The organism is Citrobacter sp. Cs237 (genome assembly GCF_030332325.1).
GTDB lineage: Bacteria > Pseudomonadota > Gammaproteobacteria > Enterobacterales > Enterobacteriaceae > Citrobacter_A > Citrobacter_A sedlakii.
Map to the genome: position 1 here is coordinate 113921 of NZ_JAOWIB010000093.1, position 111717 is coordinate 225637.

Consider the following 111717-nt stretch of genomic DNA (forward strand, 5'->3'; position numbering starts at 1 on the left):
CATCCCGACCCAACTGGGTCGGGATTTTTTTCCTCTGCGGGTTAGCGGTTGATTTCCGTCACGCTGAAATCGTGTATATCCAGCTCAAAGGCTTCCGCTAATTCATGCCATGTATGGTATTCACGCCCATCAACGCTGACCTTTTCCGGATCGCTTCCACTGCGATGAATTTCGCTCTCACTGATTTCATTGATTGCGGCCAGCAGCGCGTCGACATCGACGCTGACTTCGCGTTTCGCGGTATCGCTGTAGTCTTTTGCGGTCTTCATCATTAACCTCTCCCGTTAGCGTGCTTCAGCCTAAGTATAGACCGTTGAGAAAAGCCGCAATCGCGCCGGGTGAACGCTGCCAGGAATGGATTTTTGTTCTACACTGGCACAAAGCCACAGGAGGAGAAAAATGAACGTAAATGATCGGGTTACAGTCAAGACGGATGGCGGTCCTCGTCGTCCTGGCGTGGTACTGGCGGTAGAGGAGTTTAACGAAGGCACAATGTACCTGGTATCGCTGGAAGACTACCCGCTCGGCATCTGGTTCTTCAATGAGTCGGGGCACCAGGACGGCATTTTTGTGGAAAAGGCGGAATAGGGCGGCAACGGGGTTGTTATCCCGGCTGGTGGATGCCCCACCAGTCGGGAGGTCTTAGCGCATGTTAACAAATATGCCGTTGGTCACGTTATCGGTCAGGCGAACAACATGATAGATAACTTGTTTGTTATGCGTTTTTATCTTTCGTTTTATATTCCCCTTATGGGAGGAGACGGTTTTCGCTTTGATGTTCATCCGATCCGAAATTTGAATCGTTCCTTGTCCTTCCATCCACATGCGTAACATGCTTGATTCCGTTCGACTTAACGATAACGTTGGTAAATTTATTACGCTGGCAGTGTCGGTCTCTTTTTTCAGAATATCGCCAAGAAGATCGTCCAGTGATTGGGGTTTTATAGATTTAGAACTGATCAATAAGTTTTTTCTGACTAATAAATATTCATCAAAATGGACATTAGCAATGGCCATGAAAACAATAAATAACGTATTGGGATGCTGATTAATGATTTGCTTTATATGTTGACTGTCGTCAGGATCGTGGATGAAACAGTCCTCATTAATAAACACCACAGAAGGTCGGTGGGTCTCACACGCGATGTCGAGTTCGTCAACGGTCTCGATGTCGTTGATTTCCCTTTTTTTCACCCCTCTGCTTACAAGATACCCGGTCAAACCCAGCCGGGTGTAACTGCATAAATCCATAATAATCGTTGACATGGCATACCCTCACTCAATGCGTAACGATAATTCCCCTTACCCGAATATCTCATCACAACTTAACGGAACGTAACTTTCACCCAACGAGACGCTAATGCGATTTCCAGGCGGACTTACTATCCCGTAAAATTACGTATAATTTGCCTGGAATTGTCTTAAAGTAAAGTAAATGTTGCGTTATGTGAGTGAGATAAAAACAAATAACGCGCGTCAGAGTTATCCTGGTAGATGTTTTTGATGGGTCAATTTAGGATAATCCTTAGAATAACTGGATAAACATTATGGAATATTATTTGCGGGTAATTCACTAACGATATCAGCTAATAAATTGAAAATTTCACTAAATAAATGTTCGCAAAAAGGGGCGATAAGCGGCATTAAGGCCGCAATTAATGTCATACCGACCGTCAACGTTAACGGGAAACCAATAACAAATACTGATAGCTGAGGCGCCATTCGATTCAATAATCCTAGCGCCAGGTTCAGCGTTAATAACATCGTGATCACCGGCAGCGCCAGCATTAAGCCGTTCAGAAAGATCAAACCGCCCGCTCTGGCAAGCGCCAGAAACGCATTGCTGTTAACCGGATTGTCGCCGATGGGCAGGGTATGGAACGTATCGACCAGCAGTGAAATCAGCCACAGATGACCGTTAAACGTTAAAAACAGCAGCATCGCCAGCATATCAATGATGCGGGCCAGCACCGGCATGTTGAGATGACTGCCTGGATCGACAAAGGTGGCGAAGGACAAACCCATTTGCAGACCAATGATCTCCCCGGCAGTCCGCACCGCCGCGAAGGCAAACTGCATGGTAAAGCCCAGCGCGATGCCGATCAGAATTTGTTGCATCGCTATCCATAAGGCGTCAAACGAAAAAATCGGCACGTTATGCGTTGGAAGCGACGGCGCGATCACCACGGTAATGAGGAGCCCCAGTCCCAGCTTAATCCGTTTTGGGATCGCGCGTTCGCTGAGTATGGGGGCGGTAGAGATCAGCGCCAGCACGCGCAGCAGCGGCCAAAAATACAAGTTAAGCCACTGAAGCCATTGATCGCTGGTTACCTGCAGCATCCCTGTTATCCGATGATATATGGCAGGTTAGTGAACAGCGTACGCACGTAATCCAGCAGCAGATTCAGCATCCAGGGGCCAGCGATAATGATGGCGGCAAACACAGCCACAATTTTCGGGATAAACGACAGCGTCATTTCGTTAATCTGCGTGGCGGCCTGCAATATGCTGATGATCAGACCCGTCACCAGCGCGACCAGCAACAGCGGGGCAGCAAGCGCCAGGGCAACCTTCATCGCCTCGGTGCCAATCATCATGACCGATTCAGGTGTCATTTCTGGCCTCTAACTGTAAAAGCTTTGCGCAAGCGAGCCGACCAGCAGTTGCCAGCCGTCGACCAGCACAAACAACATGAGTTTAAACGGCAGGGCGATAGTGGCAGGCGGAACCATCATCATCCCGAGCGCCATCAGCACGCTGGCGATAACCAGATCGATGATCAAAAATGGGATGAAAATGGTAAAGCCGATCTGAAAAGCGGTTTTCAGCTCGCTGGTGACATAAGCGGGCAGCAGAATACGCATCGGAACCGCTTCCGGTCCCTGTAGCGGCCCGCTGTTCGCCAGACGCGCAAACAGGGCGAGATCGGCTTCGCGGGTCTGGCGCATCATAAACTCGCGCAACGGCTGCGCCCCTTTTTCCAGCGCTTCCTGCATGGATATTTTTTCTTCGCTGAACGGCTGATAGGCGTCAACGTAGATTTTATCGATCACTGGCGACATGATGAAAAAGGTCAGAAACAGCGCCAGCCCGAGCAGAACCTGGTTGGGTGGGGCAGACGGCGTGCCGAGCGCGTTACGCAGCAGGCCGAAAACGATGATGATGCGGGTAAAGCTGGTCATCATCAGCAAAATCGCCGGAATAAAGGTCAGTGAGGTGATAAACACCAGCGTCTGAACGGAAAGCGACCAGCTCTGGCCGCCGCCGGGCAACGGCTGAGTGACCAGACCGGGCAGTTGCGCCAGCGCGGCTGGGCTGAAAAGCCATAAACCGGCAAGCGTAAGGGACAACAAACGGCGCATCAGGATCTCCCGGAACGCTTTAACAAATTCGCCATCAGGCTGTGAAAGTTTTCAGGCGTGGAAGAGGTCTCTTCAGGCACGACGGGGGACGGCGGCAGGGTGTGCAGCACGTTGATTTGTGATGCGGTGACGCCAAGCACCAGACGCGCGTCCTCTACGTCGACAATCACCACCCGCTCACGGGGACCCAGTGAGGTGCTGGCCGACACTTTCAGCCCGCGCGTGTTGCCGCTTTTGGGCGCAAGGCCCAGACGTTTAATGACCCAGGCGGCCGCCAGAATCAGCACAATAATTCCCAGCAACGCGCCGCTGACCTGAAGCAAAGGGGAGCCGGGAACCGCGGAGGGCTGTTGAACGGAAGCCTGGGTTTGCATGTTTAGCGGCTCAGGCGACGCATACGTTCAGACGGCGTAATGATGTCGGTAATGCGCACGCCGTACTTGTCGGCAACGACCACAACTTCGCCCTGGGCGATCAGATAACCGTTGATCAGAATGTCCAGCGGCTCGCCTGCCAGACCGTCCAGCGCGACCACGGAACCTTGCGTCAGGCGCAACAGTTCTTTGATGGTCATACGTGTGCGGCCTAATTCCACGGTCAGTTTAACCGGGATATCCATAATCAGATCGATATCCTGCAGCGTGCCGCTGACGTCGCCACCGCCTAGCTGCTGGAACACCGCGTCCGCCGGGCTTTTCGCCGTCGTCGTTTTTTGCTCGTTTAACGCGTCAGCCCACAGATCGTCCAATGCGCCAGTGTTCTCATCAGACGGATTATTCATGTCACTCATTTGGGCTGTTCCTCATTCAGCGAATTCAAAATCGGGTTAATCAGATGTTCTACGCGTAACGCGTACTGACCGTTAACAGTGCCATACTGGCTGGTCAGGACAGGCACACCGTCCACATGAGCAATAATGCGGTCTGGTTTTTCAATCGGCAGCACATCGCCGGGTTGCAGTTTTAAAATCTGCGAAAGACGCAGCGGAATGTCGGCGAAATTCGCTACCAGCTCCAGCTCGGAATGCTGAACCTGACGCACCAGATTGTCGCGCCAGTTCTGATCCTCATGGCGGGAGTTTTCCAGCGGCGGGTTGACCAACAGTTCGCGCAGCGGTTCGATCATGCTGAACGGCAGGCAGATGTTGAATTCGCCGGTCAGGTTGCCAATTTCGACGTGGAACGGCGTGTTCACCACGATATCGTTCGGTGAGGTGGTGATATTGGTAAACTTCACCTGCATCTCGGAACGCACATACTCGACTTCCAGCGGATTAATCGCTTTCCACGCGTCGCTGTAGCCTTCAAGCGCCAGCTTCAGCATGCGGTTGATCACCCGCTGCTCGGTATGCGTGAACTCACGGCCTTCCACTTTGGTCGGGAAACGACCGTCGCCGCCGAACAGGTTATCGACGGCGATAAACACCAGACTCGGCGAAAAAACCACCAGGCCCGTTCCACGCAGCGGCTTCAGGTGGATCAGGTTGAGGTTGGTGGGCACCGGCAGGTTGCGCGCAAATTCATGGTACGGCTGAATGCGGATCGCCCCGACGGTAATATCGGGGCTACGTCGCAGCAGGTTAAACAGCCCCATCCGGAACTGGCGTGCGAAACGCTCGTTGATGATCTCCAGCGCCTGAAGACGCTCGCGTACCACGCGACGCTGGGTATTCGGATCGTAGGGACGGATATCGCTTTCACCCGCGATCCCCGCTTTCGGTTCGTCTTTCGTTTCGCTGTCGCCGTTGAGCAGCGCATCGATTTCAGCCTGAGAGAGAATACTGTCGCCCATGTCGTTACCGCAGAATGAAAGCTGTGTACAGCACGTCGGTCACGTCCTGTTTAGGTTGTCCGGCAACAAGCGGAGGGGAAAGCGTCTCTTTAATCGCCGCGATCAGCTTTTGTTTACCGTCTTCGGTAGACAGCACTGCGGCATCCTGACGTGAGAACAGCAGCAGCAGGCGGCTACGGACTTCCGGTAAATATTCGTTAAGACGCGCGCGCGTCGCCTCATCTTTCAGACGCAGCGTCACGCCGATATACAACACGCGATCGGCATCACCGAGATTCACCGTAAAGGTGTCGAGGGCAAAAAAGACCGGCGCAGGCGGAGGCGGCGGTTCGTTCGCCGCGGTTGTCGGCTTCTGCTGCATACGCCAATAGCTATAACCCGCAGTGGCGCAGGCGGCGAGGGTAATGATTACCAGCAGTGGGATCCAAATTGAGCGCTTGCTCTTTTTGTTAAGTGCGGAATCAGTCATCTGATACGGGCTTCCTGTTTCGGTACAGCTTATGGGCTGATTATCCCGTGTCCTGACCACGGCAAAGCGTGGAAAAGACGCGGATAATCGTGCTACCTCTGGCGTTAGGCGAAGATATCGACGGCGCCATTACCGCGCGCGGCAGACTGCAGCGAGGCCGGAACCGCCAGTTCGCTCTCATCATCGCCCAGCGCCAGCGCCTGTCCCGGTGTACGAGATGCATGCTGCTGCGAGGAAGAGTGCTGCTGACCGGCGAAGCTTTCGCTGCTGATGTTGCTTTGGCCCAGTTGGATCCCGCTTTCCGCCAGCTGGGTGCGCAGAACCGGCAGGGCGGCTTCCAGCGCGGCGCGAACGTGGCTGTGCGCGGAAACCATCTGCAACTGCGCGTGGTTATCATCCAGCTTAAGCGAGATCTGCACCTGACCCAGATCTTCAGGATGCAAACGTAACTCCGCGCTCTGCTGACCCTGGCGGGTGAACAGCGTGATGTGCTGGCTCAGCGATTGCTGCCATTCATGGCTGCCGAGCGGGGCGCTCAGCACTGGCGCGGGGCTGCCAGGCTGCGCTGCTTGCGGAGTGGATGGCGCGTTGGCGCTCATTGCCAGACCCGGCGCGACGGGCGTCGGCGTGCTCTCTGCGTCAACATGAGCCGTTGCGCCACCCGTTACGACTGGCGCGGCAACCGCCTGGCTTTTGGCGTTATCCGCCGCTATGCCCGGTATTGCAGCCTCTTTTTTAGCGTCTTTTAGCGTATCGCCATCGAAAGGAGTGGCGCGCTCTTGCGACAGAGAACGGGGATCTACCCGCAGGGATGTCCCTGGTGCGCTGAGCTGCGCATCTGTCGGGGCGGTGGTGAATCCGGGCTGGCCGGGCAGCATCGCGAACAGCGCGCTCAGGCTGGCGAGATCGTCGTCGCTGAGTGCGCTTTTCTTCTCACCTTTTTGTTCTGCCTGACTCAGGACGGCCAGCGCGCTGGTTTTCTGCGACGGCGACAGGGCCGAAAACAGCGCTCCGGCGTCGTTTAGCCCTTTGAGCGACTCATCGGTTTGCGCATCTTTGGCGGCGAGGAGCGCCGTCAACTTATCGCTCGGCAACGCGTCGCCGTCCTGCGCCAGCAGCGCTTTCTGCAGTTTGCCGCCCGCAGCCCGCAGGTCGGCAAGCGTAAGCAGCGCGCCCTGACCCTGCGTGTCGCCAGCGCCAAGCGCGCCCGCCAGCAGAGCCAGGAAATCCTGCGCAGAATCCGCCGCTTTCCCGGACGGCAAGCCGGTGGTCAGATCGGTGTCGGTGGTGACCAGTTGGGGCAAGGTGATCATTCGGGTTTCCTCATTGCTGCACGCTGAGCAAATTCATCCATTTTTTTCTGATCCAGGCGGTTTTCAGCCAATAGCGCCGCCGCGTTTTGTCTGTCCTGCAACGTCTGCCAGGCCTGCAGGCGTTGCTTTTTTTCTCGCCAGTTGTTCAGCGCCACGTCGACCTTTTGCGTCCATTGCGTTAACTGCTGACGGTGCTGTTCAACGGCTTTTTCCAGCGTCTGAATAAACTGCTGGTAGTTGATCCAGCGATTACTGGCGATCCCCTGGCTCATGTCGTTATTCAGGTTGCTGCGATACTCATTTTGGTAGTCAATCAGCATCTTGAGTTGTTCTTCCGCCTGCTGAAATCCGCGACGCATTTCCCCTAACAGTTGGGCAGCGTCATCGACCTCTTTTTCAGCGAGATCTTTGAGTGTTGCCAGTGCACCGTGTTCTGCCATGACGCATCTCCTCCTGCGTTATCATCCCGCCGGGAAAAGTAGATCCAGCGCCTGCAGGGAATCCTCCCAGTCGGCCCGTTCAAAAATACCTTGCTGAAGAAACGCCTCCAGCTGTGGCCAGAGTGCGATCGCTTTGTCGAGCATCGGGTCGCTGCCCTTAGCGTAAGCCCCGACGCTAACGAGATCGCGGTTACGCTGGAAGCTCGACAATAACTGCTTAAACTGGCGTACTTTGGCGTAATGCTGCTCGCTAATCAGCGCCGTCATGGCGCGGCTGATGGAGGCTTCGATATCGATAGCAGGGTAGTGTCCGGCTTCCGCCAGCCGCCGCGACAGCACAATGTGTCCGTCAAGGATTGCACGCGCCGAGTCGGCAATCGGATCCTGCTGGTCGTCGCCTTCGGTCAGTACCGTATAAAACGCAGTGATCGAACCGCCGCCGTGGATACCATTGCCCGCGCGTTCCACCAGCGCAGGCAGCTTGGCGAATACCGATGGCGGATAGCCTTTGGTCGCGGGCGGTTCGCCTATTGCCAGCGCGATTTCACGCTGCGCCATCGCATAACGGGTCAGGGAGTCCATGATCAGCAGAACATGCTGACCCCGGTCGCGAAAGTCCTCTGCGATCCGGGTGGCATAGGCGGCGCCCTGCATCCGCAGTAGCGGCGACACGTCCGCCGGCGCGGCAATGACCACCGAACGCGCGCGTCCGTCTGCGCCAAGAATGTTTTCGATAAAATCTTTTACTTCGCGGCCTCGTTCGCCGATCAGCCCGACCACGATCACATCGGCGCGGGTATAGCGCGCCATCATGCCGAGCAGCACGCTTTTACCGACGCCGGAACCGGCAAACAGGCCCATACGCTGGCCGCGTCCGACGGTTAACAGCGCGTTGATAGGACGCACGCCGGTATCCAGAACATGCTCAATCGGCGTGCGCTGTAGCGGGTTAAACGGCGCGGTGATCAGCGCGCCGGTTTCGGTGGTGTCGGGGGAGGGCAGACCATCGAGCGGCTTACCGCTGCCGTCCAGCACGCGACCCAGCAGCGCCGGACCAAGCGGTAACTGTTTGCCGCTCTGCAGTCCCTCTCCGGCGATGTTCCTGGCGTAAACGCGCGCGCCGGGCAAAATGCCTTCGACCTCTTCAAGCGGCATCAGAAACAGGCGCTGGCCGTTAAAGCCGACGACTTCACTTTCCACTTCATGGGTTTCGGTCCCTTCCTGACGTTCAATAACGCAGGTGGCGCCCAGCGGAAGCTGCAGACCGGTCGCCTCCAGCACCAGTCCGGTGGCGCGCGTCAGCCGGCCATAACGGCGCACTGCCGGAAGCTGCGCCATTTTGGCTTCGAAATTATCCAGCGTCGTCAGCCAGCGGGTGAGACGGGTCGTCATCAGACAACTCCCGGCGCAGCCAGGCGGCAAAGTTCCTGCCAGCGGGTGGCGACGCTGGCGTCCAGATCGCCTTCATCCGCAGAAACCTTGCAGCCGCCATGATGCAGCGTCGGATCGCCGCGCAGTCGCCAGCCGTGGAGGCTGAGGGTTGCGCCGAGCATCTCTTCCACGCGCTGTAAATCATCCGGATGCACGCGAAGCTGCGGTTTGCCGCTGAACAACGGTTCCTGCTGCAACAGGTGTTGAATTTGTTTAATCAACGCCGAGTTGTCTACGGCTGGCGTCTGTCCGATCACCTGGCGGGCGGCTTCCAGCGCCATCTGCATCAGACGTGACGCAATGACGCTGTCCAGCGCATCCAGCGTATTCTGAAACTCATTGACCAGTTGTTGCATCCGCGCGTGAAGGGGCGCCTGCTGACTGCGTGCCTGCGCCTGGCCCTGTTCCAGACCTTGCGCCAGACCCTCCTGGTAGCCCTGCTCATGACCCGCTTTGCGGCCTTCCGCAAGGCCGGCGTTATACCCCTGTTCGTGCGCCTGGATCTTCAGTTGCGCCAGCTGCTGTTCAAGCTGTTGTTCCGCGCTCAGTTCCGGTTCGCCGCCGTCTTCAGACGGCAGTGCTTCGCAGTGATCCACGGGCGTAAGCTCCGCCAGCGGCGGGGCGAGGTCGTCTGGCGTCCAGACTTTCCACGGCAGCGCATCAGACATAGGTATCCTCGCCGCTGCCGATCACCATTTCGCCGGTTTCCGCCAGACGACGCACAATAAGCAGAATCGCTTTCTGTTCGTTCTCCACCTGCGACAGACGCACCGGACCACGGTTGGCCAGGTCGTCGCGCAGGATATCGGCGGCGCGCTGGGACATGTTGCGCAGGAACTTCTCGCGCAGCGGCTGCTCCGCGCCTTTCAGGGCGATCAGCAGCGACTCGGAATCCACTTCCTGCAGCAGGCGCTGAATGCTGCGGTCGTCCACATCCACCAGGTTTTCGAACAGGAACATCTCGTCGATAATTTTTTGCGCCAGCTCGCCGTCGAATTCACGCACGGCGGTAATGACAGCCTCTTCCTGCTGCGTTTTCATCAGGTTGATGATTTCCGCCGCCGTTCTTACGCCGCCCATTTTGCTGCGTTTGAGGTTCTGGCCGTCGAGCAGACCATTGAGCACTTCGGTCAATTCCGCCAGCGCGGCAGGCTGGACGCCGCCGAAGGTGGCGATACGCAACATCACATCGTGGCGCAGGCGTTCGTCGAACAGCGCCAGAATGTCGGCGGCCTGGCCGCGTTTGAGGTGCACGAGAATGGTGGCGATAATCTGCGGGTGTTCGTCGCGGATAAGATCGGCGGCGCTTTGCGGCTCCATAAAGTTGAGCGTCTCAATGCCGCTGGCGGTATCGCGGGTTTCGAGAATATCTTCCAGCAGGCTCGCGGCGCGCTCTTCGCCCAGCGCTTTGACCAGCACGGAGCGCAGGTACTCGTTGGCGTTAATGTTGAGCGCCGCAAACTGCTCGGCCTCCTGCTCAAATTCCGCCAGCACTTCCGTAAGCTGCTGATTAGAGATTTGGCGAACGTTCGCCATCGCCGCGCTCAGGGTCTGTACTTCCCGTTGGGAGAGGTGCTTGAACACCTCCGCCGCGCGATCCTCGCCAATGGTCATCAGCAGGATGACGCTTTTATCGGTACCGGTAAGGGCATTACTCATGATCGTTACTCATCCACTGACGAATGACCAGCGCCACCACGCGCGGATCGTTATCTGACATTTCGCGAATACGTTGACTCATCACTTCTGCGCCCAGACGCTGGTTCGCGCGACGCTGCTGAGTCTGTTCATCCTTGCTGAGACGAACTTCAACGGCTTCCTGCGTTTCCTGACGCAGTTGTTCACGTTCCTGAGCGGCTTTGGCCTCCTCAGCGCGACGCGTCAACTGTGGACGCACCGCCTTACGCCAGAGGACCCAGGCAACCAGCAGCACCAGCAGCCAGCGACCCGCCGACATTAACTGTTCGATAAAGGCCTGTTGTTTCCAGAACGGCAGCTCGGCGCTGTCGTCATCGGTGGCGGTAAACGGTGAGTTAACGACGTTCAGGGTGTCGCCGCGTTTATCCGAGAAGCCCATTGCCTCGCGAGTCAGATCTTCCAGCTGTTTCATCTGTTCAGCGGTGAGCGGCAGCGGCTTGCCATCCGGCAGGGTTTTGTAATTCACGACCACCGCCACGGAAAGACGCTGGATGTCGCCGACGTTCATTTTGGTATGGCGAATGGTACGGTCGACTTCGTAGTTACTGGTTTCGTTACGCTGGGTGCTGCGCGGCCCGGCGTTGGTATTGGTGGTTGTCTGCTGGGCGTTTTGCCCGTTTTGCGCATTCTGCTGATTAGCCGGCGGTGTGGTAATTGGCGCGGCGTTCGCTGGCGCAGGCTGGTTGGACAGCGCGCCCGGTACGCCGCCTGGCAGACCGGAACCGATTTGTTCGCTTTCATTCACCTGACGTGAACGCAGCACCGCCTGCGACGCGTCGCCGTTCGGACGGTACTGCTCTTCCGTCTGTTCTTTATTGGCGAAGTCCAGTTGCGCGGTCACCTGTGCGTGGACATTACCGTTACCGACGATTGGCGAGAGGATCGATTCGATGCGGCGCTGAATACGGCCTTCCACGTCGCTGGCGTATTTCAATTGCGCGTCGTTGAGGTCGCGTCCGCTGGTGTTCGACTGGGTAAGCAAATGCCCGCCCTGATCGACCAGCGTCACGTTACCCGGCGGCAGCCCGGCGACAGCACTGGAAACCAGATGCACCACCGCGCTGATTTGCCCTTCGTCCAGGGCGCGGCCCGGTTCCAGATTCACCGTGACGGAGGCGGAAGGGGATTTTTGTTCACGCACGAACAGCGACGGTTTGGGCATCGCCAGATGTACGCGGGCGCGCTTGACCGGACCGAGGGTTTCGATGGTGCGCGCCAGTTCGCCTTCCAGCGCGCGCTGGTAGTTCACCTGCTCGCTGAACTGGCTGATGCCGAATTTTTCCTGATCCAACAGTTCAAAGCCTACCGCGCCGCCTTTCGGCAGCCCCTGCTGAGCCAGACGCAGGCGCAATTCATGCACTTTATCCGCCGGAACTTCGATCGCGCCGCTGCCTTCCGTAAAACGGTAGGGGATATTCATCTGGGTTAGCTGGGTGACGATCGCGCCGCCGTCCTGATCGGACAAATTGCTGAACAACGTGCGATAGTCCGGCGACTTCGCCCAGAGTACCATCGCCACGATAATCGCGACGGCGGCGGAGCCAGCGACAATCAAAGGAATTTTAGGGTTCGCGCGCAGGCGATTAAGCCACTCGAGAGGTTTAGGTTGGGTTGCAGCCGATGCAGTCGCGTTCATCTCGCACCTCGTGACTGTTCGTGGACGGCTTTATTTGCAAAGTGGAACAAGACTCACTCCCGGGTCAGCAAAATCGAAAAATTGACGGTCTCATTATTTGTGCTTTCGTTTTTTTCTATGCGGCAAAAACCGTGGTTTTTTAGCGTTATTTAACGCCTTTATCTTATTGACAAACTGGTAATCTCTGCTGCGTAAAAAATCATCCAGAGGATTATCATGTCAGCGATACAGGGGATTGAAGGGGTCATCAGCCAACTGCAGGCGACCGCGATGGGCGCGCGTGCGCAGGAGGCTTCGCCGCAGTCGACCGTCAGTTTTGCCGGCCAACTCCACGCGGCGCTGGACCGCATCAGCGACAGACAAACCGCCGCACGCGTTCAGGCCGAAAAATTTACCCTCGGCGAGCCGGGCATCGCGCTGAACGATGTGATGACCGATATGCAAAAGGCGTCCGTGTCCATGCAGATGGGCATTCAGGTGCGTAACAAGCTGGTGGCGGCGTATCAGGAAGTCATGTCGATGCAGGTGTAGGTTTGATGCCTGAGGGTGAGCGGTGTCAGGCCGGACGGTGACGCTTGCGCCGCCATCCGGCAACGTTTTATTTCTGAATTAAATAACGGATTGTGGGACCGTCCTGCTGAATGTCCAGTACCGTGTAGCCATGGTTACGCGCATCCAGCGGGATGTTATTGATCGATTGCGGACAGTCGCTCACCACTTCCAGAATTTCCCCTTTTTTTAACTGCGGCATCGCCTCAAGCGTGGCGACGGCAGGGTAGGGGCAGGGTTCACCAACCATATCAAGACGGTAATCAGGTACGATATTTTTCATGCGGTTTCCTTAGCGGGGGTTAACCCGGCGCGACGGAAGAAACGTTTTTCCCAACCGATAATCAGCATCAGCGCGGTAAACAGCAGCAGATAAGTCACCAACAGACCGCCAAGCGGACCAAAGGTTGTGAGCAGATTAATTTTGTCCCAGTTGGTTGCCAGCGCCGGGGCGAAGTCATCCCAGTAGTACGCCAGAATTGTAGAGCCAATGACATTACCCAGCCCAACCCACCAGTAGTGCACCTGGCCTTCCACGGCGCGGTACATCCAGCCGGTTTCGCAACCGCCGGCCAGCACGATGCCAAAACCGAACAGCAGCCCGCCGATCACGGCGTTCGGGCCAGCCCACATGATCTTCGCTTCCACGCCCAACTGCACGTAGCTGAATATCCCGATTGCGCTTACCGCCATCCCAAAGATGATCGCTTTCGCCATATGGGTACGTCCGGTGATCCACAGATCGCGAAACGCCGAAGTAAAGCAAATCTGCGCGCGTTCAATCAGCAGCCCAAATCCCACGCCGAACAGCATCGCCAGACCCAGCTTCGGTTGGTTCATCGCCGTTAACAGCGCCCAGCCAATCATGCCGATAAACACCAGCATCCCTAAGCGGAAGCGGCGACGCGCCTGATCCGGCTTTTGCGTCAGCGGCGAGGCGGCGGAGACTTTTTGCATTTTGAACGGAATGCGGAAGATTGGCAGTAGCGTAAAGCGAGCGCCAAACCAGGAGCCGATGGCGGTCGCCAATGCAAAGAACCAGGCATGAAGAGAGAACTGCGGGATGCCGGTAAAGAAGGCCGCCAGATTACAGCCCATCGCCAGACGCGCGCCGAAACCGGCGATCATCCCGCCAATGATTGCCTGCATGATGCGCACCCGGCTGCGTGGAATACGCAGCTTAACGTTGTTGGCCCACAGCGCGGCGGCGAAGCAGCCACCGAACATGCCGAGGATCATCATTCCGTCGATGCGCGTCAGCGGCGAACCGTCGAGATGAATCAGCTTGTAATAGCCCCATTCTTCGGCATGGACGCCAAACAGTTGCAGGATTTGTCCGCCCCAGCGGGTAAATTCGCCAGTAACGGCCCAGAAGGTGCCGGTGATGCCAAAATAGTAAGTGGAGAGAATACCCGCCGCGATGACCGCGGGAACGGGCGCCCAGAATTTAATTAACCAGGCGTGTTTGAAGTGTTGCCATGACATGTGTTTTGCCTCTGAACTCAGAAGGTATGAAACAAGAGTGCGGATAGTACACCACAACCGTTTTTTTGCCTGGTACTATTAAGCGGTAATACCGACTGGATCAAACTTCGCCGTTCTGTGGGAAAGGCTGGCGACATCAGGGCTTTAATGCCACAATCCCCTTTTCTTCGCATGCAGGATGAATGATGAAAAAAGTAGCAATCATTGGGGCGTTATTGATGTTAGCGGGATGCGCCGAGGTGGAAAATTACCATAACGTGGTGAAAACGCCCGCGCCGGCCGGACTTGAAGGGTACTGGCAGACGAAAGGCCCGCAGCGCAGTCTGGTGAGTCCGGAAGCGATTGGCAGCCTGGTGATTACCCACGCCGGGGATACCCTCGACTGCCGTCAATGGCAGCGCGTGATTGCGCTACCGGGTAAACTGACGATGTTATCGGGTGAGTTAACCAACGTGACGGTAAACCGCGATCTTTACGCGATCGAGCGCGAAGGCAGCACGTTAGAATATGATGGAATGACCCTGCAGCGCGTCACGCGTCCCACCGCAGAGTGCGCCGCCGCGCTGGAAAAATCGCCGCTGCCGACCCCGCTGCCCTGATCCTTCCCCCGACAGGTCGCCCTGCCGGGGGATTTTTATATCGCTTCTTCTATCACCCACACGCTCACGCTGCCGCCGTTGCAGTAAAAGGTCGCTACGCCATTTGCGTCGGTTGTCACGGTTTCCTGACGATTTCCTAAAAAGTCGCGCCAGGTTTTGTTGCCGTAGTTTTCACCCAGTGTGAGCGTTTTTTCGCCGTCGTCGCCGTTCGACAGCACCACCACACAGCCGGGATCCTCTTCAGTGCCGCTGCGGCTGAAAGCGATACAGTTTGGATGGTCGAAGTAGAGTGTCTGCACGCCGTGGGCGAAACGCTGGCGCGCCAGAATAAGCTGATCGAGCTGATTAATGATCGGCATGTCGATGGGGTAGGTTCCGCCGTCGTTGCCGGTATCTTCGTAATGCGCGCCGTAGAGATCGGGATAAAAAACGGAAGGGACGCCGTTTTCCCGCAGCAGGATCAACGCATAGGCCAGCGGTTTAAACCACGGCTCGACCGGGGCTTCCAGGGCCTGCAACGGCTGGGTATCGTGGTTGGCAACCAGCGTGACGGCATGAAAAGGATCGGCCTCCACCAGCGTACCGGTAAAGATCTGGCTCATATCATAGTCGCTCCCCTGACGGGACGCTTCGTGAAATTTCATTTGCAGCGGGGCGTCAAACAGCATCGTCTTGCCGTCAACCTGATTGATGTAGTTTTGCAGCGTATCAACGTCGTGCGACCAGTATTCCGCCACGATAAACAGCGGCTTCGGCGCGACCTCCTGTACGTGCTCAATCCACTCTTTATAAAACCAGGCCGGAATATGTTTTACCGCGTCCAGCCGGAAACCGTCGCAGTGGGTTTGTTCCATCACCCAGCGCGCCCAATATTTGATCTCCTCGGTCACGGCATGATTGCGGAAGTCGATATTTTCGCCCATCAGATAATCAAAATTGCCCATTTCGTCATCGACCTGGTCGTTCCAGCCGTCGCCGGTATAGTCGTTGACGATTTTGAAAATCCCGTCCTCGGTGGGGTTTTCAATGTGGTCGATACCGCTGAAACATTTAAAGTCCCAGATAAACTGCGAATATTGCCCGGCGCGGGCAGGGAAGGTGTAGCGGGTCCAGCCTTCGCATTCGATGATTTCGTCATCTATTTGCGTGCGGTCGTCTTCATTCACCCGCTGAACGCGAATCGGCTCTTTTTCGTCTGCGCCCATTTTATGGTTTACCACCACGTCGAGCAGAACGGCAATTTCGTTCTTTTGCAGCGCGTCGATGGCCGCCAGCAGCTGCGTCTTGTCGCCATATTTGGTGGCGATCGATCCTTTTTGATCGAACTCGCCGAGATCAAATAAATCGTAACAGTCATAACCGACGGAATAGCCGCCCGATGCGCCTTTATACGCCGGGGGAAGCCAGACCATGTTTATCCCGATATCGTTAAGGCCGTCCGCGCGCGCTGCGACTTCCTGCCAGAGTTTGCCGCCGTCGGGGTAATACCAGTGGAAGAACTGCAAAAGGGTAGGATTTTTCATCTTCCGTGCTCCAGAAATCAAAAGACAACTTCTGGAGTATGGAAGATATTTTTAAACGTGGCGGGAATTATTGCGGCGCGCTGGGGGCGTCCGGCACCAGAAGCATGCCGGAAAGGCGACCGTAAGCATTGTTGAGGGACTGCTGTCGCGTGCTCTGGCCAATCAGGCCGCTCAGCTCATCGAGTCTTTTTTGCAGCAATACCTTGAGGTGCTGTTCGTTATCCAGCGTTTGTTTAATGTATCCGGCAACAATATCCTGAATACTGCGCGTAATGTCCGGTGGAGTTTGCGTTTCAACGACCGTTTCAATACTTTGCAGATAGCTGACTTCCTGTTCCAGTAAAAGGTCCCATTCACCTCGCTGCGCAAGTTCGAGCAGCGACTGGCTTAGCAGCGCAATGCGCTGCCAACGGTTGATAAACTCCACGGCTGAGGTCATTAACGAGACTCCTGGGATGATGCTTTCGGTGAAATCTGTTTCCAGGCATCCGCGATGTTGCCGAGTAACCCTTCCACTTCTTCGATGGCCTGACTGTCATTGCGCAGATTAGCGAGCAGTAAGCGGCGGATCATATAGTCATAGAGATCGGAAAGATTGGCGGCGATGTCGCCACCATTTTCCAGGTCCAGACCAGCCTTCAGCCCGTTATCGATGATATTGATGGCTTTGCTGAGCGCTTCGCCTTTGGCGACAAGGTCGCCTTGCTCGAGAAAAAGACGAGCGCGTACCAGGGCGCTGTTAGCCCCATCAAACAACATTTCTATCAGCTGGTGCGGATTCGCACTCATTACGCCGCTTTCCACGCTAACTTGCGCGTAGGCTTTGGTACCGCTCGCGGTATACATGTTTACCTCGTGTTATCAGGAGCTGCTCATCGCAGTAAATTGCTGGCTCAGGTAGCTGCTGGTGCTATTGAGCTTGCTCATCATGGTGTCCAGTTGCGTAAACTGTGCCTGGTAGCGGGCGATGGTATCGTCGATGCTGTTGCTCACGGCTAAATATTGTTTCGTCAGCTTTTTCAGCGTGGCGTTAATGTTGTCCTGTGCGCTATCGATAATGCCATCATCGGCAAGATAATCTTTTACCTGAGCGGCAATTTTCGTTGTAATGCCTGTTTCTTTGCCGTCGCCGACCAGCAGTTCGCGGGTACCTGCCGTGTTTTCATCCAGCGCTTTCTTGAGCTTGGTTTCATCAATCTTGAGTTTACCGGTCGCGCCATCTGAGGTAATGCCAATCTCATTCAGGGTCTTAAACGCTCCCGTGCTGCCTGCATTGGCGAACTGAGCGCGAATACCCGTCTGGATGGTGCGGACCACACTGTCACCCAACAGGGCTCCGTTGTTTTTATCCTGCTCTTCCGCGCCCGGATCGACTTCCGTATATTTGGTCAGCGTAGAGAAGGTATCCAGCAGCGAGTTGTAGGCGTCTACCCAACCTTTGATCGCCTCTGTTGCTTTGCTGTTGTCTTTGGTCACCGTCAAACGCGCATCGGTTACTTCTTTCGTCAATGTCAGCGTGACGCCCTGCGGCGCATCGGTGATCGTGTTGCTCGGACGCTCAATATCAATACCGTTGACGGTGAGCTGTGCATTCTGAGCGCTTACCAACTGCTTCATTTTTCCGCTGCCGGCGGTGCTGTCATACGCTAATAAATCGTTTAGCTTGCTGTCTCCTTCAACCGAAATGGTCATTTTATTTTCGGTTCCGGAGTCAGCGGTGAGCACCAACTGATAATCGCCTTCTTTCACTTTAACGATGCTGGCAGAAATACCGCTGTCCGCATCATTAATGGCGTCACGAATCCCTTCCAGCGAGGTTTGATCTTTCGAAAGCTTAATTTCCAGCGGCTCTTTGCGTCCGGCCTGCTCAATTTTAATGGTACGGCTTTCGGCAGAAGTATCACCCAGCGCATCTTTTGTTGAACTGATATCAACGGTGGTACTTAAGGACTGCGCCTGCGCCAGTTGTTTCACGGTGACGGTATAAGTGCCTGCGGCAGCGCCGGCCGTGGTTGAAGCTGTTAAATCTTCCGTGCTGCTGGTAATCGTTGTGCTTTTGAAAAGATCGGCGCTGTTCAGCGTGGTATTGGCTGTCTGGAATTTTTCCAGCGCACTTTTCAGCGTGCCATAAGCGGTCAGACGCGCGGTATTGGCACTCTGCTGTTGAGTGATCGGGTTTAAGCGCTTTTTCTCAGCAGTGGTCAGGTTCGTCAGCAATGTGTCCAGCGGTAAGTTTGAGCCTACGCCCAGGGATGTAAACGAAGCCATGCCTTATTCCTTTTGATTGCAAACAGTAGTTACACGCGTTATCGGCAATCCTGAGGCAAAGTTTAATAATAGTTTTCGAAAAATAATGCGCGGAATAATGGCGTATAAAGAGGGTATTTCAGTGGCTAAGAAAAAATCCCGATTCACTAAAAATTTTCTAAAGTTCGAAATTCAGGTGCCGATACAAGGGTTACGGTGAGAAACCGTGGGCAACAGCCCAATAACATCAAGTTGTAATTGATAAGGAAAAGATCATGGCACAAGTCATTAATACAAACAGCCTGTCGCTGTTGACCCAGAATAACCTGAACAAATCTCAGTCTTCCCTGAGCTCCGCGATTGAACGTCTGTCCTCTGGTCTGCGTATCAACAGCGCGAAAGACGACGCAGCGGGTCAGGCGATCGCTAACCGCTTCACCGCGAACATCAAAGGTCTGACCCAGGCGTCCCGTAACGCCAACGACGGTATTTCCGTTGCGCAGACCACCGAAGGCGCGCTGAACGAAATCAACAACAACCTGCAGCGCGTGCGTGAACTGGCCGTGCAGGCAACCAACGGCACAAACTCCGACAGCGACCTGTCTTCCATTCAGGCTGAAATTACCCAGCGCCTGGAAGAAATCGACCGTGTTTCCGATCAGACTCAGTTCAACGGCGTGAAAGTGCTGGCTGAAAATAACGAGATGAAAATTCAGGTTGGTGCTAACGATGGTGAGACCATCACCATTAACCTTGCTAAAATTGATGCGAAAAGCCTTGGTTTAGAAGGTTTTAATATTGATGGTGCTCAGAAAGCAACTGGTAGCGATCTGATCTCTAAATTTAAAGCCACAGGCACTGATAACTATCAGATTAACGGAACGGATAATTATACCGTCAATGTTGATAGCGGCGCGGTGAAAAATGATGCGGGTGACGATGTTTATGTTAGTGCTGCCGATGGTTCGCTGACTACCAAAAGCGATACCAAGGTTGATGGTAAGAGCGCTGATGCCACTGCTCTGGCTGCGCTTGCAAAAGGCTTAGCAGATAATGATACGGTTGTCTATAAAGGTATTGAATTTACTAATAAAAGTGGTACAGCAATCAGTGCAGAAGGTAATGGTACACTGACGGCGAATATTGATGGTGTGGATGTTGAATTCACCATTTCGGGAAGTACAGCCGCTACTGGCACAGATGCCTCAATCGCTACTGACTCTGACGTCTACAAAAATAGCGCAGGCCTGTTTACTACAACAAAAGTAGAGAACAAAGCGGCTAAAGAGTCCGATCTGGATCTAAACAACGCTAAAAAAACCGGCAGCTCTTTGGTTGTAAACGGTGCCAATTATGACGTAAGCGCCGACGGTAAAACTGTTACCGGTGTTGACGGTAAGAGCATGTACCTGAGCAAGTCAGAAGGCGGTAGCCCGATCCTGGTAAACGAAGACGCCGCTAAAACACTGCAATCTACCGATAATCCGTTAGAAACCATCGATAAAGCGCTGGCGAAAGTTGACGCTCTGCGCTCCGATCTGGGTGCTGTACAGAACCGTTTCGATTCTGCGATCACTAACCTGGGTAACACCGTGAACAACCTCTCTTCCGCGCGCAGCCGTATCGAAGACGCTGACTACGCGACCGAAGTGTCCAACATGTCTCGTGCGCAGATCCTGCAGCAGGCGGGCACCTCTGTTCTGGCGCAGGCGAACCAGGTTCCGCAGAACGTTCTGTCTCTGCTGCGTTAATTTACGCGTCCTTCTCAAACCCCGCTACGGCGGGGTTTTTTCTCTCTGGCTGTACCGGTAACCCCTAAATAACCCCTCATTTCACCCATTATTCATCCAATTAAAACCCCTGCAGAAACGGATAATCATGCCGATAACTCATTTAACGCAGGGCTGTTTATCGTGAATTCACTGTATACCGCTGAAGGTGTAATGGATAAACACTCGCTGTGGCAGCGTTATGTACCGCTGGTGCGTCACGAAGCGTTGCGCCTGCAGGTGCGTTTGCCCGCGAGCGTGGAACTGGACGATCTGCTACAGGCGGGCGGCATCGGGTTATTGAATGCAGTTGACCGATATGACGCTCTGCAAGGAACGGCATTTACCACTTACGCAGTGCAGCGTATTCGTGGCGCAATGCTGGATGAACTACGCAGCCGTGACTGGGTGCCGCGTAGCGTCCGGCGTAACGCCCGCGAAGTGGCGCAGGCGATGGGGCAACTGGAGCAGGAATTAGGACGTAACGCGACGGAAACGGAAGTGGCGGAGCGTCTGGGGATCCCTGTCGAAGAATACCGTCAGATGTTGCTTGATACCAATAATAGCCAGCTTTTCTCGTACGACGAATGGCGGGAAGAACATGGCGACAGTATCGAGCTGGTGACTGAAGAGCATCAGCAGGAAAACCCGTTACAGCAGCTCCTCGAGAGCAATTTGCGCCAGCGCGTGATGGATGCCATTGAAGCCCTTCCGGAGCGTGAACAACTGGTGCTGACACTCTATTACCAGGAAGAGCTGAATCTCAAAGAGATTGGCGCGGTTCTGGAAGTCGGGGAGTCGCGGGTGAGCCAGTTGCACAGTCAGGCTATCAAACGGTTACGCACTAAGCTGGGTAAGTTATAGGAGGCGACCATACTGCCTCTGCAAAATGCCGCACAACCTACTGACTACCAGGAGTTCTCATGACGGTGCAGCAATCTAAAAGACGGCCATTAAGCCGCTACCTCAAAGACTTTAAACACAGCCAGACGCATTGCGCCCATTGCCACAAATTACTCGACCGCATCACGCTGGTGCGTAAAGGGCAAATCGTCAATAAAATCGCCATATCCCGACTGGACACGCTGATGGACGAGGCTGCCTGGGAGCAAGAGCGGAAAGAGTGGGTCGCGCTGTGCCGCTTCTGCGGCGATCTGCACTGCAAAGCGCAGAGCGACTTCTTTGACATCATCGGTTTTAAGCAGTTTTTATTTGAACAAACTGAGATGAGCCACGGCACTGTGCGCGAATACGTTGTACGCTTGCGCCGCCTCGGCAATCACCTTAGCGAGCAGAAGATTTCTCATGATCTGCTGCAGGATGGTTTTCTTGATGAAAATCTGGCGCCGTGGCTGCCGGAAACCAGTACCAACAACTACCGCATTGCGCTGCGTAAGTATGAACAGTACAAAGCGCAGGTCCACCCCGGGCAGATGCAGAAATCCTCCTTCAGAGCGACTTCTGATATATATTAAAAATGAATAAGATGTAGCAGAGTGGATTATGGCGTGACGCGTAATCGCTCTACACTACGGTCATTCATAATAACATTCGGGGTAAATATGAAATTAGCACTTCTGGGTCGTCAGGCGCTGATGGGCGTGATGGCTGTTGCACTGGTCGCTGGGATGAGCGCAAAAACGTTTGCGGATGAAGGACTGCTTAAGAAGGTCAAAGATCGCGGAACCCTGCTGGTGGGGCTGGAAGGCACTTATCCGCCGTTCAGCTATCAGGGTGACGACGGTAAATTAACCGGCTTTGAAGTGGAATTTGCCGAAGAGCTGGCGAAACATCTTGGAGTGAAAGCTTCACTGAAACCGACCAAATGGGACGGGATGCTGGCCTCGCTGGATTCAAAACGCATTGACGTGGTGATCAATCAGGTGACCATCTCTGACGAGCGTAAGAAGAAATACGATTTCTCTACCCCGTATACGGTGTCCGGTATTCAGGCGCTGGTGAAAAAGGGCAATGAAGGGGCGATCAAGACCGCGGCCGATCTGAAAGATAAGAAAGTCGGCGTCGGCCTGGGCACCAACTACGAAGAGTGGCTGCGTCAGAACGTACAGGGCGTGGACATCCGCACCTACGATGACGATCCGACCAAATACCAGGATCTGCGCGTAGGGCGTATTGATGCGATCCTCGTCGACCGTCTGGCCGCGCTGGATCTGGTGAAGAAAACCAAAGACTCGCTGGCGGTGACTGGCGAAGCGTTCTCCCGTCAGGAAGCGGGCGTTGCGGTACGTAAAGGCAACGAAGATCTGCTGAAAGCGGTAGACGCTGCTATCGCTGAGATGCAAAAAGACGGTACGCTGAAGGCGCTTTCTGAGAAGTGGTTTGGCGCTGACGTGACGAAATAATCAGCTAAACAGCAAAAAAAGGCGCTTTAATCAGCGCCTTTTTTATTTCATCCGCCTGAACGTGCATAATAAAAAGAACATCACAACAACAAAAAACGGAGGCTTTATGCCACTGCACAACCTGACGCGCTTCCCACGCCTGGAATTTATCGGCGCGCCCACGCCGCTCGAATACCTCCCACGTTTATCTGATCATCTTGGACGCGACATTTTTATAAAGCGGGACGACGTCACGCCAATGGCGATGGGCGGCAATAAGCTGCGTAAACTGGAGTTTCTTGCCGCTGACGCGCTGCGCGAAGGGGCGGATACGCTGATTACCGCTGGCGCCATTCAGTCCAACCATGTGCGTCAGACGGCGGCGGTGGCGGCGAAGCTCGGTCTGCATTGCGTCGCGCTGCTGGAGAACCCGATCGGCACCACGGCGGAAAACTATCTGAGCAACGGCAACCGGCTACTGCTGGATCTGTTCAACGTGCAAATCGAAATGTGCGACGCGTTAACCGATCCGGACGCCCAGCTACAGGAATTCGCCACCCGGCTCGAAGCGCAGGGCTTCCGGCCTTACGTTATCCCGGTGGGCGGTTCAAACGCCCTCGGCGCGTTAGGTTACGTTGAAAGCGCGCTGGAGATCGCCCAGCAATGTGAAGGGGCGGTACGGCTCTCTTCGGTGGTGGTGGCTTCCGGCAGCGCTGGCACTCATGCCGGTCTGGCGGTGGGCCTTGAACAACTGATGCCAGAAGTGGAGCTGATTGGCGTCACGGTATCGCGTAGCGTCGCCGAACAAAAACCAAAGGTGGCGGCGCTGCAGCAGACCCTTGCCAAAACCCTGGAACTGACCGCGTCGGCAGACATTGCGCTGTGGGATGACTATTTTGCGCCCGGTTATGGCATGCCGAATGAAGAGGGGATGGAAGCGGTAAAACTGCTGGCGCGCCTGGAAGGCATTCTTCTCGATCCGGTGTATACCGGGAAAGCGATGGCCGGGCTAATCGACGGCATCAGCCAGAAGCGTTTTAAAGACGAAGGTCCCGTTCTCTTTATTCATACCGGCGGTGCGCCTGCGCTCTTTGCCTACCATCCCCACGTGTAATATCGGATAAGCTCATGCAAGAAAGTATCCAACTGGTTATTGATTCCCTGCCGTATCTGCTTAAAGGCGCGGTGTTCACGCTGCAGTTAAGCATCGGCGGGATGTTTTTCGGCCTGCTGCTGGGATTTATCCTTGCGCTGATGCGCCTGTCGCCGCTGCTGCCGCTTCGCTGGCTGGCGCGGTTTTATATCTCCATTTTTCGCGGTACGCCGCTTATCGCCCAACTGTTTATGATCTACTACGGCCTGCCGCAGTTCGGTATTGAACTGGATCCGATCCCGGCGGCGATGATCGGTCTGTCGCTTAACACCGCAGCCTATGCCGCGGAAACCCTGCGGGCGGCGATCTCGTCCATTGACAAAGGGCAGTGGGAAGCGGCGGCCAGTATTGGCATGACGCCGTGGCAAACGATGCGCCGGGCGATTTTGCCGCAAGCTTCGCGGGTGGCGCTGCCGCCGCTCAGCAACAGCTTTATCAGTCTGGTGAAAGACACCTCGCTGGCGGCGACCATTCAGGTGCCGGAGCTGTTCCGTCAGGCGCAACTGATCACCTCGCGCACGCTGGAAGTGTTCACCATGTATCTGGCGGCCTCGCTTATCTACTGGGTGATGGCGACCGTGCTGTCAACGTTACAGAACTACTTTGAAAATCAACTCAACCGCCAGGAGAGAGAGCCGAAATGAGCGCGATCGAAGTGAAAAACCTGGTCAAAAAGTTTCATGGTCAGACCGTCCTGCACGGTATCGATCTGGAGGTTAAACCCGGCGAAGTGGTCGCCATCATCGGCCCCAGCGGGTCGGGTAAAACCACGCTGTTGCGCAGTATAAACCTGCTTGAACAGCCGGAGGCCGGGACAATCAAAGTGGGCGAGATCACCATTGATACCGCACGCTCGTTGAATCAGCAAAAATCGCTGATTCGCCAGCTACGACAGCATGTCGGCTTCGTGTTTCAGAATTTCAATTTGTTTCCTCACCGGACGGTGCTGGAAAACATTATTGAAGGGCCGGTTATTGTGAAAGGCGAACCTAAAGACGCCGCAACGGCGCTGGCGCGGGAACTGCTGGCGAAGGTGGGCCTCGCTGGCAAAGAGACCAGCTATCCGCGACGTCTCTCCGGCGGTCAGCAGCAGCGTGTGGCCATTGCCCGGGCGCTGGCGATGCGCCCGGAGGTGATCCTGTTTGATGAGCCGACCTCGGCGCTCGATCCTGAACTGGTGGGTGAGGTGCTTAACACCATTCGCCAGCTGGCGCAGGAAAAACGCACAATGGTCATCGTTACCCATGAAATGAGTTTTGCCCGCGACGTGGCGGACCGGGCGATATTTATGGATCAAGGGCGAATAGTAGAGCAAGGGCCGGCGAAATCGTTATTCAGCGAACCGCAGCAGCCGAGAACGCGTCAGTTCCTTGAGAAGTTTCTCCTGCAATAATTCTCCCGCCAGGCACGCAATGATTCACGCCGGTCGGCGCGTGCCATTTTGCATAATTATTTATGGTTATTGCATGACGGGATCCTTATTTCTTTCGCCCTGTTCTGAATAACACTTTACGGTTCAAGTAATTTGCGTTCTGACCGATATTTCATTAATGAAACATGTCATTATGTGTTAGCTTATTTCATACATTAATAATGATTATCAATCACAAGAGCCCAGCGACTGAGTATGCAGGATACCGATTTCTTTACCTGGCGGCGGACGATGCTGTTACGCTTCCAGGAAATGACCCGCGCAGAAGACGTTTACAACGAATTACAGCTTCAGACGCAACGCCTGGAATTTGATTATTACGCGCTGTGTGTCAGACATCCCGTTCCGTTTACCCGGCCCAAAATTACCCTTCATACCACTTACCCGGCGGCGTGGGTTTCGCACTATCAGTCCGAGAACTATTTCGCCATCGATCCGGTGCTCAAGGCGGAGAACTTCATTCAAGGGCATCTGCCGTGGAATGACGCCTTATTCAGTCATGCCCAGACGATGTGGGACGCGGCGCGCGCGCATGGTCTGCGCAAAGGCGTCACACAGTGCTTAATGCTGCCCAACCGGGCGCTGGGTTTCCTCTCGGTTTCTCGTGCAAGCCTGCGCCACACGCCTTTCGACACCGATGAAGTAGAACTTAAGCTACAACTGCTGGTGCGGGAAAGCCTGACGGCGCTGACTCGTCTGGAGGATGACATGGTGATGGCGCCGGAAATGCGCTTTAGCAAGCGGGAAAAAGAGATCCTGAAATGGACCGCAGAAGGCAAAACGTCGGCTGAAATCGCGATGATCCTGTCGATATCGGAGAATACCGTCAACTTTCACCAGAAGAATATGCAGAAGAAATTCAACGCTCCCAATAAAACGCAGATTGCCTGCTATGCCGCCGCGACGGGGCTCATCTGAAACGTTGAGCGTTCTGCGTGTCAGACGATAAACCGGCTGAAAGCTGTGCTCTCAGCCGGTTTTGTTTTACTGGCGGTAAGCTTGTTTAATCTGCTTAACCGTACTGGAAAATACGGCGGCCTGGGTTTCGTCTTCGACCAGCGCGATCTGTTTTTCCATCTTAAGAATCACACGGCCCGCATCGGCCTGGCCCATCGCCTGGAGCATCAGCGTTAACAGCGCCTTCAGGCAGGTGACTTCGGTAGCCAGTTCTTGATTATTTTCGGCAGTGGAAAAATCAGGCGTACTCATTTATTTTCCTCGTTATGTCTCAGTAAAAATGTGCGATGGTAAATGTTGAGGCCGCGGAGTATACCATAAGCCAGGCTAAAAATAGCAGCGGTTGTTTTTTGATCAAAAAAAAGCGGTTGGGGTTAATTTAAACCACAACCTTAGCCGCGTATATTTACGCGCATTATTGTTTATTAGGCGTATTTAACTCGTTAATTATTGTTACAAACTTGCTGTGTAATTAGCATCTTTTTGCGCCGTATCGTTTTCTGTCGCCATTCTGAAACGACTTTCCGAAATAAGACTTGTAACAGATTGTTAGTACATGGAGTTTCCACTCCACGTACACACTAATTTCCAAAAACGAGAGCAAAATCGGTCGCGGAGCGTTTTTTACGTTTCAAAGTTGAGATAAAACCCGCTAATATAGGGATGTTTTATTATCAGTAGCGTTATCCCTATTCTGGAGAAATTCCTTTGATCAACGTTCTTCTTGTTGATGACCACGAACTGGTGCGCGCAGGGATACGACGCATTCTTGAAGATATTAAGGGTATAAAAGTCGTCGGTGAGGCGAACTGCGGTGAGGATGCCGTCAAATGGTGCCGCACAAACACCGTCGACGTCGTGTTGATGGACATGAACATGCCCGGTATTGGCGGTCTGGAAGCCACGCGTAAAATTGCGCGTTCAACGGCTGATATAAAAGTCATCATGTTAACCGTCCATACGGAAAACCCGTTACCTGCGAAAGTGATGCAGGCGGGAGCCGCTGGCTATCTCAGCAAAGGCGCGGCGCCGCAGGAAGTGGTTAATGCAATTCGTTCGGTGTACACCGGTCAACGCTACATTGCTTCAGACATTGCCCAGCAGATGGCGTTGAGTCAGATTGAGCCGGAAAAAACGGAAACGCCCTTTGCCAGTTTGTCTGAACGGGAATTGCAGATTATGCTGATGATCACCAAAGGTCAGAAGGTTAATGAGATTTCAGAGCAACTGAATCTCAGTCCTAAAACGGTGAACAGCTATCGCTATCGTATGTTCAGTAAATTAAACATTCATGGTGATGTCGAGCTGACTCACCTGGCAATTCGCCATGGCCTGTGTAATGCGGAGACGTTAACAAGCCAGTGAGTGTTCAGTTTGATTCAAAAGCATTTTTAAAAACCGTCACCAGCCAGCCCGGCGTGTACCGGATGTATGATGCTGGTGGTACGGTAATTTATGTGGGAAAAGCGAAAGACCTGAAAAAACGGCTTTCCAGCTATTTCCGCAGCAATCTGGCGTCGCGTAAAACGGAAGCGCTGGTGGCGCTTATCCAGCAAATAGACGTGACGGTGACCCACACCGAAACGGAAGCGCTGCTGCTTGAGCACAACTACATCAAGCTTTATCAGCCGCGTTACAACGTACTGCTGCGCGACGACAAATCCTATCCCTTTATTTTCCTCAGCGGCGACACGCATCCCCGACTGGCGATGCACCGTGGCGCCAAACACGCCAAAGGCGAGTATTTTGGACCTTTCCCGAATGGCTATGCGGTACGTGAAACGCTGGCGCTGCTGCAGAAAATCTTTCCGATTCGTCAGTGTGAAAACAGCGTATACCGCAACCGCTCCCGTCCCTGTCTGCAGTATCAGATTGGTCGCTGCCTCGGCCCCTGCGTCGAAGGGCTGGTGAGTGAAGAAGAATATGCGCAACAGGTGGAGTACGTGCGCCTGTTTTTATCCGGCAAAGACGATCAGGTGCTGACGCAATTGATCGCACGGATGGAAAAAGCCAGCGAGAATCTTGCCTTTGAAGAAGCCGCGCGCATTCGCGATCAGATTCAGGCCGTGCGCCGCGTGACGGAAAAACAGTTCGTCTCGAATACCGGGGACGATCTTGACGTCATCGGCGTGGCGTTCGACGCCGGTATGGCTTGTGTGCATGTGCTTTTCATCCGGCAAGGAAAAGTGCTGGGTAGCCGCAGTTATTTCCCGAAAGTCCCTGGCGGTACGGAACTGGGCGAAGTCGTGGAAACCTTCGTCGGCCAGTTCTATTTACAGGGTAGTCAGATGCGTACCTTGCCGGGCGAGATCCTGCTTGATTTTAACCTTAGCGATAAAACGCTGTTGGCCGACTCGCTATCTGAACTGGCGGGGCGTCGTATTCATGTACAGACGCGCCCCCGAGGCGATCGCGCGCGCTACCTCAAGCTGGCGCGCACAAATGCCGCGACCGCGTTGACCACCCGGTTGTCTCAGCAGTCGACCATTAACCAGCGTCTGACCGCGCTGGCGACGGTGCTGAACCTTCCAGCCATCAAGCGCATGGAGTGTTTCGACATCAGTCATACGATGGGCGAGCAGACGGTGGCCTCCTGCGTGGTGTTCGATGCCAACGGGCCGCTGCGCGCGGAGTATCGCCGTTACAACATTACCGGTATCACGCCGGGTGATGATTATGCGGCGATGAATCAGGTGTTACGCCGCCGCTACGGGAAGGCTATCGAAGAGAGTAAGATTCCGGACGTGATCCTGATCGATGGCGGCAAAGGACAACTGGGCCAGGCGAAAGCGGTTTTTGCCGGGCTGGACGTGACCTGGGATAAAAATCACCCGCTGCTGCTGGGCGTGGCGAAAGGCGCTGACCGTAAAGCCGGACTGGAAACCCTTTTCTTTGAGCCGGAAGGCGAGGGCTTTAGCCTGCCGCCGGACTCGCCAGCGCTGCATGTGATCCAGCATATTCGCGACGAATCGCACGATCATGCCATCGGCGGACACCGTAAAAAACGGGCGAAGGTGAAAAATACCAGCACGCTGGAGACGATTGAAGGCGTGGGGCCAAAACGTCGCCAGGTTTTGTTGAAATATATGGGCGGTTTGCAAGGATTACGTAATGCCAGCGTAGAAGAAATTGCAAAAGTGCCGGGTATTTCGCAAGGTCTGGCAGAAAAGATCTTCTGGTCGTTGAAACATTGAGGTCTCTGTAGCAACATAGGGGTAATTTCTCTGACAACAGATAGTTACCCGTCACTATGCAATTTAATATCCCAACGTTGCTAACGCTGTTCCGTGTCATCCTCATTCCATTCTTTGTCGTGGTGTTTTATCTGCCGTTTAGCTGGTCGCCCTTCGTGGCGGCGCTGATCTTTGTGGTGGCTGCCGTCACCGACTGGTTTGACGGCTTCCTGGCGCGCCGCTGGAACCAGAGCACCCGGTTTGGCGCTTTTCTCGACCCGGTGGCGGATAAAGTGCTGGTTGCCATCGCGATGGTGCTGGTGACCGAACACTATCACAGCTGGTGGGTGACGCTGCCTGCGGCAATCATGATCGCGCGCGAAATTATTATTTCTGCGCTGCGTGAATGGATGGCGGAACTGGGTAAACGCAGTAGCGTGGCGGTTTCATGGATTGGTAAAGTTAAAACCACCTCGCAAATGGCGGCCCTGGCGTGGCTGCTGTGGCGACCCAATATTTGGGTCGAGTATGCGGGCATTGCGCTGTTTTTCGTCGCGGCAGTCCTGACGTTGTGGTCAATGTTTCAGTATCTGAACGCTGCGCGCGGGGATTTGCTTGATCAGTGATCGTTTCGCCGCAAATTTCAGCAAACGAGCGGAAGTGGCGAAAAATATCGTTGACTCATTGCGTCAGGTAAGTAGAATGCAACGCATCGAACGGCAGCACGGTTTGCCAGACGATAGCAAAATCAAGTGATTAACAACGTACTTGATTATGCGGGAATAGCTCAGTTGGTAGAGCACGACCTTGCCAAGGTCGGGGTCGCGAGTTCGAGTCTCGTTTCCCGCTCCAGATTAACGGCACCGGCGATAGCGGGTGCGGGTCGAAAGACAAAGAATTAAGGCGCGTTAGCAAAGCGGTTATGTAGCGGATTGCAAATCCGTCTAGTCCGGTTCGACTCCGGAACGCGCCTCCACTTTTTCCCGAGCCCGGATGGTGGAATCGGTAGACACAAGGGATTTAAAATCCCTCGGCGTTCGCGCTGTGCGGGTTCAAGTCCCGCTCCGGGTACCATGGGAACAGAAGAATAATCAAAGCAATAAGCAGTGTCGTGAAACCGCCCTTCAGGCGGTTTTTTTATTTCTACGGCATGGCTGACACGTGCTGAACATTTCCTCCTGCGTAGAAATAACGTCTCATAGTGTATTCCGCCTGATTATGACGGAACACAAGATTACGGCAACATTATCCTTTTCGTTTCAGTAAACCGTATGGACAGATAGCAATCACGCACAGATGAGCTAAATGACAATATTTAGGATGATTTCCATCATTGCCTGGGCATAAGCTATTTGTTTTCATCGCATTCCATAATTCTTTATTGTAGCGTGTCACATTATAGACGGTAATGGGATAGGGTTTGTGGTCTATTAATACACCGTCCTGAAACGGCTCAATAATGCTGCCGCTGGATAAAAATATATCTGCCTGATACCAGATCGTTAATTTTAAATTTTTCAGACTACAAATGCATGAGAAACACATACCCGTTGTCGGGCTGACAACGGTGTCAATGACAGTCCATTCCATACTCACCTTCACGTCAATATTAAATACATTTTTTAAGGCCAGATTTAGCCTAGTAGAAAATGCAAGTGACGCATAACTTATTGAAAATGATCAACTTTTTAATTGACCTACTGAAGGTGTTGTTTTTTAATAAATTATTAAGTTTGTATGATGTTTTTATTTACATTATATTACATTTTAGTCTTATAGATGCATTGCTATTATTGATCGTGAGCAATTGTTATACATTTCAATTATTAAAAAATGCTAATGCATACTGCCTGACTGCAATGCTTACGGATTATTCTTCACTCCCGCGCGGAACGTGACAGATTACGCCAGTAAATTGTGTCAGAAGCGTTTTCTTTTCTTGCGCGCGCAGGGTGTATCCGCCGCTCCTTTCAACCTGTAAGATAACCACAGTTAAGCATTCAACGAGGACAAGCATGATGAAAACGGGACCGTTAAACGAAAGCGAACTGGAGTGGCTGGACGATGTATTGACCCAATACAACACCGATCATGCCATACTGGACGTCGCAGAGCTGGATGGGCTGATCACCGCTGTTCTCAGTTCGCCGCGCGAAATTGAGCCAGATGAGTGGCTGGTTGCCGTGTGGGGCGGTGCGCAATATGTGCCGCGCTGGTCTTCAGAAAAAGAGATGACGCGTTTTATGAATCTCGCTTTCCAGCACATGGCGGATACCGCTGACCGACTCAATGCGTTTCCAGAGCAGTTCGAGCCGCTGTTTGGCCTGCGGGAAGTCGATGGCCATGAGCTCACCATCGTAGAAGAATGGTGCTTCGGTTATATGCGGGGCGTGGCGCTGTCTGACTGGTCAGCGTTGCCTGACACGCTGAAACCGGCTCTGGATGCCATTGCGCTTCACGGTACGGAAGAGAATTTCAGCAAAGTCGAGAAACTTAGCCCGGAAGCGTTTGAAAAGAGTGTCGATGCCATTCGCCTTGCGGCGCTGGATCTTCATGCTTACTGGATGGCGCATCCGCAGGAAACGCCGGTGCAGGTGCCGGTGAAAGCAGAGGTGAAACCAGGACGTAACGATCCGTGTCCGTGCGGCAGCGGCAAAAAATATAAGCAGTGCTGCCTGCATTAAAATTTACGGCCTGGCGACGTTTCGCCCGTCAGGCCGTTTGTCTTCGCTCTGACCGACCTATCCCACCTCAGGCAACAGCCCGGCGGCAATACAGAACTGCACCCCGATGACGGCAATACCGCAGAGAAACACCAGGGCCAGCGCAGGACGCCCGCCCGACACGCGGTAGTCAGCTTGCGGATTTTGTTTTCTGCTCTGCCATGCGAGCAGCGAGGGCACGATCAGCGCCAGCACCGCCAGTGCGACGCCGGCATAACCCAGCGCCATCACAAAACCACGCGGATAGAAGAGGGCGAATGCCAGCGGAGGCAGAAAGGTAATCGCCCCGGTTTGCAGTCGGCCTGACGCCGTATTGCGGCGCTGGAACAGATCCGCCAGATAATCAAACAACCCGAGGGCCACCCCGAGGAACGAGGTCGCCAGCGCCAGATCAGCAAACAGATGCACAGCCAGCTCAACGTGCGCCGAGGCCACCACTTCCCGCAGGGCCTGCAGCAGGCCGTTTAAACCCGCATGATCCGCCAGCAGCCCCATAAACGTTGTCGAGTCGATGCTGCCAAGCGTGGCCAGTTGCCAGAAAATGTACGCCACCAACGGAATCGCGCTGCCGATAATAAATACCCACCGCAATTTACGAGTATTGCCGTTCATATAGCTGACAATGCTGGGAACGCTGCCGTGAAACCCGAAGGAGGTAAAGATCACCGGAATGGCGGAAAGGGCAAGGCCCTGTTCCAGCGGCAGGGTTAACAGGTTAACTTTGTGAATATGGGGCATCAGCAGCGCCAGCATGACGACCAGGAAAATGATTTTGGCGCTGAACAGAAAACGGTTAAACAGATCGACCAGCGAGGTGCCGACACATACCACGCCACCGGCAACAAAGGTGAACAGCAGGACACCCGCGGTGGGCGACATTTGTTTTCCGCTCCAGTCGCTGATACTCGCTGCCAGCAGTTCGCCAGCGCCGCTAATGTACGCTGCGGTGAGGGCATACATCAAAAACATCATACTGAAGCCAGTCGCCCACTGACCGTATCGGCCAAGATAACGCTTCGCCAGCGATCCGAGGCCGGTATCCGCCGGAACGTGTTGATAAACTTCCAGCAGCAACAGCGCGGTATAACACATTAAGGCCCACAGACTCATCAGCAGCGCAAAAGTCACGCCAAATCCGACGCCAGCGGCCGCCAGCGGCATGGCCAGCATCCCGGCGCCAATCGTGGTGCCAGCCACGATAAAAACACTTCCCAGAGTTCTATTTTTCACGCTTTACACTGTCCTGCAGATAAACAACGGTAAGATCTGCGGCGCAGGGTAAGGCAAAACATTATCTTCGTCAAATCACCGTTACAATCTGTGTAAACATAATTATACATCCATTCCCGCATTGAACCTGCGCTAGCGCAAGGCGAAGAACGCGCGTTCCGCTTAGGCTATCCGTTTTGATTCAGGAGGACATATGACATCCATTCATGGGCACGAAGTGTTGAATATGATGATAGCGTCGGGCGAACCGTATTCAACGGCAAGTCTGGAAGCGGCGATAAAAAATCGCTTCGGCGAGCAGGCGCGTTTTCATACCTGTTCCGCGTCGGATATGACCGCAGGGGAACTGGTGGCGTTTCTGGCGGCGAAAGGAAAATTTGTTGCCCAGGATGACGGTTTTTCCACTCATGAAAGTAAGATCTGCCGTCATTAACAAAACGGTGAGGATAACCTCACCGTCAGACATTAATTTGCGCTATCAAGAGTCGAAAGTTCTTTATCAATAAAATATAACCCTTCGCCGCTTTTGCCCGCCAGGGTTAATTTATCAATAACGGATTTAAACAGTTTTTCTTCTTCATGCTGTTCAGCGACGTACCATTGCAGGAAATTAAAGGTCGGATAATCCTGGCTGGTCATTGCGGCATGAGCCAGTTCATTTATTTTCTGCGTAATTAATTGTTCGTGCTCATACGTGGCGCGGAATAATTCGTCCAGCGATGCGTACTCCGCAAAAGGCGAGGAGACGGTATTAATGCGCGGCAGGCTGCCGGTATCGGTCAGATAGTCGAACAGGCGCTGCATATGGGTCATCTCTTCCTGCGCATGGCGACGTAGAAACGCGGCGGCGCCTTCAAAACTGTGGTAACTACACCAGGCGCTCATCTGCTGATAGAGCAGCGAAGAATATAACTCCAGATTCATTTGCTCATTGAGTTTATCGATCATTTCTGTTTTCAGCATGGTTAGGCTCCACAAAGGTGAGAATTATTTTGATGTGGCGTCACTATAATTTGTTATTTAAATATTTGCAAAAGGTAAAATAATAAATTTAATTATTAAAAATACGAATGGGAATAAAACGCATTTACGCTATATGCCCGATATAATAGGGATAAAGGCCAGCGATACCCTGGCCGTTATTTTAATAAGTAGGGGAAAGCGTTTGTGACAAGGCGACACCCTGGCACTGGTATGAAAGGATAACCTGACTGTTGATACAGAGCGAACCCGCAAATACACGACAGGTTTTAACCGGCTGCCCGAAGCGTACGGCATTGGCATAGCCTGTCTGTTGACATGCTTTCGTCGCGGTGCCGTGGGCGATATACTCATCGGTTACCGCATTTTGTAACATGGCTTCACCGTAGCTCAGACGTACCACACCCGTGGTCGCGCTGACCTCGCTCACCTCAGCGTGCCTGCTTATCGTACATCCTGTCAGTGCCGTCAATGAAAGGGCAAGTAAAAGCGTCTTCATGGTTTCACTCTGATAGATCGGGGATAGGCTATCCTACTCTATGCCCGCAAATTTCAATGGCCGGAATAGCTTACAGATCCGCTATCACTAATTTGTACGGCCAGAGTTGCGCCTTTCGTTCTGCAAAAATGTGAAGCTCACTCTGTTTTTTAAAATCGTTTTTCACAAAATTTGAAAGTGCGTTTGGGAAGTAGTACTGTTCCTGAAACGTCATTGACTCATGGCGGGACAACCCGCACGCATTTCAGGAGAAGACAGAATGAAAATTGCACTCATGATGGAAAACAGCCAGGCCAGCAAAAACGCCATCATTCATAATGAGCTTAAAGCGGTTGCGGATGAAAAAGGCTTTCCGGTATTCAACGTTGGTATGAGCGATGAAAACGATCATCATCTGACCTACATCCATCTGGGTATCATGGCCAGCATTCTGCTGAATGCCAAAGCAGTTGACTTTGTCGTGACTGGCTGTGGTACCGGCCAGGGCGCGCTGATGTCGCTGAACATCCATCCGGGCGTGGTGTGCGGTTACTGCATCGATCCGGCTGACGCCTTCCTGTTTGCGCAAATCAACAACGGTAATGCGCTGTCTCTGCCGTTTGCTAAAGGATTTGGCTGGGGCGCAGAACTGAACGTACGCTTCATTTTCGAGAAAGCCTTTACCGGTCGTAACGGGGAAGGATACCCGCCGGAGCGTAAAGAGCCGCAGGTACGTAACGCAGGTATTCTGAACCAGGTGAAAGCGGCAGTTGTGAAAGACAACTACCTCGACACATTGCGGGCGATCGACCCGGAACTGGTCAAAACCGCCGTGTCTGGCCCGCGCTTCCAGCAGTGTTTCTTTGAGAACTGCCAGAACAAAGAGATCGAAGCCTTTGTTCGCGAAATCCTGGGCTAATCACCGCGACGAAACCGGATGGCCCTGCGCCGTCCGGTAACTACCCTGATTTCTTTGCCGACACCGCACTTCCCGCATCGTTCGCCAGCCTCAATGTATCCACCATCCCCACCAGACAGATCGCCGCAATCGTTACAAACGCCAGGCGAAAGCTGATGCCGGGCGTCGCGCTTATTTCCAGCCATTCGCTGACGCTTGCGCCGATCCGGATCCCAATTGCGCCCAGCGAAATGCCCAACCCAACGGCCAACTGAGTGGCGGTACTGAATAGCGTATTGGCATAACTCATCTGTTCAGCAGGAACGTCCGCAAAGGCGAGGGTGCTGATGCCGGTGAACTGTACAGAACGGAATACGCCGCCAAGGTAAAGCACCAGTAATAGTAACCAGACGGGCGTGTCGGGCGTCAGGCACGCACAGGCGAGCAGCGCCAGCACATTGAGCGCGCCATTAATCAACAACAGCTTTTTAAAGCCAAGCCAGCGGATCAGCGGAGTGGTGGCGGGTTTGATCGTTAAATTGCCGACAAAAACCGCCAGTACCAGCGAGCCCGCCTGAAAAGCATTCATGCCAAAACCAACCTGAAACATCAGCGGCAGCAAAAACGGAACGGCGCTAATCGAGGCGCGAAACAAAGAGCCACCGTACATCGTGACGCGAAACGTCGGCACCTGCATAGCGTCCAGACGAATCATCGGATGTGCGGCTTGCTGAAAATGACGCAGTGAATACGCCAGGGTGATCCCGCCCAGTAGCAGCAGCGTGAGGGGCAAGCCCGGCGCAAATTGCTGCGCGCCCATCAGTTCCATCGCGTAAACCAGACTGACCATCGCAATGGCGGTAGCCATAAAACCCGACACATCGAACGGACGGCGAACCTCCTCTTTTATGTCGGGGATAAAACGCAGCGCCAGCGTCATTGCCAGCAGCCCTGCCGGTACGTTAATAAAGAAAATCCATCGCCAACTGGCATAGCTGGTTATAAATCCACCCAGCGGCGGGCCGATGATGGGCGCCACCAGGGCGGGCCAGGTTAAGGTGGCGATGGCGGTAATGAGCTGATGCTTCGGCGTGGTGCGCAGTACGGCCAGACGTCCGACGGGCACCATCAGCGCGCCGCCGACGCCCTGAAAAATACGCATCGCCAGAAAGCCTTCCAGCGTGGTGGCAAGACCGCAAAGCACTGAAGCCAGCGTAAAAATGGCCAGGGCAAGGGTAAACACTTTGCGCGCGCCAAAGCGGTCGGCTATCCAGCCGCTGGCGGGTATCAATACCGCCAGGGTGATCAGATACGCGCTGATACCGATATTCAGATCCACGGCCTGAACACCGAAAGTACTGGCCATATCCGGCAGGGCAGTCGCGATCACCGTGCCGTCAATAAACTCCATAAAAAACGCGCCAGCAACAAGCAAAGCGGCAGGAGAGATGCCCCGTTTGCTTTCTGTGACCCAATCGTCTCGCATGTGGTCCTTGCCTTCAAAAAAATTTTAAATTTTTACTGGAACTGAACGTGATACAGGCCTTTGAAAAGTCAGCAATAAGGGCAAATTTGGGAAGAAAATGTTAATTTAATTATGTGATGCATATCACATAATGGTTGATTTTTGTGATGAGTGTCATATTATACGCGCATAGGCAATAACACCTGCATAACAATACCTTTGGAGTCATGCCATGAAACTGCGTAAAATCCTCAAAAGCATGTTTGAAAATTATTGCAAAACATTCAAAGACGTACCGCCTGGCGCGATGTTCTGATAAAAAACCTGCTTCGGCAGGTTTTTTTATGCCCGCGAGCCGGGTACCCGTATGACTATCGTTTCTGCGACGTAATCGGTACTATGGCGGCCTTTCTTTTTTCAGGAGCCAAGCAATGTCCCAACCGATGAATGCCGATCAGGAACTGGTATCTGATGTTGTCGCCTGCCAACTGGTGATCAAACAAATCCTTGATATACTTGATGTGATCGCGCCCGTTGAAGTACGTGAAAAAATGTCCAGCCAGCTAAAGAATATCGATTTCACCACACATCCGGCGGCAGCCGACCCTATCACCCTGCGCGCCATTCAAAAGGCAATCGCGCTCATTGAGCTCAAATTCACGCCGCAGGGCGAAGCACATTAAAATAAACCGTTGTTTCAGAATTTAGAAATGTTTTTTGCGATGCCTCCTGTTTATGGGAGGCATCCGGGAACGCGGACTTGCGTAATGGCCTGCGGGGAAGGGAACGGCAGGCCAGTGCGGGGATATTAATGCTGCTGATAATTCACCACGTTAAGGACATGCTGGTCGGTCTGGGCTGGACATAGCCCTGCGCGTTTCGCGTTGCGCACTTCCTCAAAGATGGTCTGCAATAACAATCCGTCCTGCTGCTGTTCTTTCTCCAGATCGTGCAGGAAAGTGAGCGTCTGTGCGTCGTTCAACGCCTGCGCTTCATCGGCCAGACGCGACAGCGTACTGGCGCGCTGTTGGTACTCTTCGAGTGTTTTTTGAAACAATTCTTCCAGGGAATGCAAATCGCTGCCCGGCACGTCAACCGCCTTCACGATCGGGTTCGCGCCGGCGTTTTTCATAAAATTAAACATCCGCATCATATGGGTGACGTTACTTTGCGCCTGGGTGCGAAGAAATGTTGCCGTTCCCATCAAACTTTGCTCTGAGCACCATTCGCTCAAATGGAGATAAAAATTCGAGGCGTAAAACTCAAGGTTCATTTGGGTGTTGAGTTTGTGAGCCATGCCTGCTGCAGCCATAACAATATCCTTATTTACTGAAAGAGACGGTGTGCGGGATAAACGGCACACTTAACTGTTAGCAGAATAAAACCCCTTCTGCCGGTCCATGAGTGATCGTAGTATCAATTCAGTCGCTGATCGAAATAAGCATAGCGCCGAATGCAAATTAAGAAAATCCTTAATGTTGTATGTTTATAATTTTTTACATGTTGCTGAAAGCAATGTCTGAATGCCAAAAATATTACCCCGCGTGATTAAAATGCATCCTGTTGATTATCAATGGTTTTAATCTTTAATTTATTTTTGAAATGACGTTTCAGATCACAAAAGAGATCCCTCGGCCATGGTAGGATCGGATTATTGATAATTCTTTTTTACGTTGGCGCATTAATTTACGAATGACACTGTTTAGTCAGAAATTATCGGCTCGCCATTTTTGCGCCAGATCAGTTTCACTAAAAACTATTTTATTTTACCGAATGATAACGTCGTTATTTCGGTTCATTTGGCATCATTGGCATGAGGTTGTGGAAATGAAAAAAGTTGCTGTCCTGTTGGCGCCTGGCTTTGAAGAAGCGGAAGCGATTGTCACCATTGATATTTTACGCCGTTTGCACATTGAGGTGGACACGCTGGCCTGCGCGGAGTCGCGGGCGGTGGTAAGCTATCACGATGTTCCGATGGTGGCGGATCAAACCCTGGCAGAAAGTCTGGAAACACTCTATGACGCCGTGGTGCTGCCGGGTGGACCGCAGGGTAGCGTCAATCTGGCGGCCAGTCCCCAGGTTGTGGCGTTCATCGCTCGCCATGACGCGGCGGGTAAACTGATCTGCCCGATTTGTTCGGCGGCGGCACGAGTGTTGGGTGGCAATGGGTTACTGAAAGGACGTCGCTACGTCTGTTCCGGCGATCTCTACGAGACAGTCACCGATGGCGTGTATGTCGACGCCCCGGTAGTGGAAGACGGAAATCTGCTGAGCGGAAAAGGGCTGGGACACATCTTCGACTTTGCGCTGGCGCTGTCGGCCCGTTTACTCGGCGATGACGCGCCGGTACGCGACCACGCCGACCATATTTATTATCGCTGGTAATTTTCGTGTCCCCAAATATGCCGTATTTGGGGACTAGGATTTGCTGGCTGGCGTTATGGATTAATTGGCTATCTTGTTTTTTATTTGTCAGACAATACTCCCCATTCTTATGTCATTTTCCGCTGAATTTATGTACGCAATTACTGTAATTCTGCGGTGTGATGCCGCTCTCCTATGGAGAATCAATTTCCCGCTACAACTATTCCAGAACCGGCATTTACCAGGCGAATAAATGGTAATGCTTTGTTTTACGTCTGAATTACAAAGAATCGTTCGATTTTACCCTACATAAAATGACGCTAAAGCTGGAGTTAACCATGCACAAATTCACTAAAGCGCTGGCGGCCATCGGTCTGGCTGCCGTTATGTCACAATCCGCTATTGCTGAAACCATGAAGTTAGGTTTTCTGGTCAAACAACCCGAAGAGCCCTGGTTTCAGACAGAATGGAAATTTGCCGATAAGGCCGGGAAAGATCTGGGCTTTGAGGTAATAAAAATAGCGGTCCCGGACGGGGAAAAAACCCTGAATGCGATCGACAGTCTGGCGGCCAGCGGCGCGAAAGGGTTCGTCATTTGCACGCCTGACCCGAAACTCGGTTCGGCGATTGTCGCCAAGGCGCGCGGGTATGACATGAAAGTCATTGCCGTCGATGACCAGTTCGTTAATGCCAAAGGTAAACCCATGGACAGCGTCCCGCTGGTGATGATGGCGGCGACCAAAATCGGCGAGCGTCAGGGCCAGGAACTGTTTAAAGAGATGCAGAAACGCGGCTGGGACGTCAAAGAGACCGCGGTGATGGCGATTACCGCCAACGAGCTGGATACGGCGCGCCGTCGTACCTCCGGATCCATGGAAGCGCTGAAAGTCGCCGGCTTCCCGGAAAAACAAATTTATCAGGTGCCCACCAAATCAAACGATATCCCGGGCGCGTTTGACGCCGCCAACTCAATGCTGGTGCAGCATCCGGAAGTCAAACACTGGTTGATCGTCGGCATGAACGATAACACGGTGCTCGGCGGCGTCCGGGCGACAGAAGGCCAGGGCTTTAAGGCGCCGGACGTTATCGGTATCGGCATTAACGGGGTTGATGCGGTCAGCGAGCTGTCGAAAGCGCAGGCCACCGGCTTTTACGGTTCGCTACTGCCAAGCCCGGACGTTCACGGCTATAAGTCCAGCGAAATGCTTTACAACTGGGTGACTAAAGATGCAGAACCGCCAAAATTCACTGAGGTCACAGACGTGGTGCTGATCACCCGCGACAACTTCAAAGAAGAACTGGCGAAAAAAGGCCTGGGCGGTAAATAACCTGACAGACAGCGAATGCCGGGCAAGGCGCAGCGGCCCTCCGGCATTGGCTGTGAACGAGGAGTCGTTATGCAACAGTCTACCCCGTATCTCTCATTTCGCGGCATCGGTAAAACGTTCCCCGGCGTCAGGGCGCTCACGGACATCAGTTTTGACTGCCATGCCGGTCAGGTGCATGCGTTGATGGGAGAAAATGGCGCCGGGAAATCCACACTCCTGAAAATTCTCAGCGGCAACTATGCGCCTACCACGGGCTCTTTGGCGATTCGCGGTCAGGAGATGTCGTTTTCTGACACCACCGCCGCACTGAACGCCGGTGTCGCGATTATTTACCAGGAATTGCATCTCGTCCCGGAAATGACCGTGGCGGAGAACATTTATCTCGGCCAGCTTCCGCACAAGGGCGGAATCGTAAACCGCAGCCTGCTTAACGACGAAGCGGGGCTGCAACTGAAACATCTGGGAATGGATATTGATCCCGATACCCCGCTGAAATACTTGTCCATCGGCCAGTGGCAAATGGTGGAGATTGCCAAAGCGCTGGCGCGTAACGCCAAAATTATCGCCTTTGATGAGCCGACCAGTTCGCTTTCAGCGAGGGAGATTGAGAATTTGTTTCGGGTGATCCGCGAACTGCGCAAAGAAGGCCGCGTCATTTTGTATGTTTCACACCGCATGGAAGAAATTTTTGCCCTTAGCGACGCCATTACTGTGTTTAAGGATGGACGCTATGTCACCACCTTCACCGATATGACGCAGGTGAACCATGACATGCTGGTTCAGGCGATGGTGGGGCGCGATCTCGGCGATATCTATGGTTGGCAACCGCGGCAGTATGGTGTGGAGCGTCTGCGTTTGCATGAGGTAAAAGCGCCTGGCGTGCGCATGCCAGTCAGCCTGACGGTGCGCAGCGGAGAAATCGTCGGACTGTTTGGTCTGGTCGGCGCAGGCCGCAGCGAACTGATGAAAGGGCTGTTTGGCGGCACGCGGATCAGTAACGGGCAGGTGTATATCGACGGTCAACAGATTGATATTCGCAAACCCGCGAACGCCATTGCCGCCGGTATGATGCTGTGCCCCGAGGACCGCAAAGCCGAAGGAATCATTCCAGTGCATTCCGTTCGCGACAATATCAACATCAGCGCCCGCCGCAAGCATGTGCTTGGCGGCTGCCTGATCAATAACGGCTGGGAGGAAACCAACGCCGATCACCACATTCGTTCCCTGAACATCAAAACGCCTGGCGCGGAGCAACTGATCATGAACCTTTCCGGCGGGAACCAGCAGAAGGCGATTCTGGGGCGCTGGCTGTCGGAAGAGATGAAGGTCATTTTGCTCGACGAACCGACGCGCGGCATTGATGTTGGCGCGAAGCACGAAATTTACAACGTAATCTATGCCCTGGCCGCCCGCGGCGTCGCGGTGCTTTTCGCCTCCAGCGATCTGCCGGAAGTGCTCGGTGTCGCAGACCGCATCATCGTCATGCGGGAAGGGGAAATTGCCGGGGAACTGCTTCATGAACAGGCGGATGAGCGCCAGGCGCTGAGCCTCGCTATGCCTAAAGTCAGCCAGGCAGTCGCCTGAGAAAGGAGAGAAAGATGTCTTCCGTAACAACGTCTGGTTCTGGCGCGCCGAAGTCGCCGTCGTCGTTTAGTCTGGGTCGCATCTGGGATCAGTATGGCATGCTGGTGGTCTTCGCCGTTCTGTTCCTCGCCTGCGCGATTTTTGTGCCTAACTTTGCCACCTTCATCAACATGAAAGGGCTGGGGCTGGCTATCTCTATGTCGGGGATGGTGGCATGCGGCATGTTATTCTGCCTGGCGTCAGGGGATTTTGACCTCTCTGTCGCCTCGGTGATCGCCTGTGCCGGGGTAACCACGGCAGTGGTGATCAACATGAGCGAAAGCCTGTGGATTGGCGTCGGCGCGGGGTTGCTGCTCGGCGTGCTGTGCGGGCTGGTTAATGGCTTTGTAATCGCCAGGCTGAAGATTAACGCGCTGATTACCACGCTGGCGACGATGCAGATTGTCCGCGGGCTGGCCTATATCATCTCTGACGGTAAAGCCGTAGGGATTGAGGATGAACGCTTTTTCACCCTTGGCTACGCCAACTGGTTCGGCCTACCGGCCCCCATCTGGCTGACGGTCGCCTGCCTGATCATTTTTGGTTTACTGCTGAATAAAACCACCTTTGGACGCAATACGCTGGCGATTGGGGGAAATGAAGAGGCGGCGCGTCTGGCGGGGGTACCGGTCGTTCGGACCAAAATCATCATCTTCGTGCTGTCGGGGCTGGTGTCTGCGGCGGCCGGGATTATCCTCGCGTCGCGCATGACCAGCGGACAGCCAATGACCTCTATCGGTTACGAGCTGATCGTCATTTCCGCCTGCGTGTTAGGCGGCGTTTCCCTCAAAGGCGGCATCGGAAAAATCTCATATGTGGTCGCCGGAGTCCTTATTTTAGGCACCGTTGAGAACGCCATGAACCTGCTGAATATTTCGCCTTTCGCCCAGTACGTGGTACGCGGCTTAATCCTGCTGGCAGCAGTGATCTTCGACCGTTACAAGCAAAAAGCGAAGCGCAGTGTTTGATAAAAAAATCCTCAACTTTTTAGTCTAGTTCCTCCCTTTTGCCAGCCGCTACCCCGGCTGGCAACTGTCTTTCTAAATGGCGAGCAGGGTCACACTGTCTATACTTACATGACTATGGGGCGCGATCCGCGCGTTGCCGGAAATAATGATAAGGAGGAGAACCGGGTGGCAGAACCGTTAACCGCAATCCCTGAACAATCCGCTCTCTACGCTTACTTTTTTGATCTTGATGGCACCCTGGCGGAGATCAAACCGCATCCTGACCAGGTCGTTGTGCCACCAACGATTCTTCAGATGCTTCACCGTCTTGCCGAGAACAGCGCTGGAGCACTGGCACTGGTTTCAGGGCGTTCCATGGCGGAACTTGATGCGCTGGCGAAACCCTGGCGTTTTCCGCTGGCGGGTGTCCACGGCGCCGAGCGGCGCGATATTCATGGCCGGACGCATATCGTTCATCTTCCGCAAGCCATAGAGCGTGAGGTGAGCCTGCAACTGCATACCGCGCTGGCGAATCTGCCAGGCACTGAACTCGAGACCAAAGGCATGGCCTTTGCGCTGCACTATCGTCAGGCACCAGAGCATGAGGCGACCCTTCAGGCGATAGCGAGCCGCATTACCCAGACCTGGCCGCAACTGGCCATACAGCAGGGTAAATGCGTTGTAGAGATAAAACCGAAGGGGACCAACAAGGGAGAGGCGATCTCTGCGTTTATGCAGGAAGCGCCGTTTGCCGGGCGAATCCCGGTATTTTTGGGAGATGACTTGACCGATGAAACAGGATTTGCCGTGGTGAACAACGCGGGGGGTATGTCAATCAAAGTGGGTGAGGGAGAAACCCTGGCGAAATGGCGTCTCGCAAGCGTTCCCGACGTATGGCGTTGGATCGAAACTATTCACACTTCACAACAACAAGAAAAAAACACGAATGACAGGAGAGATGGCTATGAGTCGTTTAGTCGTAGTATCTAATCGAATTGCTCCCCCGGACAATAAAACCAGCGCAGGCGGACTGGCCGTCGGCGTGCTGGGCGCGCTGAAAGCCGCAGGAGGATTATGGTTCGGTTGGAGTGGCGAACTGGGGAACGAGGATCAGCCGTTAAAAAAGGTGACCCGGGGCAACATTACCTGGGCGTCGTTTAATCTGAGCGAGCAGGATCACGAAGAGTATTACAACCAGTTTTCTAATGCCGTGTTATGGCCGGCCTTTCACTACCGTCTGGATCTGGTGAATTTCCAGCGTTCGGCGTGGGAAGGTTATCAGCGGGTCAATGCGCTGTTAGCGGACAAGCTGCTGCCGCTGCTAAAAGAGGATGACATCATCTGGATCCACGATTATCACCTGCTGCCGTTCGCCAGCGAGCTGCGTAAGCGTGGGGTAAATAATCGCATCGGCTTCTTCCTGCATATTCCGTTCCCGACGCCAGAAATCTTTAACGCGCTGCCGTGTTCAGAAGAGCTACTGGAACAACTGTGCGACTTCGATCTGTTGGGATTCCAGACGGAAAATGACCGTCTGGCGTTCCTGGACAGCTTGTCCAGCCTGACGAGAGTCGCGACCCGTGAAAGCCGAAGCCACATCGCGTGGGGCAAAAGCTTCCGTACCGAGGTGTATCCTATCGGCATCGAGCCAGATGAGATCGCTCAGCAGGCCTCGGGTCCGCTGCCGCCGAAACTGGCGCAGCTCAAGGCTGAACTCAAAAATCTGAAGAATATTTTTTCCGTTGAGCGCCTCGACTACTCGAAAGGGTTGCCGGAGCGTTTTCAGGCTTATGAAGCGCTGCTGGAGAAATACCCGCAGCACCACGGCAAAATTCGCTATACCCAGATAGCCCCCACCTCCCGTGGCGATGTTCAGGCCTACCAGGATATCCGTCATCAGCTTGAGACCGAAGCCGGACGCATCAACGGTAAATATGGTCAACTGGGCTGGACGCCGCTGTTCTACCTGAATCAGCATTTTGATCGCAAGCTGTTGATGAAAGTCTTTCGCTACTCTGACGTAGGGCTGGTGACGCCGCTGCGTGACGGTATGAACCTGGTGGCGAAAGAGTTCGTGGCCGCGCAGGACCCGGCGAACCCCGGCGTGCTGGTGCTTTCACAATTCGCCGGCGCGGCGAACGAGTTGACGTCTGCGCTGATCGTCAATCCTTACGATCGTGACGAAGTGGCCGCGGCGCTGGATCGCGCGTTAACGATGCCGCTGGCGGAGCGCATATCCCGCCACGCGGAAATGCTGGAGGTGATTGTTAAAAATGACATCAACCACTGGCAGGAGCGCTTTATCTGCGATTTAAAGCAGATCGCGCCGCGCAGTGCTGACAGCCTGCAGCAGAACAAAGTGGCGACCTTCCCGAAACTGGCCTGATGGCGGCTGAGAGGCGGTTATTCGCCATCCAGCGGGACGAGCAGGACGTCCACCAGGCTTGAACTGACAACGCTTTTCGCCGAGCAGGACGCTCGCGAAAAGAAACTTTGATTATGATTGCCGCAAACCACCAGATCGACGTCGTGTTTGCGGCACACGTCCAGAATATGCTCGCTCAGTTCGCCGTAAGTGATAAAAGTTTGGGCGATCGGGTAACCGGCATCTTTTCCTAACTTTTCCAGAAAATCATGGGTTTCTTCATGCATCACGGCGCGTAAATCTTCCAGCATCGGCGCAGCGAACTGATTATACAGTTCCGGATCGGAGGCAAGGGTGATAAGGCTGATACGCGCATTGACGGGTTGGGCAATCGAAACCGCTTTTGCCAGAAGCTGCTGGCTTTCCGGGGTGACCGCGACGGCAACCAGGATGTGACGGTAACTCATAACTCGCTCCTTATTGCAAGAATATGAGAGGGTTCTTCAGCATTACTCCGAAATGAGGACAACTGCAATGCTTTACGATGACAATAATGTGAAGGCAATCATAATTATTCATTAAGTTTTCTTATAAATATTCTGAAGGAATAACCAAAATTATGTCCGAAATGGGATGACTTAAATCAAATTTCGCGCGCATCAATTTTTCCTCTTAACAAATTTACGAAAGTTATTAATTTCTTTATAGGCATAAATAGCACGCATTGATAAAAATTAGAAAACAATTAACTCATTGTTTATAAACGATAAAAATATTCATCCCTTCATGGTGAAATTAATGGAAAACGAGTATTTTCTCACCGTTATTTTAACTTCTGTGTCGTAATATTTTTCTCTGTATCCGGCTCTTTTTTTAATGACCCTGGAAACAAAAAGGGGTTTTGTTGGCTAATTATTCATCAAAATAAAAGCTCAACTGATGGATTTATGTTATCGAATAAGTTAATTTATGTGATGTGCATCACATATTTTCCAAATTCGCAGCGTGGCTTTGTTGTATGTCTTGGGAGTGACGAGTACAGTTGCGTCGATTTAGGAAAAATCTTAGGCATTTGTAAGAAATCATGTTCGTCTGTAAGCGCCTGACAAGGTTGTCATGACGTTCGCAGCGTGCATATTTCTGTCTGAGATCTGCTATGTATTTGACCTATTTGCTTTTATTTACCGGGATTTCCCGGCGACATCACGGGGTGCGGTTACGCCGCATAAAAAATAAAGTTGGTTATTCTGGATGGGAATAATGCATACATCCGAGTTGCTGAAACACATTTATGACATCAATTTGTCATATTTACTCCTTGCACAGCGTCTGATCGTTCAGGACAAAGCGTCCGCCATGTTTCGTCTCGGGATCACGGAAGAGATGGCGACCTCGCTGGGTGCCCTGACCTTGCCACAGATGGTCAAACTGGCGGAAACAAACCAACTGGTATGTCACTTCCGCTTCGACAATCATCAGACCATCACCCGGCTGACTCAGGACTCACGGGTAGACGATCTCCAGCAAATTCATACCGGTATCATGTTGTCCACGCGTCTGTTGAGTGATGTCGAACAGGCTGATGAAACCGCACGGAAAAAAAGGGCCTGACGATGAGTGAAAAAAGCATTGTTCAGGAAGCTCGCGATATCCAGTTAGCGATGGAATTGATCACTCTGGGCGCCCGTTTGCAAATGCTGGAAAGCGAGACGCAGTTAAGTCGCGGCCGCCTCATCAAATTGTACAAAGAACTCCGCGGTAGCCCCCCGCCTAAAGGCATGCTGCCGTTTTCTACTGACTGGTTTATGACCTGGGAGCAAAATATTCATGCTTCCATGTTCTGTAATGCCTGGCAGTTTTTACTCAAAACCGGTCTGTGCAGCGGTGTGGATGCGGTGATCAAGGCCTACCGGTTATACCTCGAACAGTGTCCGCAAGGGGAAGACGGTCCGCTGTTGGCGCTGACCCGCGCCTGGACGCTGGTGCGTTTCGTTGAAAGCGGATTGCTGCAACTGTCGAGCTGTAGCTGTTGCGGCGGGAATTTTATTACCCATGCGCATCAGCCTGCCGGGAGTTTTGCCTGCAGTTTGTGCCAGCCGCCTTCCCGCGCGGTAAAAAGACGTAAACTTTCCCAGGATGCTGCCGATATTATTCCACAACTGCTGGATGAACAGGTCGAACAGGCTGTTTAACCGACACGGTGTGGACAAGACACTCCAGCAGCGGTAAGCGATTACCGCTGCTTTTTTTTGCCTCGCCAACGCGTTAACGCCCCCCGACTGCGCATCCTGTCATAGTCAACAGCGGAAGGATGATGTCGTGCTTATCTTATTAGGTTACCTGGTTGTTATCGGTACAGTTTTCGGCGGTTATATGATGACCGGCGGGCACCTTGGGGCACTCTATCAACCGGCTGAATTTGTGATCATCGGCGGCGCGGGGGTCGGGGCGTTTATTGTCGGCAACAACGGTAAAGCGATTAAGGGAACGCTGAAGGCGTTGCCGCTGCTGTTTCGCCGATCCAAATACACCAAAGCGATGTACATGGATCTGCTGGCGCTGCTCTACCGCCTGATGGCTAAGTCACGCCAGCAGGGGATGTTTTCCCTTGAGCGTGACATTGAGAACCCGAAAGAGAGTGAAATTTTTACCAGCTATCCGCGCATTCTTGCCGATGCGGTCATGCTGGATTTTATTGTCGATTACCTGCGTCTGATTATCAGCGGCAATATGAATACTTTCGAAATTGAAGCGCTGATGGACGAGGAGATCGAAACCCACGAAAGCGAAGCGGAAGTCCCGGCGAACAGCCTGGCGCTGATGGGCGATTCGCTACCGGCGTTTGGTATCGTCGCCGCGGTGATGGGGGTGGTTCACGCGCTGGCTTCCGCCGACAGGCCCGCTGCTGAACTGGGTGCGCTGATCGCCCATGCGATGGTCGGCACCTTCCTCGGTATTTTACTTGCCTATGGTTTCATCTCGCCGCTGGCCAGCGTGCTGCGTCAGAAAAGCGCCGAGACCACTAAGATGATGCAGTGCGTCAAGATTACGCTGCTATCAAATCTGAATGGCTATGCCCCACCGATCGCCGTCGAATTTGGCCGCAAAACCCTCTATTCCAGCGAGCGCCCGTCATTCATTGAACTGGAAGAGCACGTGCGGGCGGTCAGAAACCCTAATCAGCAGACGACGACTGAGGACGCATGAAGAATCAGTCCCATCCTATCGTCGTCGTCAAACGACGCAAACATAAAGGGCACGGCGGCGGCGCTCACGGTTCGTGGAAGATTGCCTACGCTGATTTTATGACAGCCATGATGGCCTTTTTTCTGGTGATGTGGCTCATTTCCATCTCCAGCCCTAAAGAACTGATTCAAATTGCCGAATATTTCCGTACGCCGCTGGCGACGGCGATCACCGGCGGCAACCGGATCGCCAACAGCCAGAGCCCGATTCCCGGCGGTGGTGATGACTTCACCCAACAACAGGGAGAAGTGAATAAACAGCCTGACATCGAGGCATTACGGAAGCGGATGGAGCAAAACCGGTTGAGCAAACTGCGTGGCGACCTCGATCAGCTGATTGAATCCGACCCGAAACTGCGGGCGTTGCGTCCGCATCTGAAGATCGATCTGGTGCAGGAAGGGCTGCGTATTCAGATTATCGACAGTCAGAATCGCCCGATGTTTAAAACCGGCAGTGCCGAGGTCGAGCCGTATATGCGCGACATTCTGCGGGCGATCGCGCCCGTGCTGAACGGGATTCCAAACCGAATCAGCCTGTCCGGGCATACGGATGATTTTCCCTATGCCAACGGGGAGAAAGGCTACAGCAACTGGGAATTGTCCGCCGACCGCGCGAATGCGTCGCGGCGTGAACTGGTGCAGGGCGGTCTGGATGATGGAAAAGTGTTACGGGTGGTGGGGATGGCCGCCACGATGCGCCTGAGCGATCGCGGCCCCGATGACGCCATTAACCGCCGGATCAGCCTGCTGGTACTGAATAAACAGGCTGAACAGTCAATTTTGCATGAAAACGCTGAAAGCCAGAACGAGCCGGTAAGTGTATTACAACAGCCTGCGGCGGCACCGCAGGTAAGCGTTCCCACATCGCCACCAGCCAATCCGAGGTGATAGCGTGAGCATGGATATTAGCGATTTTTATCAGACCTTTTTTGATGAAGCTGACGAGTTGTTGGCTGACATGGAGCAACACCTGCTCGACCTTGCGCCCGACGCGCCGGACGCCGAGCAGTTGAATGCCATTTTCCGCGCCGCGCATTCCATTAAAGGCGGCGCCGGAACCTTCGGCTTCACCATTTTGCAGGAAACGACCCATCTGATGGAGAACCTGCTGGATGAAGCGCGCCGTGGTGAAATGCAGCTCAACACCGACATTATCAACCTGTTTTTGGAAACGAAAGATATTATGCAGGAACAGCTCGACGCCTATAAAAGCTCCCAGGAGCCGGATGCCGCTAGCTTCGAATATATCTGCAATGCATTGCGCCAGCTGGCGCTGGAAGCGAAGGGCGAAACCGCGCCTGCGGTGGTGGCAAACGCCCGGCTGAGCGTCGTGGACACAACGCCTGATGAGGGCGGCGCGCCGACAGTAGAAGAAAAATTGCGCATTAATCTGTCCCGCCTGAAAGCCAGTGAGATTGATCTGCTGGAGGAGGAACTGGGCAATTTGAGCACCTTAACCGACGTGGTGAAAGGCGCCGATTCGCTTGCCGCCACCCTGGACGGCGGTGTCGCCGAAGAGGATGTGGTGGCAGTGCTGTGCTTTGTGATCGAAGCCGATCAGATTTCCTTCGAAAAAGTCGTCGCGCCGAACGCCCCTGCGGTCGCGGCTGAACCGCCCGCCGCTGTTGCGCAGCCTGTCGCTGTGGTCCCGGCCGTTAAATCGCCCGCTGCCGACGCGCATGCCGGACGTGCGGAGCGCGAAAAGCCCGCGCGCGCCAGCGAATCGACCAGCATTCGCGTGGCAGTGGAGAAGGTCGATCAGCTCATCAACCTGGTGGGTGAACTGGTGATCACTCAGTCGATGCTGGCCCAACGTTCGAACGAACTTGACCCGGTTAATCATGGCGATCTCATCACCAGCATGGGGCAGTTACAACGTAACGCCCGCGATTTGCAGGAGTCGGTGATGTCGATTCGCATGATGCCGATGGAATACGTTTTCAGCCGCTTCCCGCGTCTGGTGCGGGATCTGGCGGGCAAGCTCGGCAAACAAGTGGAACTGACGCTGGTGGGCAGCTCCACCGAACTCGATAAAAGTCTGATTGAACGCATTATCGATCCGCTGACGCATCTGGTGCGCAACAGTCTCGACCACGGCATCGAGCTGCCGGAAAAACGCCTTGAGGCCGGTAAAAATGCGGTCGGAAATCTGATCCTGTCCGCAGAACATCAGGGCGGCAACATTTGCATTGAAGTGACCGACGACGGCGCGGGGTTAAACCGCGAGCGGATCCTCGCAAAAGCGATCGCCCAGGGGATGGCGGTAAACGAAAATATGACCGATGACGAAGTCGGTATGCTGATTTTTGCCCCTGGCTTCTCTACCGCCGAACAGGTGACTGACGTTTCCGGTCGCGGCGTGGGCATGGATGTGGTGAAACGTAACATCCAGGAGATGGGCGGCCATGTGGAGATCCAGTCGAAACAGGGCGCCGGTACCACCATCCGTATTTTGCTGCCGCTGACGCTGGCGATTCTCGACGGCATGTCCATTCGCGTCGCTGATGAAGTCTTTATTTTGCCGCTGAATGCGGTAATGGAATCGCTGCAACCGCGCGAGGACGATCTGCATCCGCTGGCCGGTGGCGAGCGCGTGCTGGAAGTGCGTGGAGAATACCTGCCGCTGGTGGAACTGTGGAAAGTCTTCGACGTTGAAGGGGCGAAAACGGAGGCCACCCAGGGCATTGTGGTGATCCTGCAAAGCGGCGGTCGCCGTTACGCGCTGCTGGTTGATCAGCTGATTGGTCAGCACCAGGTGGTGGTAAAGAACCTGGAAAGCAACTATCGCAAAGTGCCGGGGATTTCCGCCGCGACGATCCTCGGCGATGGTAGCGTCGCGCTGATTGTGGATGTCTCTGCCCTGCAGAGTTTAAATCGCGAACAACGTATGGCGATCACCGCCGCCTGATTGAGTGAGAAAGGAAAAATATGACCGGTATGACTAATGTAACCAAACTGGCCGGCGAGCCGTCAGGTCAGGAGTTCCTGGTGTTTACGCTGGGAGACGAAGAATACGGTATTGATATTCTGAAAGTGCAGGAAATCCGCGGCTATGATCAGGTTACCCGGATAGCCAACACCCCTGCGTTTATCAAAGGAGTGACCAACCTGCGCGGTGTGATCGTGCCAATCGTCGATCTGCGCGTGAAGTTCTGCGAGGGTGACGTTGAGTACAACGATAACACGGTCGTGATCGTGCTTAACCTGGGGCAGCGCGTGGTCGGCATTGTCGTTGATGGTGTTTCCGACGTGCTGTCGCTGACCGCGGAACAGATTCGTCCTGCGCCGGAGTTTGCCGTCACCTTGTCAACGGAATACCTGACGGGACTGGGCGCGCTGGGCGAACGTATGCTGATTCTGGTGAATATTGAAAAACTGCTGAACAGTGACGAAATGGCGCTGCTGGATATTGCCGCCTCGCATATGGCGTAAGGGGCGCAGGCCCGGCGGTGATGCCGCTTCCGGGCCTGCGTATCAGCGGTATCCGTTAGCATAAACCGTTACGCGTTAACTTCCTGCTCTGCCACTTCTTTTTCGCTTTCCGTCAGTAATCCTTCATCCTGCGCCAGCATCGCGGTGGCAATGCCGTTACCTAACACATTGATGGCGGAACGCCCCATGTCGAGGAAATGGTCGATACCCATCAGCAACAAAATGCCCGCCACCGGGATATTGAAGCTCGGAATGGTTGCCGCCAGCACTACCAGCGCCGAACGCGGAACGCCGGCAATCCCTTTTGAGGCCAGCATCAGGGTCAGCATCAGCACGCTGATCTCAGCCAACGACAGGTGAATATTGTACGCCTGGGCGATAAACATCGACGCAAACGAACAGTACACCATCGAACCGACCAGATTAAAGGAATACCCGATCGGCAAAACGAAAGAAACAATATTGCGCGAGCAGCCGAATTTGGTCAGCAACTCCAGGGTTTTCGGGTAAGCGGCTTCAGAACTGCTGGTGGTAAAGGCGACCAGCACAGGTTCCTTCAGCAGACTGACCAGCCGGAACACCTCTTTTTTCAGCACCAGATAACCTGCGGCCAACAGCACCAGGCAGGTCATCAGAATGGCGACGTAATAGCCGCCGATAAACGAGGCGTAGTTGAGTAAAATCCCCACTCCTTCGGTGGCGATCACCGAAGAAATCGCGGCAAATATCGCCAGTGGAGCCACATACATCACGTAGCCCGTCACCTTCAGCATAATATGCGAAACCACATCCAGCGCGGCAACCAGTGGGGTGTTGAATTTCTCGCCCAGCGACGCGCCGCCGATACCAAAGAACATTGAGAACACCACGATCTGCAAAATTTCATTATTCGCCATCGCTTCGGCAATGCTGGTGGGGATCGTATGTGACAGAAAGCCTTTCAGGCTCATACCGCCCACCGCCAGACCGGTTTCCACCGCGTCTTTGGGAATGGTCAGGTTCAGGCCGCTGCCGGGCTGTTCAAGGGTAACAATAAACAGCCCTACCAGAATCGACAGTATCGAGGAGCTGATAAACCAGATCATCGCCTTACCGCCCACGCGCCCGATGGTGGTGGTCTCGCCCAGACGCATAATGCCAACGGTCAGCGTACTGAAGACTAACGGCGCAATGACCATTTTTATCAGGCGCAAAAAGATATCGGTAAGAAGGGTGATGTTCTCTGCCCAGGCGGTAATCACGCTTTCGGATGTCCAGGAGTGAATAACCGCGCCTGACACAATGCCTGCCAGCATGAAAATCACGATGAATATCGTGAGTTTATTTGCATTTGCCACTGAAAATCCCTCGGGCTGAATTTAACAATTTGTTATCAGCGATATATTTGTTTTGTGAATTTATTGGTGAAGATTTATTTACTACCTAAATTGGCGTATTCCCGCCCGGCTTACAACTATTTTTTATTAATTACGCATTTTGTTGTGTTCTTCGAAGGGCGTTTTCGTGATCTGGATCGCATAAGAATGAATATATCCTTCGACGGAGCAGGGTAAATGAGATGTAATGAAAGTTAATGGACTGATATATATGCTGTTTTTACGTCAATCACCCCTCTGTATGAACAAGCGTAACGCCAGTGGTTGTTTTCCGCGCCGTAAACTAAATTTCTGATTATCGGTTTGTTTTCTGAACGTGTGCGAACTTTCTCGCTACGTCGGTGCTGGCTTTCGTCAACGTGACGGTATTTCGGAGGTGGAGTCATGAACACATTTTCTCGGTTCCTGGGTATAGCTGGCATTTTTCTTGTTCCCTTGCCTTCGACGATGGCGGTAACCAGCAGCGGCACGGTCGGGGTGTCACTGACGTTAACCAATGGCTGCCTGATAAACGGCTCGCCCAGTCAGAACGGTATCAACTTTGGTACGTTGAATTTCGGGACGCATCCCGCCACCTTTTCTGAACTGACCACCCAGCTCACCGGCGCCGCAGGGGGCAACAGTTTTGGTATCCAGTGCACCACCACCGACTACACCGTACAGATTACCGGTAATACCAACTCTTCCGCGCCGGGCTCGGTGGTCGGTACGCCGGGAACGCCAGCCCGTTATCTGGTGAACGCCGCGAATACCACTCAGGGCGTGGCGTACAGCCTCTACAGCGACAGCGGCTTCAATAACGTGATCGCTAACAATACTCCTATTCCTAAAGTCTCCACTACAGCCGGGGTCGATAACTATACGATCTTCGGTCGGATCCAGGGCGGCGGTAACAGCGTGACCGTGGTTCCCGGTACGTACACGGACACCATCAACGTCAGCGTTATTTACTGATACGTCTCTTTAAATGAGAACACGGTTCAGGCGCTTCCTGTGGGGAGGCGGGGGAAAGCGACGTCTTTTTTTGACGGTTCTCGCGCTGATGGCTTTCCCGGCCTATGCCATTACCACGCAATCCTTTCAGGTGAATGCCACCATCGTGCCGGGCTGTTCGGTTACCACGGGGAGCGGAGCGGCGATGGGGAATCTGAACTTTGGCAGCTACAGCGGCGTGGAGAACCGTCAGGTGAACGCCCAGTTTGTGCCAAACGCCGCTCTGGCGTTGGCCTGTACGCCAGGCGTGGCGCTGAGCATGACGGTGGATGGCGGACGCTATTACGGTACGGTGCGTCATATGCAGCGTGACGGCGGGACGCAGCGCGTGGGGTACCGTTTGTACCGTACCGCCTCGCTGGCGGCGAACAGTGAGATTGGCGTCAACCAGCCGGTCTCTGTCACCTATACCAACAGTAACAATATTGCGCTACCGCTGTTTGGCGTCGCGTTTTTAACGGGTTTTAGCCCGGCAGGTAATTATTCAGATCAGCTTACGGTGACCTTGTCATGGTAGCGAAGGGAGAAGTGAAATGAAGGTGCGAGCATCGTTCGGACTGTTGTCGGTACTCACGGCAGCACTGGTCTCACCCGGGGCCAATAGCGCCGCCACAATACTGCTGTGGCCCATCGATCCCTGGCTGGCGGCGGAGAATAATGCCACCGAACTGTGGATCCAGAATCAGGGCGACACGCCCACGACGATGCAGGTACGCATTGTGCGCTGGCAGCAGGAAAATGGATATGAACGCTATAAGGCGCAGCAGGAGGTGGTCGCCAGCCCGCCGATTGTCCGTATCGAAAAAGGCAGTAAGCAGCTCATTCGCCTGATTAAACAGACGACCGTTCCTGCCGGTGTGGAGCAGGCTTACCGGATCATCGTGGACGAGATCCCCCAGCCGGACCCCGCCAGTACACCACAGATGGGACTGAAGGTGCAGATGCGCTATTCACTACCGCTGTTTGTTTACGGACAGGGGGTGCAGACCTGGGCGCAAGGGGAACATCACGCGCAGGTGAAGCCTTCGCAACTGCACTGGCGGGTGGTGCGTAGCGAAGGGCAACCACAGCTGGAAGTGCGCAATGACAGTGACGTGCATGTCCGGCTGAGCAAAGTGTCACTGCAACAGGGCGGGTCTCAACACACGATGGCCGAGGGGCTGCTCGGGTATGTGTTGCCGGGGAGTTTCCGCCGCTGGCCGTTACCCACTGGCGCAACCCGTCCGGACCGATTAACCGCGGCAATCAACGCGCAGGACGGCAAATGGTTGTCTGGTCCCGCCAACTGAGCGGCGTGTTTGTGATGGCCATACTGACCACCAGCGGGCTTTGCCGCGCCGGGAGCGGCGATGATGTATTGCCTCCGCCACCGGATGCGCGCGCGCTCGATCGGCAGGCGGTTTTTCATCTGGCGCTGGTGGTTAACCACTACGAGACGCAAAAGGTGGTGGCGGTAACCCGGCGCGGCGGCGACTTCTTTGTCGCCAGCGCCGATCTGCAACAGGCTGGCCTGCCTGCCGAACAGCTGGCGGCGGGGGAGGTGAATCTCTCCCGGATGACGCAGGTGAAAGTGGATTACGACAGCAGCGGTCAGCGACTGCTGCTCAGCGTGCCGCGCGAATGGTTACCGGTACGCAGCACGCCGTTTGGCGGTGAATCCCCGACGTCTGTGGCGAGAAACGGCAGCGGGGCGTTGCTGAATTACGACGTTTACGCCAGCAGTACCCAGGATGGCGACAGCCAGGCCTCCGTCTGGCATGAGCTGCGCTTTTTTAACGATGCGGGTTCGCTCTCTTCCACCGGGTACGTGCGACAAAATCTGGCGGGGGACGATGACTGGCAGGATGGCTATGTGCGTTACGATACGGTTTTTACCGCAACCCATGAGGAAAATGCGACCCAGTGGCAGGTGGGAGATGTGATTACTGACGCCCTGAGCTGGAGCAACAGCGTCCGCGTCGGCGGGATCTCCTGGGGACGCGACTTCTCGCTGCGTCCGGATCTGGTGACCTGGCCGCTGCCGGCATTCTCCGGTGAAGCTGCGGTGCCGACCGCTGTGGATCTGTTCATCAACGGTTATCGCGCGGGGTCAACGGAGCTGCAGCCCGGGCCGTTTACGCTGACGAACCTTCCTTATATAAACGGTGCGGGAGACGCGGTGCTGGTCACCCGTGACGCGCTTGGCAGACAGGTCAGCACCACCTTACCGTTTTATGTCGCCAGCAATTTGTTGAAATCGGGCGTCAGCGACGGCGCCGTCACGCTCGGCAGTCTGCGGCGCAACTACGGTATTGATAATTTTGATTACGGCCCGGCGGTGGGCAGCGCGAGCTATCGCTATGGCGTCAATGACGCTCTGACGCTTGAAGGTCATGGCGAAGGCGCCGAAGAACTGGCGCTGGGCGGTGTGGGCGCACTGGTGAAAGTGGGCCGCTTTGGCGTTGTGAACGGCGCATGGACGGAAAGCAAAATGCGCGGTCACCACGGTAATCAGCTTAACTGGGGGTATCAGTACAGTACCGCAGCCTTTAGCGTCGCCACGCAACATTCCCGCCGCGAGCGCGGTTTCGGCAACCTGGCGTTATATGACCAGACCGCGCTGGTGGATGACGACAACCGCCCGCTGGCCTCTTTAAGTCAGCGCAGCGATCAGTATTCGTTAACCGTTAATATGGGAACCTTCGGCAATATTGGCGCGGCGTGGATTGGCATCCGCAGCTTCGACGCGCAAAAAACGGAGCTGCTCAATCTCTCCTGGAGCCGCAATTTATGGGGAAGCAGCAGTATCTATCTGGCTGCCAGTCGTGACAACCAGCAGGGTGACTGGACGCTGGCAATGTCGGTGCAAATTCCACTGGGCGATCGCGACAGCGTGGCGCTGAGCGCCGAGAAAACGCCGGATGCCGGGCAGACGCAGCGTATCAACTATAACCACTCGATGCCGACGGACGGCGGGTTCAGCTGGAATCTGGCGTGGGCGCGACAGACCCAGGCGCGAAACTACCAGCAAGCGACGCTGGGCTGGCGCAATAATAACGTTGAATTACAGGGGGGCGCTTACGGCGAAAGCAACGCCATGACCTGGTGGGGAGAGGCCATGGGATCGCTGGTGTTGATGGAAAATCAACTCTTCGCCGCCAATAAAATCAACGATGCATTTGTGGTGGTCAGTACTGACGGTCAGCCTGAAGTGCCGGTGAACTATGAGAACCAACCGGTCGGCAAAACCAATGAGAACGGCTTTTTGCTGATAAGCGGCGTATCCGCTTATTATCCTGCGAGCTACAGCATTAATACCCTCAACCTGCCCGCGGATACCCGCCTGAAGGAGACCGAGCGCAAAGTCGCGCTGCGTCGTCAGAGCGGTTATCTGGTCGATTTCCCAATGGAACAGGAGCGGGTGGCCAGCGTGATTTTGCACGACGCAGAGGGGCAACCGCTGCCGCTGGCAAGCCAGGTGCTGCGCGACAACAGTGCGCCTGCGGTGGTGGGATATGAGGGTATCGTCTGGCTGGAAAATCTTGCCGAGGTGAACCGACTCCGGGCGATAACCCCGGCCGGAGAGCATTGCACGGCCACATTCACTCTTGCGCCCAATCCCGGGCATAAGCTGCAAACCTACGGGCCGCTGGTCTGCCGTAAGGGGGCGCCATGATGGGACGGGCGTTGTGGGGGATCCTGTTTCTGCTGGTTACGCCGGGGGCCTGGGCCGCCTGTGCCGTCACCACCACCAGCGGCGCGTTTGGCAGCGTGTCATCTTTTACCGTGAACAGCAGCGAGCAGGCCACCAGCGCTAATCTCGTGGTCCAGTGCGACGTGGTGTTGGGATTGTTGAACAACGATACCATCACTCTGACCTATACTGGCGCGACGCTTTCGGTCAGCAACAGAGCGGCTCTCAGGCGAAGCGATAACGCAGCGGTGACGGATGCCATTCCGGTACGCATGTGCGCGCAGTCCGGTTGCGCCAGCAACAGTGAGATCCCGATTGGCGGCAGCTACACCTGGAGCGGCAGTTCATTGCTGGCGCTGTTAGGCTCTTCACGCTTTACCCTGCCGCTTTACTTCCGCACCCTTACGGGCCAGAACGTTAGCGCCGGGCCGTATCAGGTGACGCTTAACTTCAGCGTCTATTTTAATGTCTGCCAGGTGGGGGCGCTTGGCTTATGCGTTACCGCGCAAACCGGCACGGTGGCGGCTAACCTGCAGGTAAACCTGACCGTCACTAATGACTGTATTACCCTTACTGCGCCGAACGTGAACTTTGGCAGCGCCCCGCTGGTGAACAATTTTCCCGCCGTCTCGCAGGCGGTGGCGATCACCTGTACCAAAGGCAGCGCCTACACGGTAGGCATCAATAATGGCAGCTATGCCAACGGCAATGTACGCAACATGGCAAGCGGCAATAACCGTCTGAGCTATGAAATTTATAAGGCAGGCACCACCAGCCGCTGGGGAAGCGTCGGCGGCGATCGCTGGGCCAGCAGCGCGTCGTCTTCTCTTAGCAGCGACGGCCTGCTGCGCACCTACAACTATACCGCCAGAGTGTTAACCACGCAGACCACACCGCCCGCCGGGACCTACACCGACACGGTGGTTGTGGATATCGCCTTCTGATCTGTTTTTCCCTTTCGCAAACGTAAAGTTCTCAACCGGGTTGCCGATAACGTTGATAACTCGTTTTAAGGAAGGTGCCTTATGTTTAACCGTATCCGCGTTGTCACAATGCTGATGATGGTGCTTGGGGTTTTCGCACTGCTACAGCTTGTATCCGGGGGGCTGCTGTTTTCATCTTTACAGCAGAACCAGACCAGTTTTGTTATCTCAAACGATCTGCGCCAGCAGCAAAGCGAACTGACCTCAACATGGGATCTGATGCTGCAAACGCGTATTAACCTTAGCCGCTCTTCCGCCCGCATGATGATGGATGCGGCGAACCAGCAAAGCAGCGCCAAAACCGCATTGCTGAAGAATGCGAAAAATACCCTCGCGCAGGCTGCGGTGCACTATAAGGCATTTAAAGCGATCAGTCCGCTGCCTGACATGGAAGAAGCCAGTCTTGAGGTGGAGGCGAAGTACCAGGCCTACTTTGCGGCGTTAACCGAACTGGTGCAGTTTCTGGAAAGCGGCAACATGGACGCCTACTTTGCCCAGCCGACTCAGGGAATGCAAAACGCGCTCGGCGAAGCGCTGGGCAAGTATGCCAGCGTCAGCGAAAAGCTTTACCGCCAGGCCTTTGACGAAAGCGCCCGCGATTATCAGTTCGCCCAGTGGCAGCTTGCCATTCTCGCGCTCGTGCTGGCGCTGATTCTGGTGGTGGTGTGGTACGGCATCCGTCACACCTTGTTGAATCCGCTGGGGCGCGTCATTGCGCATATCCGTGATATCGCCAGCGGCAATTTAACCACTACCCTGACCGTGGCCGGACGCAATGAGATTGGCGAACTGGCCGACAGCGTCGATCACATGCAGCGTTCGCTGGTTGAAACCGTCACGCAGGTGCGGGAAGGGTCCGACGCCATCTATGCCGGCACCAGCGAGATTGCCACTGGCAATACCGACCTCTCTTCGCGAACCGAACAGCAGGCTTCGGCGCTGGAAGAGACCGCCGCCAGCATGGAACAACTGACCGCCACCGTGAAACAGAACGCCGACAACGCCCGCCAGGCGTCGCAACTGGCGCAGAGCGCCTCGGAAACGGCGCAGCACGGCGGAAAAGTGGTGGATAACGTCGTTAAAACGATGCACGACATTGCTGACAGTTCGAAGAAAATCGCCGACATCATTAGCGTGATCGACGGCATTGCGTTCCAGACCAATATCCTGGCGCTGAACGCGGCGGTTGAAGCGGCGCGCGCCGGTGAACAAGGCCGTGGTTTTGCCGTGGTTGCCGGAGAGGTGCGTAATCTCGCCAGCCGCAGCGCGCAGGCGGCAAAAGAAATCAAAGCGCTGATCGAAGATTCAGTAGCGCGCGTGGATACCGGCTCGGTGCTCGTTGAAAGCGCGGGTGACACGATGAATGACATTGTTAACGCGGTGACCCGGGTGACTGACATCATGGGGGAAATCGCCTCGGCGTCCGACGAGCAAAGCCGCGGTATCGATCAGGTGGCGCTGGCGGTGTCGGAAATGGATCGTGTGACGCAGCAAAACGCCGCACTGGTGCAGGAGTCCGCCGCTGCCGCCGCCGCGCTGGAAGACCAGGCCAGTCGCTTAACCAGAGCGGTGTCGGCGTTTCGTCTCGCCGCTCGCCCTTATACCACGCAAAAAACAGAAGAACGCGCCTCTGCGCCGTCGCCTCGCGAGCCACAGAAGGCATCACCCGGCGCTGAACCCGACACCCACTGGGAAACATTTTGACGGCAAATAAACACGTTGTAACACACCAAGAATCGGCGCCGCAGCAGGCGGCGCCCGTTGTATCCTGAATGTGATTGAGAAGGCGCTATGACATCATCTCTGCCCAACGGGCAAACGTCATTATTGTTACAGATGACACAGCGCCTCGCGCTGTCCGACGCGCACTTTCGTCGGATATGTCAGTTAATCTATCAGCGCGCGGGGATCGTGCTGGCGGACCATAAGCGGGATATGGTTTATAACCGCCTGGTTCGCCGTCTGCGTACGCTGGGGCTGGATGATTTTGGTCGCTATCTCAGCATGCTGGAAGCGAATCAAAACAGCGCGGAATGGCAGGCTTTTATCAACTCGTTGACCACCAACCTGACCGCCTTTTTTCGCGAAGGTCATCACTTTCCGGTGCTGGCTGAGCACGCCCGCCGTCGCAATGGCGAATACCGGGTGTGGAGCGCGGCGGCGTCAACCGGTGAAGAACCTTACAGTATTGCCATTACGCTGGCCGATACGTTAGGCACAGCGCCAGGGCGCTGGCGGGTCTTTGCCAGTGATATCGACACCGAAGTGCTGGAAAAAGCCCGCAGCGGCATCTATCGGCTTGATGAGTTAAAAACCCTGTCGCCACAGCAGCTGCAGCGCTACTTCATGCGCGGCACCGGCCCCCATGAAGGGTTGGTGCGCGTGCGCCAGGAGCTGGCAAGTCACGTGGAGTTCGCCGGGATAAACCTGCTTGACAAACAGTACAACGTGCCGGGGCCGTTTGATGCGATTTTCTGCCGCAATGTGATGATCTATTTCGATAAAACGACGCAGCAGGACATTCTGCGCCGTTTTGTTCCCCTCCTTAAGCCTGACGGCCTGCTGTTCGCCGGGCATTCAGAGAACTTTAGCAACCTCGTGCGCGACTTTAGCCTGCGCGGACAGACGGTGTATGCGCTGAGTAAGGATAAAGCATGAGTAAAATCAGGGTGTTATCGGTTGATGATTCCGCGCTAATGCGCCAAATCATGACTGAAATTATCAACAGCCATAGCGATATGGAGATGGTGGCAACCGCACCCGATCCGCTCGTTGCCCGTGATTTAATCAAAAAATACAACCCGGACGTTTTGACGCTGGACGTCGAAATGCCGCGGATGGACGGCCTCGATTTTCTTGAAAAGTTGATGCGCTTGCGTCCGATGCCGGTGGTGATGGTGTCATCACTGACGGGGAAAGGCTCCGAAGTGACGTTGCGCGCGCTGGAGCTGGGGGCCATTGATTTTGTCACCAAGCCCCAGTTAGGGATCCGCGAAGGGATGCTGGCCTACAGCGAGATGATTGCCGAAAAAGTGCGCACCGCGTCGCGCGCGCGGCTGGGCGCGCATAAGCCACTGGCCGCGCCAGCGACCCTGAAAGCCGGGCCGTTGCTCAGTTCAGAAAAGCTGATCGCCATTGGCGCGTCGACGGGCGGCACCGAAGCGATTCGTCACGTGTTGCAGCCGCTGCCGCTTTCCTGCCCGGCAGTGATTATTACGCAGCATATGCCGCCAGGTTTTACCCGTTCGTTTGCCGAGCGTCTGAACAAACTGTGTCAGATCAGCGTGAAAGAAGCGGAGGACGGCGAGCGCGTGCTGCCAGGACATGCCTACATCGCGCCCGGCGATAAGCACATGGAGCTGGCGCGCAGCGGGGCAAACTATCAAATCAAAATTCATGACGGGCCGCCGGTTAACCGGCACCGGCCGTCTGTGGATGTGCTGTTTCATTCGGTAGCGAAACACGCGGGGCGCAACGCCGTGGGGGTGATCCTGACGGGGATGGGCAACGACGGCGCCGCCGGAATGCTGGCGATGCACCAGGCGGGCGCCTGGACGATTGCGCAGAATGAAGCAAGTTGTGTGGTGTTCGGCATGCCGCGCGAGGCCATCAATATGGGTGGCGTGAGCGAAGTGGTCGATCTCAGCCAGGTAAGCCAGCAGATGCTGGCGAAAATCAGTGCCGGACAGGCAATACGTATTTGACTCAGGAGTAATTTTTTATGGCGGACAAAGAGCTTAAGTTTCTGGTTGTGGATGACTTTTCCACCATGCGTCGCATCGTGCGTAACCTGCTTAAGGAACTGGGATTTAACAACGTCGAAGAGGCCGAAGACGGCGTGGACGCATTGAATAAACTGCAGATGGGCGGCTTTGGTTTTGTCATCTCTGACTGGAACATGCCGAATATGGACGGTCTGGAACTGTTGAAAACCATTCGCGCAGACGGCGGCATGTCTTCATTGCCGGTACTGATGGTGACGGCGGAAGCGAAGAAAGAGAACATTATCGCCGCGGCGCAGGCCGGTGCCAGCGGCTACGTGGTGAAGCCGTTTACCGCCGCGACATTGGAAGAGAAACTCAACAAAATCTTTGAGAAACTGGGCATGTAAGGGGCGGACAATGATGCAACCAACCATGAAACCCGTAGATGAACACTCTGCCGGGGATATTATTGCGCGCATTGGCAGCCTGACCCGTATGCTGCGCGACAGCCTGCGGGAGCTGGGTCTGGACCAGGCCATCGCCGAAGCGGCAGAAGCCATTCCGGACGCCCGCGACCGTCTGGACTATGTGGTGCAGATGACCGCCCAGGCCGCCGAGCGCGCGCTGAACAGTGTCGAAGCTTCACAGCCGCACCAGGACGAAATGGAGAAAGGGGCGAAAGCGTTAAGCAAGCGCTGGGACGCGTGGTTTGAAAACCCGATCGAGCTGGCAGACGCCCGGGAACTGGTGACCGACACGCGCAAATACCTGAGCGATGTGCCGGAACACACCAGCTTCACTAACGCGCAGTTACTCGACATTATGATGGCGCAAGATTTCCAGGATCTGACCGGTCAGGTGATCAAGCGCATGATGGATGTTATCCAGGAAATTGAACGTCAACTGTTGATGGTGCTGCTGGAGAATATTCCGGAGCAGGGCGCACGACCGAAGCGTGAAAACGACAGTCTGCTCAACGGTCCGCAGGTGGATACGACCCGGGCGGGCGTGGTCGCCAGCCAGGATCAAGTAGACGACCTGCTGGACAGCCTCGGTTTTTAACCAGGTCGCCCGATGGCGTCATGCCATCGGGCTTAATGACAGATTAGCTGCGACTGTATTGCTATCCGCTTATCCTCCTTAACGGCATAAACCCGACCTTTTTTGCCGTTTACTCTGCCCATTGGCGGCAGGCGCTTCTGGCATCATTCTCGCTCATAAGCCCATCCAGGATCTGATGCGTGTCTGAAGAGAACGACGACAAAACAGAAGCCCCCACACCCCACCGACTGGAAAAAGCGCGGGAGGAAGGGCAAATCCCCCGATCCCGGGAGCTGACTTCTCTGCTGATTTTGTTAGTGGGGGTCTGCATTCTCTGGATTGGCGGCGCGTCGTTGGCAAGGCGCCTGTCGGGAATGCTGTCGGCGGGGCTGCGATTTGATCACAGCATGGTCAATGACCCCAATCGGATCCTCGGGCAAATCATCCTGTTAATAAAAGAAGCGATGATCGCGCTGCTGCCGCTTATCACCGGCGTGGTGCTGGTGGCGCTGATCTCGCCGGTGCTACTCGGCGGGCTGGTGTTCAGCGGCAAATCGCTACAGCCGAAATTTTCCAAACTTAACCCGCTGCCGGGCATTAAGCGTATGTTCTCCGCGCAGACCGGCGCGGAGTTGCTGAAGGCAATACTGAAATCGTCGCTGGTGGGCGGCGTGACAGCGCTTTATTTGTGGCATAAGTGGCCGGAGATGATGCGCCTGATGGCGGAATCGCCGATTACGGCGATGGGTAACGCGCTGGATCTCGTCGGACTCTGCGCATTGCTGGTGGTGCTCGGTGTGATCCCGATGGTCGCCTTTGACGTGATCTTTCAGATCTTCAGTCACCTGAAAAAGCTGCGCATGTCGCGTCAGGACATCCGCGATGAATTCAAACAGAACGAAGGCGACCCGCACGTGAAAGGGCGTATCCGTCAGATGCAGCGAGCGGCGGCGCGCCAGCGCATGATGAGCGACGTGCCCAAAGCGGATGTCATTGTCACCAACCCCACCCACTATTCGGTGGCGTTGCAGTATGACGAAAACAAAATGAGCGCGCCGAAAGTGCTCGCCAAAGGGGCGGGACTGGTGGCGCTGCGCATTCGCGAGATTGGCGCGGAAAACAAAATCCCCACGCTTGAAGCGCCGCCGCTGGCGCGAGCGCTCTATCGCCATGCTGAAATTGGTCAGCAAATACCCGGTCAACTGTACGCCGCCGTGGCGGAAGTGCTGGCCTGGGTCTGGCAGCTTAAACGCTGGCGTCTTGCTGGCGGGGAACGTCCACCACAACCTGCAAATCTTCCGGTGCCTGAGTCACTGGATTTTATGAACGAGAAGACTACCGATGGCTAATCTGGTCGCGATGTTGCGCCTGCCCAACAACATGAAAACCACGCAATGGCAGATCCTTGCCGGGCCGATCCTCATCCTGTTAATTCTGTCGATGATGGTACTGCCGCTACCCGCGTTTATCCTCGACCTACTGTTTACCTTTAACATTGCGCTGTCGATCATGGTGTTACTGGTGGCGATGTTTACCCAGCGTACGCTGGAGTTCGCCGCCTTCCCGACCATCCTGCTGTTCACTACCTTACTGCGTCTGGCGCTGAACGTGGCGTCCACCCGTATCATTCTGATGGAAGGACACACCGGCGCGGCGGCGGCAGGGAAGGTGGTCGAAGCGTTCGGGCATTTCCTGGTGGGGGGCAATTTCGCCATTGGGATCGTGGTGTTCGTCATTCTGGTCATCATCAACTTTATGGTGATTACCAAGGGCGCCGGGCGTATCGCTGAGGTTGGCGCGCGCTTCGTGCTCGACGGCATGCCGGGTAAACAGATGGCGATTGACGCCGACCTCAACGCCGGACTGATTGGCGAAGATGAAGCGAAAAAACGTCGCGCCGAAGTGACCCAGGAAGCGGACTTCTACGGTTCTATGGACGGGGCGAGTAAATTCGTTCGCGGCGATGCCATCGCCGGTATTTTGATCATGGTGATCAACGTGGTCGGCGGTCTGCTGGTCGGTGTGTTGCAGCATGGCATGAGCATGGGCGATGCGGCGGAAAGTTATACGTTGCTGACTATCGGTGACGGCCTGGTGGCGCAGATCCCGGCGCTGGTCATTTCGACCGCCGCAGGCGTGATCGTCACCCGCGTCAGTACCGATCAGGACGTGGGCGAGCAGATGGTGGGGCAGCTTTTCAGCAATCCCAGCGTCATGCTGCTCAGCGCAGGGGTTCTGGGCCTGCTCGGGCTGGTGCCGGGCATGCCAAACCTCGTTTTCCTGTTGTTTACGGCGGCGCTGTTGGGGCTGGCCTGGTGGATCCGTGGCCGGGAACAAAAGGCGCCCAGCGAACCGCAGCCCGTAAAAATGCCGGAAAACAATTCGGTGGTGGAAGCGACGTGGAACGACGTCCAGCTTGAAGATTCGCTCGGTATGGAGGTGGGTTACCGCCTGATTCCGATGGTCGATTTTCAGCAGGATGGCGAGTTACTCGGGCGCATCCGCAGTATCCGCAAGAAATTCGCGCAGGACATGGGCTTCCTGCCGCCAGTGGTGCACATTCGCGACAATATGGATCTGCAACCGGCGCACTATCGTATTCTGATGAAAGGGGTGGAGATTGGCAGCGGCGACGCGTATCCGGGGCGCTGGCTGGCAATCAACCCGGGAACCGCGGCGGGTACGCTGCCAGGCGAGCAAACCGTGGATCCGGCGTTTGGCCTGGATGCAATCTGGATCGAAAGCGCGCTGAAAGAACAGGCGCAGATCCAGGGCTTTACGGTGGTGGAAGCCAGTACCGTTGTGGCGACGCACCTCAACCATTTGATCGGCAAATATGCCGCCGAACTGTTTGGCCGTCAGGAAGCGCAGCAGTTGTTGGATCGCGTCTCCCAGGAGATGCCGAAACTGACCGAAGATTTGGTCCCCGGCGTGGTCACCCTGACCACGCTGCATAAAGTGCTGCAGAATCTGCTGGATGAAAAAGTGCCGATCCGCGATATGCGCACCATTCTTGAAACGCTGGCGGAACATGCGCCGCTGCAAAATGATCCCCATGAACTTACCGCCGTGGTGCGCGTGGCGCTGGGGCGCGCAATTACACAGCAGTGGTTCCCCGGTAGCGATGAAGTCAGCGTTATTGGCCTGGATACGGCGCTCGAACGCTTGTTGTTGCAGGCGTTGCAGGGCGGCGGCGGTCTGGAGCCTGGGCTGGCCGATCGCCTGCTGGCGCAAACGCAAGAGGCGCTGTCTCGTCAGGAGATGCTTGGCGCGCCGCCAGTGTTGTTGGTCAACCATGCGCTGCGCCCATTGCTGTCGCGCTTTCTGCGTCGCAGTCTGCCGCAGCTGGTTGTCCTGTCGAACATGGAGCTTTCCGACAATCGTAACATTCGCATGACCGCAACCATTGGAGGTAAATAATGCGCAGACTTCTTTGGCTGTTGCTGTTCCCGCTGGCGGCGCAGGCCGCCGGGGAAGGCGCATGGCAGGCCAGCAGCATCGGCATTACCTTAAACCATCGCGGTGAATCCGCCTCCTCGGCGCCGCTTTCCGCTGGTCAGCCAGTGTCCGGGCTGATGACCCTGGTGGCCTGGCGTTATGAATTGAATGGCCCGACGCCCGCCGGTTTGCGGGTGCGCTTATGCTCCCAGTCGCGCTGCGTCGAGCTTGATGGACAAAGTGGGACAACCACCGCTTTTAGCAACGTGCCCGCCGTGGAGCCGCTGCGTTTTATCTGGGAAGTACCCGGTGGCGGCCGTCTGATTCCCGCCCTAAAAGTACAGCGCAATCAGGTAATTGTGAACTACCGCTAACGGTTATCTCTTCATCAGGCGGCAACGTAATTTGCTGCCTGACTCGCATTTTTGGCCCCCTCTTTTGATTCAACAGAAACGCTGTTTTATAAATCGGTGACACGCGTTGCCGGTCTCTTTGCGTTTTTGCCATTTCGCCAGGACAGGTGGCAAAAACGAAAAGGTATCCCGCCTGGTAAGCTTTTACTGTAGCCGTGTAAGTACTCCCTCTGGCGTAGCCACAGGTCGGAGTCCCCCAACTGATTGCAGGGTTAACGGCAATGAAAACACGTAAAATTGGATTGGCGAATTATTTAGCCTACGGTTCAGGCGATTTTTTAGGTGCAGGCACCACGGCGCTCACAGCCGCCTGGTTACTGTATTTTTATACGACGTTTTGCGGTCTTTCGCCCATAGAGGCGACGTTTATCTTTGCGGCGGCGAGGGTGCTGGACGCAGTCGTCAGTCCACTGATGGGCTTTCTGACGGACAACTTCGGCTCAACCTGGCTGGGTAAACGCTTTGGCCGCCGTAAGTTCTTTATTTTGCTGGGGATCCCATGTGTCTTTAGCTACTCATTAATGTGGGTGGGGGATATGGGGTTCTGGTACTACCTGCTGACCTACCTGATTTTCGATATCGTCTACACCATGATCCTGGTGCCATATGAAACGCTGGTGCCGGAAATGACCGATGATTTCAAACAGAAAACCAAATTTTCCGGCGCGCGTATTTCCATGGCGCAGATGTCCGCGATCCTCGCTTCCTTCTTGCCGGGTATCCTGTTGACCGCGTTTGGCAAAGACAACCCCATCTCCTTTTTCTACGCCAGCCTGGTGTTCTCGGTGCTGTGCGCCCTGATGCTGACGTTCGTCTGGTTCTTCACCTGGGAGCGTCCACGCGAGGAATGGACGGAAGCAGCGCTACGCGCGGAAGAAGAGAAAAAGAGCCTGACGTTCAGCCAGAGCATGCGCCGCCTGTTTGTTGAGCTGAGCTCTACGTTGCGGATTAAAATTTTCCGCCAGCATCTCGGCATGTATCTGGGCGGCTACATCGCGCAGGATGTTTTCAACGCGGTCTTTACCTATTACGTGGTGTTCGTCCTGATGCAGGAAGCGTCGATGGCGTCAAACCTGCTTGGCACCATGGCGATTTTCCAGTTTATTGCGGTTATCGGCATGATCCCGCTGTGCATCCGCTTCGGACCTGCGCCTTCTTACCGGATGGTGGTGGTGCTGTTTGGTCTTAGCTCACTCTCGTATGCCCTGCTGTATTACGCCGGATTAAGCGATATTTATTCCCTGTTGCTGCTGGTGTCCGCCATTGCTGGTCTGGGGCGTGGGGGGATTAACTATGTGCCGTGGAACACCTACACCTACATTGCCGATGTGGATGAAGTGATTACCGGTCAGCGTCGTGAAGGGATCTTCGCCGGGATCATGACCCTGACGCGCAAAGCCTCGCAGGCTGGAGCGGTCATGCTGGTCGGGATTGTCATGCAGACGTCTGGTTTCGTTTCCGGGCAAAGCACCCAGCCGGAGGCGGTCAGCCACACCATACTGTTAATCCTCAGCTGCGGTACGCTGCTGGTGCTGGCCTGCGGTTTCCTGGTCTCTCTGCGTTTCAAACTGAATTTGCAAACCCACAGCACGCTACGCGAAGAAACAGCGAAAATGCGTGAGTCGGGCCGGGCGATGCCGGAGAACATCACGCCGCAGGCGCGCGCCACCGTCGAGATGCTGTCGGGTCTGCCGTATGAATCACTTTGGGGTAACAACAATATTGGTTACCTGAATCGTAATAAACCTGCTGCACCCTCGCTCAAGCGGGCAGCAACGTTGAATTCGACTTATAACAGAGGTTAGAAATATGAAAGTTTGGCCCGTCAAACATAGCGCGTTACTACGACAGCCGGAGCGTTTTATCTCCCGGGAAGAGCTGAAGGGTTTGATTCAGACGGTGACGAACAATCTGGTCAACATCAAGGACGAGACTGGCCAATTCCTGCTACGCCTGGATGACGGACGTGTGATTGACACAAAAGGGTGGGCAGGATGGGAATGGACGCACGGCGTCGGTCTGTATGGAATGTATCAGTATTATCAGCAGACCGGTGATGCGTCGATGCGCGACATTATCGACAATTGGTTCGCCGACCGCTTTGCGGAAGGCGCCACCACCAAGAACGTAAACACCATGGCGCCGTTCTTAACGCTGGCGTATCGCTATGAGGAGACGCGTAATCCGGCGTACCTGCCCTGGCTGGACAGCTGGGCGGAATGGGCGATGAATGAAATGCCGCGTACCGACCATGGCGGAATGCAGCATATCACGCTGGCGGAAGAGAACCACCAGCAGATGTGGGACGATACGCTGATGATGACAGTGTTACCGCTGGCGAAAATTGGCAAGTTGCTCAACCGGCCGGAATATGTCGAAGAGGCAACCTATCAGTTCCTGCTACACGTCCAAAACCTGATGGACAGGGAAACCGGCCTGTGGTTCCACGGCTGGAATTATGACGGGCACCATAACTTTGCCAACGCCCGCTGGGCGCGCGGCAACAGCTGGTTGACCATTGTGATCCCGGATTTCCTGGAACTGGTCGATCTGCCGGAAAACAATGCGGTGCGTCGTTATCTGGCGCAGGTTCTGAAGGCGCAAATCGCCGCGCTGGCAAAATGCCAGGACGAAAGCGGACTGTGGCATACGTTGCTGGACGATCCGCAGTCCTACCTGGAAGCGTCTGCGACCGCGGGTTTTGCCTACGGCATACTGAAAGCGGTACGTAAACGTTATGTTGGCGCGGAATATGCCGGGGTTGCGGAAAAAGCCATTCGCGGCATTGTGCAGAATATCTCGCCGGAAGGGGAGTTGTTGCAGACCTCCTTCGGGACCGGAATGGGCAGCAATCTCGATTTCTATCGTGCGATCCCGCTCACCTCTATGCCGTATGGCCAAGCGATGGCGATGCTGTGCCTGACGGAATATCTGCGGAAATATTTCTGATTCAGAAGTAAAAACAAAACCCGGCGATAGCCGGGTTTATTCTGCTGGTAACCTTTTATTTTGCCAGCGTCATTCTCGTAAGGAATTACATCCGCTCTACGGTTTCGATACCCAGCGTATCGAGACCCAGCTTCAGGGTTTTAGCGGTCAGCAGCGCCAGTTTTAGTCGGCTGTTGCGCACATCGTCGTTCTCTGCGCTCAGGATCGGGCAATGTTCGTAGAAACCGGAGAACAGACCTGCGACATCATACAGATACGCGCACATGACGTGTGGCGTCCCTTCACGCGCGACAACGGTCAGCGTCTCCTCAAACTGCAACAGACGCGCGGCCAGCTGCGCTTCGCGATCTTCGCTAAGCACCACTCTCGCGCTGGCAAGGGCGCGCTCATCCAGACCAGATTTACGGAACACCGACAGTACGCGGGTATAGGCATACTGCATATACGGCGCAGTGTTACCCTCAAAGGCCAGCATGTTGTCCCAGTCAAAGATATAGTCGGTGGTGCGGTTTTTCGACAGATCGGCGTATTTCACCGCACCGATACCGACGGCGTTCGCCAGTTTTTCCAGCTCGTCGGCGGGCATATCCGGGTTCTTTTCCGCCACCAGACGGCGGGCGCGCTCAAGCGCTTCATCCAACAGATCGGCCAGCTTGACGGTGCCGCCGGCGCGGGTTTTGAACGGCTTGCCGTCTTTACCCAACATCATACCGAACATGTGGTGCTCCAGCGGGACGGAATCCGGAACGTAGCCCGCTTTACGGACGATAGTCCATGCCTGCATCAGATGCTGATGCTGACGGGAGTCGATGTAATACAGCACGCGGTCAGCATGCAGGGTCTCATAACGGTATTTGGCGCAGGCGATATCCGTGGTGGTGTACAAATAACCGCCATCTTTCTTCTGAATGATAACCCCCATCGGTTCGCCTTCCTTGTTTTTATACTCATCAAGGAATACCACGGTGGCGCCTTCGCTTTCGACGGCCAGACCTTTGGCTTTCAGATCGGCCACGATGCCCGGCAGCATGGGGTTGTACAGGCTTTCACCCATCACATCATCGCGGGTCAGCGTGACGTTCAGGCGATCGTAGGTGATCTGGTTCTGCGACATGGTGATGTCGACCAGCTTGCGCCACATTTGCAGGAAATAGTCGTCGCCGCCCTGCAGTTTTACCACGTAGCTGCGCGCGCGCTCGGCAAAGGCTTCATCTTCGTCGTAGTGTTTTTTGGCTTCGCGATAAAAACCTTCGAGGTCCGCCAGCGCCATTTCACCGGCGTTTTCCTGTTGCTGTTTTTCCAGATAAGCGATCAGCATCCCGAACTGAGTGCCCCAGTCGCCTACGTGGTTCGCACGAATCACATGATGACCAAGAAACTCAAGGGTACGCACCGCGGCGTCGCCGATGATGGTGGAACGCAGGTGGCCGACATGCATCTCTTTCGCGACATTTGGCGCGGAGTAATCGACCACCACGGTCTGTTTCTCCGGCTTCGCTACGCCGAGGCGATCTGAGGTCAGCGCTTGCTCCACGCTTTCAGCGAGAAACGCGGGGTCGAGGAAAATATTAATAAAGCCCGGGCCAGCGATTTCAACCTTACTGGCGATACCGCTGAGATCCAGATGAGTCAGCACCTGCTCGGCCAGTTGTCGCGGCGCCATGCCCAGTTTTTTCGCCACCGCCATCATGCCGTTGGCCTGATAGTCGCCGAACTGTACTTTTGCTGACTGACGAACCTGCGGTTCGCAATCCGCAGGCGCGCCTGCGGCAATCATGGCCTGACTGACTTTTTCTGAGAGAAGAGCCTGAATATTCACCTGAATACCTTACGTTGATGAAGCGGGTTGAAATTTACCGCCGCAGTTTAAGAATCAAGGGCGGGAGTATACTGCAAATGGCCCCTTGCGTCAGCACTGCGCGGCCTGAACAACGTGCAGAAAATAAGCGATAAAAGCGTGCATAACCATGCATTCGGCAAATCCCGCAATCTGCGGTTGGTTGTGTCGGACCAACAGAGTAAATTAGCGGCTTTGAAACCTGTTAAGAGCTGACATTATGGCGAACTGGCAAACCCTCGACGAACTGCATGATATTTCCGCCGACCTCCCGCGATTCACGCGGGCGTTCACGGAACTTTCCACTCGCCTCGGTCTGGATATTGCGCCGCTTGATGCCGACCATATCTCTTTGCGTTGTCATCAAAACGCCACTGCGGAACGCTGGCGGCGAGGCTTTGAACAATGCGGCAAACTGTTGTCGGAAAATATCATCAATGGCAGACCGATTTGTCTGTTTAAACTGGATGAGCCCGTCTGCGTCGCGCACTGGGCATTTAGCGTTGTTGAGCTGCCCTGGCCGGGCGATAAGCGCTATCCCCACGAAGGATGGGAGCATATCGAAATCGTTTTGCCGGGAGAGCCGGATACCCTGAACGCGCGTGCGTTGGCGCTGCTCGCCGATGACGGACTGAGCCAGCCGGGGATTGTCGTTAAAACCAGTTCGCCGAAAGGCGTGCATGAGCGTCTACCGAATCCGACTCTGGCGGTTACCGATGGTCACGTCACCGTTAAATTCCACCCGTGGTCAATTGAAGCGATCGTGGCAAGCGAACAGCAGGAGTGACAATGGCATTACTTGAGATCTGTTGTTACAGCATGGAATGCGCGCGCATCGCGCAGCAAAACGGCGCGGATCGTATTGAGCTTTGCGCCGCGCCGAAAGAAGGGGGCTTAACGCCTTCCCCGGGCGTGCTGAGTACGGTTCGCCAGCAGGTGACGATCCCTGTTCATCCTATCATCCGTCCGCGCGGCGGCGATTTTTGTTATTCCGCAGGGGAGTTCGCCGCCATGCTTGAAGACGTGCGACAGGTGAGGGAGATGGGATTCCCGGGGCTGGTGATCGGTGTGCTGGATGCGGACGGCCACGTCGACATGCCGCGCATGCAGCAAATTATGCAGGCGGCAGGGCCGCTGGCCGTGACATTTCATCGCGCCTTCGACATGTGTGCTAATCCATTAAAAGCACTTAACAATCTCGCGGAACTGGGCGTCGCCAGAGTGCTGACTTCGGGACAAAAATCAGATGCGGCGCAAGGTTTATCAATAATTTTGGAACTTATTGCCCACGCCGATGTTCCAATCATTATGGCCGGAGCAGGGGTTCGTGCAGCAAATCTGCAGCGTTTCCTCGATGCCGGGGTACGGGAAGTACACAGCTCAGCCGGAACGACACAGCCCTCGCCGATGCGTTATCGCAACCCAGGGTTGTCAATGTCAGCCGATAAGCAGGCGGACGAATACACCCGCTATGTGGTTGACGGCGCCGCGGTTGCTGAAATGAAAGGAATCATTGCTCGCCATCAGGCCAAATGATTTTTACCGTTGCATCATGTCGCCCAATATGATGCTTGCTCGTACCAGGCCCCTGCCATTAACAGGGGCCTTTTTTTCTCCTGCATATTTCAGGCTGCCGCTGTGTTGGCCGCCTTGCTGCAACCTGAACTATTTTGGCGAAAACATGCTACGAGTAGGCCGGGTAAGGCGTAGACGCCACCCGGCAAAATACTACGGCTTCGTGGCAATCAACACCGCACGCATCGGCGCCGGATAGCCTTCCACGGTTTTGCTGTGGTCGGTTGGGTCGAGGAACTGCTCCAGCGATTCGGTGATCATCCAGTCGGTGCGGCGCTGCTCTTCTGTGGTGGTAACGCAGACGTCGGCGATGCGTACATCGACAAAACCACACTTCTCTAACCAGTTTTTCAACGCCAGCGCAGACGGAATAAAGTAGACATTGCGCATCTGCGCGTAGCGATCGCCCGGTACCAGCACGGTGTTCTCGTCACCGTCGACCACCAGCGTTTCCAGCACCAGTTCACCGTCTTTCACCAGCTGATCTTTTAACTGCCAGAGATGCTCCAGCGGCGAGCGGCGATGATACAGCACGCCCATGGAAAAGACGGTATCGAAGGCGTTAAGCGCGGGCAACTGTTCAATACCGAGCGGCAGCAGGTGGGCGCGCTGATCGTTGCCCAGCAGTTTACGAACCGCTTCGAACTGGCACAGGAACAGCTGCGTCGGGTCAATGCCGACTGCCAGATGCGCGCCTGCGCCAATCATGCGCCACATGTGATAACCGCTGCCGCAGCCCACGTCGAGAATAGTCCGCCCGGTCAGGTCGGACAGGTGCGGCAGAACGCGATCCCATTTCCAGTCTGAACGCCACTCGGTGTCAATGTTCACGCCATACAAAGAGAATGGACCTTTGCGCCATGGCATCAGGTTGCGCAGCAGGGTATCGATACGCTTGAGCTGGCCCGGGGTAAGCGGTGTTTCGCTTTCTGCCGTAACGCTGTGCAGCAGATCCAGCCTGTCAGGCGTCAGGGCCGGAAGAAACGCCACCGCGTTGGCCCATTGCTTATACAGGCCGTGCTGTTCGCGCTGCCAGGCGGCAATCTGCGCGGGCAAGGTTTCCAGCCAGTGGGAAAGCGCGTTTTTGGCAATCAGTTGATAAAAGTTACCAAAGTCGATCATGCCGGAACCTCAGCTTTCAGCGCCACCAGGGAACCAAAGTTAAAGCACTGGAACCAGAGTTCACTGTGTTCGAAACCCGCCTGACGCAGACGCGCCTTATGGGTTTCGACCGAGTCGGTGAGCATCACGTTTTCCAGCATGCTGCGCTTCTGGCTGATCTCCAGCTCGCTGTAGCCATTCGCGCGCTTAAAGTCATGGTGCATGTTAAACAGCAACTCGCCGACTTTCGCATCTTCGAAGCTGAATTTTTCCGACAGCACCAGCGCGCCGCCCGGCATCAGCCCCTGGTAAATCTTATCCAACAACGCCTGGCGCTCAACTGGCGCAAGGAATTGCAGGGTAAAATTCAGCACCACCATTGAGGCATTTTCGATGGCGATGGTGCGAATGTCGCCCTCCACCACATCCACAGGCGTCGGCGCTTTATACGCGTCAATATGACGGCGACAGCGTTCAATCATTGCCGGAGAGTTGTCGACGGCGATGATTTTGCAATTTTGATGCTGAATATTACGCCGCACAGAGAGCGTCGCCGCGCCAAGAGAGCAGCCCAGGTCGTAAACCTGCGTGTCAGGCTGCACAAAACGTTCGGCGAGCATGCCAATCATCGAAATGATATTGGAATAGCCGGGAACGGAGCGCTGGATCATATCCGGGAAGACTTCAGCTACCCGTTCATCAAAGGTCCAGTCGCCCAGACTGGCGATTGGCGCAGAAAAAAGCGTGTCGCGGTGAGACATAACGTAAAAATCCGGGAAAAATAAAGGGGCGTATTGTGCGCTAATGCAGGGAGAAAACCAACTCCCACGGCATATACCACAGGTTCGCCAGCACCATTAGCAACAGCGCGCACCAGGTGGCGCTCATGCCTGACCGACGCCAGCGGAACAGCCGCTGATGGAAACCGTAGTAATGCATCAGCCGACCGGCAAGCAGAATGATGCCGCACAGGTGCACCATCCACGTTTCTGCGCCATTCATTTCCATAAACAGCAGGAGCACCATCGCGATCGGAATATATTCTACCGCATTGCCATGGATACGAATGGCGCTCTGCAGTTCGCTAAAACCACCGTCGCCATAGGCAACGCGGTACTGCATTCGCAGACGGACGACATCAAATGAAAACTTAATTAACAGCAACGCACCTAATACGGCATATAGCGCGCTTACCATACAATGTCCCTTTTTGGCAGATGGCACGCCCTTATGATAGGGGGCAATTTCAGAAAAGAGAAGATTGCTGTGGGATGGAGGGTGCTGATCCGATCACTGGCAACACCGCGCGCAAATCTTCCCACAGGGTGTCGACCAGCTCCGGCGCCTGCGCGATATCCGGGGTGTGCAAAAAAAGATACGGCGTGGTGGTTTGCTCCCAGCGTGGCAGTTTCGTCAGCCAGTCGGCGAAAAACGATTGATTCTGCGCCATATCATCGCTGCCGATGAATCTCACCATCGGAGTGTTTGCTGTCACCAGCGCATGAACCGGCACTTTCGGCTTCTTGCGTTGGGCGTCGCGTATGGCTTCGGTGTGCGGGCGCGCCGCGTGGACCGGTCGGCTGTCGAGAATAACCCGGTTTACGCCGCGCTGATGCAGACCGCTGTTCAGCAACTGTTCCGCGTCGCCTTTGGCAAAAAATTCCGGATGACGAACCTCGACGCCGTAAGTGAAGCCCTTTGGCAGCGCGTCGAGAAACGACCAGAGGGCAGGAAGGTCCTGTGGGCCAAAGGTCGCGGGAAGCTGCAGCCAGTACTGCCCGATGCGCGTCTCCAGCGGGGACAGGCGGCTAAAAAATGCATGCGCCAGATCATCACAGTGGCGAAGAGCCGCCTGATGCGAAATGGTCGCCGGAAACTTAAAGCAGAAGCGAAAATCATCCGTGGTTTGCGCGTACCAGCGTTCGACAATCTCCGCCCTGGGAAGCGCGTACAGGGTGGTATTGCCCTCCACGCAATTAAAGTGGCGGGCATACTCTTCCAGACCGTTGATCCCCAGACGCACCCACTTGGGGTGCGACCATTGCGGCAGGCCGATGTATATCATAAGGCGCGAACGATCTCGTCCACGCTACGCACACGGGCGATACGCGGGAAGATGTGGGTCATGCTGCCCTGATGCTGTTCGGCGCTGGCCGCGCTGCAGGCGTCTTCGGCGATGATCAGGCTGAAACCCAGTTCCCAGGCGTTGCGGGCAGTTGATTCTACGCCGATATTGGTGGAGATACCGCACAGCACGACAGTGTCGATACCCCGACGGCGCAGTTGCAGTTCAAGGTCGGTCCCGTAAAAAGCGCCCCACTGGCGTTTGGTCACTTCCAGATCGCTTTCGGCTTTACCCAGCGCCTGCGGGTACGTCCACCAGTTTTCCGGCAGCGGGTGCGCGGGCGTCACGGCGTCAACGGGCTGTTTAAGCGCTTCGGCATAATCGTCGGACCAGCCAACGCGAACCATCACCACCGGCGAACCGTTGGCGCGAAACGCCTCCGCCAGGCGGGCAGCGCGCGTCACGACGTCAGTGGCGGAATGCGGGCCGCCAGCGAAGGGTAAAATCCCTTCCTGCAGGTCAATGACCACCAGGGCGGTGGTTTTAGCGTTCAGTTGCAGCATGATAACTCCCGTCGAAATTCAAAATTCCGTTACACCTTAATCGCGATTGCCCGTGTGACGGACGACAATTTTTGTTATTTTTTGTGAGAATACGCAATACCCGCGTACGAAACACGCGTACAGTCTGTAGCGGACTTATCGTCAGGCGGAATTTCCAGTATAATAGCCGCCTTTTTTCATCCAGTTGTGACATACAGTTAAAGCTGCGACAAAACAGCCTGCGGCTTATTAAGGGATATCTCATGCGTACAGAATATTGCGGACAGCTCCGTCAGTCCCACGTGGGGCAGCAGGTGACTCTGTGTGGTTGGGTCAACCGTCGTCGTGATCTTGGCAGCCTGATCTTTATCGATATGCGCGATCGTGAAGGCATCGTGCAGGTCTTTTTCGACCCGGATCGTGCGGACGCATTAAAGCTGGCCTCTGAACTGCGTAATGAGTTCTGCATTCAGGTGACGGGCACCGTGCGTGCGCGTGACGAGAAAAACGTCAACAGCGAGATGGCCACCGGCGAAATTGAAGTGCTGGCCTCCGATCTGACTATCATCAACCGCGCAGAATCGCTGCCGCTTGATTCAAACCACGTCAACACAGAAGAAGCGCGTCTGAAGTACCGTTATCTGGATCTGCGCCGTCCGGAAATGGCGCAGCGTCTGAAGACCCGCGCGAAAATCACCAGTCTGGTGCGCCGCTTTATGGACGATCACGGCTTCCTCGACATTGAGACGCCGATGCTGACCAAAGCCACGCCGGAAGGCGCGCGCGACTACCTGGTGCCGTCCCGCGTGCATAAAGGCAAATTCTACGCGCTGCCGCAGTCGCCGCAGCTGTTTAAGCAGTTGCTGATGATGTCCGGCTTTGACCGCTATTACCAGATCGTGAAATGCTTCCGCGACGAAGACCTGCGCGCTGACCGTCAGCCGGAATTTACCCAGATCGATGTGGAAACCTCCTTCATGACCGCCGAACAGGTGCGTGAAGTGATGGAAGCGTTGGTACGTAGCCTGTGGCTGGACGTGAAAGGCGTGGATCTGGGCGATTTCCCCATTATGACCTTTGCGGAAGCCGAGCGCCGCTACGGTTCCGACAAGCCGGATCTGCGCAACCCGATGGAGCTGGTGGACGTTGCCGATCTGCTGAAGTCCGTCGAATTCGCGGTATTCTCCGGCCCGGCGAACGATCCGAAAGGGCGCGTAGCCGCGCTGCGCGTACCCGGCGGCGCGGCGCTGAGCCGTAAGCAGATCGACGACTACGGTAACTTCATCAAGATCTATGGCGCAAAAGGTCTGGCCTACATTAAGGTCAATGAGCGCGCGAAGGGACTTGAAGGCATCAACAGCCCGGTCGCGAAATTCCTCAACGCGGAAATTGTTGACGCGATCCTCGAGCGCACCGCCGCCCAGGATGGCGATATGATCTTCTTCGGCGCGGACAACAAGAAAGTGGTGGCCGATGCGCTGGGCGCGCTGCGTCTGAAACTGGGTAAAGATCTGAATCTCACCGACGAAAGCAAGTGGGCGCCGCTGTGGGTGATCGACTTCCCGATGTTTGAAGACGACGGTGAAGGCGGTCTGACCGCAATGCACCACCCATTCACCTCGCCGAAAGACATGTCCGCCGCTGAGCTAAAAGCCGCGCCGGAAAATGCGGTCGCCAATGCCTACGACATGGTCATTAACGGTTACGAAGTGGGCGGCGGTTCCGTACGTATTCATAACGGCGAAATGCAGCAGACCGTGTTTGGCATTCTGGGGATTAACGAACAGGAACAGCGTGAGAAGTTCGGCTTCCTGCTGGATGCGCTGAAATACGGCACGCCGCCACATGCGGGTCTGGCATTTGGTCTGGATCGTTTGACCATGCTGCTGACCGGTACCGATAATATTCGTGACGTTATTGCCTTCCCGAAAACGACCGCCGCAGCCTGTCTGATGACCGAAGCGCCGAGCTTCGCGAACCCGGCAGCGCTGGCTGAGCTGGGTATCGACGTGGTCAAAAAGGCAGAGAAAAACTGATATGGCATACAAACAGCCTGTCTCGGTGTTAGTCGTAATCTATGCAAAAGACACCGGGAAAGTGCTGATGTTGCAGCGACGCGACGACCCGGATTTCTGGCAGTCGGTAACCGGAAGCCTTGAAGACGGTGAAACCGCGTCGCAAGCCGCCGTGCGTGAAGTAAAGGAAGAGGTCGCCATTGACGTTGCCGCTGAGCAACTGACCTTAATCGACTGTCAGCGCACGGTGGAGTTTGAGATTTTTTCACATTTACGTCATCGCTATGCGCCGGGCGTGGCGCGCAATACAGAATCCTGGTTCTGCCTTGCGTTGCCGCATGAGCGGCAGATTGTGTTCACCGAACACCTGACCTACCAGTGGCTTGATGCGCCCGCGGCGGCGGCGCTCACCAAGTCGTGGAGCAACCGGCAGGCGATTGAAGAATTTGTAATTAACATCGCCTGAAAAGGCATGCTTTTTGAGGAAATATTTATGGCAGGTCATAGTAAATGGGCCAACACCAGACATCGTAAAGCGGCGCAGGATGCTAAGCGCGGTAAAATCTTCACCAAAATCATTCGTGAACTGGTGACGGCTGCCAAACTGGGCGGTGGCGATCCGGACGCTAACCCACGTCTGCGCGCAGCGGTTGATAAAGCGCTGTCCAATAACATGACCCGTGACACCCTGAACCGCGCGATTGCCCGCGGTGTGGGCGGTGATGATGATGCCAACATGGAAACCATCATCTATGAAGGTTACGGTCCTGGCGGTACGGCAATCATGGTGGAATGCCTGTCTGACAACCGTAACCGTACTGTTGCGGAAGTGCGTCATGCGTTCAGCAAATGCGGCGGTAACCTGGGTACCGACGGTTCCGTGGCCTATCTGTTCAGCAAAAAAGGCGTGATCTCCTTTGAGCAGGGCGATGAAGACACCATTATGGAAGCGGCGCTGGAAGCGGGTGCGGAAGATGTGGTGACCTTCGACGACGGCGCGATTGACGTCTACACCGCGTGGGAAGATATGGGTAAAGTGCGTGACGCGCTGGAAGCCGCAGGTCTGAAAGCGGACAGCGCGGAAGTGTCTATGATCCCGTCAACCAAAGCGGACATGGATGCGGAAACCGCGCCAAAACTGCTGCGTCTGATCGACATGCTTGAAGATTGTGACGACGTGCAGGAAGTTTACCACAACGGTGAAATCTCTGATGAGGTTGCAGCTACCTTAGAATGATGTGGCTTAATCCCGTTACCACCGGAGGCGCGTGATGTCCATCATACTGGGTATTGACCCGGGCTCTCGCGTGACCGGCTATGGCGTAATTCGCCAGGTCGGCAGACAGCTGACCTATCTCGGTAGCGGCTGCATCCGTACGAAAGTGGACGACCTTCCGTCGCGCCTGAAGCTGATATACGCGGGCGTGACGGAAATCATCACCCAGTTTCAGCCAGACTACTTCGCTATTGAACAGGTGTTTATGGCGAAGAATGCGGACTCCGCGCTCAAGCTGGGGCAGGCGCGCGGCGTGGCGATTGTCGCAGCGGTCAACCAGGCGCTGCCGGTGTTTGAATATGCGGCGCGCCAGGTGAAGCAGACCGTGGTGGGCATCGGTAGCGCTGAGAAAAGCCAGGTGCAGCATATGGTGCGCACCTTGCTGAAACTCCCGGCCAATCCACAGGCCGATGCGGCGGATGCGCTGGCAATTGCCATCACTCACTGCCACGTCAGTCAGAATGCGATGCAAATAAGCGAGTCGCGTCTCAATCTTGCGCGAGGTCGTTTGCGATAATGACAAATGAGGCTGGATATCTATCCAGCCTTTTTTTATGATACAGCTTTATTTTTCGGCCCCAACGCAGGAGCGTAATGTGATAGGCAGACTCAGAGGCATTATTCTGGAAAAACAACCCCCGCTGGTGTTGCTTGAAGTGGGCGGCGTCGGTTACGAAGTGCATATGCCGATGACCTGTTTTTATGAGCTCCCGGAATCCGGAAAAGAAGCGACGGTCTTTACCCATTTTGTGGTGCGCGAAGACGCGCAACTGCTGTACGGTTTCAACAACAAGCAAGAGCGTACTCTGTTCAAAGAGTTGATTAAAACCAACGGCGTGGGGCCAAAACTGGCGCTGGCAATTCTCTCCGGGATGTCCGCACAGCAGTTCGTTAACGCCGTCGAGCGTGAAGATCCCGCCGCGCTGGTGAAGCTGCCCGGCATTGGCAAAAAAACCGCCGAACGCCTGATCGTCGAAATGAAGGACCGTTTCAAAGGTCTGCACGGCGATCTGTTTACCCCTGCGGCCGATCTGGTGCTGACCTCTCCGGCCAGCCCGGCGGTGGAAGACGCCGAGCAGGAAGCGGTTGCGGCGCTGGTGGCGCTGGGCTATAAACCTCAGGAAGCCAGCCGCATGGTGAGTAAAGTCGCTCGCCCGGACGCCAGCAGTGAAACACTGATCCGCGAAGCCCTGCGCGCCGCGTTATGAGGTAAAGGATGATAGAAGCAGATCGCCTGATTTCGGCAGGCGCCACCATTGCAGAAGAGGTGGCCGATCGTGCCATTCGCCCGAAATTACTGGATGAATATATTGGTCAACCGCAGGTGCGTTCGCAAATGGAGATATTTATCCAGGCGGCGAAACTACGCGGCGACGCGCTTGACCATCTGCTGATTTTTGGACCGCCGGGGCTTGGCAAAACCACGCTTGCGAATATCGTGGCAAATGAAATGGGCGTGAACCTGCGTACCACATCAGGCCCGGTGTTGGAGAAAGCCGGTGACCTGGCGGCGATGCTCACCAACCTGGAACCGCATGACGTACTGTTTATCGATGAGATCCATCGACTGTCGCCAGTGGTGGAAGAGGTGCTGTACCCGGCGATGGAAGACTATCAGCTGGACATTATGATCGGTGAAGGACCTGCAGCGCGCTCTATCAAAATCGATTTACCGCCGTTTACGCTGATTGGCGCGACAACCCGCGCCGGATCGTTGACTTCGCCGCTGCGCGACCGCTTTGGTATCGTCCAGCGCCTTGAGTTTTATCAGGTGCCCGATCTTCAGCATATTGTGGGCCGCAGCGCTCGCTTTATGGGGCTTGAGATGAGCGATGACGGGGCGCTGGAAGTCGCGCGACGCGCGCGCGGTACGCCGCGTATTGCCAACCGCTTGCTCAGACGCGTCCGTGATTTCGCCGAAGTGAAGCATGATGGCACGATTTCAGCGGATATTGCCGCCCAGGCGCTGGACATGCTGAATGTCGATGCGGAAGGGTTTGATTATATGGACCGCAAGCTATTGCTGGCGGTGATTGATAAGTTCTTTGGCGGTCCGGTCGGTCTCGATAACCTGGCGGCGGCAATCGGTGAAGAGCGCGAAACCATTGAAGATGTGCTGGAGCCGTATTTAATTCAGCAGGGCTTTTTGCAACGTACGCCACGCGGAAGAATGGCGACGGTGCGGGCCTGGAACCATTTTGGTATCACCCCGCCGGAAATGCCTTAAATCTGCTGAGTGACGCCTGATGGCGTCATCCTTATCAGGTCTGGAACGGCGAAATAAAGCCTGTGCTTTTGTGCGGTGTTTTTCCTGAAGAAGATGGCGGGAGCTTACTGCGCCCGTTGTCGACCCCCGGTCGGGGGTTCTCATCCCCCCGGAATGTGCAATATGCGAAAAAAAAGCCCATACTTTCGTACGGGCGCTTTCTCAAATATGGCGGTGAGGGGGGGATTGACTCGCTTCGCTCGCCCTACGGGCAGCCCGTTCGCTGCGCGTCCGGTCTGTCCAACGGGCGGCGCCCATTGTCGACCCCGGTCGGGGGTTCTCATCCCCCCGGAATGTGCAATATGCGAAAAAAAAAGCCCATACTTTCGTACGGGCGCTTTCTCAAATATGGCGGTGAGGGGGGGATTCGAACCCCCGATACGTTGCCGTATACACACTTTCCAGGCGTGCTCCTTCAGCCACTCGGACACCTCACCAAATTGTCGCTCCGCGTTACCGGAACGGGCGCTAATTTAGGGAAATACCGCGCCTGCGTCAATCAACTTTTCGCAAAAACCGTGCGTTTACACAAACTTCCACCAACATGCAGCTTAATTGAGCGGAAACTGCTTTTTTTGCCAGCGTCCGGGAATTTGCTATGCTGAACATCCTTTTGAAAACGATGATAATAAGTGCGCCCGATGCCGCACAACAACCCGCAGGAGTCAGTATGGATATCATTTTTTATCACCCTACGTTTGATACCCCCTGGTGGATCACCGCACTGGAAAACGCTATCCCAAACGCAAAAGTGAGGGCGTGGAAACCGGGCGATAACGATCCGGCGGACTACGCCCTGGTCTGGCATCCGCCTGTCGAAATGCTTGAAGGTCGCAGACTGAAGGCGGTATTTGCACTCGGTGCGGGAGTGGACTCGATACTCAGCAAACTCAAAGCCCATCCCAACATGCTTGACCCGGCAATCCCGCTATTTCGCCTGGAAGATACCGGAATGGGCCTGCAAATGCAGGAATATGCGGTCAGTCAGGTGCTGCACTGGTTCCGACGTTTTGACGATTACCAGGCGCTAAAAAATCAGCGCCAGTGGCAACCGCTACCGGAATACAGCCGCGAGGAATTTACCGTCGGCATCATGGGGGCGGGCGTGCTGGGGGCGAAAGTCGCCGAAAGCCTGCAGGTCTGGGGATTTCCGCTACGCTGCTGGAGCCGCAGCCGCAAATCCTGGCCAGGCGTGGAGAGCTTTGCCGGAACAGAAGAGCTTGGCGCGTTTCTCAGCCAGACGCGCGTGTTAATCAACCTATTGCCCAATACCGCAGAAACGGTCGGCATTATTAATGGCGAACTGCTGGATCAATTGCAGGACGGCGCTTATGTACTTAACCTCGCGCGGGGCGTACATGTCAATGAAGACGATTTGTTAGACGCGCTGAACCGCGAAAAATTGAAAGGTGCCATGCTCGATGTGTTCAGTCGTGAACCGCTCCCTGCCGACAGCCCGCTATGGGCGCATCCCCGGGTGGCAATGACGCCGCATGTGGCTGCAGTGACACGTCCGGCGGAAGCCGTCGCGTATATCTCGCGCACTATTCAGCAACTCGAAAATGGCGAAACGGTCAGCGGACAGGTCGATCGCACGCGAGGTTATTAACGCCAGCCCGGCTTGCGCCGGGTTAACGCTAATAAACGTGGGCGATTCCTGCTATCCTTGTCGAAAAATGACTACAGGAGAGAGACATGTATCCCGTTGACCTGCATATGCATACCGTTGCCAGCACCCATGCCTACAGTACCCTCAGTGATTATATCGCGCAGGCGAAACGCCAGGGGCTGAAGCTGTTTGCGATCACCGATCATGGCCCGGATATGGCGGATGCGCCGCACCACTGGCATTTTATCAACATGCGTATCTGGCCGCGACTGGTGGATGGGGTAGGGATCCTGCGAGGCATTGAAGCGAATATCAAGAATGTCGACGGTGAAATTGACTGCACCGGCCCCATGCTCACTTCACTGGATCTGATCATCGCCGGGTTTCATGAGCCGGTTTTTGCGCCACATGATGAAGCCACGCATACCCAGGCAATGATCAACACCATGGCCAGCGGTGTGGTGCATATCATTAGTCACCCGGGTAACCCAAAATATCCGGTCGATATCACCGCCATCGCCGAAGCCGCGGCAAAGAATCAGGTGGCGCTGGAAATTAACAACTCCTCCTTCCTGCACTCCCGGAAGGGCAGCGAAGCCAACTGTCGCGCCGTGGCTGCTGCGGTACGCGATGCCGGAGGTTGGGTTGCGCTGGGTTCCGATTCCCATACCGCTTTTACCATGGGCGACTTCGGTGAGTGCCGTAAGATCCTGGATGATGTGGGCTTCCCTGAAGAGCGCATTTTAAACGTGACGCCGAGACGGTTGCTGAATTTCCTTGAGACCCGCGGAATGGCGCCCATTCCAGAGTTTGCAGACCTTTAATCACCACTGACTGGACGATTTTGATGAACGAGTTTTCTATCCTGTGCCGCGTGCTGGGATCGTTGTATTACCGCCAACCCCAGGATCCGTTGCTGGTTCCGCTTTTTACCCTTATTCGCGAGGGCAAGCTGTCGGCTAACTGGCCGCTTGAGCAGGACGAACTGTTAAGCCGTTTGCAGAAGAGTTGTGACATGTCGCAGCTGGCGGCGGATTATAACGCGCTGTTTGTCGGCTCGGAGTGTTCGGTGCCGCCATACCGTAGCGCATGGGTAGAAGGGGCAACGGAAGCGGAAGTGCGCGCATTTTTGTCTGCGCGCGGGATGCCGCTTGCTGATACGCCCGCCGATCATATTGGAACTCTGCTGCTGGCGGCCTCATGGCTGGAAGATCAATCAGCGGAAGATGAAAGCGAAGCGCTGGAAACCTTGTTCGCTGATTACATCCTGCCGTGGTGCGGCACTTTTCTGGGGAAAGTGGAAGCCCATGCGGTTACCCCGTTTTGGCGGACAATGGCGCCCCTTACCCGTGACGCTATCGGTGCGATGTGGGATGAATTAGAGGAAGAGTCTGGCGAGTAATGTGATCTAAATCACTTTAGTTTTGTAACGTACGAATCTTGTTGCATGATTTGTGTGCGCGATCTCATTCATCATGTCGTTTTCTGCTATGATGCGCGGCATGAACATACTTCTCTGTATTGCAATTACGACGGGCATCCTCTCCGGGATTTGGGGATGGGTGGCCGTTTCTCTTGGTTTACTGAGCTGGGCCGGTTTTTTGGGCTGTACAGCCTATTTTGCCTGCCCGCAGGGCGGACTGAAAGGCCTCGTTATCTCGGCCTCAACGCTGTTAAGCGGGGTGGTGTGGGCGTTGGTCATTATTCACGGCAGCGCACTGACGCCGCATCTAGAGATCGTTGGCTACGTCATGACTGGCGTCGTGGCGTTTCTGATGTGCATCCAGGCGAGGCAGGTGCTGTTATCGTTTGTGCCTGGAACCTTTATTGGCGCTTGCGCCACGTTTGCCGGACAGGGCGACTGGCGGCTGGTATTGCCCTCGCTGGCGGTGGGGCTGCTGTTTGGCTTCGCGATGAAAAACAGTGGATTGTGGCTGGCTTCGCGCCGCGAAAGGCAGAATGTGCAAACGGTCATCAGTAAATGAGCAGCGCCTGATGGCGCTGCGCTGTCATCCAACAGTGAAATGTTCATCATGACTCTGGCGGTACCGACATATGTCGATATTTCACCAGAATATCATTCTGCCTCTCCGCTTTATTCTGCAAATCCCAAAGCCCACGGTCGATGCCATCGTTTATCAGGAAAATGACGCCGGTCTCTATAGCTGACATCAGACACAGCATCACCGGTTCATTGGAGGTATAGCCGATTTCGCCCTCCAGCAACCGCTGATAGTCAATGAAGCGGAATACGCCCGCCTGGACTTCATAAGACAAAATCGTCTTGCTGGTATTAACAGAGGAGAGGATCTCGCCGGTGCTGACGTTAACCACCCGCAGATTCACGGCAATCTGATCCAACTGATACTGCGTATCGGCGCCAATACCAAAATAGCGCGCCCCCGCGCCGCCCGACTTCACGTTACTCTCATAGCCGATAATCGAACCTTCAACCATAATATTCGCGGCGGTTAACGACTGAAGCGGGATCCGGTTATTGATCGCGACGGTACCGTTTTCCTGTGCGGCGCGAATGATCTTGCGTTCGTTAAGCAGATTCTGCAGCCCCTGGCGCTCAAGCGGGATAAACCAGCGGGAATCCTTTAAGGCCGTTACCAGCATTGCAGTGGCGCTCTGGGGGACCGCAGTGGAAAAGTTACTGGCCGGGTAGGGTTTAAACTGACCGGTTTCATCCTGAATGTTATAGACCGAGACGTAAATTTTGCCGGTGGGCGCAGGTAAATGCGTTAAGTCCTTATAGCTCTGCGCACGGGGCATTAATGTCGGCTTCGCCGCTTCTTTGGGCGGCGCGGTTAAACACCCGCTGAGCAATGTCACGGCGATCAAAATTATTAAGCGCTGCATGATGAATTCCTTACGCGGCTAATGCCTAGAAGTCGGTGGATTGCGACTGTAAACCTGACACTTCGATGGTCGAGGTTTTGCCTGTTTTTCGGTCCGTGACGTTTAGCTGCAATTGCCCATCCCGGTTGGCGATATCCACAATAAAATCGTTGGTCACCATTCTTCCGGGCTTACCGGTATTGATATTGGTAAGTAAGCCACCTAAAATTTGCGACTGAATTGCCTGCGTGAAATTATCCAGCGCGGACGGCGTTTCTATTCCGAAATCATCATCATAACTTGGGGCTTTGTATGAATTCTGCGCCTGTGCGCTGTTCAGTAAAAAAGAACCGTTATTAGGGTTTCCACCAAAATTGGGATTACGGAATTGAAATGTCATATTTCCGGCCCAACTTAAGGGTGAAATAAGCATGAGTGCAACTACTGCATGTTTGACAGACATGACAGCCTCCGGACAAGAAAGTTATTTAGAATTCATCGTGTGTTAAATCGCTGGTGCTCAATAGCGTTTTATCTATTTGCCGACGGTTTAACGCTTCTTCCGTTTGCGCAAGGGCAAAGACCACCGTTTTTTCAAAATCTCTTTTCGTTGGAAATAAAAAAGTCTGAAAAATAACGTCCTGATTAACCGTTATGGTGATCCAGCTTCCCCAGCGCGCGCTGGGACGCTCGTTAATGGTTAAATTGCCTGTATACTCGCTTTCCCATTTTTCGCTGAATGCGCGATAAAAATCGTGCCCGACAGACGAAACGGTATGGTCCGTGATCAGGCCGGGTACTTCCACTTCAACAGCCTGTAGGTTCGCGTTAGCAAGCAAAAGGTGTGCGATAATCAGCCAGGTTATTGCGCGTTTCATGGGCTAGCGCCTGAGGTTATCGTTTGCCCACGACACCGCCTGAGTCCGGTTTTTAACAGCTATCTTTTTGAAAAGATTATAAAGATGCGTTTTCACCGTGTTTTCACTGATGAACAATGAGCGGGCGATTTCGATATTAGAAGCGCCAATTCGTAGCTTGTTGAGGATCTCTTTTTCACGATGCGTTAGCAGCGTTGACTCGGTACCGTTATAGCGGTAATGACCGGAATGGGTAATGAGGTAACTGGCCAGTTTCTGCGAAAAATAGCATTCGCCCCGCAGAATACACTGCAGACCATGCACCACGCGTTCTTGATCGTCGGAGACGTAAAACACACCGTTAATATGCGGCCAGCTTTCGATATCCCGGAAAGGATATTCGTCAGGCGTGTTTAATAAGAGCGTTTTTATCGCGTTGTTTTTTCTGCTTAAATTATCCTGCCAATAGTGAATAAGCTTCTTATCCGCTTCCATCATATCCACTAACACAATACCGTTAGACGAAATATCTTCCAGAGAACGCTGTATATTATGCAGTTTCCCGTTTATCGCCAGCGACTGCTTTAAATGTTGCAATAAAGCTGTTGCCTGCAGGGAAGGTTTGGTTATTAACAATAATGTAGGACTATGAATACTATGGACTTCATTAAACATGATGAAACCCCACTTTTATTAGTCGCACATCTGACAGCTGCCTGATAAAAATTGAAGGCACCAGAAGTACTGACAGATGTTGCACTGCTGTGTGTAGAAAAAGAGTAGAATCAGCCCGAATGGGACAAAATAGTAATACCAATGAATGACTGCTGGATTTCAATCTAGCTATTACAAATCTTAAAGCAAGTGTTAAACGTGTAACAAGATGTAAAATTATATATTAATTTATGATTTAGTCCTGAATTATACGTTCAGAATTGAGAGGAAAGTTGTACAGGGGAAAATAATTGCACACATTTAAAAAATCATACAAATTAACTTAATCCTTTGTTTTATAATGATATTAATTCGGATCTAACGGATTTTTTCTCTCTGCGTCAATTCCATTTTGACGATCGCGCTTGCCGATCAACGTAAACCACAGAAAAACGGCGGGCCTGTAACGACTTGTTCAGCTTTTTCTGTGCCTAACGGGTTACAACGCCAGTAATGGGATCACCAGAGCGATGAATGCCAGCACCATTCAGGGTGCCGAAATGAAGCAAAAAATAATCTACGGAGCAAAACACCTGACGCAATGCGAATTCATACTTTGGTGTGAGCGAGGATAACAAAATACAACTGGTGGGTGAGTTATTTAAAATGTTTCCCCGGACATACTCTTCATCGTAACGCGGCGTTAACAAATTAGGTCTGCCGTTAACAATAATTCCTGCGGGTATTATTGAATTGATATAACGCCAGGTCCAAGGTGATAACATGAAGAAGACAGTCTTATTTGCGATATTAACAATGCTGGGCGCGCCTGGGATTGCCACCGCGACCAGTTATGACTTAGCTGGCTCGGAATATAACTTTGCGGTGAATGAATTAAGCAAATCTTCATTTAATCAGGCTGCCATAATTGGTCAGGTCGGTACGGAGAACAATGCAAAGATACGCCAGCAGGGATCTAAACTTTTATCGGTTATTTCGCAAGAAGGCGGAAATAACCGCGCAAAGGTGGAACAGTCCGGAGCGTATAACATTGCTTATATCGATCAGACGGGACAGGGCAATGATGCCAGTATTTCGCAAAATCAATACGGCAATAGCGCGATGATTATCCAGAAAGGCTCGGGTAATAAAGCGAATATTACGCAATACGGTACGCAGAAATCAGCAGTTGTTGTGCAGAGACAGTCGCATATGGCTATTCGCGTGACTCAACGCTAATACCTGAGCGACAATTAAATCAATCCGATGGGGGTTTACCATGAAACTTGTACAAGTGGCAGCATTTGCAGCAATCGTCGTTTCTGGCAGTGCGCTGGCGGGTTCCGTTCCACAATGGGGTGGCGGCGGTAATCACGGCGGCGGCAACGGTAACAGCTCTGGCCCGGAATCGACCCTGAGCATCTATCAGTCCGGGGTGAATAACGCTGCGCTTGCTCTGCAAAGCGATGCGCGTAAATCGGATACCACCATTCATCAAAATGGCGTTGCTAACGGCGCCGACGTCGGCCAGGGGGCTGACAACAGCACCATCGATCTGACCCAGAGTGGATTCCGTAACAACGCGACCATCGATCAGTGGAACGCCAAAAACTCGGATATTACTGTCAGCCAGTATGGTGGGCAGAACGCTGCGCTGGTGAACCAGACGGCGTCTGATTCCAGCGTGCTGGTGTCACAGGCTGGCTTTGGCAACAACGCGACGGCCAACCAATACTGATTCAGCCAGTCGCTGAACAATAAACAGGGCGTAAGCCCTGTTTTTTTTGCGAGGTCTCTATGCAAACGGTTCTTCTTCTGGCCGCCTTGTCCAGCCAGATCACCTTTTCCACCCATCAACAGGGCGAGATGTACACCATTATTCCGCAGGTCACATTGACGCAACCCTGTCTCTGCCAGATACAAATTCTGACCCTTCGGGAAGGCCTCGCCGGGCGAAGCCAGTCAACGCAAAAAAAGACGCTTTCTTTACCAGCTAATCAAGCCATTGATTTGACGAAACTGAGCTTAACTATTTCACCACAGGACACCGTTAAAATAGTTGTTACTGTTTCTGACGGACAGTCACTGCATTTATCACAACAATGGCCGCCCTCTGCGACATCGTCATAAATTGCTGATTATTTGTACATTTTTGAGTGGCGGAGGTGGGTTTGCTGGACTATGAATAGAGTAACGCAGATGGCGTTACTCCCGTACCCGGCAATCGCAGCAGTAAGGGAAAACATAACCCTCAAGGATGAATGATCATTGAGGAAATCACAATGCAGCTTTCTGTCACTGTACTAAAAACCGTTTTAACTCTTAGTCTCTTTTCTCTCTTTTCTCTCTTTTCCGCCGTCGCGATCGCTGATGCAGACCACCAGGGGGGCGTCATACGTTTTACCGGTCAGATTGTCGAGCCGCCATGCGAGGTGGATCGCGTTCAACACCGCTTTGCGCTGTCCTGCAATCGCGGAGGGCAAATCCACACTCAGTACTATTCACCACAGGAATTGATCAACGCCCCTCACCATTTTAAACAGATCGCGTCTGTCAACATGCAGTACATTGATAAAAACAAAACGCTCGCGGTGATGAACATCAATTACCGTTAACAATGACAACGGAATCTCTGCACGAAAAAGGCGATTTCACTGGGTGGCCTGCTGTACACTTGAAAAAGAACGTTCTGCAAGGAGAACCTATGGAATCGCGTATTCATGTTATTCACGGCGATATCACCACCGTCGCTGTTGATGTGATCGTTAACGCCGCTAACGCGTCGCTGATGGGCGGCGGCGGGGTTGATGGGGCCATTCACCGTGCAGCCGGTCCGGAACTGCTGGAGGCCTGCATGAAGGTCCGGCAACAACAGGGCGATTGTCCAACCGGACACGCGGTCATTACCGCTGCAGGACGTCTACCGGCGAAGGCGGTGATACATACGGTCGGCCCGGTCTGGCGCGGCGGTGAGCATAATGAAGCGCAACTGCTGCATGACGCTTACTTCAACAGTCTGAATCTGGCGCTGGCGAATGGGTATCAGTCGATTGCCTTTCCGGCCATCAGCACTGGCGTCTATGGCTATCCGCGGGCGGCGGCGGCAGAAATTGCGGTGAACACAGTTTCAGACTTCATCACCCGTCGCGCTTCACCGGAGCAGATATACTTTGTCTGTTATGACGAAGAAACTACCCGACTTTACCAGCGTTTACTCACCCAACAAGGCGACGAATGAGTTGACCCGGCTCGCGCATGCCATTATCCCTGTATGTGAGCGTCATCCGGGGAAGTGCGGCATCCTGGCGCTGGACGACAGCCTTGATGCGTTTGCGGCCCGTTATCGGCTAGCCGAAATGGCGGAGCGCACGCTCGATATCCAGTATTACATCTGGGAAAATGATATGTCAGGGCGACTCCTGTTCGCAGTCCTGCTGGCGGCGGCGAGACGCGGGGTTCACGTCCGCCTGCTGCTGGACGATAACAACACGCCTGGCCTTGACGATACGCTGCAACTGCTTGACGGCCATCCGAATATTGAAGTCCGCCTGTTTAATCCTTTCTCCTTTCGCATGCTGCGGGCGCTGGGCTATCTGACCGATTTCGCCAGACTTAACCGCCGGATGCATAATAAAAGCTTCACCGTGGATGGCGTTGTGACGCTGGTCGGCGGGCGTAACGTTGGCGATGCCTATTTTGGCGCCGGGCAGGAACCGCTGTTTTCCGATCTCGACGTAATGGCTATTGGCCCGGTGGTGCAGGATGTTGCCGATGATTTCGAGCGCTACTGGCGCTGCGGATCGGTTTCGACGCTAAAGTCTGTGCTTTCGCTTTCCGAGCAAGAGATCACTGAACGGATAGAGCTTCCGGAATCCTGGTATAACGATGAGATCACGCGCCGTTATCTGCATAAGCTGGAAACCAGCCAGTTTATGTCGCAGCTTGAACACGCCTCGCTCCCGCTGATTTGGGCGAAAACCCGGCTGCTTAGCGATGATCCGGCAAAAGGAGAGGGAAAAGCGCAGCGTCACTCGCTGTTGCCGCAGCGATTATTCGACGTGATGGGATCGCCCGAGGAGCGGATTGACATTATATCCGCCTATTTTGTGCCGACCCGGGCGGGTGTCGCTCAACTGCTGCAACTGGTGAGAAAAGGCGTCAGGATAGCGATTCTGACTAACTCGCTGGCGGCCAATGATGTTGCCGTGGTCCATGCCGGTTACGCCCGCTGGCGGAAAAAACTGTTGCGCTATGGCGTCGAATTGTACGAACTCAAGCCTACCCGGGAGCACGAAACGGTGGTGCACGATCGGGGGTTGACCGGTAATTCCGGCTCCAGCCTGCACGCTAAAACCTTCAGTATTGACGGGCGCAACGTGTTCATCGGCTCTCTCAATTTTGACCCGCGCTCGACGCTGCTGAATACCGAGATGGGATTTGTTATCGAAAGCGATTCGCTGGCGACCTTAATTCATAAGCGCTTTACTGAAAGCCAGCGCAACGCCGCCTGGCAGTTGCGCCTCGATCGCTGGGGGCGCATTAACTGGGTCGACCACCAGAACGACCGGGAAGTCGTGCTAAAAAAAGAACCCGCAACCGGGTTCTGGAAGCGGGTTCTGGTGCGACTGGCGACCATTTTGCCTGTCGAATGGCTACTGTAACCGGGCGGGTGTTAATTCGCCACGCTGGCGTTTTTACTCTGTTTTACCGCAGGCTTACCCGAAAAAAGGAACTTCAGCAGCGGTATGCGTAAATGAATTTCGTAGAGCGCCAGCGCAATACCTATCACAAATACCAGCCCGCAAAGGAACCCGAGCAGATTGGAGGTGATATGCGGGGTAATATACGCGCCAAAGAGCAGCGTCAACGGATGATGCACCAGATAGATAAACAACGAAGCATTAACAAAGTAAGTCACACGGGCGGATTGAAAATTGAGTAAGCGATGCCCTAATGAAAACACCACGTTAACCATCCACAGTCCCATCACCATGGTGATCACGTACTCCGTTTCGTACATCCAGGCGTCGCCGCTGCCATAGCGCTGGTTCAACAGATAGGCCGCGAAGGCGAAGGCTGCGCCCAGCGTGCAGCCCCGAGACGGCCTGGTGAACAGCGCTTTGAGTTCCGGCGAAATAAACGTCAGCGCGCCGAGGAGAAAGAAAGGCACATAAAATAGCGTTTGCATGACGACGAAATTGAACATGCCATCACTGAGAATCGACGGATAAACACTAAAAATCGTTCGTCTGATTGCCGCATAACCGACTCCGGTGAATAAAAAGATCAGCGTCAGTTTTGACATCGAAAGGGTGGTGAGGCGACTTTTATTCGCCGCTGTCCATTTATTGCGCAGCAGACTAAATAGCCACAGGCTTACGGTTGTTAATATTATCAGAACCAGTAAAAACCACAGGTGTGAAATTAACTCCCACGCCAGCGTATTATATTTGTCATACAAAGAGAGCGTGTGCCAGTTTTCCGCTTTCCCTTTCACATATTGCAACATAATAAATTGCGGCAGCGTCAGCAACGGAATAGCGGTCAGCATGGGAATGCCGACCCGCTCAACGCGCACTTTCCACCAGCGTTTAAGCGGATAACGCAAAAATAACATGTATGAAAAATACCCTGAAATAACGAAAAAAACCTGCATACGGAATGCATGGATAAAATCGTTAAACACGGTGAGCCACCATGACGAGTCGGCGCTGTTCACGTGCCAGGTGTGGCTGGAATAGATTAACGAGATATGGAAAGGGATACCCAACAACATCAGCCAGGCGCGGATGGAGTCAAGAAAATATTCACGCTGCGCGGGTACGGAATTCATAGAGGTTTCGTATTCTCAGATTCTCAGACTAATCGCCTTATCCCTAAGACGAATAATAGTTACATTCGGGGGCAACCCTACACGAAGGACAGCAGCCTGTCTCCAGGATAAGCACGCAAAGTGAAAAAGGCTCAGACGGATGCTTAAAGCATGAGCCAGCGTGCTGAACAATACAGGGATTCAGTTGTCCTAATGCCTGATTATCCATTAAAATAGATCGGATCGATATAAGCACACAAAGGGGGAAGTGCTTACTTATTATGAAACATAAACCACAAATGATGAAAATGCGTTGGTTGGGTGCAGCCGTCATGTTCGCGTTGTCCACCACGTCTGGTTGGGCTTTCACCATCGATGACGTCGCAAAACAAGCGCAATCCTTAGCCGGTAAAGGCTATGAGGCGCCAAAAAGCAACTTGCCCTCCGTTTTCCGCGATATGAAATACGCGGACTATCAGCAGATCCAGTTTAATCGCGATAAAGCCTACTGGAGCAATATCAAGACCCCATTCAAGCTCGAGTTCTACCACCAGGGTATGTACTTCGACACCCCTGTCAAAATCAACGAAGTGACCGCGACGACGGTTAAAAGAATCAAATACAGCCCGGATTACTTCAATTTTGGCAACGTACAGCATGACAAAGACACGGTAAAGGATCTCGGATTCGCCGGTTTTAAAGTGCTGTACCCGATCAACAGCAAAGACAAAAACGATGAAATCGTCAGCATGCTTGGCGCGAGCTATTTCCGCGTACTGGGCGCCGGACAGGTTTATGGCCTGTCTGCCCGTGGGCTGGCGATTGATACCGCGCTGCCTTCAGGCGAAGAATTTCCCCGTTTCCGTGAGTTCTGGATCGAACGTCCAAAACCGACGGACAAACGCCTGACCATTTACGCGCTGCTGGACTCCCCGCGCGCGACCGGCGCCTATCGTTTTGTCATCATTCCTGGGCGCGACACCGTGGTCGACGTCCAGTCAAAAGTATATCTGCGCGACAAAGTCGGCAAACTGGGCGTTGCGCCGTTAACCAGTATGTTCCTGTTTGGGCCGAACCAGCCGTCGCCGACCACCAACTACCGCCCGGAGCTGCATGATTCTAACGGATTGTCGATCCACGCGGGCAACGGCGAATGGATCTGGCGTCCGCTGAACAACCCTAAACATCTGGCGGTGAGCAGCTTCGCGATGGAGAACCCGCAGGGCTTTGGCCTGCTGCAGCGCGGTCGCCAGTTCTCCCGTTTTGAAGATCTCGACGACCGCTACGATCTGCGTCCGAGCGCCTGGATTACGCCGAAAGGCGAATGGGGCAAAGGGAAAATTGAGCTGGTTGAAATTCCGACCAACGATGAAACCAACGATAACATCGTGGCGTACTGGACTCCGGATCAACTGCCTGAAGCGGGCAAAGAGATGAACTTCAAATACACCCTGACGTTCAGCCGCGATGAAGACAAACTTCATGCGCCGGATAACGCGTGGGTGCAGCAGACGCGCCGTTCTACCGGCGACGTCAAACAGTCGAATCTCATTCGCCAGCCTGACGGCACCATCGCGTTTATCGTGGATTTTGCCGGCACCGACATGAAAAAGCTGCCGCAGGATACCCCGGTTACCGCGCAAACCAGCATCGGCGACAACGGCGAGATCGTAGAAAATACCGTGCGTTATAACCCGGTCACCAAAGGGTGGCGTCTGACGCTGCGCGTAAAAGTGAAAGACGCGAAGAAAACCACGGAAATGCGTGCGGCGTTGGTCAACGCCGACCAGACGCTGAGTGAAACCTGGAGCTACCAGTTACCTGCCAATGAATAAGACAACTGAGTACATTGATGCAATGCCGCTCTCGGACATCGAGAAAGCGGCGCTGCCGAACACTGACATCCGCGCAGTACATGAAGCGCTGGATGCCGAGCATCGCCGTTACTCGCGAGAAGACGATTCACCGCAGGGGTCTGTGAAAGCGCGCCTGGAGCAGGCCTGGCCGAATTCGCTGCCGGAAGGGCAACTGATCAAAGACGATGAAGGACGCGATCAGCTCCAGGCCATGCCGAAAGCCAAACGTTCGTCTATGTTTCCCGACCCGTGGCGCACTAACCCGGTTGGACGCTTCTGGGATCGTCTGCGTGGCCGTGACGTCACGCCGCGCTACCTTTCTCGTCTGACCAAAGAGGAGCAGGAAAGCGAGCAGAAATGGCGTACCGTCGGTACGATTCGTCGCTACATTTTGCTACTGCTGACCCTGGCGCAGACCTTCGTCGCCACCTGGTATATGAAGACCATTCTTCCTTATCAGGGCTGGGCGCTGATCAATCCGATGGATATGGTCGGGCAGGACCTGTGGGTTTCCTTTATGCAGCTGCTGCCGTATGTGCTGCAAACCGGGATCCTGATCCTGTTCGCGGTGCTGTTCTGTTGGGTATCCGCGGGTTTCTGGACCGCGCTGATGGGGTTCCTGCAACTGTTAATTGGCCGCGATAAGTACAGTATTTCCGCGTCCACGGTTGGCGATGAGTCGCTGAACCCTGAACACCGTACCGCGCTGATTATGCCGATCTGTAACGAAGACGTGGACCGCGTCTTTGCCGGTCTGCGGGCGACGTGGGAGTCGGTAAAGGCGACCGGCAACGCGGCGCATTTCGACGTTTACATTCTGAGCGACAGCTACAACCCCGATATCTGCGTGGCAGAGCAAAAGGCGTGGATGGAGCTGATTGCCGAAGTGCAGGGCGAAGGGCAGATCTTCTATCGTCGCCGTCGTCGTCGTGTGAAGCGTAAAAGCGGTAACATTGACGACTTCTGCCGTCGCTGGGGAAGCCAGTACAGCTATATGGTGGTGCTGGATGCTGACTCGGTCATGACCGGGGAGTGTCTCAGCGGGCTGGTGCGACTGATGGAAGCGAACCCGAATGCCGGGATCATCCAGTCATCGCCGAAAGCCTCCGGAATGGATACCCTGTACGCCCGCTGCCAGCAGTTTGCGACGCGCGTCTACGGACCGCTGTTTACCGCCGGTCTGCACTTCTGGCAACTGGGGGAATCGCACTACTGGGGCCACAATGCCATTATTCGCGTGAAGCCGTTTATCGAGCATTGCGCGCTGGCGCCGCTGCCGGGCGAAGGGTCGTTTGCGGGCTCCATTCTGTCTCACGACTTCGTGGAAGCGGCGCTAATGCGTCGTGCAGGCTGGGGCGTGTGGATCGCCTACGATTTACCCGGTTCGTATGAAGAGCTGCCGCCGAACCTGCTTGACGAACTGAAACGTGACCGCCGCTGGTGTCACGGCAACCTGATGAACTTCCGTCTGTTCCTGGTAAAAGGGATGCACCCGGTGCATCGCGCCGTGTTCCTGACCGGGGTGATGTCGTATCTGTCGGCGCCGCTGTGGTTTATGTTCCTGGCGCTGTCAACGGCCCTTCAGGTGGTGCACGCGTTGACGGAACCGCAATACTTCCTGCAACCGCGTCAGCTGTTCCCGGTGTGGCCGCAATGGCGTCCGGAACTGGCGATTGCGCTGTTTGCCTCCACGATGGTGCTGCTGTTCTTACCGAAGCTGCTGAGTATTCTGCTTATCTGGTGCAAAGGCACCAAAGAATACGGCGGGTTTATTCGGGTCACGCTGTCGCTGCTGCTTGAGGTGCTGTTTTCGGTGCTGCTGGCGCCGGTGCGTATGCTGTTCCATACCGTGTTTGTGGTCAGCGCCTTCCTGGGATGGGAAGTGGTCTGGAACTCGCCGCAGCGTGATGATGACTCTACCCCGTGGGGCGAGGCGTTTATGCGCCACGGTTCGCAACTGCTGCTCGGTCTGGTCTGGGCGGTGGGCATGGCGTGGCTGGATCTGCGTTTCCTGTTCTGGCTGGCGCCGATTGTGTTCTCGCTGATCCTGTCGCCGTTCGTGTCGGTGATATCCAGCCGTTCGACGGTCGGTCTGCGCACCAAACGCTGGAAGCTGTTCCTGATCCCCGAGGAGTATTCACCGCCGCAGGTGCTGGTCGATACCGATAAGTACCTGGTGATGAACCGTAACCGTTCGCTGGATGATGGCTTTATGCATGCGGTGTTTAACCCGTCGTTTAACGCCCTCGCCACCGCTATGGCGACCGCGCGTCACCGCGCCAGCCAGGTGCTGGAGATCGCCCGTGACCGCCACGTTGAGCAGGCGCTGAACGAAACGCCGGAAAAACTCAACCGCGACCGCCGTCTGGTGCTGTTGAGCGATCCGGTGACAATGGCGCGCCTGCATTATCGGGTGTGGAATTCACCTGAGCGATATTCCTCCTGGGTGAATTACTATCAGGGGATTACGCTTAACCCGCAGGCGCTACGTAAACCGTAATGCGCGGTTGCCGGATGCTGCTTCGCGTATCCGGCATCATGCAGTGTTAAATACCGGCTTGCGCCGGTATTTTTTTCCACGAAGAATAAGGGTGGGGAGGGAGATTATGCGCGTCATTGCGGTGGCTATGATGGTGATGCTGTTGTCTGGATGCGGTAGCGTCATCAGCCGGACCATCCCCGGACAGGGGCACGGTAACCAGTACTATCCGGGTGTTCAATGGGACGTGCGGGATTCAGCCTGGCGCTACCTTACCATACTCGATCTGCCGTTCTCGCTGGTGTTTGACACCCTGCTGCTCCCGCTCGACATGCATCACGGTCCCTATGACTAATTAACGCGCGTCCCACTCATCGGCCGCAGCCTGACCTTCTTCGGTATCCAGCGGCGGCTCAAGCTGAAACTCACCCTCATCCCATTCGTGAAGCGTATTTTCTTCCAGCCATTCCTGACGGATTTCAATCTCATCATAATCGCCGTCAAAAACACTTTGCGCGGCTTCACCGCTGAGCAACGGCAGACATTCCCCTTCTTCGCCTTCGTCGGCAAAAAATTCAACCTGCCACATGATGTCGCCATCCTGAAGCACATATTTTTGCACGTTGAACTGTTGGACACTGGCGTCATCTTGTTCCAGGCCTGGATTGTCAGCCAGAAACTCTTCACGGGCGGCGTCAATGGCTTCTTCCAGCGTTGCGTACATAGTCATCATGTTTCTCCCTTTAATGCGATGAAGTATTCAGGGAAAGAATAGCTGATTCTGGGATTTTGCAAGGATGAATCCTGAAGAATCATCCAGTCACGCGCGACACGGCGCGACGGCGCAAACTGTACCAGGAATAAACGGCATTAAACAGCACCACGCCCGCCGTGACCAGAAAGACAGCGCGAAAACCGTAGCTGGCGGAGATCGCCGCGCCCATTAATGGCCCGGTCACGTTACCGATATCACGAAATGACTGATTGTAGCTGAAGATGCGCCCGGCGATTTGATTGGTCGAATTATAGACAAGCAACGTTTGTACTGCGGGTAACAGCGCGCCGTCTGCGGCGCCGAGTAAAAAGCGCAGGATCGCTAACTGCCACGGCGTCTGTACGAACGACATTGGGATCAGCAGCAAAACGGAGATAATTAACGCGACGATCAGGATTTTTTCCGGACCGATACGGTCGCCCAGTTTACCCAGGCGCGGAGCGCTGAGCAGAGCCGCAACGCCTGGCACCGAGGCGATCATCCCGCTGATAAACGCGATATTACTGACGTTGCCCGCCAGTTCGCGTACGTATAGCGTCAGTATTGGCGCAATAGAGCCGGTCGCGACCTGAATAATCAACGTGGTGACGAACAGGCTGAGCACCAGTCTGGGATTCTTCAGCGAGGCGACAACCTCACGAACATGAAGCATCTCTTTCCTGCTGACGGGCGTGAAGTTTTCACGAATAAAAAACAGCGTCAGCAGAAAGCAGACCAGCAGGACGCTGGCGGTGATAAAAAACACCGGACGCAGGCCATACTGATCGGCAAGGAGACCGCCCGCCAGCGGGCCGAGCAGCGCGCCGCTGACGCCGCCGGTTGACAGCGTGCCCAGCGCCCAACCGCTTTTGTTGCGCGGCACCTGGGTGGCGATCAGCGCGTTGGCGTTAGGAATAAACCCGCCAAGCAGACCCAGAAGGGCGCGCAGCGCCAAAAACTGCCAGATATTTTGCGCCATGCCCATCAGCAGCATGACGATCGCCATGCCCAGCGCAGAACGCAGCAGCATCATCTTTCTGCCCTTGCGATCGGCGAGTCCTCCCCAGAACGGCGAGGCGATGGCGGAAAACAAAAAGGTGATGCTGAACACCAGGCCGGACCACATATTCAGCGCACTATGGCCCGTTACGCCGAGCTGTTCGACGTAGAGCGGCAGAAAGGGCATCACCAGGCTGAAGGCGGCGCCGGTCAGGAAGCAGCCGAGCCAGGCGACGGTGAGATTGCGTTTCCAGTTTATTGGTGTATCTGAGGGTGACATAGCGATCCGCAGTTTGTTGCGCGGCAGCGCAGGATGAAAAAACAATTTATTCTAACGTGACTTAAGTATGCTCCGGACCCGGAAACCCTGCAATGTGTGGCGCTTTTAAAGCTAAAAGAGGGGGAAAGGCAGCCCATAGCGGGCTGCGGAAAGAACACTCAATAACGGGAAGGGACACCTTCAGGGCGCGTTTTAAAGCGGCGATGCAGCCACATATATTGTTCAGGCGCCATCATGATGCACTTTTCCACAATTTTGTTCATCCAGGCGGCGGTGGTTTCCGCATCATCCAGCGGCGGCGAGCATTCCGGCGGCAGCATGATAAGCTGATACCCTTTACCGTCAGGTTTCCGTCGCGGCACAAACGGCACCAGGCAGGCGTTGGACATGCGCGAAAGCATCCAGGTGCCCGAAGTGGTGGCGGCCTGGTCGACGGCGAACAGCGGCACAAATACGCTGGCCCGCGGGCCGTAGTCGTGATCCGGGGCGTACCAGACCACTTCCCCTTTCTTCAGCGCTTTGATCATGCCTTTCAGATCTTTGCGATCGAGCATAGATTTATTGGAGCGCATCCTGCCCCAGGTTTGCAGCCAGTCAATCAGCGGATTATCGTTTGGTCGGTAAACGCCAATTCCTGGCTCCTGTAGACCAAACTGCCGCGCGCCCAGCTCCAGCGTCAGAAAGTGCAGCCCCACCAGCAGAATGCCACGTTGCTGTGCCTGAACGTCGCGAATATGTTCCATACCGATCACTTCCGTCCAGCGTGATACGCGGTGATCGGGCCAGAACCACGCCATGCCGGTTTCCATCACACCCATGCCGACTGATTCAAAGTTTTTGACCACCATCTCGTGGCGTTCCTGCTCGCTCATCTGCGGAAAGCAGAGCTCAAGATTGCGATACGCAATTTTCGCACGGCGCTTCATCAGGCGAAGCGCCAGACGTCCCATCGCGTGTCCTGTACGATAGATCAGCGGGTAGGGCAACTGCACGACCAACCAAAGTGCGCCAATACCGAGCCAGGTTAACCAGTACCGTGGATGCAGTAATGCTGCGGAGAACTTAGGTAAATTCGTCATCTTATTCCTGTTGTGAACGTAAAACGGGCAATTATCTGTATTGTCGCACTTTTTCGCGTCCAGCAAAAATTTGCGCCCTGAGAGTGGTGACAAAAAGAACAAATGTTGTGATTTTTTTAGCGTGAAGCATGAAATGTAGCGCAAAATGTGTGGATGTAAATTGGCAGCGATTGCTATATGATGCCGCCCGATTTTGTTTTTCACCTATTGCAGGAACCGTACACCATGCCAGTGTTACACAACCGCATTTCCAATGATGTGCTCAGAGCCAGGATGCTGGCGGAAACTGAACCCCGCACGACGATCTCATTCTATAAATATTTTACCGTTGAAAACCCCCTGGCCACCCGTGATGCGCTGTATCAAACCTTAACGTCGTTGAACGTTTTTGGTCGCGTCTATCTGGCGCACGAGGGGATCAATGCCCAGATCAGCGTGCCGCAAAGTCAGGTTGAGCGCTTCCGCCAGCAGTTGTACGCCTTCGATCCCGCGCTGGAGGGGCTGCGTCTGAACATCGCACTGGATGATGACGGCAAATCCTTTTGGGTTCTGCGCATGAAAGTGCGTGACCGCATTGTGGCTGATGGCATTGAGGATCCGGACTTTGACGCCAGCAACGTCGGGGACTACCTCAAGGCCGCCGAGGTGAACGCCATGCTTGACGATCCGGACGCTGTGTTTATCGACATGCGTAATCACTATGAGTACGAAGTGGGCCACTTTGAGAACGCACTGGAAATCCCGGCTGACACGTTCCGCGAGCAGTTGCCAAAAGCGGTTGAGATGATGCAGGGGCACAAAGATAAAAAGATTGTGATGTACTGCACCGGTGGGATTCGCTGTGAAAAGGCCAGCGCCTGGATGAAGCATAATGGCTTTAATAAGGTGTGGCACATTGAAGGCGGTATTATCGAATATGCGCGTAAAGCCCGCGAACAGGGGTTACCGGTGCGCTTTATCGGTAAAAACTTCGTGTTTGACGAGCGTATGGGTGAGCGTATTTCCGATGAGGTAATTGCGCACTGTCACCAGTGCGGCGCGCCGTGCGACAGCCACACCAACTGCAAAAACGACGGTTGTCATCTGTTGTTCATTCAGTGCCCGGATTGCGCAGAGAAGTTTAAGGGGTGCTGCAGCGAGCTGTGCTGTGAAGAGAGCGCATTGCCGGAAGACGAACAACGTCGCCGCCGCGCGGGGCGCGAAAATGGCAATAAGATTTTCAATAAGTCTCGTGGCCGTTTGAATACCGCTCTCGGTATTCCAGACCCTGCCGAATGACCCTGGCCGGATGGCGATGGAACGCCTCATCCGGCCAACCCTGGATTGCCATTTTTCAGGCCCGACAAGCGTAACCCCATCGGGCTTCTCGCCAGGTTTATTTTTGCTGCACGCCTTCCACGGAGATAATCAAATCTACCTCCTGTGATGCCGGACCCAAGTCCTTAGTAATATTGAAGTCTTTCAGCTTAATTTTGCCTTCCGCTTCAAAACCTGCGCGTTTTCCCCCCCACGGGTCATCCCCCTGACCAATCAGCTTCGCTTCCAGGGTGACGGGTTTGGTAACGCCGTTTAAGGTCAGATTACCGGTGATATCCAGTTCATCGCCGTCTTTCTTCACGCTGGTGGAGGTAAAGGTGGCCTGCGGGAACTTCGCCACGTTCAGGAAATCAGCGCTGCGCAGGTGCTTATCACGCTCGGCGTGGTTGGTATCAACGCTATTGGTGTTAATGGTGACATTGACTTTATCCGCAGTAGGATCCTTCTCATCGAAGGTAAAGGTGCCGTCAAAGTCTTTAAACGTCCCGTACAACCAGCTGTAGCCTAAATGCTGAATACGGAAATTAACAAAGGCATGTTGTCCTTCTTTGTCAATCTTATAGTCGGCCGCCACGGCGGAACCGGTAGTAAACAGCAAAGAGGCGAGGGTTAAACCCAGCAGGCTTTTTTTCATTTTTGAGCTCCATAGTCAGATGACGATTTCCCCAACATGCGTTTCAGGGTGTCGTCTTTATCGATAAAGTGGTGTTTGAAGGCCATCAGGCCATGCAGAACGGAAAGAATGACAACCGTCCAGGCCAGCCAGAGATGTACGCTACCGGCGAGGTCAGCCTGGACGCCTGCGTCGGCGAAGGTCGCCGGAATCTCAAACCAGCCGAATACGCTGATTGGCTTGCCGTCAGCGGTTGAGATCAAATAACCGCTGATGACAATGGCAAACAGCAGCAGATACAGCGTGATATGACCCAGCGTTGCGCCAATACGGGTGAGAGTAGAATAGCTTTTCAGCGCGGCAGGCGGCGGCGAGATAACACGCCACACGACGCGCACCAGCAGACCGAACATCAGCAAAATGCCGATACTTTTGTGCAGTTCCGGCCCCTGGTGATACCAGCTATCGTAATAACTGAGCGACACCATCCACAATCCAAGGCCAAACATCCCGTAGACCACCACGGCGGTGAGCCAGTGCAGCGCAACGGAGAGATAACCATAACGTTGAGGAGTATTTGATAACTGCATAAACACACCATTTAATATTTCGGGATTGAATGAAAATGGCGTGGAATAGACATTATTGCAACTAAAAAATAACAACCCTGGCGTTATTTTAAATTCAATCAATATTTTTGATTTAACTTTTAAGAATCAATCAAGGAATTCGCGCAGAATGCTTTTTTATAACCGCAGAGCTGCGTCAGGAGAGGAAGGATATCGTTCAAAAAATCCCAATGAGAATCCGCTTTACTTCAGCTTTTGTCAAAAATTGTCAAGCATAGCGCTTAGAAGAACAGGATATAAATAATATCCAGAACGAGCAGTAGCGACCACAAAATAACGTAGAGCACCAGGTGTTCGCGAATATTGTTAGCAAGGTAATGAATCAGACGACGCATAATGTTGTTCACCACATAAAAATGGCCTCAGGGTGAGGCCATGGGGGAATTATGCCGTAAAGCGAGACAGCCGGAATGGCGTAAGGTCAAAACCGGATGGTTTATCCTGCGCGAAATCGGCGGCGATCTCACCGAGGACCGGGGCAAATTTAAAACCATGTCCGCTAAGACCGGTGACAATCAGCGTGTTGTCGTGACCAGGCAGGGTGTCGATGATGAAGTCTTCATCCGGCGAGTTGTCATAAGTACAGGCGGCGCCATGCAAACAACAACCAATGCCGGGCAGCACGTTACGCAGAAACGGAAACGCCTCTGCGCCATCGCTGGCGACGCTGGCAAACGGTGTACGCTCATCTTCTGACTGGATACGCTGACCACCGTTGTGCTTGCCGATCTTCAGCGCGTCGTTTTCTGCCGGGAAACCGTAATACTGGTCGCCGTTCGGCAGTTCCCCGGTAAACGCCGGAAAGTTGTTTTTGCCGCTGTAGCGTCCGTCAGCCTGGTACCAGGCGAAGACTTTGCGCACCGGTTGGATCGGCAGTTCGGGGAGCAGCGAGCGCACCCAGGTGCCAGTGCTGACCAGCGCTTTTTTCGCGTGGTACTCGCCGTCGGCTGTTTCAACCGTGACGCCGCCGTCTTCGTCATGACGGATTGCCGTGACCGGGCAGTTGAACAGCTGTGCGCAGCCAGCTTCTTTCGCCAGGCGTATCCAGGTGGCGATAGCCAGCTCGCTACGGACAAATCCGGAGTCTGCTTCAAACAGACCAATATAGTCATCCGGAACGCGGATTTCGGGCCAGCGCGCCATGACAGCGGCAGCGTCCATATGCTCGACGTTAAGTTGCCACTGTTTCGCACTGTGGGCGACGTTTGCTAAAAATGGGGAATCGACCGGGCCAAGATTAATGACGCCGGAACGGACAAAGATCGGCTCGTCGCTATGGGTGGAAAGCGCATCCCAAAGCGCCTGGGCACGCAGCACCAGCGGCACGTACTTCTCGCCTTCGCCGTAAGCGTGTCGGATCAGTCGCGTGTCGCCGTGGTGGCTGCCTTGCTGATGCGGCGGCATATGGGCATCCGTCATCAGCACGTTTAGCCCGGCGCGAGTGGCATAATAACCGGCGGCCGCACCGACGGAGCCGCTGCCAATGATGATTAAATCGTAATTCATGGGGTTCTCTCTGCTGTCGCGATAGGGGCAGGGTAATTAAGTGAACGCCGTTATACAACCCATGTGATACAAACCAGAAACGGCAAAGGCACCATGAAGGTGCCTTTTGTGAGTGGTCATCACCGTCTCGTTAATGACGACGGTACTCATTTTCCTGGTAATCGCCAGATTCTATTTTGGCGATACCCGCTTCTAAGATCGAAATGAATTGTCTGGCAACATCGGTGGTTAACCAGAGCGTTTGGCCTATTTCCGTTCCGTCCGTTTCAGGGCGATTTGGGGTCTGGTAGTGCAAACGCAGCATCAGCGCATCATAGCTATCCACGGTGCTGATGTCCCATCCCACAAGCGGATGAGTCTGAATGACTTCATTATTCTTTTCCATCATGCCCCCTAATTCGTGTTACAAGACAACGGTTTTCGAGGTTCAATGCGTTTTTATCTGAAGCAACTTCAGTATATCAATAAATAAGGGTATTCACGGTAAATTTAAAGGGAGAAAAGGATAAATTTCTCCTTTTTAGGAATATTGTGGGGAATTAATCACCATCTTGTTCATTAATTTTAAGTAAGTTGTCCAATTATTTTGAGTATAGGTGAAATTATAACCGTTTATCGATTCAGGAAAGATAGCGTGGTAAAAAAGCCGGGGCGACCCGGCAAACACACAACAGCACAGCTTTTTTAGTCGGTAATAAACCAGTCGTCCGCGCTCTCCCAGGTTTCCTGGAGGATTTCGCTGATACGTTGTTTATCTTCTTTTGTCGCGCCAATCACGGACAAATTATTCGCGGCGGCATAACGCACGGTGACGTTTCCGTCGTTATCGGGAAAATGATGGGTGATACGGCGGGAGAGTTCGCCAGCCAGCGCGTCGATAGCGCCTGCTGGCAACGGAGAAGTTTTTGCAATAGTGACTTCAATACGCATAATGGCCCCCTGTTGAATATACTGGTTATTTATACAGTTAAAATAACCCGCTGACAACAGGCGGCGCTGATTATTTTATGCTTTAACGGACCAGCGTACTGTTTCACCCCCGAGGAACGGCACCAGCGTGTCATCCGCAACATGGATGCTTTCCGGCACTAGCCGTTCTTCGCGTACCAGTTCAACAAAAGTGTCGTTAACCGGCAGCCCGTAAAAGCGCGGTCCGTTCAGTGAACAAAATGCCTCAAAATGCGCTAACGCGTTCATCTCTTCAAAGACAGTGGCATAGCTCGCCAGCGCCGTCGGCGCGTTAAAGCAGCCTGCGCAGCCGCAGCTCGACTCTTTGCGGTGCCGTGCGTGGGGAGCGGAGTCGGTTCCAAGGAATGCGCGCGCAAAGCCGCTGGCAACCAGTTCACGCAGCGCCTGCTGATGAACGTTACGTTTCAGGATGGGCAGGCAGTACAGGTGAGGGCGAATCCCACCCACCAGCATATGATTGCGGTTGAACATCAGATGTTGGGGTGTAATTGTCGCCGCCAGCAGTTCGTTGCCCTCGCGGACATAGTCGGCGGCATCTTTGGTGGTAATATGTTCAAAGACTACCTTCAGCGCGGGAAGCCGCTGCCGCAGCGGTTCCATGACGGTCTCGATAAAACGCGCTTCGCGGTCGAAAATATCAATATCCGCGTGGGTGACTTCACCGTGGACCAGCAGCGGCATACCGAGTTTTTCCATCCGTTCCAGCACCGGCATAATGGCGTCGACGGAGGTCACCCCGTGGCTGGAGTTGGTGGTGGCATTTGCCGGATACAGTTTTGCCGCGGTGAACACCCCTTCGCGGAAGCCGCGTTCCAGCTCATCCGGATCCAGTGTGTCCGTTAAATAGCAGGTCATCAGCGGGGTAAATGAATGCCCGGCAGGCACCGCATCAAGAATGCGCTGACGGTAGGCGATAGCCGCATCCACCGTGGTGACCGGTGGCGCGAGATTCGGCATCACAATGGCGCGAGCATAAATTTCACTGGTGTACGGCACGACCGTTTTCAACATGTCGCCATCGCGAAGGTGAAGGTGCCAGTCGTCTGGGCGGCGGATTTTTAAAACCTGGGAGGGTGCTGTCATCAATATGCTCCGGCTGGGGAATGTCATTTTTGCCGGACACAAAGGATAAGCGGAAACGTTTTCGTTTGCACGTAAAAAAAGGCGCCGGAGCGCCCTTGTCGTTTAGTCCGTGAACGGGATAATGATTTCGCCCGGTTTCACCTCAATGCCTTTGGCATATTTCTTCGCCATCGCCTCGCCTTTGCTGGCGTCTTCACGCAGTACGTAAGCCGGCTGCTGATTAAAATAGTTGCGCAGCGACTGATTCAGATAGGGCATCAACGTTTGCATGACGCTCTGCATTTTCTCCGGCGTGACGGTAGCATCCACCACTTCCATCTCCTGCAGGAAGATGGCGCCTTTATCCTTGTTGAATACCGGTAGCGCTTTCAGTTTCAACTTGATGGTCGCTTTCTGACTGCCAAACAGCGAATTCATGTCCAGGTTCGCATCGCCGGTGAGGGTGACTTTATTCGGTTCTTCGCGACCGATCTGGCTCGCCAGATTATTCAGCACGATATGGGCGTCGGCGACGCCAGGTAAGCCAATATCTTTAGAAAAATTGTTATGTTTTTCAAGTGCCTGATTAATTTCCTGTTCGCTTACCGTGTACTGCGTGAGCTGGTTACAGCCGACCAGCAGGCCGCCAACCATCAGCGCAGCGGCAAAAAAAATCGTCTTCATGAGGTTCCTCGACATGTTGCCATTGTCAAAATCCTGACCTGAGCAGCATGTGTTACCGGCACAAACCGCGCCAGTAGAAAAAACTGAAAATAGCGGCGACATGCGAAACGATGCCGCCGCCAGCGAAGGTTATATCGCCATGGATGATAACAGATTGACCTGTGTCTGTTTTGCCATATTGTCGCGATAGTCCGCCACACGCGTCGGCCAGTTCACGCCTGCCACCAGCGTCAGGTTGCGCAGCAGGGGAAAAAGCTGAATATCGTCTTCGGACAGTTCGCCGTTGACGGCGTTGGGCTGAACGATCAGCTTATCCAGCGCCCGGAGGTCGTCGCTGATTTTTTTCGTCAGCCCTGCAGAGTGAGCCAGATGGTCGGCAAAACTGCCGATCATTGCCTCTTTCTTTTGCGTAAAGTACTGACGGGCTGATGGCGTGGAAAATTCGTCAAAGGCTGATTTAGCAAAGCGCGGCAGGAGCAGATGGTTAGCGTAGCTGTTCACTTTACGCAGCCATTCGTCAATAGCCGGAACCTTCTTGCCGGTCAGCAGCGGCTTGCCATCAATGTTGTCGACGTAATGCACAATGTCCATGCTTTCCGCCATATAGCGGCTGTCGTCTTTTTGCAGAATCGGCACCATTTTCTGACCAACCATACGGGTCGGCGTGGCATCGTCATCGTTGGCCAGGACGTTCAGTTCGACGGGAATGTTTTTGAGGCCGAAAATCATGCGGGCTTTGACGCAGAAAGGGCAGTGATCGTAAATATAAAGCTTCACGTTTCTCCTCCATTTTACTGTCGGTTCTTTGTCAGTATGGAGGAGACGCGAGCAGGTATCAAATCAGGCGCCCGGTTCGAGCATACCTCGCGGTGTGCGTTTATGGCTGAACTGCCAGCCTAACGCGAGGAAGGTGATACCGCCAATAATGCCGAGCATCATCCACGGCAGCTCCGGCTGCTGGAGCAATTTTCCCATATCAAATAGCCAGCCGCCGCCGATATAGCCTATCGCGCCGCCAATGGCTAAACCAAGACGGCTAAAGCCCATGTAACTGCCGCGCGCCCGGGCATCCGCCAGCGACGCGCTCAGCGTTTCCCGCGCCGGTTCAGCGATTATCGAACCAATGTAAAAGGTGCAAATCAGGGTGAACAACTGCTGTAAATCGCTCACCAGGCCGACAGGCAGCATGCTGAGTGACATCAGCAGCAGCCCGGCCATCAACCGGTGCTCAAGACGAAAACGTTTTTCGCTCCAGCGGGCGATGGGGTAGAGCAACGTCAGCGACAGGCAGGCTTCAATGGCGTACATCCATTTTACCGCTGCCGGTGAACCGGCAATGTCATTGACCATTATCGGCAGCATGAGCATGACCTGAACCGCCAGCATATAATAGCCCGCCAGTGTGAGCACATAGGTGACAAAGCGCTTGTCATTAAGTACGCGGCGCATCCCTTCACGCACCGGAATACGCACAGTCGACAGCTTCCACGCGGGCAGCAGCCAGGCATTAAAGCCCGCGCATAAAACAAACAGCACCGCGCCTACCGCGCACACCAGACGAAAATCATACTGTAACAGCCAGCTACCTAACAGCGCGCCAATTACCGCGCCTGCGCTGTCCTGCATCATCAGCAGTGAAAAAAAACGACCGCGTTGCTGCGGGCGGATCAGTTTAACCACCAACGCAGAGCGGGGCGGATCGAAAAGTGTCCCGCCGAGACCGGAGAGAAAGCAGGAAAACCACAGCAGCCAGGGTTCATGGGCGATTCCCATAGTGGCGAACCCGGCGGCGCGCATCAGCATACCGGTGACGATCATGGGCTTGGCGCCAAAACGGTCGGCAATCGCGCCGCCAAAAATGCCCAGTCCCTGCTGAATGAACTGACGCAGACCCAGGGCAATCCCGACCATGACGGCGGCCCAGCCCATTTGGTCAACAAAGCGAATGGAGATCAGCGGGAACACGACGAAAAAGCCTAACACGACCAGCATGTTATCGATGAGCAGGAAATATTTACC

General features: G+C 54.4%; 123 protein-coding genes and 4 tRNA genes (1 of these 127 running past the window's edge). 71 read left to right on the forward strand and 56 right to left on the reverse strand.

The window, feature by feature from the left end:
* Positions 1-41 precede the first annotated feature (41 nt).
* Positions 42-269 carry a YodD family peroxide/acid resistance protein gene (gene yodD / locus OGY07_RS04875; RefSeq protein ID WP_042284746.1) on the reverse strand — a complete coding sequence of 76 codons (228 nt, stop codon included), beginning with the start codon at positions 267-269 and terminating at the stop codon, positions 42-44.
* A gap of 130 nt (positions 270-399) precedes the next feature.
* Between yodD and dsrB the strand changes: the two genes are divergently transcribed.
* Positions 400-588, forward strand: a complete 189-nt coding sequence (gene dsrB / locus OGY07_RS04880; RefSeq protein ID WP_042284063.1) for a protein DsrB — start codon at positions 400-402, stop codon at positions 586-588.
* A gap of 54 nt (positions 589-642) precedes the next feature.
* Here the strand turns inward: dsrB and rcsA are convergent, their stop codons facing one another.
* The 14 genes from rcsA to fliF form a co-directional block, all read right to left on the reverse strand.
* Entirely contained in the window at positions 643-1266 is a 624-nt protein-coding gene (gene rcsA / locus OGY07_RS04885) for a transcriptional regulator RcsA (protein ID WP_042284059.1), read from the reverse strand.
* A gap of 279 nt (positions 1267-1545) precedes the next feature.
* The gene (gene fliR, locus OGY07_RS04890; protein ID WP_286599045.1) at positions 1546-2340 is read right to left on the reverse strand and encodes a flagellar biosynthetic protein FliR; all 795 of its coding nucleotides are present in this window, start codon (positions 2338-2340) and stop codon (positions 1546-1548) included.
* Between the two features lie 5 nt (positions 2341-2345).
* On the reverse strand, positions 2346-2615 hold the full coding sequence (fliQ, locus tag OGY07_RS04895; protein ID WP_042284053.1) for a flagellar biosynthesis protein FliQ: 270 nt from the start codon (positions 2613-2615) through the stop codon (positions 2346-2348).
* Between the two features lie 9 nt (positions 2616-2624).
* A complete protein-coding gene (fliP, locus tag OGY07_RS04900) occupies positions 2625-3362 on the reverse strand; it encodes a flagellar type III secretion system pore protein FliP (protein ID WP_042284050.1) in 738 nt (245 codons plus the stop codon).
* Positions 3362-3736, reverse strand: a complete 375-nt coding sequence (gene fliO / locus OGY07_RS04905) for a flagellar biosynthetic protein FliO (protein ID WP_060571434.1) — start codon at positions 3734-3736, stop codon at positions 3362-3364. The genes fliP and fliO overlap by 1 nt, the downstream gene beginning before the upstream one ends.
* Positions 3737-3738: 2 nt before the next feature.
* On the reverse strand, positions 3739-4152 hold the full coding sequence (fliN, locus tag OGY07_RS04910; protein WP_042284046.1) for a flagellar motor switch protein FliN: 414 nt from the start codon (positions 4150-4152) through the stop codon (positions 3739-3741).
* The gene (gene fliM, locus OGY07_RS04915; protein WP_042284043.1) at positions 4149-5153 is read right to left on the reverse strand and encodes a flagellar motor switch protein FliM; all 1005 of its coding nucleotides are present in this window, start codon (positions 5151-5153) and stop codon (positions 4149-4151) included. The genes fliN and fliM overlap by 4 nt, the downstream gene beginning before the upstream one ends.
* Before the next feature lie 4 nt (positions 5154-5157).
* Positions 5158-5622, reverse strand: coding sequence for a flagellar basal body-associated protein FliL (gene fliL, locus OGY07_RS04920; protein ID WP_042284042.1), 465 nt, complete (start codon positions 5620-5622; stop codon positions 5158-5160).
* A 104-nt stretch (positions 5623-5726) separates the two neighbouring features.
* Entirely contained in the window at positions 5727-6935 is a 1209-nt protein-coding gene (fliK, locus tag OGY07_RS04925) for a flagellar hook length control protein FliK (protein WP_286599051.1), read from the reverse strand.
* A complete protein-coding gene (gene fliJ / locus OGY07_RS04930; protein WP_042284040.1) occupies positions 6932-7375 on the reverse strand; it encodes a flagellar export protein FliJ in 444 nt (147 codons plus the stop codon). The genes fliK and fliJ overlap by 4 nt, the downstream gene beginning before the upstream one ends.
* A 21-nt stretch (positions 7376-7396) precedes the next feature.
* Positions 7397-8767, reverse strand: coding sequence for a flagellar protein export ATPase FliI (gene fliI / locus OGY07_RS04935; RefSeq protein ID WP_042284039.1), 1371 nt, complete (start codon positions 8765-8767; stop codon positions 7397-7399).
* Positions 8767-9474, reverse strand: a complete 708-nt coding sequence (gene fliH / locus OGY07_RS04940; protein WP_286599053.1) for a flagellar assembly protein FliH — start codon at positions 9472-9474, stop codon at positions 8767-8769. Before fliH ends, fliI begins: the two co-directional genes overlap by 1 nt.
* Positions 9467-10465, reverse strand: a complete 999-nt coding sequence (gene fliG, locus OGY07_RS04945; protein ID WP_042284037.1) for a flagellar motor switch protein FliG — start codon at positions 10463-10465, stop codon at positions 9467-9469. Before fliG ends, fliH begins: the two co-directional genes overlap by 8 nt.
* On the reverse strand, positions 10458-12140 hold the full coding sequence (fliF, locus tag OGY07_RS04950) for a flagellar basal-body MS-ring/collar protein FliF (protein ID WP_286599055.1): 1683 nt from the start codon (positions 12138-12140) through the stop codon (positions 10458-10460). The genes fliG and fliF overlap by 8 nt, the downstream gene beginning before the upstream one ends.
* A 216-nt stretch (positions 12141-12356) precedes the next feature.
* Here fliF and fliE point away from each other — a divergent pair, with 216 nt between their 5' ends.
* On the forward strand, positions 12357-12671 hold the full coding sequence (fliE, locus tag OGY07_RS04955; protein ID WP_060571427.1) for a flagellar hook-basal body complex protein FliE: 315 nt from the start codon (positions 12357-12359) through the stop codon (positions 12669-12671).
* Positions 12672-12738: 67 nt separating this feature from the next.
* Here the strand turns inward: fliE and yedF are convergent, their stop codons facing one another.
* Together yedF and yedE are read right to left on the reverse strand one after the other, a co-directional pair.
* The gene (gene yedF, locus OGY07_RS04960; protein WP_000790504.1) at positions 12739-12972 is read right to left on the reverse strand and encodes a sulfurtransferase-like selenium metabolism protein YedF; all 234 of its coding nucleotides are present in this window, start codon (positions 12970-12972) and stop codon (positions 12739-12741) included.
* Entirely contained in the window at positions 12969-14174 is a 1206-nt protein-coding gene (gene yedE, locus OGY07_RS04965; RefSeq protein WP_286599060.1) for a selenium metabolism membrane protein YedE/FdhT, read from the reverse strand. The genes yedF and yedE overlap by 4 nt, the downstream gene beginning before the upstream one ends.
* Before the next feature lie 185 nt (positions 14175-14359).
* Between yedE and yedD the strand changes: the two genes are divergently transcribed.
* The gene (gene yedD, locus OGY07_RS04970) at positions 14360-14773 is read left to right on the forward strand and encodes a lipoprotein YedD (protein WP_042284030.1); all 414 of its coding nucleotides are present in this window, start codon (positions 14360-14362) and stop codon (positions 14771-14773) included.
* A gap of 35 nt (positions 14774-14808) precedes the next feature.
* On the opposite strand, the gene amyA is transcribed toward yedD, so the two are convergent.
* From amyA to fliD, 4 genes are all read right to left on the reverse strand, one after another.
* On the reverse strand, positions 14809-16296 hold the full coding sequence (gene amyA / locus OGY07_RS04975; protein ID WP_199956769.1) for an alpha-amylase: 1488 nt from the start codon (positions 16294-16296) through the stop codon (positions 14809-14811).
* A gap of 67 nt (positions 16297-16363) precedes the next feature.
* Positions 16364-16735 carry a flagella biosynthesis regulatory protein FliT gene (gene fliT, locus OGY07_RS04980; protein ID WP_042284024.1) on the reverse strand — a complete coding sequence of 124 codons (372 nt, stop codon included), beginning with the start codon at positions 16733-16735 and terminating at the stop codon, positions 16364-16366.
* Positions 16735-17142, reverse strand: coding sequence for a flagellar export chaperone FliS (fliS, locus tag OGY07_RS04985; protein WP_181823006.1), 408 nt, complete (start codon positions 17140-17142; stop codon positions 16735-16737). Before fliS ends, fliT begins: the two co-directional genes overlap by 1 nt.
* A gap of 15 nt (positions 17143-17157) precedes the next feature.
* Complete coding sequence (gene fliD, locus OGY07_RS04990) at positions 17158-18564, reverse strand: flagellar filament capping protein FliD (protein WP_181823007.1); 1407 nt, start codon at positions 18562-18564, stop codon at positions 17158-17160.
* Between the two features lie 254 nt (positions 18565-18818).
* On the opposite strand from fliD, the gene OGY07_RS04995 reads away from it, so the two are divergent.
* The 8 genes from OGY07_RS04995 (at position 18819) to sdiA (ending at position 26157) form a co-directional block, all read left to right on the forward strand.
* Positions 18819-20294 carry a flagellin N-terminal helical domain-containing protein gene (locus tag OGY07_RS04995; RefSeq protein ID WP_286599066.1) on the forward strand — a complete coding sequence of 492 codons (1476 nt, stop codon included), beginning with the start codon at positions 18819-18821 and terminating at the stop codon, positions 20292-20294.
* A gap of 162 nt (positions 20295-20456) precedes the next feature.
* Positions 20457-21176, forward strand: a complete 720-nt coding sequence (gene fliA / locus OGY07_RS05000; protein WP_012906204.1) for an RNA polymerase sigma factor FliA — start codon at positions 20457-20459, stop codon at positions 21174-21176.
* 59 nt (positions 21177-21235) lie between these two features.
* Positions 21236-21787, forward strand: a complete 552-nt coding sequence (gene fliZ, locus OGY07_RS05005) for a flagella biosynthesis regulatory protein FliZ (protein WP_060571414.1) — start codon at positions 21236-21238, stop codon at positions 21785-21787.
* Positions 21788-21874: 87 nt separating this feature from the next.
* Positions 21875-22675 carry a cystine ABC transporter substrate-binding protein gene (gene tcyJ, locus OGY07_RS05010; RefSeq protein ID WP_060571412.1) on the forward strand — a complete coding sequence of 267 codons (801 nt, stop codon included), beginning with the start codon at positions 21875-21877 and terminating at the stop codon, positions 22673-22675.
* A gap of 106 nt (positions 22676-22781) precedes the next feature.
* A complete protein-coding gene (dcyD, locus tag OGY07_RS05015) occupies positions 22782-23768 on the forward strand; it encodes a D-cysteine desulfhydrase (RefSeq protein ID WP_060571410.1) in 987 nt (328 codons plus the stop codon).
* Between the two features lie 14 nt (positions 23769-23782).
* The gene (gene tcyL, locus OGY07_RS05020) at positions 23783-24451 is read left to right on the forward strand and encodes a cystine ABC transporter permease (protein WP_042284001.1); all 669 of its coding nucleotides are present in this window, start codon (positions 23783-23785) and stop codon (positions 24449-24451) included.
* Positions 24448-25200, forward strand: coding sequence for an L-cystine ABC transporter ATP-binding protein TcyN (gene tcyN / locus OGY07_RS05025; RefSeq protein WP_060571408.1), 753 nt, complete (start codon positions 24448-24450; stop codon positions 25198-25200). The genes tcyL and tcyN overlap by 4 nt, the downstream gene beginning before the upstream one ends.
* Positions 25201-25434: 234 nt before the next feature.
* Positions 25435-26157 carry a quorum-sensing transcriptional regulator SdiA gene (sdiA, locus tag OGY07_RS05030; RefSeq protein ID WP_042283995.1) on the forward strand — a complete coding sequence of 241 codons (723 nt, stop codon included), beginning with the start codon at positions 25435-25437 and terminating at the stop codon, positions 26155-26157.
* 66 nt (positions 26158-26223) lie between these two features.
* Here sdiA and OGY07_RS05035 read toward each other — a convergent pair whose 3' ends face one another.
* Together OGY07_RS05035 and OGY07_RS23440 are read right to left on the reverse strand one after the other, a co-directional pair.
* On the reverse strand, positions 26224-26448 hold the full coding sequence (locus OGY07_RS05035) for a DUF2594 family protein (protein WP_042283992.1): 225 nt from the start codon (positions 26446-26448) through the stop codon (positions 26224-26226).
* Positions 26449-26467: 19 nt separating this feature from the next.
* Positions 26468-26515, reverse strand: coding sequence for a hypothetical protein (locus OGY07_RS23440; RefSeq protein WP_420246181.1), 48 nt, complete (start codon positions 26513-26515; stop codon positions 26468-26470).
* A gap of 389 nt (positions 26516-26904) precedes the next feature.
* Between OGY07_RS23440 and uvrY the strand changes: the two genes are divergently transcribed.
* From uvrY to OGY07_RS05070, 6 genes are all read left to right on the forward strand, one after another.
* Entirely contained in the window at positions 26905-27561 is a 657-nt protein-coding gene (gene uvrY, locus OGY07_RS05045; RefSeq protein ID WP_042283990.1) for a UvrY/SirA/GacA family response regulator transcription factor, read from the forward strand.
* Entirely contained in the window at positions 27558-29390 is a 1833-nt protein-coding gene (gene uvrC, locus OGY07_RS05050; protein WP_042283987.1) for an excinuclease ABC subunit UvrC, read from the forward strand. The genes uvrY and uvrC overlap by 4 nt, the downstream gene beginning before the upstream one ends.
* Before the next feature lie 56 nt (positions 29391-29446).
* The gene (gene pgsA / locus OGY07_RS05055) at positions 29447-29995 is read left to right on the forward strand and encodes a CDP-diacylglycerol--glycerol-3-phosphate 3-phosphatidyltransferase (RefSeq protein WP_042283985.1); all 549 of its coding nucleotides are present in this window, start codon (positions 29447-29449) and stop codon (positions 29993-29995) included.
* A 150-nt stretch (positions 29996-30145) separates the two neighbouring features.
* Positions 30146-30221 (forward strand) — tRNA-Gly (locus OGY07_RS05060).
* A 50-nt stretch (positions 30222-30271) separates the two neighbouring features.
* Positions 30272-30345, forward strand: a tRNA-Cys gene (locus OGY07_RS05065).
* 11 nt (positions 30346-30356) lie between these two features.
* A tRNA-Leu gene (locus OGY07_RS05070) sits at positions 30357-30443 on the forward strand.
* Positions 30444-30614: 171 nt separating this feature from the next.
* Here the strand turns inward: OGY07_RS05070 and OGY07_RS05075 are convergent.
* Positions 30615-30959 (reverse strand): anti-adapter protein IraM, encoded by a 345-nt coding sequence (locus OGY07_RS05075; RefSeq protein ID WP_286599077.1) that lies wholly within the window; start codon positions 30957-30959, stop codon positions 30615-30617.
* 428 nt (positions 30960-31387) lie between these two features.
* On the opposite strand from OGY07_RS05075, the gene OGY07_RS05080 reads away from it, so the two are divergent.
* Positions 31388-32053: a YecA/YgfB family protein gene (locus OGY07_RS05080; RefSeq protein WP_286599529.1), complete on the forward strand. Its 666-nt coding sequence runs from the start codon at positions 31388-31390 to the stop codon at positions 32051-32053.
* Positions 32054-32110: 57 nt separating this feature from the next.
* Here OGY07_RS05080 and tyrP read toward each other — a convergent pair whose 3' ends face one another.
* A complete protein-coding gene (gene tyrP / locus OGY07_RS05085; protein ID WP_286599079.1) occupies positions 32111-33322 on the reverse strand; it encodes a tyrosine transporter TyrP in 1212 nt (403 codons plus the stop codon).
* 193 nt (positions 33323-33515) lie between these two features.
* On the opposite strand from tyrP, the gene OGY07_RS05090 reads away from it, so the two are divergent.
* Positions 33516-33755 carry a YecH family metal-binding protein gene (locus OGY07_RS05090; RefSeq protein WP_199956785.1) on the forward strand — a complete coding sequence of 80 codons (240 nt, stop codon included), beginning with the start codon at positions 33516-33518 and terminating at the stop codon, positions 33753-33755.
* A 32-nt stretch (positions 33756-33787) separates the two neighbouring features.
* On the opposite strand, the gene ftnA is transcribed toward OGY07_RS05090, so the two are convergent.
* Both ftnA and yecR read right to left on the reverse strand, forming a co-directional pair.
* Positions 33788-34285 (reverse strand): non-heme ferritin, encoded by a 498-nt coding sequence (gene ftnA / locus OGY07_RS05095; protein WP_060571399.1) that lies wholly within the window; start codon positions 34283-34285, stop codon positions 33788-33790.
* Positions 34286-34466: 181 nt separating this feature from the next.
* Positions 34467-34802, reverse strand: a complete 336-nt coding sequence (gene yecR, locus OGY07_RS05100) for a YecR family lipoprotein (RefSeq protein WP_042283971.1) — start codon at positions 34800-34802, stop codon at positions 34467-34469.
* Positions 34803-35061: 259 nt separating this feature from the next.
* Here yecR and OGY07_RS05105 point away from each other — a divergent pair, with 259 nt between their 5' ends.
* A complete protein-coding gene (locus tag OGY07_RS05105; protein WP_042283968.1) occupies positions 35062-35700 on the forward strand; it encodes an RpiB/LacA/LacB family sugar-phosphate isomerase in 639 nt (212 codons plus the stop codon).
* Positions 35701-35740: 40 nt separating this feature from the next.
* Here OGY07_RS05105 and OGY07_RS05110 read toward each other — a convergent pair whose 3' ends face one another.
* Entirely contained in the window at positions 35741-37165 is a 1425-nt protein-coding gene (locus tag OGY07_RS05110; RefSeq protein ID WP_286599084.1) for an MFS transporter, read from the reverse strand.
* A gap of 211 nt (positions 37166-37376) precedes the next feature.
* On the opposite strand from OGY07_RS05110, the gene azuC reads away from it, so the two are divergent.
* Positions 37377-37460 (forward strand): stress response protein AzuC, encoded by an 84-nt coding sequence (gene azuC / locus OGY07_RS05115; protein WP_014229869.1) that lies wholly within the window; start codon positions 37377-37379, stop codon positions 37458-37460.
* A gap of 115 nt (positions 37461-37575) precedes the next feature.
* Positions 37576-37827, forward strand: coding sequence for a DUF2766 family protein (locus OGY07_RS05120; protein ID WP_286599086.1), 252 nt, complete (start codon positions 37576-37578; stop codon positions 37825-37827).
* 125 nt (positions 37828-37952) lie between these two features.
* Here the strand turns inward: OGY07_RS05120 and OGY07_RS05125 are convergent, their stop codons facing one another.
* On the reverse strand, positions 37953-38456 hold the full coding sequence (locus OGY07_RS05125) for a non-heme ferritin-like protein (protein ID WP_042283961.1): 504 nt from the start codon (positions 38454-38456) through the stop codon (positions 37953-37955).
* 515 nt (positions 38457-38971) lie between these two features.
* On the opposite strand from OGY07_RS05125, the gene OGY07_RS05130 reads away from it, so the two are divergent.
* From OGY07_RS05130 to otsA, 6 genes are all read left to right on the forward strand, one after another.
* Positions 38972-39529, forward strand: a complete 558-nt coding sequence (locus tag OGY07_RS05130; protein WP_042283958.1) for a DJ-1/PfpI family protein — start codon at positions 38972-38974, stop codon at positions 39527-39529.
* A 317-nt stretch (positions 39530-39846) separates the two neighbouring features.
* The gene (gene araF, locus OGY07_RS05135; protein WP_181823014.1) at positions 39847-40836 is read left to right on the forward strand and encodes an arabinose ABC transporter substrate-binding protein AraF; all 990 of its coding nucleotides are present in this window, start codon (positions 39847-39849) and stop codon (positions 40834-40836) included.
* A 69-nt stretch (positions 40837-40905) separates the two neighbouring features.
* Positions 40906-42420 carry an L-arabinose ABC transporter ATP-binding protein AraG gene (araG, locus tag OGY07_RS05140; protein WP_286599092.1) on the forward strand — a complete coding sequence of 505 codons (1515 nt, stop codon included), beginning with the start codon at positions 40906-40908 and terminating at the stop codon, positions 42418-42420.
* A gap of 14 nt (positions 42421-42434) precedes the next feature.
* Complete coding sequence (gene araH / locus OGY07_RS05145; protein ID WP_042283948.1) at positions 42435-43427, forward strand: arabinose ABC transporter permease AraH; 993 nt, start codon at positions 42435-42437, stop codon at positions 43425-43427.
* 165 nt (positions 43428-43592) lie between these two features.
* Complete coding sequence (gene otsB / locus OGY07_RS05150) at positions 43593-44396, forward strand: trehalose-phosphatase (RefSeq protein WP_042284742.1); 804 nt, start codon at positions 43593-43595, stop codon at positions 44394-44396.
* Positions 44371-45792 carry an alpha,alpha-trehalose-phosphate synthase gene (gene otsA, locus OGY07_RS05155; RefSeq protein ID WP_042283945.1) on the forward strand — a complete coding sequence of 474 codons (1422 nt, stop codon included), beginning with the start codon at positions 44371-44373 and terminating at the stop codon, positions 45790-45792. The genes otsB and otsA overlap by 26 nt, the downstream gene beginning before the upstream one ends.
* Positions 45793-45809: 17 nt before the next feature.
* Here otsA and uspC read toward each other — a convergent pair whose 3' ends face one another.
* Complete coding sequence (uspC, locus tag OGY07_RS05160) at positions 45810-46238, reverse strand: universal stress protein UspC (protein ID WP_042283941.1); 429 nt, start codon at positions 46236-46238, stop codon at positions 45810-45812.
* A 793-nt stretch (positions 46239-47031) separates the two neighbouring features.
* Here uspC and flhD point away from each other — a divergent pair.
* From flhD to cheW, 6 genes are all read left to right on the forward strand, one after another.
* On the forward strand, positions 47032-47382 hold the full coding sequence (gene flhD / locus OGY07_RS05165) for a flagellar transcriptional regulator FlhD (RefSeq protein ID WP_042283937.1): 351 nt from the start codon (positions 47032-47034) through the stop codon (positions 47380-47382).
* Positions 47383-47384: 2 nt separating this feature from the next.
* Positions 47385-47963: a flagellar transcriptional regulator FlhC gene (flhC, locus tag OGY07_RS05170; RefSeq protein WP_042283935.1), complete on the forward strand. Its 579-nt coding sequence runs from the start codon at positions 47385-47387 to the stop codon at positions 47961-47963.
* Positions 47964-48090: 127 nt separating this feature from the next.
* Complete coding sequence (gene motA / locus OGY07_RS05175; protein WP_042283932.1) at positions 48091-48978, forward strand: flagellar motor stator protein MotA; 888 nt, start codon at positions 48091-48093, stop codon at positions 48976-48978.
* Positions 48975-49904, forward strand: coding sequence for a flagellar motor protein MotB (gene motB / locus OGY07_RS05180; RefSeq protein ID WP_042283929.1), 930 nt, complete (start codon positions 48975-48977; stop codon positions 49902-49904). The genes motA and motB overlap by 4 nt, the downstream gene beginning before the upstream one ends.
* A gap of 4 nt (positions 49905-49908) precedes the next feature.
* On the forward strand, positions 49909-51924 hold the full coding sequence (gene cheA / locus OGY07_RS05185) for a chemotaxis protein CheA (RefSeq protein WP_286599103.1): 2016 nt from the start codon (positions 49909-49911) through the stop codon (positions 51922-51924).
* Positions 51925-51944: 20 nt separating this feature from the next.
* Positions 51945-52448, forward strand: coding sequence for a chemotaxis protein CheW (gene cheW / locus OGY07_RS05190; RefSeq protein WP_042283923.1), 504 nt, complete (start codon positions 51945-51947; stop codon positions 52446-52448).
* Between the two features lie 68 nt (positions 52449-52516).
* Here the strand turns inward: cheW and OGY07_RS05195 are convergent, their stop codons facing one another.
* On the reverse strand, positions 52517-53785 hold the full coding sequence (locus tag OGY07_RS05195; RefSeq protein ID WP_286599105.1) for a dicarboxylate/amino acid:cation symporter: 1269 nt from the start codon (positions 53783-53785) through the stop codon (positions 52517-52519).
* Between the two features lie 423 nt (positions 53786-54208).
* On the opposite strand from OGY07_RS05195, the gene OGY07_RS05200 reads away from it, so the two are divergent.
* The 15 genes from OGY07_RS05200 (at position 54209) to bglB (ending at position 71018) form a co-directional block, all read left to right on the forward strand.
* On the forward strand, positions 54209-54778 hold the full coding sequence (locus tag OGY07_RS05200) for a Csu type fimbrial protein (RefSeq protein WP_042283919.1): 570 nt from the start codon (positions 54209-54211) through the stop codon (positions 54776-54778).
* Positions 54779-54866: 88 nt separating this feature from the next.
* Positions 54867-55334 (forward strand): Csu type fimbrial protein, encoded by a 468-nt coding sequence (locus OGY07_RS05205; protein WP_233470911.1) that lies wholly within the window; start codon positions 54867-54869, stop codon positions 55332-55334.
* Between the two features lie 16 nt (positions 55335-55350).
* Entirely contained in the window at positions 55351-56106 is a 756-nt protein-coding gene (locus OGY07_RS05210; protein WP_286599108.1) for a fimbrial biogenesis chaperone, read from the forward strand.
* Positions 56082-58472, forward strand: a complete 2391-nt coding sequence (locus tag OGY07_RS05215) for a fimbria/pilus outer membrane usher protein (RefSeq protein WP_286599110.1) — start codon at positions 56082-56084, stop codon at positions 58470-58472. The genes OGY07_RS05210 and OGY07_RS05215 overlap by 25 nt, the downstream gene beginning before the upstream one ends.
* Positions 58469-59434, forward strand: coding sequence for a Csu type fimbrial protein (locus OGY07_RS05220; protein ID WP_392397374.1), 966 nt, complete (start codon positions 58469-58471; stop codon positions 59432-59434). Before OGY07_RS05215 ends, OGY07_RS05220 begins: the two co-directional genes overlap by 4 nt.
* 81 nt (positions 59435-59515) lie before the next feature.
* Positions 59516-61177 (forward strand): methyl-accepting chemotaxis protein II, encoded by a 1662-nt coding sequence (gene tar, locus OGY07_RS05225; protein ID WP_286599111.1) that lies wholly within the window; start codon positions 59516-59518, stop codon positions 61175-61177.
* Positions 61178-61264: 87 nt separating this feature from the next.
* Positions 61265-62131 (forward strand): protein-glutamate O-methyltransferase CheR, encoded by an 867-nt coding sequence (gene cheR, locus OGY07_RS05230; protein ID WP_060571384.1) that lies wholly within the window; start codon positions 61265-61267, stop codon positions 62129-62131.
* On the forward strand, positions 62128-63177 hold the full coding sequence (cheB, locus tag OGY07_RS05235) for a protein-glutamate methylesterase/protein glutamine deamidase (protein WP_042283903.1): 1050 nt from the start codon (positions 62128-62130) through the stop codon (positions 63175-63177). Before cheR ends, cheB begins: the two co-directional genes overlap by 4 nt.
* 17 nt (positions 63178-63194) lie before the next feature.
* Entirely contained in the window at positions 63195-63584 is a 390-nt protein-coding gene (gene cheY / locus OGY07_RS05240; RefSeq protein WP_042283900.1) for a chemotaxis response regulator CheY, read from the forward strand.
* A gap of 10 nt (positions 63585-63594) precedes the next feature.
* A complete protein-coding gene (gene cheZ / locus OGY07_RS05245; RefSeq protein WP_042283898.1) occupies positions 63595-64239 on the forward strand; it encodes a protein phosphatase CheZ in 645 nt (214 codons plus the stop codon).
* A gap of 179 nt (positions 64240-64418) precedes the next feature.
* The gene (gene flhB, locus OGY07_RS05250; protein WP_286599116.1) at positions 64419-65567 is read left to right on the forward strand and encodes a flagellar biosynthesis protein FlhB; all 1149 of its coding nucleotides are present in this window, start codon (positions 64419-64421) and stop codon (positions 65565-65567) included.
* The gene (gene flhA / locus OGY07_RS05255) at positions 65560-67638 is read left to right on the forward strand and encodes a flagellar biosynthesis protein FlhA (protein ID WP_042283893.1); all 2079 of its coding nucleotides are present in this window, start codon (positions 65560-65562) and stop codon (positions 67636-67638) included. The genes flhB and flhA overlap by 8 nt, the downstream gene beginning before the upstream one ends.
* A complete protein-coding gene (gene flhE, locus OGY07_RS05260; protein WP_042283891.1) occupies positions 67638-68030 on the forward strand; it encodes a flagellar protein FlhE in 393 nt (130 codons plus the stop codon). The genes flhA and flhE overlap by 1 nt, the downstream gene beginning before the upstream one ends.
* A 260-nt stretch (positions 68031-68290) precedes the next feature.
* On the forward strand, positions 68291-69874 hold the full coding sequence (locus OGY07_RS05265; RefSeq protein ID WP_042283888.1) for an MFS transporter: 1584 nt from the start codon (positions 68291-68293) through the stop codon (positions 69872-69874).
* A 4-nt stretch (positions 69875-69878) separates the two neighbouring features.
* Positions 69879-71018: a beta-galactosidase BglB gene (gene bglB, locus OGY07_RS05270; RefSeq protein WP_286599118.1), complete on the forward strand. Its 1140-nt coding sequence runs from the start codon at positions 69879-69881 to the stop codon at positions 71016-71018.
* Between the two features lie 85 nt (positions 71019-71103).
* On the opposite strand, the gene argS is transcribed toward bglB, so the two are convergent.
* Positions 71104-72837, reverse strand: a complete 1734-nt coding sequence (argS, locus tag OGY07_RS05275) for an arginine--tRNA ligase (RefSeq protein ID WP_042283881.1) — start codon at positions 72835-72837, stop codon at positions 71104-71106.
* Between the two features lie 238 nt (positions 72838-73075).
* Between argS and OGY07_RS05280 the strand changes: the two genes are divergently transcribed.
* Positions 73076-73642 (forward strand): VOC family protein, encoded by a 567-nt coding sequence (locus OGY07_RS05280; protein ID WP_286599120.1) that lies wholly within the window; start codon positions 73076-73078, stop codon positions 73640-73642.
* 2 nt (positions 73643-73644) lie between these two features.
* Positions 73645-74391, forward strand: a complete 747-nt coding sequence (cutC, locus tag OGY07_RS05285) for a copper homeostasis protein CutC (RefSeq protein ID WP_286599124.1) — start codon at positions 73645-73647, stop codon at positions 74389-74391.
* 192 nt (positions 74392-74583) lie between these two features.
* Here the strand turns inward: cutC and cmoB are convergent, their stop codons facing one another.
* Genes cmoB through OGY07_RS05310 form a run of 5 tightly spaced genes read right to left on the reverse strand, consistent with a single transcriptional unit; the run spans position 74584 to position 78159 of the window.
* Positions 74584-75552, reverse strand: a complete 969-nt coding sequence (gene cmoB / locus OGY07_RS05290) for a tRNA 5-methoxyuridine(34)/uridine 5-oxyacetic acid(34) synthase CmoB (protein WP_042283873.1) — start codon at positions 75550-75552, stop codon at positions 74584-74586.
* Complete coding sequence (gene cmoA / locus OGY07_RS05295; protein ID WP_042283870.1) at positions 75549-76292, reverse strand: carboxy-S-adenosyl-L-methionine synthase CmoA; 744 nt, start codon at positions 76290-76292, stop codon at positions 75549-75551. The genes cmoB and cmoA overlap by 4 nt, the downstream gene beginning before the upstream one ends.
* 40 nt (positions 76293-76332) lie before the next feature.
* The gene (locus OGY07_RS05300; protein ID WP_042283868.1) at positions 76333-76728 is read right to left on the reverse strand and encodes an MAPEG family protein; all 396 of its coding nucleotides are present in this window, start codon (positions 76726-76728) and stop codon (positions 76333-76335) included.
* 49 nt (positions 76729-76777) lie between these two features.
* Entirely contained in the window at positions 76778-77596 is an 819-nt protein-coding gene (locus OGY07_RS05305) for a DUF72 domain-containing protein (protein ID WP_042283866.1), read from the reverse strand.
* Positions 77593-78159 (reverse strand): hydrolase, encoded by a 567-nt coding sequence (locus OGY07_RS05310; protein WP_060571374.1) that lies wholly within the window; start codon positions 78157-78159, stop codon positions 77593-77595. The genes OGY07_RS05305 and OGY07_RS05310 overlap by 4 nt, the downstream gene beginning before the upstream one ends.
* Positions 78160-78401: 242 nt before the next feature.
* Here OGY07_RS05310 and aspS point away from each other — a divergent pair, with 242 nt between their 5' ends.
* The 6 genes from aspS to ruvB all read left to right on the forward strand — a co-directional run bounded on the left by aspS (position 78402) and on the right by ruvB (position 83656).
* Positions 78402-80174: an aspartate--tRNA ligase gene (gene aspS, locus OGY07_RS05315; RefSeq protein WP_042283861.1), complete on the forward strand. Its 1773-nt coding sequence runs from the start codon at positions 78402-78404 to the stop codon at positions 80172-80174.
* A gap of 1 nt (position 80175) precedes the next feature.
* Positions 80176-80619: a dihydroneopterin triphosphate diphosphatase gene (gene nudB, locus OGY07_RS05320; RefSeq protein WP_042283858.1), complete on the forward strand. Its 444-nt coding sequence runs from the start codon at positions 80176-80178 to the stop codon at positions 80617-80619.
* Between the two features lie 27 nt (positions 80620-80646).
* Positions 80647-81390 carry a YebC/PmpR family DNA-binding transcriptional regulator gene (locus OGY07_RS05325; protein WP_042283855.1) on the forward strand — a complete coding sequence of 248 codons (744 nt, stop codon included), beginning with the start codon at positions 80647-80649 and terminating at the stop codon, positions 81388-81390.
* Between the two features lie 34 nt (positions 81391-81424).
* Positions 81425-81946 carry a crossover junction endodeoxyribonuclease RuvC gene (gene ruvC / locus OGY07_RS05330; RefSeq protein ID WP_286599134.1) on the forward strand — a complete coding sequence of 174 codons (522 nt, stop codon included), beginning with the start codon at positions 81425-81427 and terminating at the stop codon, positions 81944-81946.
* Positions 81947-82025: 79 nt separating this feature from the next.
* Positions 82026-82637, forward strand: a complete 612-nt coding sequence (gene ruvA, locus OGY07_RS05335) for a Holliday junction branch migration protein RuvA (protein WP_042284736.1) — start codon at positions 82026-82028, stop codon at positions 82635-82637.
* 8 nt (positions 82638-82645) lie between these two features.
* Positions 82646-83656, forward strand: coding sequence for a Holliday junction branch migration DNA helicase RuvB (gene ruvB / locus OGY07_RS05340; RefSeq protein WP_042283850.1), 1011 nt, complete (start codon positions 82646-82648; stop codon positions 83654-83656).
* A gap of 388 nt (positions 83657-84044) precedes the next feature.
* Here the strand turns inward: ruvB and OGY07_RS05345 are convergent.
* Positions 84045-84132: transfer RNA gene (locus OGY07_RS05345), tRNA-Ser, on the reverse strand.
* A 233-nt stretch (positions 84133-84365) separates the two neighbouring features.
* Here OGY07_RS05345 and ghrA point away from each other — a divergent pair.
* The 4 genes from ghrA (at position 84366) to OGY07_RS05365 (ending at position 87289) form a co-directional block, all read left to right on the forward strand.
* Positions 84366-85304 carry a glyoxylate/hydroxypyruvate reductase GhrA gene (ghrA, locus tag OGY07_RS05350; protein ID WP_060571371.1) on the forward strand — a complete coding sequence of 313 codons (939 nt, stop codon included), beginning with the start codon at positions 84366-84368 and terminating at the stop codon, positions 85302-85304.
* 86 nt (positions 85305-85390) lie between these two features.
* Positions 85391-86128: a phosphatase gene (locus OGY07_RS05355; protein ID WP_286599141.1), complete on the forward strand. Its 738-nt coding sequence runs from the start codon at positions 85391-85393 to the stop codon at positions 86126-86128.
* 23 nt (positions 86129-86151) lie between these two features.
* On the forward strand, positions 86152-86706 hold the full coding sequence (locus tag OGY07_RS05360; RefSeq protein ID WP_205612133.1) for a TorD/DmsD family molecular chaperone: 555 nt from the start codon (positions 86152-86154) through the stop codon (positions 86704-86706).
* A 100-nt stretch (positions 86707-86806) separates the two neighbouring features.
* Positions 86807-87289: a DUF1097 domain-containing protein gene (locus OGY07_RS05365; protein WP_131729058.1), complete on the forward strand. Its 483-nt coding sequence runs from the start codon at positions 86807-86809 to the stop codon at positions 87287-87289.
* Positions 87290-87335: 46 nt separating this feature from the next.
* On the opposite strand, the gene csgG is transcribed toward OGY07_RS05365, so the two are convergent.
* The 4 genes from csgG to csgD are packed head-to-tail and all read right to left on the reverse strand — an operon-like array spanning position 87336 to position 89680.
* On the reverse strand, positions 87336-88169 hold the full coding sequence (gene csgG / locus OGY07_RS05370) for a curli production assembly/transport protein CsgG (RefSeq protein ID WP_042283829.1): 834 nt from the start codon (positions 88167-88169) through the stop codon (positions 87336-87338).
* Between the two features lie 25 nt (positions 88170-88194).
* A complete protein-coding gene (gene csgF, locus OGY07_RS05375; RefSeq protein ID WP_286599149.1) occupies positions 88195-88611 on the reverse strand; it encodes a curli production assembly/transport protein CsgF in 417 nt (138 codons plus the stop codon).
* Between the two features lie 25 nt (positions 88612-88636).
* Entirely contained in the window at positions 88637-89026 is a 390-nt protein-coding gene (csgE, locus tag OGY07_RS05380; RefSeq protein WP_199957792.1) for a curli production assembly/transport protein CsgE, read from the reverse strand.
* A 3-nt stretch (positions 89027-89029) separates the two neighbouring features.
* Complete coding sequence (gene csgD / locus OGY07_RS05385; RefSeq protein ID WP_042283821.1) at positions 89030-89680, reverse strand: biofilm master transcriptional regulator CsgD; 651 nt, start codon at positions 89678-89680, stop codon at positions 89030-89032.
* Positions 89681-90442: 762 nt separating this feature from the next.
* On the opposite strand from csgD, the gene csgB reads away from it, so the two are divergent.
* The 6 genes from csgB to OGY07_RS05415 all read left to right on the forward strand — a co-directional run bounded on the left by csgB (position 90443) and on the right by OGY07_RS05415 (position 94320).
* Positions 90443-90898, forward strand: coding sequence for a curli minor subunit CsgB (gene csgB / locus OGY07_RS05390; protein ID WP_042283819.1), 456 nt, complete (start codon positions 90443-90445; stop codon positions 90896-90898).
* A 40-nt stretch (positions 90899-90938) separates the two neighbouring features.
* Positions 90939-91397 carry a curli major subunit CsgA gene (csgA, locus tag OGY07_RS05395; protein ID WP_042283817.1) on the forward strand — a complete coding sequence of 153 codons (459 nt, stop codon included), beginning with the start codon at positions 90939-90941 and terminating at the stop codon, positions 91395-91397.
* A 59-nt stretch (positions 91398-91456) separates the two neighbouring features.
* Positions 91457-91789 (forward strand): curli assembly chaperone CsgC, encoded by a 333-nt coding sequence (gene csgC, locus OGY07_RS05400; protein WP_042283815.1) that lies wholly within the window; start codon positions 91457-91459, stop codon positions 91787-91789.
* Positions 91790-91941: 152 nt separating this feature from the next.
* Complete coding sequence (locus OGY07_RS05405) at positions 91942-92274, forward strand: YmdA family protein (protein ID WP_286599154.1); 333 nt, start codon at positions 91942-91944, stop codon at positions 92272-92274.
* Between the two features lie 89 nt (positions 92275-92363).
* Entirely contained in the window at positions 92364-92897 is a 534-nt protein-coding gene (gene ymdB, locus OGY07_RS05410; protein WP_060571364.1) for an O-acetyl-ADP-ribose deacetylase, read from the forward strand.
* Complete coding sequence (locus OGY07_RS05415) at positions 92839-94320, forward strand: phospholipase D family protein (RefSeq protein ID WP_286599157.1); 1482 nt, start codon at positions 92839-92841, stop codon at positions 94318-94320. The genes ymdB and OGY07_RS05415 overlap by 59 nt, the downstream gene beginning before the upstream one ends.
* A gap of 11 nt (positions 94321-94331) precedes the next feature.
* Here the strand turns inward: OGY07_RS05415 and mdoC are convergent, their stop codons facing one another.
* Complete coding sequence (mdoC, locus tag OGY07_RS05420; protein WP_286599160.1) at positions 94332-95492, reverse strand: glucans biosynthesis protein MdoC; 1161 nt, start codon at positions 95490-95492, stop codon at positions 94332-94334.
* A gap of 278 nt (positions 95493-95770) precedes the next feature.
* Here mdoC and mdoG point away from each other — a divergent pair, with 278 nt between their 5' ends.
* The 3 genes from mdoG to OGY07_RS05435 all read left to right on the forward strand — a co-directional run bounded on the left by mdoG (position 95771) and on the right by OGY07_RS05435 (position 100161).
* Positions 95771-97306, forward strand: a complete 1536-nt coding sequence (gene mdoG / locus OGY07_RS05425; protein ID WP_082636903.1) for a glucans biosynthesis protein MdoG — start codon at positions 95771-95773, stop codon at positions 97304-97306.
* Positions 97299-99827: a glucans biosynthesis glucosyltransferase MdoH gene (gene mdoH, locus OGY07_RS05430; protein ID WP_286599162.1), complete on the forward strand. Its 2529-nt coding sequence runs from the start codon at positions 97299-97301 to the stop codon at positions 99825-99827. Before mdoG ends, mdoH begins: the two co-directional genes overlap by 8 nt.
* A gap of 106 nt (positions 99828-99933) precedes the next feature.
* Positions 99934-100161, forward strand: coding sequence for a YceK/YidQ family lipoprotein (locus tag OGY07_RS05435; protein ID WP_060571361.1), 228 nt, complete (start codon positions 99934-99936; stop codon positions 100159-100161).
* On the opposite strand, the gene OGY07_RS05440 is transcribed toward OGY07_RS05435, so the two are convergent.
* The 3 genes from OGY07_RS05440 to OGY07_RS05450 form a co-directional block, all read right to left on the reverse strand.
* Positions 100162-100536, reverse strand: a complete 375-nt coding sequence (locus tag OGY07_RS05440; RefSeq protein ID WP_042284731.1) for a MysB family protein — start codon at positions 100534-100536, stop codon at positions 100162-100164.
* Between the two features lie 82 nt (positions 100537-100618).
* Complete coding sequence (gene mdtG, locus OGY07_RS05445) at positions 100619-101839, reverse strand: multidrug efflux MFS transporter MdtG (protein WP_042284729.1); 1221 nt, start codon at positions 101837-101839, stop codon at positions 100619-100621.
* A gap of 158 nt (positions 101840-101997) precedes the next feature.
* Positions 101998-102918, reverse strand: coding sequence for a Kdo(2)-lipid IV(A) acyltransferase (locus tag OGY07_RS05450; RefSeq protein ID WP_286599166.1), 921 nt, complete (start codon positions 102916-102918; stop codon positions 101998-102000).
* Between the two features lie 225 nt (positions 102919-103143).
* On the opposite strand from OGY07_RS05450, the gene trhO reads away from it, so the two are divergent.
* On the forward strand, positions 103144-104196 hold the full coding sequence (trhO, locus tag OGY07_RS05455) for an oxygen-dependent tRNA uridine(34) hydroxylase TrhO (RefSeq protein WP_286599169.1): 1053 nt from the start codon (positions 103144-103146) through the stop codon (positions 104194-104196).
* A gap of 97 nt (positions 104197-104293) precedes the next feature.
* On the opposite strand, the gene OGY07_RS05460 is transcribed toward trhO, so the two are convergent.
* The 10 genes from OGY07_RS05460 to mdtH form a co-directional block, all read right to left on the reverse strand.
* Positions 104294-104869, reverse strand: coding sequence for a YceI family protein (locus OGY07_RS05460; protein WP_042283797.1), 576 nt, complete (start codon positions 104867-104869; stop codon positions 104294-104296).
* A complete protein-coding gene (locus tag OGY07_RS05465; RefSeq protein ID WP_060571358.1) occupies positions 104866-105438 on the reverse strand; it encodes a cytochrome b in 573 nt (190 codons plus the stop codon). The genes OGY07_RS05460 and OGY07_RS05465 overlap by 4 nt, the downstream gene beginning before the upstream one ends.
* A gap of 260 nt (positions 105439-105698) precedes the next feature.
* Positions 105699-105812: a YceO family protein gene (locus OGY07_RS05470; protein ID WP_042284727.1), complete on the reverse strand. Its 114-nt coding sequence runs from the start codon at positions 105810-105812 to the stop codon at positions 105699-105701.
* A 49-nt stretch (positions 105813-105861) separates the two neighbouring features.
* Entirely contained in the window at positions 105862-106983 is a 1122-nt protein-coding gene (solA, locus tag OGY07_RS05475) for an N-methyl-L-tryptophan oxidase (protein ID WP_286599173.1), read from the reverse strand.
* Positions 106984-107113: 130 nt separating this feature from the next.
* Positions 107114-107368, reverse strand: a complete 255-nt coding sequence (gene bssS / locus OGY07_RS05480) for a biofilm formation regulator BssS (protein WP_042284725.1) — start codon at positions 107366-107368, stop codon at positions 107114-107116.
* A gap of 299 nt (positions 107369-107667) precedes the next feature.
* The gene (gene dinI, locus OGY07_RS05485) at positions 107668-107913 is read right to left on the reverse strand and encodes a DNA damage-inducible protein I (RefSeq protein WP_042283794.1); all 246 of its coding nucleotides are present in this window, start codon (positions 107911-107913) and stop codon (positions 107668-107670) included.
* A gap of 75 nt (positions 107914-107988) precedes the next feature.
* A complete protein-coding gene (gene pyrC, locus OGY07_RS05490) occupies positions 107989-109035 on the reverse strand; it encodes a dihydroorotase (protein ID WP_042283792.1) in 1047 nt (348 codons plus the stop codon).
* A gap of 102 nt (positions 109036-109137) precedes the next feature.
* Positions 109138-109698 carry a lipoprotein gene (locus OGY07_RS05495; RefSeq protein WP_042283790.1) on the reverse strand — a complete coding sequence of 187 codons (561 nt, stop codon included), beginning with the start codon at positions 109696-109698 and terminating at the stop codon, positions 109138-109140.
* Between the two features lie 129 nt (positions 109699-109827).
* Entirely contained in the window at positions 109828-110475 is a 648-nt protein-coding gene (gene grxB, locus OGY07_RS05500; protein ID WP_042283788.1) for a glutaredoxin 2, read from the reverse strand.
* Between the two features lie 63 nt (positions 110476-110538).
* Positions 110539-111717, reverse strand: the 3' portion of a protein-coding gene (gene mdtH / locus OGY07_RS05505) for a multidrug efflux MFS transporter MdtH (RefSeq protein ID WP_042283786.1). Its footprint extends 30 nt past the window's final position; only the last 1179 of its 1209 coding nucleotides appear in the window; the start codon falls outside the window, past its right edge — the gene reads right to left on this strand; its stop codon occupies positions 110539-110541.

Bases quoted from the DNA above. Each gene is read 5' to 3' on its own strand.
- OGY07_RS05265 (WP_042283888.1), top strand. From the start codon at position 68,291: ATGAAAACACGTAAAATTGGATTGGCGAATTATTTAGCCTACGGTTCA.
- otsA (WP_042283945.1), top strand. From the start codon at position 44,371: ATGAGTCGTTTAGTCGTAGTATCTAATCGAATTGCTCCCCCGGACAAT.
- fliQ (WP_042284053.1), bottom strand. From the start codon at position 2,615: ATGACACCTGAATCGGTCATGATGATTGGCACCGAGGCGATGAAGGTT.
- fliF (WP_286599055.1), bottom strand. From the start codon at position 12,140: ATGAACGCGACTGCATCGGCTGCAACCCAACCTAAACCTCTCGAGTGG.
- ruvB (WP_042283850.1), top strand. From the start codon at position 82,646: ATGATAGAAGCAGATCGCCTGATTTCGGCAGGCGCCACCATTGCAGAA.
- uspC (WP_042283941.1), bottom strand. From the start codon at position 46,238: ATGAGTTACCGTCACATCCTGGTTGCCGTCGCGGTCACCCCGGAAAGC.
- ruvC (WP_286599134.1), top strand. From the start codon at position 81,425: ATGTCCATCATACTGGGTATTGACCCGGGCTCTCGCGTGACCGGCTAT.
- fliS (WP_181823006.1), bottom strand. From the start codon at position 17,142: ATGTATACCGCGAGCGGTACCAAAGCCTACGCGCAAGTTAGCGTGGAA.
- OGY07_RS04995 (WP_286599066.1), top strand. From the start codon at position 18,819: ATGGCACAAGTCATTAATACAAACAGCCTGTCGCTGTTGACCCAGAAT.
- OGY07_RS05110 (WP_286599084.1), bottom strand. From the start codon at position 37,165: ATGCGAGACGATTGGGTCACAGAAAGCAAACGGGGCATCTCTCCTGCC.
- fliD (WP_181823007.1), bottom strand. From the start codon at position 18,564: ATGGCTTCGTTTACATCCCTGGGCGTAGGCTCAAACTTACCGCTGGAC.
- tcyJ (WP_060571412.1), top strand. From the start codon at position 21,875: ATGAAATTAGCACTTCTGGGTCGTCAGGCGCTGATGGGCGTGATGGCT.
- fliL (WP_042284042.1), bottom strand. From the start codon at position 5,622: ATGACTGATTCCGCACTTAACAAAAAGAGCAAGCGCTCAATTTGGATC.
- OGY07_RS05200 (WP_042283919.1), top strand. From the start codon at position 54,209: ATGAACACATTTTCTCGGTTCCTGGGTATAGCTGGCATTTTTCTTGTT.
- cheW (WP_042283923.1), top strand. From the start codon at position 51,945: ATGACCGGTATGACTAATGTAACCAAACTGGCCGGCGAGCCGTCAGGT.
- cheZ (WP_042283898.1), top strand. From the start codon at position 63,595: ATGATGCAACCAACCATGAAACCCGTAGATGAACACTCTGCCGGGGAT.
- OGY07_RS05210 (WP_286599108.1), top strand. From the start codon at position 55,351: ATGAAGGTGCGAGCATCGTTCGGACTGTTGTCGGTACTCACGGCAGCA.
- csgB (WP_042283819.1), top strand. From the start codon at position 90,443: ATGAAGAAGACAGTCTTATTTGCGATATTAACAATGCTGGGCGCGCCT.
- flhE (WP_042283891.1), top strand. From the start codon at position 67,638: ATGCGCAGACTTCTTTGGCTGTTGCTGTTCCCGCTGGCGGCGCAGGCC.
- dcyD (WP_060571410.1), top strand. From the start codon at position 22,782: ATGCCACTGCACAACCTGACGCGCTTCCCACGCCTGGAATTTATCGGC.
- tar (WP_286599111.1), top strand. From the start codon at position 59,516: ATGTTTAACCGTATCCGCGTTGTCACAATGCTGATGATGGTGCTTGGG.
- fliN (WP_042284046.1), bottom strand. From the start codon at position 4,152: ATGAGTGACATGAATAATCCGTCTGATGAGAACACTGGCGCATTGGAC.
- fliP (WP_042284050.1), bottom strand. From the start codon at position 3,362: ATGCGCCGTTTGTTGTCCCTTACGCTTGCCGGTTTATGGCTTTTCAGC.
- OGY07_RS05105 (WP_042283968.1), top strand. From the start codon at position 35,062: ATGAAAATTGCACTCATGATGGAAAACAGCCAGGCCAGCAAAAACGCC.
- fliT (WP_042284024.1), bottom strand. From the start codon at position 16,735: ATGACCTCAGCCGTGGAGTTTATCAACCGTTGGCAGCGCATTGCGCTG.
- mdoH (WP_286599162.1), top strand. From the start codon at position 97,299: ATGAATAAGACAACTGAGTACATTGATGCAATGCCGCTCTCGGACATC.
- yedD (WP_042284030.1), top strand. From the start codon at position 14,360: ATGAAAAAAGTAGCAATCATTGGGGCGTTATTGATGTTAGCGGGATGC.
- araH (WP_042283948.1), top strand. From the start codon at position 42,435: ATGTCTTCCGTAACAACGTCTGGTTCTGGCGCGCCGAAGTCGCCGTCG.
- OGY07_RS05220 (WP_392397374.1), top strand. From the start codon at position 58,469: ATGATGGGACGGGCGTTGTGGGGGATCCTGTTTCTGCTGGTTACGCCG.
- yedF (WP_000790504.1), bottom strand. From the start codon at position 12,972: ATGAAAAATATCGTACCTGATTACCGTCTTGATATGGTTGGTGAACCC.
- tcyN (WP_060571408.1), top strand. From the start codon at position 24,448: ATGAGCGCGATCGAAGTGAAAAACCTGGTCAAAAAGTTTCATGGTCAG.
- mdtG (WP_042284729.1), bottom strand. From the start codon at position 101,839: ATGTCACCCTCAGATACACCAATAAACTGGAAACGCAATCTCACCGTC.
- OGY07_RS05125 (WP_042283961.1), bottom strand. From the start codon at position 38,456: ATGGCTGCAGCAGGCATGGCTCACAAACTCAACACCCAAATGAACCTT.
- OGY07_RS05495 (WP_042283790.1), bottom strand. From the start codon at position 109,698: ATGAAGACGATTTTTTTTGCCGCTGCGCTGATGGTTGGCGGCCTGCTG.
- OGY07_RS05075 (WP_286599077.1), bottom strand. From the start codon at position 30,959: ATGGAATGGACTGTCATTGACACCGTTGTCAGCCCGACAACGGGTATG.
- flhC (WP_042283935.1), top strand. From the start codon at position 47,385: ATGAGTGAAAAAAGCATTGTTCAGGAAGCTCGCGATATCCAGTTAGCG.
- fliO (WP_060571434.1), bottom strand. From the start codon at position 3,736: ATGCAAACCCAGGCTTCCGTTCAACAGCCCTCCGCGGTTCCCGGCTCC.
- OGY07_RS05360 (WP_205612133.1), top strand. From the start codon at position 86,152: ATGAACGAGTTTTCTATCCTGTGCCGCGTGCTGGGATCGTTGTATTAC.
- OGY07_RS05465 (WP_060571358.1), bottom strand. From the start codon at position 105,438: ATGCAGTTATCAAATACTCCTCAACGTTATGGTTATCTCTCCGTTGCG.
- ftnA (WP_060571399.1), bottom strand. From the start codon at position 34,285: ATGCTGAAAACAGAAATGATCGATAAACTCAATGAGCAAATGAATCTG.
- amyA (WP_199956769.1), bottom strand. From the start codon at position 16,296: ATGAAAAATCCTACCCTTTTGCAGTTCTTCCACTGGTATTACCCCGAC.
- fliR (WP_286599045.1), bottom strand. From the start codon at position 2,340: ATGCTGCAGGTAACCAGCGATCAATGGCTTCAGTGGCTTAACTTGTAT.
- pyrC (WP_042283792.1), bottom strand. From the start codon at position 109,035: ATGACAGCACCCTCCCAGGTTTTAAAAATCCGCCGCCCAGACGACTGG.
- cmoB (WP_042283873.1), bottom strand. From the start codon at position 75,552: ATGATCGACTTTGGTAACTTTTATCAACTGATTGCCAAAAACGCGCTT.
- mdoC (WP_286599160.1), bottom strand. From the start codon at position 95,492: ATGAATTCCGTACCCGCGCAGCGTGAATATTTTCTTGACTCCATCCGC.
- tcyL (WP_042284001.1), top strand. From the start codon at position 23,783: ATGCAAGAAAGTATCCAACTGGTTATTGATTCCCTGCCGTATCTGCTT.
- sdiA (WP_042283995.1), top strand. From the start codon at position 25,435: ATGCAGGATACCGATTTCTTTACCTGGCGGCGGACGATGCTGTTACGC.
- OGY07_RS05215 (WP_286599110.1), top strand. From the start codon at position 56,082: ATGGTTGTCTGGTCCCGCCAACTGAGCGGCGTGTTTGTGATGGCCATA.
- OGY07_RS05435 (WP_060571361.1), top strand. From the start codon at position 99,934: ATGCGCGTCATTGCGGTGGCTATGATGGTGATGCTGTTGTCTGGATGC.
- OGY07_RS05460 (WP_042283797.1), bottom strand. From the start codon at position 104,869: ATGAAAAAAAGCCTGCTGGGTTTAACCCTCGCCTCTTTGCTGTTTACT.
- OGY07_RS05415 (WP_286599157.1), top strand. From the start codon at position 92,839: ATGACGAAGAAACTACCCGACTTTACCAGCGTTTACTCACCCAACAAG.
- cheR (WP_060571384.1), top strand. From the start codon at position 61,265: ATGACATCATCTCTGCCCAACGGGCAAACGTCATTATTGTTACAGATG.
- OGY07_RS05405 (WP_286599154.1), top strand. From the start codon at position 91,942: ATGCAGCTTTCTGTCACTGTACTAAAAACCGTTTTAACTCTTAGTCTC.
- yodD (WP_042284746.1), bottom strand. From the start codon at position 269: ATGAAGACCGCAAAAGACTACAGCGATACCGCGAAACGCGAAGTCAGC.
- rcsA (WP_042284059.1), bottom strand. From the start codon at position 1,266: ATGTCAACGATTATTATGGATTTATGCAGTTACACCCGGCTGGGTTTG.
- trhO (WP_286599169.1), top strand. From the start codon at position 103,144: ATGCCAGTGTTACACAACCGCATTTCCAATGATGTGCTCAGAGCCAGG.
- csgD (WP_042283821.1), bottom strand. From the start codon at position 89,680: ATGTTTAATGAAGTCCATAGTATTCATAGTCCTACATTATTGTTAATA.
- OGY07_RS05305 (WP_042283866.1), bottom strand. From the start codon at position 77,596: ATGATATACATCGGCCTGCCGCAATGGTCGCACCCCAAGTGGGTGCGT.
- dinI (WP_042283794.1), bottom strand. From the start codon at position 107,913: ATGCGTATTGAAGTCACTATTGCAAAAACTTCTCCGTTGCCAGCAGGC.
- dsrB (WP_042284063.1), top strand. From the start codon at position 400: ATGAACGTAAATGATCGGGTTACAGTCAAGACGGATGGCGGTCCTCGT.
- pgsA (WP_042283985.1), top strand. From the start codon at position 29,447: ATGCAATTTAATATCCCAACGTTGCTAACGCTGTTCCGTGTCATCCTC.
- yecR (WP_042283971.1), bottom strand. From the start codon at position 34,802: ATGAAGACGCTTTTACTTGCCCTTTCATTGACGGCACTGACAGGATGT.
- OGY07_RS05440 (WP_042284731.1), bottom strand. From the start codon at position 100,536: ATGACTATGTACGCAACGCTGGAAGAAGCCATTGACGCCGCCCGTGAA.
- fliH (WP_286599053.1), bottom strand. From the start codon at position 9,474: ATGTCTGATGCGCTGCCGTGGAAAGTCTGGACGCCAGACGACCTCGCC.
- OGY07_RS05280 (WP_286599120.1), top strand. From the start codon at position 73,076: ATGGCGAACTGGCAAACCCTCGACGAACTGCATGATATTTCCGCCGAC.
- aspS (WP_042283861.1), top strand. From the start codon at position 78,402: ATGCGTACAGAATATTGCGGACAGCTCCGTCAGTCCCACGTGGGGCAG.
- csgG (WP_042283829.1), bottom strand. From the start codon at position 88,169: ATGCAGCGCTTAATAATTTTGATCGCCGTGACATTGCTCAGCGGGTGT.
- fliJ (WP_042284040.1), bottom strand. From the start codon at position 7,375: ATGGCAGAACACGGTGCACTGGCAACACTCAAAGATCTCGCTGAAAAA.
- solA (WP_286599173.1), bottom strand. From the start codon at position 106,983: ATGAATTACGATTTAATCATCATTGGCAGCGGCTCCGTCGGTGCGGCC.
- OGY07_RS05365 (WP_131729058.1), top strand. From the start codon at position 86,807: ATGAACATACTTCTCTGTATTGCAATTACGACGGGCATCCTCTCCGGG.
- OGY07_RS05355 (WP_286599141.1), top strand. From the start codon at position 85,391: ATGTATCCCGTTGACCTGCATATGCATACCGTTGCCAGCACCCATGCC.
- mdoG (WP_082636903.1), top strand. From the start codon at position 95,771: ATGATGAAAATGCGTTGGTTGGGTGCAGCCGTCATGTTCGCGTTGTCC.
- yedE (WP_286599060.1), bottom strand. From the start codon at position 14,174: ATGTCATGGCAACACTTCAAACACGCCTGGTTAATTAAATTCTGGGCG.
- OGY07_RS05035 (WP_042283992.1), bottom strand. From the start codon at position 26,448: ATGAGTACGCCTGATTTTTCCACTGCCGAAAATAATCAAGAACTGGCT.
- ghrA (WP_060571371.1), top strand. From the start codon at position 84,366: ATGGATATCATTTTTTATCACCCTACGTTTGATACCCCCTGGTGGATC.
- OGY07_RS05325 (WP_042283855.1), top strand. From the start codon at position 80,647: ATGGCAGGTCATAGTAAATGGGCCAACACCAGACATCGTAAAGCGGCG.
- ymdB (WP_060571364.1), top strand. From the start codon at position 92,364: ATGGAATCGCGTATTCATGTTATTCACGGCGATATCACCACCGTCGCT.
- nudB (WP_042283858.1), top strand. From the start codon at position 80,176: ATGGCATACAAACAGCCTGTCTCGGTGTTAGTCGTAATCTATGCAAAA.
- bssS (WP_042284725.1), bottom strand. From the start codon at position 107,368: ATGGAAAAGAATAATGAAGTCATTCAGACTCATCCGCTTGTGGGATGG.
- fliK (WP_286599051.1), bottom strand. From the start codon at position 6,935: ATGATCACCTTGCCCCAACTGGTCACCACCGACACCGATCTGACCACC.
- araG (WP_286599092.1), top strand. From the start codon at position 40,906: ATGCAACAGTCTACCCCGTATCTCTCATTTCGCGGCATCGGTAAAACG.
- araF (WP_181823014.1), top strand. From the start codon at position 39,847: ATGCACAAATTCACTAAAGCGCTGGCGGCCATCGGTCTGGCTGCCGTT.
- fliE (WP_060571427.1), top strand. From the start codon at position 12,357: ATGTCAGCGATACAGGGGATTGAAGGGGTCATCAGCCAACTGCAGGCG.
- OGY07_RS05090 (WP_199956785.1), top strand. From the start codon at position 33,516: ATGACATCCATTCATGGGCACGAAGTGTTGAATATGATGATAGCGTCG.
- cheB (WP_042283903.1), top strand. From the start codon at position 62,128: ATGAGTAAAATCAGGGTGTTATCGGTTGATGATTCCGCGCTAATGCGC.
- flhA (WP_042283893.1), top strand. From the start codon at position 65,560: ATGGCTAATCTGGTCGCGATGTTGCGCCTGCCCAACAACATGAAAACC.
- cheY (WP_042283900.1), top strand. From the start codon at position 63,195: ATGGCGGACAAAGAGCTTAAGTTTCTGGTTGTGGATGACTTTTCCACC.
- cmoA (WP_042283870.1), bottom strand. From the start codon at position 76,292: ATGTCTCACCGCGACACGCTTTTTTCTGCGCCAATCGCCAGTCTGGGC.
- flhD (WP_042283937.1), top strand. From the start codon at position 47,032: ATGCATACATCCGAGTTGCTGAAACACATTTATGACATCAATTTGTCA.
- OGY07_RS05310 (WP_060571374.1), bottom strand. From the start codon at position 78,159: ATGCTGCAACTGAACGCTAAAACCACCGCCCTGGTGGTCATTGACCTG.
- bglB (WP_286599118.1), top strand. From the start codon at position 69,879: ATGAAAGTTTGGCCCGTCAAACATAGCGCGTTACTACGACAGCCGGAG.
- cutC (WP_286599124.1), top strand. From the start codon at position 73,645: ATGGCATTACTTGAGATCTGTTGTTACAGCATGGAATGCGCGCGCATC.
- csgE (WP_199957792.1), bottom strand. From the start codon at position 89,026: ATGAAACGCGCAATAACCTGGCTGATTATCGCACACCTTTTGCTTGCT.
- csgA (WP_042283817.1), top strand. From the start codon at position 90,939: ATGAAACTTGTACAAGTGGCAGCATTTGCAGCAATCGTCGTTTCTGGC.
- OGY07_RS05470 (WP_042284727.1), bottom strand. From the start codon at position 105,812: ATGCGTCGTCTGATTCATTACCTTGCTAACAATATTCGCGAACACCTG.
- motB (WP_042283929.1), top strand. From the start codon at position 48,975: ATGAAGAATCAGTCCCATCCTATCGTCGTCGTCAAACGACGCAAACAT.
- OGY07_RS05450 (WP_286599166.1), bottom strand. From the start codon at position 102,918: ATGACGAATTTACCTAAGTTCTCCGCAGCATTACTGCATCCACGGTAC.
- fliZ (WP_060571414.1), top strand. From the start codon at position 21,236: ATGACGGTGCAGCAATCTAAAAGACGGCCATTAAGCCGCTACCTCAAA.
- OGY07_RS05205 (WP_233470911.1), top strand. From the start codon at position 54,867: ATGGCTTTCCCGGCCTATGCCATTACCACGCAATCCTTTCAGGTGAAT.
- OGY07_RS05300 (WP_042283868.1), bottom strand. From the start codon at position 76,728: ATGGTAAGCGCGCTATATGCCGTATTAGGTGCGTTGCTGTTAATTAAG.
- csgF (WP_286599149.1), bottom strand. From the start codon at position 88,611: ATGTCTGTCAAACATGCAGTAGTTGCACTCATGCTTATTTCACCCTTA.
- fliG (WP_042284037.1), bottom strand. From the start codon at position 10,465: ATGAGTAATGCCCTTACCGGTACCGATAAAAGCGTCATCCTGCTGATG.
- OGY07_RS05080 (WP_286599529.1), top strand. From the start codon at position 31,388: ATGAAAACGGGACCGTTAAACGAAAGCGAACTGGAGTGGCTGGACGAT.
- OGY07_RS05130 (WP_042283958.1), top strand. From the start codon at position 38,972: ATGAAAAAAGTTGCTGTCCTGTTGGCGCCTGGCTTTGAAGAAGCGGAA.
- azuC (WP_014229869.1), top strand. From the start codon at position 37,377: ATGAAACTGCGTAAAATCCTCAAAAGCATGTTTGAAAATTATTGCAAA.
- fliM (WP_042284043.1), bottom strand. From the start codon at position 5,153: ATGGGCGACAGTATTCTCTCTCAGGCTGAAATCGATGCGCTGCTCAAC.
- OGY07_RS05120 (WP_286599086.1), top strand. From the start codon at position 37,576: ATGTCCCAACCGATGAATGCCGATCAGGAACTGGTATCTGATGTTGTC.
- fliI (WP_042284039.1), bottom strand. From the start codon at position 8,767: ATGACGACCCGTCTCACCCGCTGGCTGACGACGCTGGATAATTTCGAA.
- csgC (WP_042283815.1), top strand. From the start codon at position 91,457: ATGCAAACGGTTCTTCTTCTGGCCGCCTTGTCCAGCCAGATCACCTTT.